The organism is Deltaproteobacteria bacterium (genome assembly GCA_013151235.1).
Lineage (GTDB): Bacteria > CG2-30-53-67 > CG2-30-53-67 > CG2-30-53-67 > CG2-30-53-67 > JAADIO01.
In genome coordinates this window covers 1-100,552 of the sequence record JAADIO010000016.1, presented here as the reverse complement: position 1 = coordinate 100,552, position 100,552 = coordinate 1, and the positions used below count along the sequence as shown (strand labels likewise).

The following is a 100,552-nucleotide window of genomic DNA, read 5'->3' as shown; positions in this document are numbered from 1 at the left end:
GCCGGGGTTAATAATTTCCAGCATAACCCACGTTGGCAAGGGGCAGGCACTTTTTTGCCAACTGTCAGCCATTATGTCTCAGGACAGGCCCTTCGATGCTTCGATAAACTCAGCACAGGCCCGCTCAGGGCGAACGGGTTTGAAAAGCTAACGTGCAGGGGAAACCTGCCGAATCACCCTAATGGAATAACAACCACTATGCAATCAACTTCGTTCATAGGCCATCAAGTCGATTTCTTTCACTGCCCGGAAATCCATGTCGGCGCTGAAAAGAGGTATGCCCAAATAGCATGCTGTTGCCGCGATAATGCTGTCCGGCAGTTTTAATCCATACTGCCGCCGAAGTTTTATTGTTTTGCTCTTAATTTGCCCATTCAGATCAATCACGACGCAATCATCCAGAAAATGGTGAATCAATTTTTCTTCCTCGATGGTAATGCCTGGATATCCAAGCAACTCAAGTTCCGTAACAAAGGATGCATGGACCACTTGGCCATCAAGCACTCCGGAAATTTGTTGATCTCCGCCAAATAAATAGAGTGCAATGTTGGTGTCAACGAGTATGTTCATCCCACTCTTTCCGAATACGCTTTTGATAGACTAACGGTTCTTCCTTTAACTTCAATCTTCCGCTGTATTTCTTCACGGAAAGCGCTTTTGCATTCCTGACACCATGCAGTATCCTGTTCCTTATTTCCTGGATATCTTCATTTTTCCGAATTGTAATCGTCCCCATCTTTCCACCTCGCAATCCAATTCATTCATAGAAATATTATAATTTCTCGCTTTATGACCATAACACACCATGTGCAGGATATCAATTCCACAAGAAACAACCGCCACAAATAGAAAGATCGAATCCCCCCTGGCCCCCCTTTGTCGAACGGGGGGGAACCCGGAGAGCGGATCTGGTCACAGCGCAGGGTCTCACAACGAAAGCCGACCCCCCCGGTAAAATCCAGATCCTCACTCAAACGATGGGAGCCGTAACAGGCCCGCAGACATGTGCCGCCGATAAAGGTCAAATCGTTGAGCATACCTGCAGCACTCATTTCACGGAGAATGTCATGGTGCAGCAGTTCTTTTTCCACCACACTGCGCAAGGAAGCCAGTTTGCCCCAGCGCTTCATGGCCTGGGTAACCAGAAGGTCAAACAAATTCACGGGCCGCCTCCCAATCTACCAGGTCGGTACTTCGCCTGGTCTGCGCCATGTCCCGCAGCGCCAAGGCAACGGATGCACGCCACAGTCTGCAGCGGGGATCATAGACAACCTGGTCGGCCACACGATCCGGAGATTTTTTTGTATGGACGAATTCAATATGGCCGAAAGATCCGCAGTCGATAATAGAGCTACGTCCGGAAGACATCAGCGTGATCCAGTTCATGGGGATTTGTGAAATCACGGCGGCATCACTCAAAGCGGATTCCAGGCTGATGTAATTAAATTCATCGGCTCTCAGGCGGGCGGCGGCATGATACAAGACAAGACCGGAAGGATAATCAACCTTCGGATAGAGAAACAGACTGCGGCAGACGCGCCTGAGCAGACCGTTCTTGACTGCCCGGCCGATCACTGCCTTCATTGCGACCGAATGATGGCCGGGAATAACGGCGCTCAGATCTCTCCGAGAAAAGAGGTAATGCTCTCTGTCCGCCAGGTTCTCCAAAATTTCCGTCAGTTGCTTGATAGGCTGCATGACATCTCGGTACACACTAAGCTACGATTAGCATATCTTAACGTAGACCAGATGCAAAAAAAAATCATTCTTCGACCGGCTCAGGGCGAACGGAGCAAGTAATTGATATTCCGTTCGTGTGGTTCAACCAGCTTCCGAGCATGCGGTTCGGCAAGCTCACCATGCTCGGAAGCCTGTCGAACCATGAACGGAATCCGGAAAACGACTTTTTACGACACCATCGACTCTCCGGGGGAAAGGCGCATCAATTTCCCATATGGGCAAGGTTCTCTCTCTCCTTTGCGCTCTTGAAATACTCCAGGAAAAAGGCGAGAAAGACAAAAAAGAACAAACCGGCTATCCCGGTCAGGAGGATGTTCAGCCTGATTTTCGGACTGACCGGATTCTCGGAAACCGTTACATCCTTAATGATCTTCGTCTTCCGGAAGGTTTTCAATTGCAATTCCAGTTCCGTTTTTTTCCGAACTAACGAATTCAGGGAATTGTTGTTGACGTTAAATCGTGTCATGAACTCCAGCAGGTCTTTCTCGATCCCTCTGTCAAGCCGATCATGCAACCGGTTGGAATAAAGACGATCATATTGCAGTTCGCTGTTCAATAACAAAAGGAGAAGAGTCTTGTCCTTGCCCGAGCTACGGCTGATCTTCCGTTCCTCCTTTTGGAGTCTCCGGATACGATCCCCGATCTCCTTCAGTTCCTTTTCGGACGCTACCCTGTCTCTTCTTGTGAGATCGATATCTTTCTGAATACGCGCCTTCTCTTTTTCCAGAGATACGATCTCTTCCTCCACGGCCCTGATCCTGCTTTTCACCACGGCCTCATCAACATCGATCATCCGCATATGATCGGCAAGGATCAGGTCATCCATTGCAGCGAGAACCTTGGCGGCCTCCACTTTATGGGCGGAGTCGATATAGATTCTGACAAGCGAGGTGTTTTTCAAATGTTCCGCTTTGATCTTTCGGTGGAACTCTCCAGGAATATCTATTCCGGTTTTATCCCGGACGGCCCCATCATAGAGACCGTTTTCGATCTTCGCCAGCAGATTCGCCGGTTTCTCGATAACACGGCTCGTCTTCCCGATATGAAGGACAGTGTCTACACGATAGACCGGGGGAAGCAGGAAGCTTACCGCCGCGGCAAGAACAACACACAGGATGGTCCCTCCGAGGACCAGCGTCTTCCTGCGGCAAAGGACGTTAATGTAGTCGATCAGCTCGATTTCGTCAGAATCTGCATTTGCCTGTATTTCCGTCGCCTGCCCAGACATTCACCCCCTCCTTGATCCGAAAGCACCCGGAAGAACAGGGCACCATTTTCATGTTTTTCACCAGACCACGGTCCGGTACCTGATGATGAAGGATCGCGTTAAACCTGCGCCTTGATCTCTCTCTTTTTTACGCTCGCAAGATACTCCAGAAAAAAAGCCAGGAAGATCAATGCCGTCATCCCTCCCACCGCTGCAAGAAGAATCCGGGAAGATCTTTCCGGCCCAACCGGTTTCATCGATACCACTGGCCCTTCGATCCGCAGCAAGGGGGAGATCAGTTTCATTTGCTCATGTAGATCCCCGGCGCTCAATGTCAAGGTCTGTTTCTGTTCGTCAAGTTTCGCCAGGTCCTTCTGCGTGCCGGAAAGCCATTTTTCAAAGTCGTTTTTGATCTTCTTTTCCTGCCTCCCGATTCCTTCGATCTGTGTCCTGATGTTGCTGATTTCGTTCCTGATATCGGCAATCCCGCCCTGGATATCCTCTATACTCCGTTTCAGGTTCTCTATCCCGGTCTTTATATTCGCGATCTGTACCCTTACATTTTCAATGCCGGCATTCTCGACCCGGACCTGCTGCTTGAGGTCCGTCCTCTGGATATCCAGGTTCAGTGCGCTGTTTCGCAGGTTATTGGCATACTCGATAGACTTCTGGGTAATGTCGGAAAACAACAGGAACGAAATACCGTCTTTTTTCGCCTTGCGACTCGCCGCCAGGGAATCCCTGCCCTGCAGAAGATCCTTGGAATTGTTCTCGATCTGAGGAAGCCGGGAAAGAAGAGATTTCTTCTTCGCATCAAGGATCTTTATTTTCTCCTGAATGGCCCGGATCGCCCCCTGTCGGGTTACAATATCACCTTCTTTGACCTTGATCTTCCCCTCTTCTGTCTTGATCTTCCCCTGTACCTGCTGAATTGCCCGTTTTTTCTCTTCAATTTGTCTTTCCCGAGCCGGGATGGATCTTTCTTTGAGTGTCCGCTCATCTTTCAAGTTGCTCAATTTCAATTTCAGCCCGAGTTTTTCCTGCCTGATTTTATCTTTCAAATAAGCCTTTTGCTGATCAAGCCCCTCAATCTTGATTCGCGTACGTTCGAGCCTGTTCTTCAGAAGTTCCTTGTAAACGCTGATTTTCGGTTCGTAGGCCTTCGCAATTTGTGAGAAGAGCGCCTCCAACTCCCTTGCAGCGAAACCACCGTCCGGATCTTCGAGGGAGACGATAATCTGGTGGTCGTTAATCTTGTGCCCAACCTTCCAGGCAATCTTCCCAATTTCCTTTTCTGGGTGGATTTTTTCAACCACGCCCCGGTCATAGACGCCGCTTCTGATCCTCCTTACGATCGCGTCCGCATCGTCCACGGTTTCTCTTTTCTGGTCGATAATCTGACCGGTCATGCCGGGCCTGAAAATCAGGGTCGCACGATAAAGATCCGGCGACCGATAACTCAGCACACCCGCAATCAGCATGCAAAGAATCGTCCCAAAAAGAATCAGCTTTTTCCGTTTGCAAAGAACATGGATGTAGTCGATCAACTCCACTTCATCCACCGGTTCGGAGTGCAAATCCGGTTTCTGATCAGGCATTCAGCTTCTCCTTAAATCCTGCACGCGAAAAAGAAGGGATTCTTCCATCTCCCCAAGCAGAATCCCCTTTGCATCCTTCTCCGAGATAACTGGGTCCTTCACCGGCCAGTCGATACCGATTGCGGGATCGTCCCAGCGGATCGTCACTTCGCTTTGCGGGGCATAATAGTCCGTGCATTTGTACGCGAAGAGTGCCGCCTCCCCGGTAACGCAGAAACCGTGTGCGAATCCTGCCGGGACCCATAGCTGCCGACGGTTTTCGGAGGAGAGGGTGACGCCGTACCATTGGCCGAAGGTGGGAGAACCGGCCCGGATATCGACGGCCACGTCAAAGACCTCGCCCCGCAGAACATAGACCAGCTTGCCCTGGCTGTTCGGTTTCTGATAGTGGAGTCCCCGGAGGACTCCATGCTGCGAAAAAGAGAGGTTGTCCTGGACAAATTCATCGGAGATACCGGCTTCGCCATAGCGTTTTTTTTCATAGGTTTCGAGAAAGAACCCCCGGTCATCACCGAAGACCTTCGGTTCGATCAGCAACAGACCGTCGAGGGGTGTCTTAATGGTCAGCATCGTTCCCTTTCCCGTCAATGATTATTCAGCCGGATCCCGATCCTTTCGCCGCTTTTCCAAATATTTCAGAACCGCTCCGGCATAAAGCGGGATATCCCTCACGGCCGCACGCATCCCTTCAATGGTGAGGCCGGGATCGATATCGTCATACTCGTGGACGATGCGATTACGAAGACCCGCGGCGTTTGCTATTTCTTCGGCAAATTGCTTGTCAAGGATGGCGGGTTTTATTGATAACTGGACAAATGAGAGATAATAGTCCTTCGGCGGCGGTTCCCCTTCCGAGGTAATCAGGTGATAGTTGATATCGATCATCCGGCCGATGACCCTTTCGAGATAACGTTCTGCAGCGGCCAGACCAATTTCGTCCGAAAGAAGCGCCTCCCGGGTTCTCGCGACCAGATCCTTTAATCTCTTCAGGTCCGTGGTAATCAGAGAAAGCTTCCGGTGCACCATTGCCGGATCAATCATGGCATTACTCCCGCGTTATATTCCTTCAAGAGAAATTGCCGTTCCAGTTCAAGAATGGGACGAAAATCCTGGTATTTTTTGAAGGCCTTCAAACGTAATGCGTCAAAGTCCTTCTCTTCTCCGCACAAAAGTCGCGCTCCTTCCACAACATTATAGAGGAAGAGCGGATCGGCATGATCCAGGACGGAAAGGTCCACATCCTTCTCAAAGAGTCCTGTAAGATCGGCCGTAAGATCGAGGAGATCGGCGAATTTGACCCCCTTGCCTGACCGGGTTCGAACGGCAATATCAATATCGCTCATCTCATGCACCCTGCCGGTAACCTGAGAACCGAACAGGAGAATCAGTTTGAGATCGTACTTCTCCCCGATTCGATGCAACACTGACTCAGGGGGTATCCGAATTCGTGATCTCTTCATTCCGGCCTGCCGGTTGATACAGCTCCGCCCTCTCGGTTACACACCGCAAAGGGGTCAAGTCTGCTCTTGGCTCTTCTCCCCCGGCCCCGCCGGGAGGATCTCTCTTCGCCGGGGATAAACCCCGGCGCTACAGCCCCTGCTGTACGTGGTTCGGCGGGGTCCGAATCCCCCCTAGCCCCCCTTTGGAAAAGGGGGGGAATATGTGCACTCCCTTTTGGAAAAGGGAGTAATATCCGTGCTCCCCTTTGCAAAGGGGAGAAGGTCGGAAGGGAAATAATCTTACCCCTTCGTCAGGGACGGCGCCCTCGATAAAATGAGGCGATCCGCTCGACAACGTATTCCTGCATCTCCCCCGTCAGTTCCGGGTAGACGGGAAGGGCCAGCGTCTCCCGCGCCGCCCGCTCCGCCTCGGGAAAGTCCCCCTCACGATAGCCGAGACCGGCGAAGCATTCCTGTAGGTGCAACGGGATCGGGTAGTAGACCTCCGTGCCGACCCCTCCTTGCAAGAGATACTCTCGGAGGGCATCCCGCTTCCGGGCTCGTATCACATACTGGTTATAGACATGACGGAAGGCGGGATCACCGCCGTGACGATCCTGCGGCGGCACGACATCGCCGCTTCGCACCAGTCCCGCACTCTTGAAGAGTTCCAAGTAATACCCGGCATGTCTCAGGCGCGCTTCATGGCAGGCATCCAGCCGCTTGAGCTTGACCGACAGCACCACCGCCTGGAGGGCATCGAGCCGGCTGTTAATCCCGACATATTTGTGTACATATTTCGGTTTCATACCATGGACGCGGAGGATACTTATCTTTTCGGCCAGTCCCGCATCGTCGGTCACGACCATCCCCCCGTCTCCGAAACCACCCAGGTTCTTTGAAGGGAAGAAGGACAGACACCCGGCATCCCCCAACGCTCCGGCACGTTTCCCTCCGTATTCCGCACCGATTGCTTGTGCGGCATCTTCAACGACGAAGAGATGATACTTCGACGCAATTGAACTGATTCGCTCCATCCCTGCCACCTGGCCGTAGAGGTGGACCGGCAGTATGCCCCGTGTCCTGGAAGTGACCTTATCCTCGATCGCAGCGGGGTCGATATTGTATGTAACGGGATCGATATCAACAAAGACAGGCCGCGCCCCGAGGCGCGTGATTGCACTTGCCGTGGAGAAGAAGGTATAGGGGGTGGTAATGACCTCATCCCCCGGACCGGCCTCCAGGGCCATGAGAGAGAGGAGCAGGGCATCGGAGCCGGAGGCGACACCAATCCCATGGGGCACATGACAATAGGAGGCAATCTCATCTTCAAACTCCCGGACAGATTGCCCCAGGATGAAGAGCTGAGAATCGAAGAGCCGCTCCAGTTCCGGCAGGAGTTCATCCCTGCAGGAACGATACTGCTCCTTCAGATCCAGAAGCGGAACTTTCATTACAGTCATAAGTATGATTTTCTATATAGAAAGAGAAATCTTTATATTTCGATTCGGCGATTAATATCCATTGTGAACAGGCATATTCCAAAACAGTTGTGGGATCGGCAATCCGACCGGAATATACCGAACCGTTTATCCCCCTGCAAGGCAATGGACTGGATGAAAGTGTTAATTAGCATATTGCCGGACAAAAATCAATGCAATTCAGGCGGAAGTCCTGCTTCTCCGGCGCAACAAAACCGAATCACCCCTTATAGAATTGAAAATCCGGAGGGTCTCCTCCGCACGATAGTCCGGGTAGGTATAGGGCAGCGGCCGGAATACGCCGCCTATGTTGGTCAGGGTCAGCTCGCCATAGATCCCGGATCCGAGATAGATCCTGTGTGAGAAATCCTTTGTGGAGACCAGGACAACCTTGGCGGGATCAAGGTAACCGGGATCGAGGTTGATCCGCCGGAGGGGTTCTCCCCCTTCGTCACGAAGATAACGCCCCTCTATTCTGTTGGTTTCGAGCTTGATCCCGACAATCTCGTCCGGGACGATCAGGTCACGGAAGAAGATGAAACGCCGCCGTATTCCTTCGCCCAGTTCCTTACGATAATAGGTCGTATAGTTCCATGGAAGATCCTCGCTCCGGTAATGGATCCCACCGTACTTCTCTGCCAAGTTCTTTTCCACGTCGTCCATGAGGCCGGGATCCCCGGAAAGCATACCGGCGAAGAGCATGACCGGACCCGGATCTTTCGGCACTCCCATGTTGATTCTCCTGATCGATCGTTCTACACTGTTTTGCACAGGCGGTCCCCGACCCTGCCGGGAATCACCTATGAAAGACAACGGCATCTTATCGGAAGGGCCGCAAGGAATCAAGATGAAGAAGATCCTCCTCATTCATCCATGGATCACGGACTTCGCCGCATACGATTTCTGGATCAAGCCGCTGGGACTCCTCATGATCGGGACGGCGCTGAAGCGGGCGGGGCATGAGGTCGGACTGATCGACTGCGTGGACCGGGCCGCCCTCGGGGCACAGGACAAACGGTTCGCCACCGGGAAGATCCCCGGCCGGGCGGTCGACTCCCCGCCGCCGCTGCACGGAATCCCCCGCTCCTTCAGGCGGTTCGGCATGGACGATGAAAGATTCCGGGCGGAGCTGACCGGCTTCGGCCGCCCCGACCTCGTTCTCGTCACCTGTCTCATGACCTACTGGTATCCCGGAGCGCACCGGGTGATTGAAATCGTCCGCGATACCCACCCCGGCGTCCCGATCGGGCTGGGAGGCAATTACGTCACCCTCTGCCCGGACCATGCCCGGCAATACTCGGGCGCCGATCTCTTCTTCCCCGAAAAAGATTCTGAACACATCCTGGCAAGGCTGCAGGGAATCCTCCGGAGCGGTCCACTGCCGGCTCTTCTCCCCTTTCCCGATTTCTCCTTCTACGAACAAGTGCGCAGCATCCCCCTGATTACCTCGCGGGGATGCCCTTTTGCCTGCAGTTACTGCGCTGTTTCCCGGCTCTACCCCCGGTTTGTACAGGAAGACCCCGACAAGGTCGTCGCGGCCATTACAGACTACGTGAAACAACACAAGGTGCGGGACTTCGCCTTCTTCGACGACGCCCTCCTGGTCCGGGTCGGGACCCATCTCCACCCGATCCTGGAGGGGATCATACGGACAGGGCTCAATCTGCGATTTCATCTTCCAAACGCAATCCACGCCGGGGCGGTCACGAAAAAGACAGCCGGTCTTCTCTTCCGCAGCGGATTCAAAACGATCCGTCTCGGTCTGGAGAGCAGCAGTCCCTCCTTCCAGAAAAAGCATTCATCGGCAAAGGTCTCAAACGACGCATTCCGGCGGGCCGTGCGCCTCCTCCATTCCGCCGGTTTCACCCAGGAGGAATTGGGCGCCTACGTCCTATACGGCGTGCCGAGTCAACCGGACGAGGCGGTAATCGAGACCCTGCACATGGTTCACGAGGCCGGGATACGTTCTTATCTCGCCACCTATTCCCCGGTTCCGGGGACCCCCGATTTCGAGACAACCGCCCGCAAATATCCGGCGATCCGGACCGAGCCGCTGCTTCACAACAAGCACCTCTGTTGCTGCCGGAACCCCGAAGGTTACCGGAAGGTCAAAGAGGCGGCAAATCGCCTGAACCAGGCCGTCATGAAAAGGGCTTTACAAAACCCGCGATGACGATTAAAATCCGGGTTCTTGAATCCCGAGACACAGGAAAATTAAGGAGGTGCGAAATGCCCAGAAATGTCGTCATAATAGGGTCCGGACCGGCCGGTCTCACCGCCGCCATCTATAACGCCCGGAGCGGCCTCTCCCCCCTCGTCATAGAGGGACATCAACCCGGGGGACAGTTGACCATCACCACCGAGGTGGAAAATTTCCCCGGTTTCCCGGACGGCGTCATGGGACCGGCCCTGATGGAGGAGATGAAGAAACAGGCTGTCCGTTTCGGGACGGAGATCCTCGGCGCACAGGTCGTATCCGTCGATTTCTCGAAGCATCCCTTTTCGATCCACCTCGACAACAGCGAAGTCATTACCGCAAGGACGGTCATCATCGCCGGCGGCGCCTCGGCCCGTTTCTTAGGGATCCCTTCGGAACAGAAAATGATGGGGCGGGGTGTCTCGGCCTGCGCGACCTGCGACGGGTTTTTCTTCCGGGACAAGGAGATCGCCGTCGTCGGAGGCGGTGACACCGCCATCGAGGAAGCCGACTTTCTCACCCGTTTCGCCACGAAAGTCACGATCATCCATCGGCGCGATGAACTGCGGGCGAGCAAGGCGATGCAGGACCGGGTCTTCAGAAACGACAAGATCGCCTTCGCCTGGGACTCCGTCGTAGAAGAGATCTTAGGCGAAGAGGAAGGACGGGTCACCGGCGTACGCCTGAAGAACGTCAAGACCGGCGAGGTCTCGGACCTTCCCTGCGAAGGGGTCTTCATCGCCATCGGGCATGTACCGAACACGAAGATCTTCGAGGGGCAGGTTGAGCTGGACAAACAGGGGTACATCGTCCTGCACGGAGGAAGCCGCACAAGCGTTCCCGGTGTCTTCGCCGCCGGCGACGTGGCGGACCCTGTCTACAAGCAGGCGGTCATTGCTGCCGGGATGGGATGCAAGGCCGCGATGGACGCGGAGAAATTCCTTTCAGAAGAACAATAGGCAGGGTCAGGTCTCAACATTTCACAAAACCGTTTCCTTCCGTTTACGTCTGCGTTAGACTTCCGGGTTGACATTTCGGTTCCATGATGTACTATATATACATCACCGGAGGGAATAATGAAAAGGACGCAGATCTATCTGGAAGAAGAGGATTTCGAGATCCTGCAAAAAATAGGGGAAAAACGCCGTCAATCCGTTTCGGCCCTGATTCGCTACGCCATCCGTACCACCTTTCGAACCCCGAAGGAAGGACTTCAAATACTGAAAGACGCAGCAGGCCTTTGGGAAGACCGGACCTTCGAGACCGATCAGTATGTCCGTTTACTCCGGGAGGATGACCGCGTTAGAGGATAAAGATGCTCTTGCTCGATACGGATGTAATCATAGATTACCTCAGGAACAGGAAAGAAATAGTCTCCAAGCTGCAAAAACTTTACCAAAAAGGAAAACTCATTCACTATTCCCCGCTCAGCAAGGCGGAAGTCTACGCCGGAATCCGGAAGGGTGAAGAAAAGAATACAGCGGCCTTTTTCAACCTCTTCACTTCCGTCCCGGTCACTGATGATATCGGCGAGCAGGCCGGTCATTATCTGATGAAATATTCAAAGTCCAACGGCATACACACTGTCGACGCCTTGATTGCCGCAACAGCGAAGCTTTACGGATTTGCCCTCTGGACCAAGAACCGGAAACACTATCCCATGAAAGAAATTCGTTTTGTCTGAAACCTTCGGGCCGCCGCCTTTTGAAATACCTCTCACCTGCGTGTGAAAGACCGTCACCCACGAGAAAGGAAGGGGGAAATCTTGCGAATCCTCGTTATGGGCGCCGGCGCCATCGGATCCGTTTTCGGCGGCTTCCTGGCCCGTGCCGGGCACCAAGTCACCCTCGTCGGGCGTCCCCCTCACATGAAAACCATCAACAAGGCAGGACTCGAGATCACCGGCATCTGGGGAGATCATACCGTCCGGAACCTGAAGGCCTTGACTACGTTTCCGAAGGAGAACTCCTTCGACATCATCCTCCTGACCGTAAAGTCCTACCAGACGGCAGCCGCCATGGAGGAGATCCGCGCCCTCGCCGGCAGAACGCCGGTCCTTTCCCTCCAGAACGGACTGGGGAACATCGAGACGATCGCCGAAACCGTCGGCGCCGACCGTACCCTGGGCGGACGGGTCATCTTCGGTGCGGAAACCCCCGCACCGGGGACGGTCAGGGTCACGGTCATTGCCGACGCCGTGGCCATAGGCCCGGTCCGGGAAAGCGCCTTTCCCTTTGACCGGGCGGAGGAGATCGCCCGGTCAATCGACCGTGCGGGAATCCCCTGCCGGGCCGTCCGCAAGATTGAACGCTTCATCTGGGGCAAGGTCCTCTATAACGCCGCATTGAACGCCCCGGCCGCCGTCCTCGGGGTCAACTACGGGAAGCTCCTCGAATCGGAAGCCGCGAGGGGACTGATGTACGACATAATACGGGAGGCCTTCGCCGTCGCCGATGCGGAGGGAATAGAGCTTGATTGGGAAACCCCGGAGGAATATCGTGAAATCCTCTTCTCCCGCCTCATCCCTCCCACGGCTTCCCACTTCCCCTCCATGCTGCGGGATATCCAACGCGGGAAGAGGACCGAAATCGATGCCTTGAACGGGGCGCTGGCCCATCGTGGTGAAACACGGGGGATCCCGACACCCGTCAATCGAACCCTGACCCGCCTCATTCTGTACAGGGAAGAAGCGGGAGCGTCTCCGAAACACCGTTTAGGCTGATCCTCCTTCGGCATGCCTTGAACGAAAAGCGATTAACTCTTGATCGTTTTTAATGTTCCAATCTCCCCCCGGCCCCTGATTTCCGAACGTCCGTCGCCCCTTGTAAATCGTAAGCCCCTCTGGTATGATGAAAGAAATTTCCAGAAGGGGCTTCCCCATGAAAGAGTTCAAGATCTTCTCCCTCATGTTGATTCCCATCCCGGCCCAGTATGTGATTTACCTGGAAGAGGTCGGAGGTACCCGGCTGATTCCGATCTGGATCGGCATCAATGAAGGAAATGCCATCGTCTACAAACTCCAGGACGAACCACCGCCCCGTCCCATGACCCACGACCTGCTGGCAAATATCATCCGGACCATTGACATGCATCTGGAAAAGATCACCGTATCCGACCTGAAGGATAACACCTATTATGCCGTCATTGACCTGTGGAACGGCACAAAGCATTATTCCATCGATTCGCGGCCGAGTGATGCCATCGCCCTGGCCGTCCGGACGGACGCTCCGATTTTCGTGAGCGATGCCGTCATGGACAAATGCCCCGTCATCCGGAAGCCGATTACCGACGATGAAGTGGAAAAATTTAAAAACGAACTTCAACAACTGCGGCCGGAAGATTTTTTCAGGGATCAAAACGATCCTCCACAAACGACCTGAAACGGAAAGATCCGACTCATGTATCTGGATGCATCGGAAAGAACAACCCTGCTGAGACTGGCACGGTTTTCCCTGGAACATTTTGTCCGAACAAGAGAAAAAAGTATCTCCGCTCCTTCGGAAATAGAACTGACGGAACGGCTCCGCGAACCGGCCGGAGTTTTCGTCACCCTCGAAGAAGAAGATCAGCTACGAGGATGCATCGGTTACATTGAACCGATTCGGCCGCTCTATCAGGCAGTCATGGAAAACAGTGTCTCCGCCTGCTCCAGGGATTACCGTTTTCTCCCCGTAACCCCGGAAGAACTGGACCGAATAAAAATCGAGATCTCCGTACTGACCCCGAAGGAGGAGATCGCCGAACCTTCCGGTTTTCATCCCGGCGAAGAGGGGATCATCCTCGAAAAAGAGGGGAAGCGGGCGGTCTTTCTGCCCCAGGTCGCTCCGGAACAGGGGTGGGACAGGGAAGAAACCCTCCGGCACCTCTGCATGAAGGCGGGGCTCCCCCCCGACGCCTGGCGGGAAGGAACACGCTTCTGGATCTTCCGGGCGGAGGTCTTCAGCGAAGAAGAGAGATGAATTTGCCTTGACAAAACCTCTATCATTTCAGTAAGATCTGTTGCACTGCAGAATGAAACTTACAATCATCCTCATCGTGCCGAAGTGGTGGAACTGGTAGACGCGCTGGTTTCAGGGACCAGTGGGAGCAATCCCGTGGGGGTTCGACTCCCCCCTTCGGCACCATATTGACTTGTGCTGTCGAGCATTGTATATTCCGCCTGCTTACGCGTTGAAATATCCGGAAGAGCAATCCCGTGGGGGTTGAAACTTCGTACGGCAAACGTACGAAGTTTCGAAATGACAGGAAGGGGTCATTGATCTCGGCTTACTGACCCGGGAACAATCCGCCGGGTCAGTGTCGCCGGCGCATTTTCGACTCCCCCCTTCGGCACCATTTAATCCTTACACAATCATCAATCAGCGGAGTCACACCATGCCCTACATCAATCTCAAGCTTCTCGGGAAACTGACGAAAGAGCAGAAATCGACGATCGTCAAGGAGTTCTCAGACACTTTAGAGCGGGTCGCCGGAAAGCCGAGCGAACACACCTATATCGTCATCGATGAGGTGGAACGGGAGAATTGGGGCAAAGGGGGAAAGCTCTTCTCCGATATGTAAATATGAGATCTATGTTTCTGCTTATTGCTGATAGCTGATCGCTGAGAGCTTTCTAATCACCTTCCGGTCGCTTGCGGAAAGGGGATAATCCCGAAGATCCCGAGGATAGACCCACTTGGTCGGGAAAGCCCTTTTCACGATCTTTTCTCCATCCCTGCAGGAACAATCAAAGAGATGAAAGGTCACGGTGAAGTGGGTGTAGCCGTGGGAGAGGCTCCCCACAGGTTTTCCCGATTCAATCCGGATCCCGTAATCTTTCCGCACGCCCTGACCCAGGGCCTCAGACAATCCTTTCTTCGTCCGGCTCCTGTAATTCGGGAATCCCCAGAGTCCCCCTAAGAGCCCCTCAACAGGCCGCCGGTAGATCAGGATTCGTCCCCGTTTGCGAATCACCCCCAGGGCTACGTGATGATGGGGCAGACTCCTTTTCTTCGATGGTGCCGGTATCTTTTCCTGCAACTGCAACCGGAAGGCCCGGCATTCATTTTGAAGGGGGCAATGGGGGCAGTTCGGTCTGCGGGGAGTACAAAGTATGGCACCCAGGTCCATGACGGCCTGGGTATAGTGATGGACTCTTCCCTTCGGCGTCAGTAACTCGGAATATCTCCACAGTTTTTTCTCCAGGGCGGGTCTTTTCAGGTCTCCCCGGAGGGCAAAAAGCCGGGCGACAACACGTTTTACATTCCCGTCCAAAACCGGAGTGGGAATTTCAAAGGCCAGGCTCAGGATCGCCCCGGCCGTGGAACGGCCGATCCCGGGGACGCGAAGGAGGTCCGGCAAATTGCGTGGTAGTTCCCCATCCCATTTCTCCACAACCGCCTGCGCCCCGCGATGGAGATTGCGGGCCCGGGCATAGTACCCCATCCCCTCCCAGATCTTCAGTACCGCTTCAAGGTCCGCAACCGCAAGGGCGGTCACGGCGGGGAAGGCCTCCAGGAAACAGTGGTAATAGTCGATCACCGTCTCAACGCGGGTCTGTTGCAGCATGACCTCTGAGACCCAGATCCGGTACGGATCCCGCGTCCTGCGCCAGGGAAGGTCCCGTCCGCATGTCTTGTACCATCGCAGAAGAGCGGACCGGATCTTTCCAATATCGGGCATCTGAATCAGGCTCCTTTGAATACGGTGCAGCATCGGTATACAATTTTTTTCTCTTTGAGGCAAGGAAAGAGCACCGGTTGCATTTTCCCCCGGATATGGTAGGTTTGAAGAAACCAATTTTGCAGAGGAGACATATCCATGGGCGAAAGAGAACAGGCAATGACCAAGGCTTTAAGTGTGGCCTTAAAGATGGAAAAGGACGGCATGGCATTCTATCGGGAGGCCAGCAAAAAAACGGAAAACGAACTGGGTAGAAAGATGTTTCTCTCTTTTGTAAAAGATGAAAAACGCCACTACGACATGATCGAGGCCTTATCCCATGGCTTGAAGATCGACACTCAGCTCAAAGAAACCGGCCCGGCGGAACGGATGAAAACCGTTTTTGAAGAAGCCGGACAGAATATGGCATCCCGCCTCGGTTCACAGTCGGGGGATGTGGAGGCGCTGAAATTCGCCCTTGAGATGGAGAACAAAGGGTACGAATTTTATAAAAGATCTGCCGGAACCTCCGGGGATGCCGACGAAAAACGACTCTTTGAGATGCTTGCGAAAGAGGAGAGCCGGCATCACGAGATTCTGCAGAATGCTCTGAACTATCTCGAAGAGACGGGCGACTGGTTTCTTTGGGAAGAGGGAGGACCGATCGAGGGAGGTTAGGGAGGGACGTTTGCTGTGCAATAATGAGACTCAGGGGCTTTACGCTCCTTCGGTCCTGTTCCTCCATCATGAAGTGTGGCGATCAGATGTGCGGAAATCCTGGGCGGATGGCACGCACGCCTACCGGAATTCTCACTTTTTCCGGGTGAGTATGTAGTTGACCAGACGGTCGACACGATCGGCAAGATTGGCCGGATCCGGGCTGTCTCCCTTATTGAAATAGACGGCCGGCGCACACCGGGCAAGCTGTTTTTTTAATGCCTCGTCACACTTCCGGGCCGAAAAAAAGATAATCGGTGTCTTTTTGTCCCGCTGTAGTTTGGTCTCAACGGCCCGCAAGGTCAGCGCCGTTTTAAGTCCGTCCATAACCGGCATCTGAAGATCAAGGATGACGAGGCTCACTCCGTCCGGACGGATGATCCGTTGGTTGAATTCCGCAAGAAAGGTCATCCCGTTTTCAAAGGATAAGACATCTTCGGCAAGCCTTTTGTTCGTCAGGATATCCGTTAAAAGATTACGTATGAGGTTTGAATCATCCGCCGTCAGGATACAGCTTGCGGACGCCCCTTTCTTCTCTTCCTGAAAACCGAGGACGAAACCGCAATACAGGCATGTAATCTCTTTCTTCCCGTCACGATAGACCGTATTGATCGGCACATCTTCGTCGCAGCAAAGGCAATATTGCGTTTCATCCATAAGGCATCCCCGCAGAAGAATTACCCGCCCTGCAGAAGCTCGTCCAGCACTCCCCGGTGCTCAAGCTCATGAAGCTCGTCACACCCCCCGATCGGATTACCATCGACCAGGATCTGGGGAACCGTCATCTTTTTCGTGAGACGGATCATTTCCGCCTCCAGATCCCGGTCACGGGAGATGTCAATCTCCCGGAAGGATACCCCTTTTCGGGTAAGCAAGGCCTTCGCCCGAACACAATAAGGGCAGACCGGAGTGGTATAGATTAAAACTTCGCGACTCATGTTCTTATTATAAGCGAAAGGTTTTGTGAAATCAAATCAAACCGTTAGGACCATCCCATCCCGGGCGACGATCACCTCACCCTTGTAATGGCTTCTGCATTGGACGGCCAGGTCAACTGCGTCACATTCCGGGTAGAGGTGGCTCAACACCACCCTTTTTGCTCCGCCTCCGGCGGCGATTTTCCCCACTTCCGAGGGGATGAGGTGTCCTTTTTTCTTCTGTTCATCGGGGAAGGAACACTCCATGACGGCAAGATCAACATTCCGCACGAGATCCATCAGGGCGGGACAGAAGGCGGAGTCCCCGGAGTAGGCCAGGGATTCACCGGTCGGAGCGGCAAGGCGGAAACCGATGCTTCCCTCCGTATGAACAACCGGCACCGTCCGAAGGGTAAGTTCCCCCAGGGAGATCTCCCCTTCCGGAACCTCCAGGACCTCAAGTTCAAACCGTTCCGGCCGGATCCACCGTCCATGAACCTCCTGAAGCCGACGGACAAGTTCCTTTAAACCGGGGCCGCCGATCAACCGGAGAGGAACCTTCCGGGAAATAACGATATTCTTCAGAGCAAAGAGGAGCGAAACCAGTTCGGCGATATGATCCGGATGAAGATGGCTGATCAGAATCGGACCGAGTCGGTCCAGAGGAATCTCCAGGCCATGGAGTTTGGACAGAGTCCCCATCCCGAGATCCATCAGGACCATCTCTTCATCCGATTGCACAAGATAACCGGGTCCTCCCCGGAGGGAGGAGGGAAAGCCTGTTCCGGAACCGAGGATGGTCAGTTTCAATGCTTCCGTTCCTTTCTGTCGGGAGACAGGCTCAAGGTCACGGCCACCAGGATGTCATCGACGACATCCCGCTGTTCCCGGGTGTAGTAAATTTCCATCGACTCCCTGCGGATATATTCTCTTGTTTCCGGATTCTCTCTCAGGGTTTCGACCAACATATCGACCAGCGGCTGAACATACCACCCGCCCCCCTTCAACCGGAGGCGGGCCACTTCAAAGGTAATTCCCCGGAAAGTGGCCTTGCGGATCTCCCGGTTTTTATGGAGGACAAACTCCCGAACCATGTTGATCGCCAGCTGGCGCATTTCCGGATTGCCCAGGGGATTGATCTGGGCCAGGACGAATTTTGTCAGAAGAATCAGGCGGTCCCGGTAATTCAGATCGGGAATGAGATAGAGAGCATGAAGGGCCGCAAGCATCTTTTTCCGCACAGACAGATCAACGGAGAGGAAATTAGTCAAAAAGACCGAATTGCCGCGAATGGTGTTGATCACCTCCCGATAGCAGTTCCATTTCCTCATGGATGCGGTCATCCGCCATTTGTACAACCGTTGCAGGGTCAGAAGAAGATCTTCTTCAGGAATACCGATATTAAAAATACGCCGACATTCCCCGCTTAACTGAAGCTTCCGGCTGAGTGTTTCGATCTGCTTTCCAAGATCCCCGGGCATGCCTACCTCCACCACATCCGCCCTTAAAATAGTTGAACGCCCCGGAACTGTCAATCCTTTATGCACAAACATGCACCATCATTATATTCTTGCAAAATATAATGATTTTTGATATCTATCGTCTCAGAATGGTACAAAAGAGGAAAAAAACCATTGTCTTTTTCAGACCAGACAAGTACGGTCAAAGTACCGCCTATTCCCCCCGGGAGTTCCCTGTCCGAGCTGGTTCATCGCCTTTCTTTGAAAACTTCCGTTGATTTTCATCATTACAAAGAAGGATACCTGCAAAGACAGATTCGGCGGCAATTGACGAAAAACCGGCTGAAAAACCACCGGGAATACTCGGATCTGATTGAACGGGACGACCGGACACCCCAAAACCTGATCAACAACTTAACGATTCATGTCACCCGGTTTTTTCGCGATCCCGAGGTCTTTGTCTTCCTCCAGGAACATGTCCTGCCGTTACTCTGGAAACAACACGGATCTTTCCGGAAACGTGAATTCCGTATCTGGATTACCGGATGTTCCACGGGAGAGGAGGCGTACTCCGTGGCCATCTCCCTTCTTGAAAGCGTCCGGCCGAACCTGTCGACTCATCCGGTCCGGATCTTCGCTACCGATGTGGACGAGATCGTCATTGCACAAGCCCGGAAAGGAGAATACCCTCCGGAGGCACTGGCAAACCTTTCTACGAAAATCCGAAAAAAATATTTTCTTCCCGGAAAGGTTGCCCGGATTGTTCCGGAAGTACGCAAACAAATTATCTTCGGTCGTCACGATCTGCTGCAGGGTGCCTCCATCAACCATCTTGACTTGATCTTCTGCCGAAATGTCCTTATTTTTCTGAATAGTGCCGCCCAGGAAGAGATCTACCGCAAATTTTACGAGAATCTGAATCCCGAAGGGATTCTGGTCCTGGGAAAAGCTGAATCTCCTCCCCCTCACTTCCGGCAGAAAAAATTGGTCACACTCTCCTCCAGAAACAGAATTTATCAGAAAGCAACTCAAGGGAAAAAACCATGAAGATCCGGACCAAAATTTATCTGGAACTGGCCGCGATGGGAATGATGTTGAGCGTTACGTTGCTCCTTGCGTTCTATTTCTTCCAGGAAGGCTCCCATGCAGAGCAAAAAACGCACCGGATGGAGGCATCTCTCTCGAAAATTGAAGAGATCAAAAACACCCTGCATCAAACAGATTTCGCCTGCCGGGATTTTCTCCTGTCGAGGAATCCGGACAACGGGAACGCATTACGACAAAACCTCGGAGCTCTTCACAAAGCCATCAGGCAATTAAAAACCGATTCATGGCCGGCTGAGAACCAGGCCCCGATCCAATCCCTGGTAGCCGTTCTCAACAAAATCATTCAAACGGGGGAGCAACTCCGCATGCACACTCCTCCGACCGGGAATCCCCGGGGGAATATCCTACTACATGACCTGAACCGATCCGTTGCGGAGGCATCACAACAACTACAGAGCATCACCTCCAACCTCCGGAAATCCCGGAATCTTGCCGGCAAGGCCGAAGCCGGAATGAATGCAAGGCTCCTGACCACATTAATCTTGACCGCTCTCTTTCTCGCGTTCCTCATTCCTTTCAGCTTCTTTTATTTCTCCAGGACGATCGCCTCCCCGCTTCGCAACCTGATGACAGCCGTTAAGAAGATCAGTGAGGGAGATTTTTCGTTTCATCTGAAGGAAGACCGGAAAGACGAGTTCGGCGGACTGCACAGGGCCTTCAACTACATGCTCAACACTCTCAAACGTTCGCAGGAGGACGTGGCGGAAAAAAATCTTTCTTTAATCCGGGCCAACCGGGAATTGGAGGAACTCAACGAAAAGTATCAGCTCAGCAATGAAGAATTGGAATCCGCCAATGAGGAGTTACAGATTTCCAATGAGGAACTTGAATCGACCAACGAAGAGATCAACCTCTCGAATCAGGAGCTGGAAACAAAGACACAGGAACTGGAGACCTCCAGAAAACTGCTGAAAAAGAACAACCAGGAACTGGCACAGGCCCACACCTACCTGGAAACCATCCTAAACAATGCCAGTATGGGGATCTGTGTGATCACCCCGGATCACAGGATCCGTTCCACCAATCATGCCCTGCAGAAGATGCTTCATCATTCCGAAGCGGAGCTAAATGGACAAACCTGCCACAAGATTTTCCGCGGGCAAGAGGAACCCTGTACACACTGCCCGACCGATGAGATCATCAGGAACGGACTCCCCTCCCGGTATCAGCATCGCTTGAGGAGCAACAACGGAAACCGGATCATCGCCGAAGTGAGCGCGATCCCGCTCTTCGGAGAAGACGGTAAGGTGGAACAGATCATTGAAACGATCAACGACGTCACGGAGGTCACCACTCTCACCGAGGCTCTCATGGACCAGAAGGAACGGATGGAGTCGATCCTCATGAATATGGGGGAAGGGGTCTGTGTCATCAACAAGGATTATGAGATCGAATTCGTAAACGACCCGATCCGGCGGCACTTCGGAGAGATTGTGGGACGAAAATGCTACAAGGTCTTTCGCGGCTTCGACGAATCCTGCAAAGATGAAGTCTGCTCTCTCACGGAGATCCTGGGGAAAAAGAAGACTCGCTTTGAGGTTACCAAAAGAAACGAAGACGGTCGATACTACCGGATGACCTCCGTCCCCTTGAAAAACCCCGACGGGTCCTGTTCCATGATCCAGATTCGCCAGGACGTCACGGACCGGCAAACCCTTGAGGAGGAACGAAAAAAATACCTGAAACAGTTGGAGGATGTAAACCGCAGAATGGAACAGGAAGTAGAACGACGGGTACAGGAATTGCGGGAAGCCAATGCGGAACTCCGGCTGACGAATGAACGGTTGAAAGAGTTGAACCTGGAGAAATCGGAATTCATTGATATTGCCGTCCATGACCTGCGCACACCACTGACCTCCATTGTCAGCTACGCCGATCTGCTTCAAAAGTATCCCGATGAACCTCCGGAGACGCGCCAAGAATTCCTCGGCATTATCACACAGGAAAGCTTTCGCATGACCCAGCTGATCAACGATTACCTGGATCTTTCGAAACTGGAATCAGGTTTTGTCGATTTCAAGAAAGACGAAATCGACTTACATACGCTGATTCTCGACATGCTTCAGACCTTCGATTCCCGGCTGCGCGAAAAGAAGATTCATCTCGAAACGGAAATAGCGGAGAACCTTCCCGGCTTTACGGCCGACACAGGACGCCTTAAACAGGTCATCTCAAACCTCATGGACAACGCTATCAAATTTACTCCCCGGGGAGGCAAAATTTCCGTCCGGGCTGAAACGATTCGGGAAGAACGCCTCTTCCGTTTTTCCGTCCGTGACTCCGGACCGGGGATCGAAAAAAAGTTCCAGGACATGCTCTTCAAAAAGTTCGGAAGGGTCATGGACAAGTCGATCCGGAAAAACCAGGGAAGCGGTCTTGGGCTCTCCGTCGTAAAGAACATCGTGGAACATTACGGCGGGAACATTTGGGTACAGAGCCGCAAGGGGAAAGGCGCCACCTTCTTCTTCACGCTGCCGCTGGATCGTCACGCCGTCTCCGTACAGCACGTCATTGAGGTCCATGAGGAGACCGATGTCCTGATCCGAAAATTCGTTCCCCTCTGGAAAAGCTACCTGGCCCGTGACTTTGCCTGCGCTTTCTTCGGGTCTCCGGAGGATATTGACCGGACCAAGGAAATTCTTTCCGGCGAGAACCTGCCGACCTATGAATTGATGGAAAAGGAACAGTTGATTTTCAGCTCGGCCAGGACCGCGCTTCTGCACCAGGGACAATGCGACGGGAAGCACCTTTTCAACTGTGTCAGGAACTTCTATGATCAGATCACACAATCCGCATGGAAGGGGCTAATTGTTGTCCGGGACATGTCAAGACTCCTCTCCGACGAAAACGGTAAGGAAGAGATCTTCTATTTTGAGAAAAAGATGGACCACTTTCTTCGACAATGCAAAAAACCGGTTATCCAGATCTGCTATTACCACCCCGGACATTTTACGCCGGCGGAGATTGCCGGTCTCTCCGGAAACCACGCCTACCGGCTGTCCAAGGATGGACTGATCGAGAAGATGGAATAGTGTCTCAGTTCAAATCCCCCCTACCCCCCTTTGCCTAAGAGGCCTTTCAGAACAGCGCCTGCAACTGCAACTCCCAGAAGTTGTTGCTCAGATCCTCCACGGCCTCGTCCTGCCAGGTGTAATCTCCCTGGAGCTTGAACCGGTTCTTGCGGATGTAATAGTTGAACCCCAGGGCATAACGGCTGTAATCATTTCGCGAGGTGACCGCACGGTTGGGGTCGTAGGTCTCGTAACGGGCGTTCAGAGAAAGTTTTCCGGGAATCACGTAATACCCCCCCTGCAGATACCACCCGTCGGCTGTGACCGACCGGGCCCGGTCACCGTCGGCAAAGGTAAGCAGATCGTCGGTCTTCAGCTTCCGACGGATATACTCGGCCTGGATGATGGCCGGCCCGATGATGACCTGGCCGTCCGCGCCCCAGGCCGCCTCGTAATCGGAGAACTTCCAGGGTTCGCCCGAGGAGACGTCGAAGGCCGCCTTTTTCGAATCGTCGAGAACGAACTTGTCCCCGTTCGTCGGGCTGCGCTGATATCCGGCGCTCAGGCCGAGGCTTACCCTTTTGAGCCCCCGATCCCCTTTCACGGGGGTCCAGGTGAGACGGCCCACGTATAGATACTGGTCGTTGTCATTCCCCTTACCGATCCGGGCGGAACTGTCGGAACCGGAGAGGAAACCGTTGCCGTTCGCCCTGTGGTTCCCGTTGAAGATCCCGACGGAATAATTCCAGACCGGCTCCTTCATGTTCTCCCGGGCGAAGGCACCCTGGTTGTAAGCGGAGTGACGCTCAAACATGATCCCGATATCCCGGCGGAAACCGAGGTTGTCACCGATATTGCTGCGGTTCATGAAAAGGAACTTCGTGGATGATGTCAGCCACTGGCGGCCGAAGGGGACCTTGAACTGGCCGATGCGGACATGACCGATTCCCGGACCGAAATCGTACTGAAGGTAGGTATCCCACACGTGGCCGTCCGTTCCCTGGTCGAAATTCAGATGAATAAAATAGCCGAGACGGGGCACGACATTCCCCCTGAAGATCAGCCGGACCCGCTGGAGCCGGAACCCGTTCGCATCCTGCGCAGTCGTCCCGGCATGATCCTCTATACTCGTGTACCGGGCCTGGATCCTTCCCTGAATCTTCAGGGAAGCGGCCTTCCGCCCATGCTCAATCCGTGTCCTGATCCGGGCGACCTCCTGATCCGTCAGAAGCCCCTTCTCCTTCAGCACCCGGATCAGTTCCTCCGTATCGGTATCGCCGCTGAAGAACCCGCGGGCAAAGACCGGCCGGGGGAAGAGAACCGCTCCCGCCATCAGGACCCCCGTCAAGAGGATCAATCCCTTCTTCCAAAACATCCTTTTCCCCATCTCCTCCTCCTTTTCGCCTGCAGAAAACCTGTTTTTACGAGTTCATCAAGTTTGATGAAGTCGTAAAAAGTCCGTTCGACCCTTCGACACGCTCAGGGCGAACGGTGTAAGTGATTGATATTCCGTTCGTGTGGTTCGACCGGCTTCCGAGCATGGTGAGCTTGCCGAACCACATGCTCGGAAGCCTGTCGAACCATGAACGGTATCCGGGAAATGACTTTTTACGAGTTCATCAAGTTTCGAGAATCTTGCCATCCTCCATAACGAAAACCCGGTCGGCCAGCCGTTTCACCTGGGAACGGTCATGGGTGGCCAGGACCACGATCGACTTCCCTTCCTCCTTCATGTCCATGATGGTCCGCTCGATCATCCCCTTGCTCTCCCGGTCTACGAAGGCCGTCGGTTCATCGAGAAACAGGACTTCCGGCATGAGCACCAGTGCCCTGGCGACCCCCACCCGCTGTGCCTCTCCGCTCGAAAGGGCGAAGACCGGGTCCTTCTCCTTGTGGGAGAGGCCAAGCTGCGCGAGAACCCTGTTTACCCGCTCCTTCCGCTCCCTCCACGGAACACCCCGGACCTTAAGCCCGTAGGCGACATTCCCGCCGACCGTGGCCCGGAACAAGCCTACCTTCGACAGGACCAGGGTAATACGCCGCATCAGGGATATGTCCGCAGGCAACAGATGCCCCGAATTAAGGTAGCGGACCCTGCCGCTGTCCGGCCTTTCGAGCAGGGCGCACAGGCGCAGAAGGGTCGACTTGCCGCTCCCGTTCGGCCCCGTCAGGCAGTAAACACCGGGCCGGTCGAAGCGTGCGGAACAGCCTGCCAGCACCGGCATTCCCCGGTACGATTTCGCAATATCCTCGATGCCGAAGGTGAGTTTCATCGGGGGGAATGCACCTTTCCGCGCTGCTGCACGTAATGCAGGAAGAGATTAATCACAAGGGAGATCGAAAGGAGGACCATACCCAGCGCCAGGGCCAGCTCAAATTCACCCTGGTCGGTCTCCAAAGCAATCGTCGTCGTCATCACCCGGGTATAACCTGCGATGTTCCCACCCACGATCAGGATCGCCCCCACCTCCGCCATCACCCGGCCGAAGGCGGCAATGATCGCGGAGAGGATCCCGTAGCGCGCCTCGCCCACAACGGTCAGCGTCTGCTGCAACGGGGTCGCCCCGAGGGTCGAAGCGGCCTGCCTGATCAGGGGATCTACGCCGACGATGGCCGAATGACAGAGAGAAGCCACGATCGGCAGGGCGAGAATAGTCTGGGCCAGGATCATGGCCGAAGGGGTATAGAGCAGGCCGAGAAAACCGAGGCAACCGCTCCGGGACAGGAGCAGATAGAGAACAAGCCCGACCACAACGGGAGGCAATCCCATAAAGGTGTTGGCCAGGGTGATCGCAAGGGACCGGCCTGGAAATACGGCAATCCCCATAACCGCACCGAGGGGCAGCCCGAGAAGCGTGGCCGCCAGGAGGGCAAGACCGGATACCCTGAGGGAAAGGAGTATGATATGCAACAGCTCCGGCTTGAGCTGGAGGATCATCGCAAAGGCCTGCAGGAAAACGTCCATCACACATCCTCTCCCTTCTCTTCCTCACCGCCCGGTCAGCGGGCATCGGGGAAGAAGAGCTGCTGCCCACCCGGCCCCTTGAAGGCGGCGATCGCCTTCTGTCCCGCCGGGGAGGTCAGCCAACGGATCAGCTTCATGGCCTCCGGATATTTCACATGGGGATGTTTTGCAGGGTTGACCGCCATGACGCCATACTGGTTGCGGAGAAGAGGGCTCCCTTCGTAAAGGATCGAAAGGGCAAGCCGGTCACGGTCGGACACGGCAAGCCATGTCCCCCGGTCACTCAATGTGTAAGCCTGCTTCTCCGAGGCGATCCGGAGCGTCTTCGCCATCCCCTGCCCCACCTCCATATACCAGGGCCTCCCCTTCGGGCTGATCCCGGCTTTCTTCCACAGGAAGAGTTCCCGGTGATGGGTCCCCGACCGGTCCCCCCTCGACACAAAGGGAGCCCCCTTCGCAGCGATCAGTCGAAAGGCCTTCGGAACCGTGGCCGCCCCACGGATACCGGCCGGGTCGGCAGGAGGTCCCAGGATCACGAAATCGTTGTACATAACGTCCCTGCGCTTGACGAAGAACCCCGCTTTCAGCGCCTTGAGTTCCAGGTCTTTCGCGTGGACGAGAACCACATCGGCATCCCCCCTTTTCCCGATCTCCAGGGCGGCCCCGGTTCCGACGGCCACGACATCGACATGGATACCGCTCTCCCTTTCGAAAAGCGGCAGCAGGTAATCAAGAAGCCCCGAGTTCTGTGTGCTTGTCGTCGAGGCACAACGGATCCGCACGGCCGCGGAAACGCCGGGCGGGAAGAGGAACGAAAGGACCAGGAACCACTGCAGAAGACGCATAAGAGACATGGGCGAACCTCCTTCACGAAAGGGGTGATTCCCGGAAAGGCGGCAGGGCGTCCATCCCTTCAGGTTCGAAGAGACGGGAGCCGTGCTTGACGTATGCTCCGATCAGATGTCGGCCTTCCGGCGAGGTACAGAATGCGATGAAGTCCATCGCCTCCCGGTAGCGGACGGCCGGGAAGCGGGCCGGGTTAACGACCACGAGACTGTACACGTTGACCAGGCAGGGATCTCCGCGATGCAGAATCTCCAGGTCCGATCCGCTGTTATGGTTGAGATAGGTTCCCTCGTCACAGAGGGTGTAGGCACGGGCCCGGCCGGCGGCCGCGAGGGTTTCCGCCATTCCCCCTCCCGTCTCCAGGTACCAGCCCTTGCCCCCGGGCTGAATGCCGCAGTCCTCCCAGAGGTCCATCTCCTTCATGTTCGTCCCCGAGTCGTCCCCGCGGGAGACGAAGGGAGAACGGCTCCGGGCGATCTTCTCGAAGGCCCCGCGGATGCTCTTCGCCTCCCGTACTCCGGCAGGGTCCCGCGCGGGTCCGAGAAGCACGAACCCGTTGTGCATGACCTCTCTCCGGTTTACCCCGTAACCCTCCCGGACAAACTTTTCTTCACGGAAGGGGTCATGGATCAGGAGAAGATCCGCCTTCCCCCGTTTCGCCAGGCGGATGGCCTTCCCCGTACCGACGGCCAGGACCTCGACGCGGACAGGATAGGGGGTGGCCTTCTCGTAGGCGGGGATCAGGCGGTCCAGCAGCCCCGAGTTCTGGACACTGCTCGTCGACGCCATCATGATCCGGACCGGTTTTGCCATCTCTCCCCCCTTTTTTCTTTTGTAAAACGAGATGGGGATATATATGATAGGAGAGACCGGGAAAGCAAATGAATTCATCTCACCTTCCGGATGAATTCCGTTCATCTTGTTCCCTTTTCCAGGACAGCGGCAAGAGGGACGTCAACGAAGGACCATGAAATCTTATGGATGATCACCGGCTACAGACCTTCTGCCTGGTCGTGGAACACGGAAGCTTCTCGAAGGCGGCGGAAGCCCAACTCCTCACGCAGTCCGCCGTAAGCCATCTTATCCGGAACCTGGAAGAGGAGATGGGGGTCCGGCTGCTGAACAGGAGGGGGAGGTCCGTCGTTCCTACATCGGCGGGAAGGGTTTTTTACGCACACGCCCGGAAGATCCTGGGCCAGTTCCGGAAGCTGGAAGAGGCCGTCGATCAGATAACAGAGAAGGTGCGGGGTGTCCTGCCGATCGGCGCCGACCAGACAATTGCAGGAAGTCTCCTCACACCCGTGCTCTACCGCTTCCTCCTAAGCTACCCGGAGGTCAGCCTTCACCTTCAAACGGGCGGGACGGAACGAATCATCGGGTACCTGCTGGACGGCAAGGTCGATATCGGCTTCGTGGATCGACAGGTCCCCCATCGCACCCTCCGCTATGACCTTCTGGCCCGGGATGAAATCGTCCTCATCGCATCCGATGAAAACCCGCTGGCCCGGGAAGAGCGGATCTCCTCCCGTGATTTGGTCACACAACCCTTCATCCTGCCCCCCGTGGGGACCGGTATGCGAAGCTGCGCGGACCGGTTCTTCCATCAACGCAGGATCGAACCGGGCGAGATAAGGATCCTGATGACTCTCGACCGCCCCGGCCTTATTGTCCGCATGGTCAGATCCGGAATCGGGATCGCCTTCGTCTCAAGATGGTCCGCCGCAGCGGGATTGCGGGAGGGAACCCTCCGGATCTTGAACCCTTCCGGGAAACAATTACATAGAGACTTCTTCCTGGTCCGTGGAGCGGAGGAAAATCTCTCCCTTGCAACAAGGACATTCTATGATTTTATCCGGGAGTACACATTTTTTGCCCCCTCTTGACAGGGCAACGGAGAACGCCGGCTCCGGTTCCTCCTTGAGAGCAGGAGGAACCGGTCCGTTCAACTGAAGAAAATCATCATGCAGGCAAAGAAGATATAGTGCTTGTTCTTCAGGATGTACCAGAGTTTTTCCCGAAGGTTTTTCTTGAACTGCGGCGAGGCCTTGATGGGGGCCTGGTCGGCAGTAATGAATTTTTCGAACTCGTCCAGATCTTCGCAACAGTCGGGCAATCTTTTTACTTTCGGATCGCACATCCAAGCATTCCGGTTCATCTTTTTTCCCATGGATCCTCAACCTCCCTTAATACTACCTTTGGGAAACACTCTGTAAAAGCATCTCTTCAAAACGGAAAAAGTCGGCGACCTCTTCACCGCCGATACGGATCCGGTCAACAGCATGAAAATCGTTTTTCGACCGGTATTCCGCAAGACGACGCCGCGTGACCTGAAAGAACCATTCGTTCAGGGTCAACCGACGGGGTCTCTCATCCAGGGACTGGAGTACTTCCGTCAGGACCGCCTCCGTTAATTTTTCGGCTTTCTTCCTTTTCCCCAAAGAATCATTCAGATAGTTAAAAACCCGAGGAAAAAAGGTTTCATAAAAAATCAAAAATGCTTTTTCATCTTTGGATCGTAACCCTTCAATCAATACCCTGTCTGAAAATTTCATGACGCCCCCTCAGAAACCATTGAGTTCCAACACATTGTTTACCTGTATAGTGAAATGAGGAAGGCAAAAGTCACACATTATTTTTGCAAATGATCTAAATTATACGGAAGAATGACAAACAGGCAGAAATACGTGCTTTTTAAATACCTGATTTTATGGATCAGGCAAGAATGACGGAGTGCATGCAGAAACAGGGGAACCGCTATGATTCCGACAGTTCCGGGTTGAAAGACTACTTTCCGCCGATTTTCAGGGACTCCAGGAGATTCCGGTAGGCTTCATTCTCCCCAACGATCTCAATCCCCATGCCGTTCTTGCGCAAACCGGCAAAATGGATGGGAACACGCGTGGCATGGACTACCTTCCCCGTAACGTTCACAATCTCCCCTGCAGGAGAGCGAAACTCGAAGCGGAGGGTCCTGCCGGGGGGATAGACCCGATTGGTCCGGAGGAAGAAACCCTCAGGGGTCAGATTACTTGTAAAGGCCGTTTTGTCGCAGACCTCTTCTCCGAATTTGATCGTACTTCGATTGATTCTTCGTTTATGTCTTCTCTTATTGGCCATCAACTCTCCCGGTCGTTCCTCCTAAAGGCATTCCAAACTAATTACAGGGAGGACGATCGCACTTTTCCTTCTCATCGGCCCGCTTCCGAACGAGGGCATGGAATTCACCGTCCTCCTCGGTAATGCCCAGGAATTCGTTGCCTGTTGTGTCGCACCAGCTGGGCATATCCTCCACGATCCCCTCATCATCGGCAATCACTTCCAGCACCTGTCCCACCTCCATGTTCTTGATCGCCTGACAGGTCTTGGCAATCGGCATCGGGCAGATCAGGCCGAAGGCGTCCAGCACGACATCGGCCTTGATTGCATTGGTCTTCATCGACATCTCCTCATTCACAGCATGAGATTAATCTTTGCATCCCCCGCATCGGCCAGAAAGGTCGCCACTCCGGCCACACGGTCGACCACGGGAAGGAGATCCTCCCGGGTGAGCCCCATGAACTCCATCGACTGGGAACAGGCAATAAATTTGACCCCCATTTCCTTGCACATGATGACCATCTGATCAATCGAGGGGAACTTGGGGTGGGCCATCATCTTTTCCAGGGATCGATCCGGTTTCTGATAGCTGTCGCCGGATTTGTCCTTTTTCAGAAGCTCCAGGCCGTGAAAGGAGAAGAAGAGAATCACCTCCATTCCCATGGAGGCCCCTCCCAAAGCCAGGTTGAATATGGTAATCAACTTGTCGATTTCGTTGGTCGACACCACCATCGCCATCTTTTCGGTCATATTCTTCCCATCCCCTCTCCCGGACGGCCTCATGAAAATCGATTATTACCCCTATCCCATTTTTTGCTGGTAGATGGGCGACATCATCCGGAGACGTTCGACAATGGGCGGCATCTCCGCCACGACATAGTCGATCTCCTCCTCCGCCGTCTCCCGGCCCAGGCTGAAGAGAATCGACCCCTGGGCCATGGCATGGTCCACCCCCATCGCCGTGAGTACATGGGAGGCCTTGAGCGCCTTGGAGGAACAGGCCGATCCGCTGGCCGCCATAATCCCCTTTGCAACCATCATCATGATCATCCCCTCTCCCTCTACGTAATTGATACAGATATTCAGCAGGTGGGGAAGCCGATATTCAGGATGGCCGTTCACCTTCACGGCATCAATCTTTGCGGTCAGACCCTGCTCCAGCCTGTCCCGAAGGGCCGCCAGCCTCGCCTGTTCCCCGGCAACCTTTTCCGAGGCGATCTCCGCCGCCTTGCCTAATCCAACGATGGCCGGAACGTTCTCCGTTCCCGCACGGCGCCCCTGTTCCTGGATCCCGCCGTGGATTAACGGTTGAATGCGAACCCCCTTCTTAATATAAAGGGCGGCCGATCCCTTGGGGCCGTAAAAGTGCTGCCCGGAGAGGGTCAAAAGATCCACCCCCAATGCTTCCACATCAACGGGAATGTGCCCAACGGCCATCCGGGCATCGGTATGGAGGGTCACCTTTCTCGCCCGGGTGATCTTGGCGATCTCCCGGATCGGCTGGAGCGTGCCGACCTCGTGGTTCCCCAGCATAATCGAGACCAGGATCGTATCCTCCCGGAGTGCCTTTGCGACCTCTTCCGGATCGACCCGACCGAATTCGTCGACCGGCAGATAGGTCGTCTCGAACCCCATCCGCTCCAGCATCTTGCAGGAATGATGAATTCCGTAATGTTCGATGGCCGAGGTAATTATATGCTTTCCCTTCTTCTGCAGGGCCAGGGCTACCCCTTTGACGGCAAAGTTATTTGACTCCGTCCCGGAGGCGGTGAAGAAGATCTCCTCGGATTTCGCATGGATCAGGCCGGCTACGGCGCTCCGGGCCTCCTCCAGTGCCGCCCGGGGAGCGCTGCCGTATTTATGGAAGCTCATGGGATTCCCGAAATGTTCCAGAAAGTAAGGCTGCATCGCTTCGATCACTTCGGGATAGGGACGGGTTGCCGCCGCATGATCGAGATAAACTGTTCTGCTGCTCATAACACCCTCCTTGATTCATCACAATATTCACTCGAAACTGCCGGCATCACTTCTCCATCGGAAAGGTTATGGGCCGGGACACTCCCTTCACGGCTGACCCGCCGCGGTCTCTTTCACCAAATCTGCAAGGGTCGTTCCGTCAAGGACCCCGATCATGGCATCCTGTGCATCTTTCCAGACATTCTGGATCTTGCATCGGTATCCCTCGGAACAGTTACTCACCTTCTGGAGACAATGATTCAGAACAATCGGCCCTTCTACCCCTTCAATGATATCCTTGACGGTAATCTCACCGGACGACCGCCCTAATGAATAGCCCCCCTTGAAACCACGGTGGGAACGGACCAGGCCGACCTTCGTCAGCGTTTGAAAAATCTTCGCCAAATAACTTTCGGGAATCTTTTCGACCGTAGAAATTTCACTTAAAAGGGTAACTGCGGACTCCGGCTGCATGGCCAGATAAAGCATTCCCCGAATTCCATATTCGCCGCCCCGCGTCAGTTTCACCAAACCCTCCAAAACAGGATAAAAAATGTCTTCTTCGTCTTGATTATAATAAGTCGACCGATTTTGTCAAGCGAAAAAAAAGGGGAATAGGTTATCTATATAAAATATTCAATTTCATTGCAGATGCACTCAACCTTTTGTCGGCTGTCCATAAAGGCAAATTTGTCAACAGTGCGGATGCCAATATATGAACGTCAATAAGGCCTATTCCGGCGCCCATTAGTTTCTTGTGCTCAATCAATGCAAGAATTTCATCATGCTCTGCAACAAGGGCCTGAGGAAGAGATTGGAGGAGGGAGATAACTTCTTTTCTGTTCTTCATGTTACCGCAGGCCAACTCACCAATGACAAAAGGATGGCATGCTACCGATTCATCTATCAAAAGCTTTTTGAGGCGCTGATTGTTATCCCTGAAATGAGATATCCAAATTGAAGTATCTACCAGAACCATACTTAATTCCTGGATATTCTTCTTCTTGGAACAGGCTTAAGGGATTTTTCCGAGCCGCCAAGTTCAGCAAGCCTCTTGGCGCTTTCACGAGCAATTAAAGCCTCAAGCCCCAACCTCACCAGAGATGTTTTTTCCTTCACACCCGTGAGCTTTGATGCTTTTTTAATGATGTCGTCATCAATGTTTAATGTTGTTCTCATATGCATCAATATGCATCATATATACATCCATGTCAAGAGGAAAGAAGCTCGGACTTCCCCCGGTTTTCCAGGCAGGTCCAAACACCTGTTCAGTCTATACCACACACAGGCAGGCTTGACACAGGAGAACATGGGGGAAAACCGAAAGACGAATGCAAAGATCATTCACCGCAAAGGAGGGTGACAGGCCGGCAGAATACTTCCTGCCGACCTGTCAGGAGGAGCTCGAGAATATAACGAAAATCGCCTATCCACCAGAGAAAGATGGATAGGCGATTGAAGTCTCACCTTATCCACTTCGGCAGCCATGAATGCTGATTTTTCAGCCCATGGCTTTGCTCCCCCGCAGGGTCGCCTTTATCGGTGGATTATCTCGTTATTTCTTACATTATAGAACCAATACTCCTGTTATGTCAACAAGAAAGAATAAAATTCTTTATTATAGCAAATTACAAAGATATTCAGCCTATTATAGCCCCACACATTCCGGATCAAACCCTATTCCTCCCCCGGTTTTACAAGCGCCACGGAATAGCGGGTCAGGTCAAGATATCTTTCCGCAACCTTCTGCACGTCTTTCGCCGTAACCTTTTCGATCTTCCGGGCAAATTCCTTGTAGGCATCGAAGCCGTTTCCATAGAGTTCATCAAAGACCATGGTGGAAGCTATCGACTCATTGGTCTGCAAACCAATTTCAAAACTTCCGATCAGGTTCTCCCGGGCCCGTTTCATCTCATTCTCCGGGATCCTTTGATCCCGAACCCGGGCCAGCTCCTTCAGGATTCCCGCACGGGCGGCATCCAGCTTCTCCGGACTGCATGCGATATAGGCGGCAAAGAAACCGGGGTCAACTCCTTCCTGAGAAAAGGCGGTGACCACATAGGCCAGGCTCTCTTTATCCCGAAGGTCCCGGAAGAGCCTCCCCCCCTGACCGGCCAGGACATTGCTCAAAATCATCAGGGGGTAACGATCCCCGGAAGTCACCGTGGTCCCTAAAAAACCGAGGATCATGTGTGCCTGCTGACGGTTGACCCTCTCCACGCTTTCCCGGATTTTTTCCTGGGGCACCTCCTGGAGGATGTGCGGCTGCACCGGGGCGATCTTCTTCATCGTCCCGAAAAGTTCCCGGACTTTCGCCTCGGCTTCCTCCCGGGAAACGTCCCCCACCACGGCGATCACCATCTGCGCCGGGTTCAGCACATGCCGGTAGGTCTCCCGCAACTCCGCCGGTGTAAAACGGCTCACCGTCGCCATCTTTCCGATCAGCCGCATCCGGTAGGGATGAGTTTTGTACAACGTCTTACGGAAGAGATTTCCCACCCGGCGGCTCAACTGGTCATCTTCATGGACAATGGCGGCAAGGATATCCTTTCGGGTCTTTTCCACCTCGTCGGGGGCAAAGGCCGGATGGCGTACAAGATCAGCCAATAGGTTCATACCCTGCCCGAAATGCCGGCTCAAGACCGACAGTTGCGCGCCAATACTGTTCCGGCCGGAAAAACCGCTCACGCTTCCGGCCATCTCTTCAATCTCGGTGGCGATCTCATCCGCGCTCCGTTTCTTCGTCCCGCGATCCAGCATGGCAGCCATAAAGTGATAGAGTCCGCTGGTCGGTTCCGTCTCGTACCGTTCACCTCCGGGGAAGGCAATTTTGACGGCAACCGTCGGCACGGCATGATTCTCCTTCACGATCAGTCGAATCCCGTTGGACAGGACGATCTTCTCCGGCTCCCCCCGTTTTGTCTCTTTATGCTTCGCATATTCTCTTGCTGCTTCCCGGTTCAACTTCTGTACTATTTTCCGGATCTTTCCGGCATCCAGACCGGGTTGCTCCTTCGGATCGATCAGAATGGAGACGGTCAGGTTCTCCGGCCGGAAGATTTTCCGGGCGATCGCCGTCAAATCGGCCGGTGTCACGGAGGCAAGCTCGCTTAGATATACTTTTTCGTGCAGAGGATCACCGAAATCGGATTCAAAGGCTCCGAATTTCCCCGCCTGCCCCTCCATCGTCTCCTTCTTATAGATAAAATCGCTTTCGATCCCGACCCGTGCCCGGTAGAGTTCTTCGGCACTGACCGGCTCATGCTTGATTCGTTCGATCTGGTCCAGGACCGCCCCGAGGGTCTTCTTCAGATATTTCCCATCCAGACGGGCTTCCACGACAAAGAGCCCCGGATCGTTCGGGGTATAGGCATAGGCGGAGACGGCATGGACCAGTTCCCGTTTCCGTTTGACTTCCTGATAGAGCCTTGAGGTCTTCCCCTGCCCGAGAATGGCCGCCAGCAGATCGTAGGCCGGATTCTTCGGATCATGAAGACCGGGAATATGATAACCGAAATTGAACAGGACCTGCTTCGATTCTTTCCGGATGACAACGGCCCGGGTCCGGCTCTGTGCAGGTTCCCGGGGAACGCTCAGGAAAAGATTCTTGCGGGGGACAAACCCCTGAAAGGACCGAACAATGGAAGGGAGAACCTTCGGCGTGGAAAAATCCCCGACCACCACGAGGGTCATGTTGTTGGGGACATACCACTCATGGAAATAGTCGAGAATATTCTTCCGGGTGAGCTTCTTGAAGGTCTTCACATAACCGATGACCGGACGCCGGTAGGGGTGGACCCGGTAAGCCGTTTCAAAGAGTTTTGTGGAAAGCACACGGCTCGGCATGTCTTCGGAACGTTTGAACTCCTCAAGGATGACTTCCTCCTCTTTGGCCAGTTCCTTCGGATCAAAAGCGGAGTGCTGGACGGCATCGGACAAGACATCAAGCCCCACATCAAAGTACCGGCTCGCCAGAGCCAGGTGGTAGACGGTATGGTCATTCGAGGTGTAGGCATTGATATTCCCGCCTGCCGCTTCGACTTCACGGGCAATCTCCCCCACTCCCCGCTTCGCCGTCCCCTTGAAGAGCATGTGCTCAAAGACATGGGAGATCCCTGCCTGGGCATCGCTCTCGTTCCGGCTTCCGACATTGACCCACATCTGGAAGGCAACGACGGGCGCCGCATGATTCTCGGAGAGGACCACGGTCAGGCCGTTTTTGAGAACGATTTTGGTAAGACTGTCCTGCTGCAGAACGGTCCGGTAGGAGGCCGCAAAAGCAAAAGAAGAGATCAGAAGAACGGGAATAACGAGCAATACAGGAAACAGACATCGGGAACTACCTCTGACAATAATCTTTCTCATTAGAAACCTCCGGGAATAAGGAAGCAAAACCGATTGAAAAAAAACTTGTAAAGTATCAGCCTCCGACCGGATATTGTCAAGACGGAATCACGGAGTGTACAAAACTTGCTAAAATTGATAGACAAAAGAGGTTTCCGTGAAGGTATCGGTTTTCAGAAACCCTTCGGCCGGGTCATGGTCATATTGCACGGTTAAGGAGACCTTAACGGCCCAGTGGTTGTTGAGCCTCACTTCCAGCGCCGAGAGGGAATTGATCCGGTATTTGGTGAGCATCGTCAAATCCTGCAGCCCCTCTACCTCCTGCGTAAAAATTACCCCTTCCCGGAAGGTATGGCCGTATTTTCCGAAGAGACGTCCCTCGGGGAAGGTGTTCGAGGCTTCATTTTTTTTGTTTTCATAAACGACGGCCAGTCCCGCCTCGGTAACCAGGGAATCAAGCTCCTTTTTGAAACATGTATGCCCAAGGCCGACTCGGCCCGTCAGCCGGGTATTCAGACCCGCCAGGGTGTCCTTTTGCCAACCGAGAAAATAGCTACTATAAGTCAGTTCACTGTGATGGTAGTTGTATTCGCCGTTGAGATAATAGTATTCCGCTGTTTTTGCTCCATCACTGTTCGAAAGTAGTCCGCCGGTTCGTGCGATCCATTTATCTTTTTTCGTTTCCCTGGCCGCTTTCGCCTTGAGGCTTCCTGTCTGGGTACTCGAATTCCCCTGGGCCGTGAGGAGACTGAACTCCATCTTGCCGCCCCAGGTCCCCTGCGGGGACTCTCCCGCCAGAAGGATCCTCGGCATCGACAGCAGAAGCAGTACCGCAAGACTCAGAGCGGCAAGGGACATAGGGGGATTGTTTTTGCCCACTTTTTTTCGTTTATTCATTCTTACGCTTCCCTGTCATGATACTCCGTAATCTGTTCCGTATAGGGACAGACCCGGCAAAAAACTTGCTTTCCACTCCGGAACGCGCTATTGATGGAAGAAATATCATGAATGATTCAGGAAGAAAAAATCAAGGAAAAAGAGATTGCCGGAAATGATTGCCGACAACATCAAAAAGACCCTGATCCTTTTCGGGCTTCTGTCCTTTCTCCTGGTTGCCTGTCCCAGGGAAGAAACGATGATCCCGGGGACGATCCGGTATATCTCTCTGGAGGGTGGATTCTACGGGATCGTGAGCAAGGATGGCCGGCGCTATGATCCGGTCAATCTCCCCGCTCCCTTCCGGAAAGACAATCTTCCTGTCCGGTTCCGGGGAAAGGTCTTGAAAGACCGGGTCGGTTTTCACATGTGGGGAGAAATCTTTGAGATCGAAGGAATCGTTCGGGACGAGGGTACTCAGAACAATACGCCGCGAGAGGGACCGGCCCGCCGATAGAGCCGTTCCGGCAGACTGCAAAAGGAGGGAACATGGCGTTGGAGCAAATTCTTGATCGGGAGGTGTTCGGGGTGGCGATACGAACAATTGCCCGGGTCGTCGTCTTGGGCGGGATCGTAATCATCCTGCTGCGGAAGGGACTCCGGAAGATCCGGAATTCCGGAAACCGATCCGGCCGCTAACCGAACTCCCGTCATCCGCCTTTCTGCTGCAATCTCCCATAGAACTGTTCCGAAGCCCGGACCGCCCGCTTTCTGACCGACTCTTCAAAATCGCCCAGGATCTGATGCAGATCAAATTCAGCATCGGGAACCTGCAGCCGCCCCAGGGCAATGGCCGCAGCCTCTCGTACCTCCGGTTCGAAATCCCAGTTCGATTGACGCACAACCTCATAACATCGTGCCGAACCGATGCGGGAAAGGACGAGCAGGGCCGCTCTGCGGACATGGGGAGAGGTTCCTCCGGCCATGTTGATCATCCGCTCCTCAACACCATCACTTTTCAAATGGACCAGCGCTGCGGCAGCCGCCCTGCGGACGCATGCATCGGGATGGGCCAGTTCCCCGAGAATCCGGGGCAGGGCCTCCTTCATTCCGAGCCTTCCCATCCGGTAGATCAACCGGGAATAATCGTAAGAATCACGAACCGATTCCAGAAGAACCATCAAGCGGTCCCGGTTAACCTTCCCTCTTTTCGCGCCATCACAGCGAATCATGGAAAGGGTTAAGTAATTCTCCGGTATGTCCGGACGTTCAGGGAAAGGATCTTTCGGGCACGCCGGCTCATGCATGGCGGATGACGTTTGAGTATAAGTTTTCTTTTCGGCACTCTTCCGGCGCAGGACAAAAACGGTCGTGAACAGTGTCATCCCGACCAGGACGAGAAGAGTCCTACCCGGATGAAATGGGACGGGCAATTCCGGGGAAAACCCATCCAGTTCTGAGCCTGTTCCCTGACGTTCGACAACCGGAACCGTTGAATGGAAGGACTTTACGGGAGGAGAAATCTCTCCGGTGTAGTGTTCATCAAGATGCAGTCTCACTCCTCCGGGCGGGACACAGTACCCCGCCGGAATCCCGGTAAGAAACCCCGCAAGGAAAACCAGGAATGATAATGCGATCGAAATCATGAAAAATCCGAAATAAATTTATTACTTTTTATTATTTTACAATGAGTTATAAATACCTGTCAATCAATCCATTTGCACAAACCTGAAAATGATTGACAGGCCCGAAAGAATCTTATAACTTATTTTACTTGTAACTCTCTGCAGGAGAATGAAAGCAATGATTCAGGAAGCATCAAAAATCTGGATGGACGGGAAATTCATCTCTTGGTCGGAGGCGAATGTCCATGTCCTGACCCACACCCTCCATTACGGCATGGGAGTTTTCGAAGGGATCCGCTGTTACGAAATCGACGGCGGCTCGGCCATTTTCCGCCTGCAGGAGCATGTGGATCGCCTTTTCGCCTCGGCTCACATCATGCAGATGGAGATCCCCTACACGAACCGCGAACTCTTCGAAGCAAACCTCGATACGGTCCGGGTCAACGGCCTCACCGAATGCTACATCCGTCCTCTCGTTTTCATCGGTTACGGGGACATGGGACTCTACGTCAAGGACAATCCCATTCAGGTTGCCGTCGCCGCCTGGCCCTGGGGGACCTACCTCGGGGAAGATGGGCTGAAAAACGGGATCCGCGTCATGGTCTCCTCCTACGCCCGAACCCATGTCAATACCGCCATGACCAAGGCCAAGGCCTGCGGTTCCTATATCAACTCCCAGCTCGCCAAGAGGGAGGCGATTGCTCACGGCTATCATGAGGCACTTCTGCTGGATACCGAGGGGTATGTCTCTGAAGGTCCGGGAGAGAACATCTTTATCGTCCGGAAAGGACGGATCAAGACCACTCCTCTGACCTCGATTCTTGAGGGGATCACCCGGGAATCGGTGATGACGCTCGCAAAGGAAGCGGGCCTTGAGGTTACGGAGGAACGGTTTACCCGGGATGAGCTTTACATCGCCGACGAGGCCTTCTTTGTCGGCACCGCCGCCGAGATCACCCCGATCCGGGAGATCGACGGGCGGACCATCGGGGAAGGCAAGCCGGGACCGGTGACACGGAAAATCCAGTCGAGCTACTTCGAGGCGGTCCACGGGAAAAACAGCAAGCACCCCGAGTGGCTCGCAAAGATCTGAGAACAACGGCAGTCGGGAACCATCTGTCGGAAAGGGCCTTCAGCACAAATAGCGGAAGGCCCTTTTGTCTGTCCACCGAAGGACTTTGTCGTAAATATCTTTCGGTTCCAGCTGGGCGCAGGTCATACAGTCTTTAACTCGATGGACTCTTTCCGAGGAGGTTGATCCGGTGTGCCATGGCCCCCGCACCGAAACCGTTGTCGATGTTAACGACGGCCACGCCTGCGGCACAGGAGTTGAGCATCCCCAACAGGGCGGCAATCCCGCCGAAACTCGCACCGTATCCGATACTGGTGGGAACGGCGATGATTGGTTTATCGACCAGCCCTCCGACAACGCTGGCCAGTGCCCCCTCCATTCCGGCAACAACAATGAGGACCCGGGCGGACATAATCTTTTCACGCTGGTCGAAGAGGCGGTGGATTCCCGAGACGCCGATGTCGTAGAGGGTCTCCACCCGGCTCCCCAGGGTCTCGGCCGTGACGGCCGCCTCCTCGGCGACGGAGATGTCCGAGGTCCCGGCGGAAAGGATCAGGATGCTTCCCACAAGGCGTTTCTTTTTCCGCCGGATCACGATGGTACGGGAGTCTGTGTAATACCGGGCCTTCCCGTCGAGTTTCCGGATCTCCCGGTAGATGGACGGAGAGGCCCGCGTCGCCAACACGTCATACCCTTGTGCCAGCATCCGCTCCACAATCTGCACAATCCGGCTCTCCGTTTTTCCTTCACAAAAGATCACTTCCGGACTCCCCTGGCGGAGTGCCCGATGATGATCGATGTGGGCAAAACCGAGATCCTCATAAGGGAGATCCCGCAGACGCTTCATCCCTTCGGTTACACTCATCTTTCCCTTTCGGATCTCCTGGAGCAATTTCTTCAACTCATCGGGGTCCATGCACTCTTCCTTTCCGGTTTTTTTCCTGCGGGTGAATTTTCATTTTTCAGACCTCTCCGGAGACAACCTGTGCAATATTGGCGGTGTGGGCACTGATCAGCTTGAAAGTGCTGATCACGTCGAGGTGGATTGAGCTGGTATCGATCGTCTCCTGAAGTCCTCCGTGGAGCCGCTTGACATGGGCCAGACGGAGATCGGCTTCCAGCTGTTCGATGCGGGACGAGGCATCAAGGAGCTGCCGGGCCAGGCCATCATCGTCTTCCATAAAGGACCGGATTGCCTGTTGCAGGTGCGTACATACCTGGTGGTGCATCCGGATGATGTCCTGTACGCCCGCCGGAGAAAAGCTCAGCCGGAGATCGATCTTCTTCCTCGCGAGTTCCATGAGACTCTTGTCGATCAGGTCCCCGATGTGCTCCAGATCATCCACAAAATAGAGGAGGGAGACCTCCCGCTGGGACTGCTCGACCGTCAGGTCACCCTGGGAAAGGGTGGTCAGATAGCGGGTAATTGCATCATCGAGGAAGTCGATCTCATTGTCCATCTTCTTGAGCTTCTGCCGGAGGTAATCATCATCCTCCTGGAAAACGATGATGGATGTCTTCAGCATCTCCAGGACCCGGTACCCCATCCGTTCCGCCTCCTTGTAGGCCTCGCCCAGGGCGATTTCCGGGGTGTCAAGGACCTGCTCATCGATGTAACGGACCCGGAAGGCCCGTTCAAGTTCCGGGACGATGGGGAGCATGAAGATAATCAGTTTTCGGAAGGGGACCGTCAGGGGCAGAAAGACCAGCGTATCGAGGAGCTTGAAGAGCATGTGCCCGTTGGCGATCTGCCGGGAGACGCTCGAGGTAAAGGGGTTGGAGACCCAGAGGATCAGATCATGGAACTGTCCCATGAAGGGATAAATGAGCATCGTCCCGATCAGGTTGAAAAGGAGATGGGCCACGGCGACCCGTTTGCCTTCCCGATTCGATCCGATGCTGGAGATCAGTGCCGTGCTGCAGGTCCCGATGTCGGCGCCGAGAAATATCGGAATCGCTGCACTGAGATCGAGGATCCCCTGGCTGGTGAGGACCATGGCAATGCCGATGGTGGCGGCGCTGCTCTGGATGATCCCGGTGAAAACAGCGGAGACGACGATCCCGAAGAGGGGGTAAGCTCCCATGGAGACCATGGCATCTACGAAGCCGGGATAGGAACGAAGGGGAAGTGTGGTCTCGGACAGGATCTTCAGCCCCAGAAAGATGAAACCGAAGCCCAGGATGGATTGCCCGAGATACTGAACAAGCCGGTTCCGCTTGGAGACATAGAGGAGGACCCCCGTCCCGATAAGGAGAAGGGAGTAGTCGGCCAGCCGGAAGGCGATCAACTGGACGGTGAAGGTGGTCCCGATGTTTGCGCCGTAGACCACGCCGATGGCCTGGGTCAGCGTCATGAGAGAGGCGTTCACAAAACCGACGAGCATGACCGTGGTGGCGCTGGAAGACTGAATCGTGGCCGCCATGAGGGCACCGATGACGGTCCCCTTGACGGGGGTGTCGGTCAGACTGCTCAGGATGTCACGCATCCGTTTTCCGGCGACCTTCTGGAGACCGCCGGCGGTCCGTTTCATTCCGTAGACAAAGAGCCCCACGCCGCCGAAAATCCCCATGAAAATCCGAAAGACCTCACCCGGTGTCATGAACTCCACCCCATCCGTTTTCGATCCTCCTCCTCTTCCAGTTCATCCTTCGGGTCCCGGCTCATTAATTCCCGTACGGCATCCTTCGGGTCGATCCCTTCGTAGAGGATCCGGTAGACCTGCCGGGTAATCGGCATCTCCACCCCCTCCCGTGCAGCCAGGTCATGAACCGACCGGGTAGTCCGGATCCCTTCGGCAACAGTCCGGGTCGTGCTGACGATCTCCTCCATCGTCTTGCCTTCGGCAAGTTTCAGCCCCACCGTCCGGTTCCGGCTCAAATCTCCCGTGCAGGTGAGGACGAGATCCCCCAGCCCGGCCAGCCCCATGAAGGTGCGCGGCAGCGCCCCAAGGGTTGTGCCGAGACGGGACATCTCATTTAATCCACGGGTGATGAGAGCGGCCCTCGTATCATAACCGAACCCAAGGCCGTCACTTAAGCCCGCGGCAATGGCCATGACGTTCTTCACGGCGCCACCCAGCTCCACGCCGACCACATCCGGTGTGGTATAAACCCGGAAGTAGGGGGTGGAGAAGAGCTGCTGTACCACCTCGGCCGTCCTGCGGTCCTTCGATGCCACGGAGACCGCCGTGGGAAGTTCGGCGGCAACCTCCCGGGCGAAGCTCGGTCCCGAAAGATAGGCGAAGTTCGACTTCGGGAGTTGCGGCAATTCCGCGGGCAGGACCTCCGACAGGGTCATGAGGGTCTCATTTTCTATCCCCTTGCCGGCGCTGATCACCAGGGCATCGTCGGGAAGAGAGGGCGCAAAGGCCCGGATCACCTTCCGCGTTACGTGGGAAGGAGTCACCAGCAAAAAAGTTCGGCATCCGTGCGCAACCGCTTCCACAGAGGAGGAGGGGACAAGCCGTTCCGACAGCAGGACGCCGGGAAGATAGAGCCGGTTTTCATGTTCTTCCCCCATCCTCTTCGCAAGGTCCTTTTCAAAGACCCACAGGGAAACGTTTATTCCCTTTTTAGCAAGGAGATTGGCCAGGGTGGTTCCCCAGGCTCCGGCGCCGATGACGGCGACCTTTTCGTTCATCTCTAAACTCCTTCACTTACCATACTGTTTTACGATTTCAGAAACGCCATCATCATCCTGTGAGTCTCCTCCGGCCGTTCCAACGTGGGACAATGGCCGGCCCCGTCGATCCAGACTGCTTCGGAGCCGGGAATTTTCCGGGCCGTTTTTTCAAATTCCGAAGGGCGGACGATTCCGTCTTTCCGGGTGCCGATCACCAGGGTCGGGACTTTGATTTCAGACAACCGGGGAGAAAGATCGAGTCTTTTCAATGCCCTGGCGTTTCCCCATAAACTGTAGAGGGGCGCCTTTCTTGCGTCTTTTGTGAAACGGGGATCGAGAACATAATAGTATCGCAGAAATTTGCGCAGCATCCACAAGACCGGGGGTAGATGGAGCCCGATCTGTACGGCAGCCAGACCCGGCAGGGCGGCACCGATTCTTCCCCGTCCATGGAGGGCGCGTCCTCCGGAGACCGGGACATTGACCAGGATCATCTTCCGGACGGTCTCCGGCATATTCAGTGTCCACAAGAGCGCCACCACCCCGCCCATGGAATGGCCCACAAGAAAAAGTGGTTTGTGCCCGAGGAAATTCGCCAATCCCTGCATCATCGCAAGATGATCGGAACAGCTGTATCTCCGTTTCGGCTTTTCCGAGTCTCCGAACCCGGGCAGGTCCGGCGCAATCCCCCGAAACCCCTCCGGAAGAACGTTCAGGGTATCCTCCCAGAAGCGGGAGGACCCGGCCAGCCCGTGGAGCATGAAGACGACCTCTCCCTTCCCCCGGTCCAGGTAGTGGATTCGTTGGCCCTGAATCTCGATGTCGGGCATCCGCCTTTTTTCTCCTGCGGGAAATACAGTGAACGCCATTGATTACGGGCGGGCGATGACAATCTCTTCCCGATCAGCCGCCGATGGCCGTCATGGTCCGGGCGAGGCCTGCGGAATCATCGGAACGAATCATATGACCGGCCGGCTTGGCGTGAAGGGCCTGCTGAAAAAGGATCTTGAGCTGTTTCTCGATCGCTGCGTTATCCCGGCCGTTTCGCAGGGCCGGCTTGAGATGGATCTCCCGATCCGAAAAGAGACAGCTCCGTAAATGTCCGTCGGCGGTCAACCGCAGACGGTTGCAGGAACCGCAGAAGTGGTTGCTCAAAGGACTGATGATCCCGATTTCTCCTTTGCCCCCTTGAATCCGGTAACGAACGGCGGGACCTTCATAGGGATGAGGGGGCACCGGCGAGATATCGGCATGAGATCGGACCGCGTCCAGGATCTCGGTGGCGGGAAGAAAGGAATGCCGGGGGACGGGGCAAAGCCCCATCGGCATCAATTCGACAAAACGTATGTGATAGGGGGACTCCCGGGCCAAGCGGACAAACTCGGGGATTTCATGGTCATTGACCCCCTTCATGACGACCATGTTCAACTTGATCGGAAAAAATCCTTCCGCCTCCGCAGCGGCGATTCCGGCGAAGACCTCATCAATTGCCCCCTGCCGGGTGATCCGGCGGAACCGCTTCGGGTTCAGGGTGTCAAGGCTGATATTGATCCTCCGCACACCTGCGAGATAAAGGGGACGGGCAAGGTCCTTGAGGCGGATGCCGTTGGTGGTCAGGCTGATCTCCACAAGGCCGGGGATGCGGTGAAGACGGGCGATCAGATCGACGACACCGCGACGAATCAGAGGTTCCCCGCCGGTAATACGGATCTTCGTAATTCCCTCCCGGACGGCAAAAGATGCCACCCGGAGGATCTCTTCATAACGGAGGATCTCCTCCCTGGAAAGAAAGGATCGTTCACGGTCGGGCACACAGTAGAGGCATCGAAGATTGCACCGGTCGGTCACGGAGATGCGAAGATAGTTGATGCGACGTTTGTGGAGGTCAAAAAGTGCCATACCCTATCGGTACTGCGGTTTCAATTCGTATTTATCGCTGACGTAACCGTAGACGGGGACCGTAACAATACGACGAAGGGAATTGTTTCGGATCTGCAAATAGCCCTGGTAGACGCCTTCTCTCTTCTTCGGTGTGACGATTACCCGGATTTTGACCGTCTTCTGCGGTTTCACCGTCCGTTCGATCTTTGCGCCACCCGTTGTTTCCACGGCGACGCTGTTTCGCCCGACGAAATTTTCCAGGACGAGTTCCGCCGTTCCCTTGTTACTGACCGAGAGTTCCCGTACCACCGACTCCCCGGGGGGGACGACCCCGATATCGAGACGCATGGGGTTCACAAAGATCTTCGGCTGATCTCCGGCATCCACCTCACCTTCCAGCCGGACCGCCGCCCGGGGTTGTCCGGGATCATTGGAATAAACGGTAATCGTCTTGGTCTGGTGTCCCCGGCGCCCCCGGGAGTTGAAGGTCACTTTCAGCGTCCCACTCTTTCCCGAGGCAATTGTTTTGGCGGAAGTCACCGCCGCCGTGCATCCGCAGGAGGTCTTGACATCGGTGATGACCAGATCGGCGTCTCCCCCGTTACGAAAACTGAATTCATGGGTCACCTCCGTTCCTTCTTTCACCGTTCCAAAATTGTAATCCTTCTCCTGAAAGGATATCCGCGGATTTGCCGCCTCGGCCTGGGACAGGCTGATGAGAAAGCACAGCCCCATGACTGCAAAGAGTACACGCATCTGCCTCATTTCCTTCTCCCTTCCCCCGCATCGTCCGGGATCAATTCCGTCCAACTACTGCGCAGAAAGTATAAAGTTTCCTTGATTTTCTGTCAACCTTATTGTCCGTCGGTCTTGCAGGCTTTCGGCAACAGAAAACCCGCAAAAATCGGAGAATGCTTGACAGGTCCGGGAATCTCTGTCATTACATAGGAACATCTTCGAAGCTCAATGCGGACTCATAAACGCAGCAGGCGGAGAGACTTTTGATGATGCCGGAAATCTTTCAAGGGAGGAACTCAAGATGGCCTATCGAATCAACGATGAATGCGTCGCCTGTGGGGAATGTGAAGCGGTCTGTCCCGTCAGCGCCATTGCCGAGGGGGACCCGACCTACGTGATCGATCCGGAAAAATGCGTCGAATGCAAGGGATTTCATGAAGCGTCCCAGTGTGCCGAGGTCTGCCCCGTTGAGGCCTGTGTGCCGGACCCTGATCACGAGGAAAACGAGGAAATTCTTCTGGCCAGAAAAGAACAAATGGGGTTCTAATCCTGAACGGCTTCTTTGCAAAACGGACGTCTTGTACAGCCGCTCCTTTACGATCGGGACTTGTCCGAACGATCGTAATCATAATCATAATAATAGTAATAGGTATCCTTGAGGGATTCCGGCGCGGAGAACTGATTCAGGATCAACCCGAGAAGATTCGTGCCCTCCAATTGCATAATCGCACGATGTACGTAATCGCGGGGGGTTTCGCCGTCCTTGATCACAAGGAGGACCCCCTCCACCTGGGGCGCCAGAATTGATGTGTCCGTAAAAACATTGATCGGAGAAGTGTCGAGGATGACAAACCGATTGTCATAACGTCCCTTGACCTCCCGCAGCAGTTGACTCATCCGGTTGGAGGCCAGCAGTTCGGAAGGGTTTTCAGGAGGTGTACCGGAGGGAAGGATCGTCAACTTGGGGACTTCCGTTTTGACCAAAAGTTCGGGCAGGTCGCACTCTTCCCGCAGGTAATCAACGAGTCCCCGCTCCGCCTCAATCCCCAGGTGGGTGTGGACCCCCGGTTTTCGCAGATCAGTATCGATCATGAGGACTGTTTCATTCATCCCCTGAGCGACGGAGATCGCCAGATTCAGGGCCGTCGTGGTCTTCCCTTCTCCCTGGACGGCACTTGTCACAAGAATCGTATTTTCCATCCGGCTTTTCATTTTCCGAAGGATTAAAGTACGAAGACGTTTGAACTGTTCCGCAGCCAGAGACTTCGGTTCCAGGAGGGAAACAAGATAGGCGCTCAACTTTGATCGATCGATCGACCGTCCCTGCCACTCCTGAAGGAAGGCATGATTCCCCTCGACCTGTGTCCCCTTCCGTTCCCGTCGAGCCTTTTCCAATCCTTCTTCAATACTCCGCATCTTTTCCCCTGTTCACTTTTTTCGTATTCCTTCAAGATCCGCTATATTGAGGATCTCTTCATAGGTGGTGAGCCCGCTCAGAACCTTCTGCAGAGCGTCCCGATAGAGCGTAACGGTCCCCGCCCGCCGAATGGCGGCAAGGAGTTCATCCCGCCCGGCCCGTTCCAGTACCATTCGACGCATCTCCTCATTCATGCGGACCAGTTCGAAAATGCCGACCGTTCCCAGATAGCCGGTCTCGCCACAATCCCGGCAACCGCTTCCACGGTAAAAGATGACCTCCTTGCTTCCCGCATGATCTTTGATCTCTTCAATAATTTTTCCCGGAGGGAGATAACTTTCCGAGCAGTGGGGGCAAATTCGCCGTACCATCCGTTGACTCAACACGGCGGTAACCGCCTGGGAAATCAGGAAGGGAGGGATTCCCATATCGAGAAGGTGTAGAACGGCACCGGCCGCATCGTTGTAGTTGAGCCGTCCCAGCACAAGGGTGCGGGAGAGGGAGGACTGAAGGGAGTGTCCAATCGCCTTGGCATGATTCATATCCCCCAACATCATGACGTCGGGATCCTGGGCCAGGATGGCACGAACTCCCTCGGCATAGGAAAACCCCGCTTTTTCATTCGGCTGTCCCTGGAAGATCCCTTCGATCAGGTTCTTGATCGGGTTCTCAAAGGTATAGAGGCTCTTTTCCGGCTGGTTTAAATAATTCAAGGTGGAATAAATCGTGGAGGTTTTCCCACTGTTGTTGGGGCCCACCACCAAGACAAAGCCCCGTTTGGCGCTCACCAGTTGTTTGTACGCCTGGAGAACATCCGGATGCATCCCCAGAGATTCCAGATCGAGAGTCTTCTGATACTGGGCATGGAGACTTAAGACCATGCTCTCCCCGTAACGGGTGGGAAAGGTCGACACCTTGACATCGACGAACCGTCCCCGGGACCGGATCTGAAAATAGTTTTCCTGGGGAAGATTGTGCTTCGTAATATCCAGGGTGCTTAAGATCTTCAAGCGGTTGATGATATTGATGTGGTGTTTTTTCGCCGGAGTGGTTAGTTCCGTCAGGACTCCGTCGATCCGAAGCCGGATCTGAAGCGTGTCCATAAGCGGTTCGATATGAACATGGGTCGCCTTTTTGTCGAGCGCCGCCAAAAGAACCAGGTTCACCAACCGGACAACGGGCGCCTCTTCTGAGGAGGAGATAATGTCTTCAATGTCGGCCGGTTCATCCTCGCTCCGGATGATTTCAATATCAACCTCTTCCTTCGCGGACAATTCCGTCTCCCAGTCCAGGGATGTCTCTTCCACGACCTTCTTTTTAAAGAGAGCATCAATCGTCCGGAGGATCGAGATTTCAGCACTAACCACGGGAGCGATTTTAAGACCGGTAATAAAAGAAAGCTCATTGATCACGACAATGTCTCGTGGGTTGGCCATGGCCACGCTGAGGAGGTTTTTGTTCCGCTGCACGGCGACCACGTTGTGTTCCCGACAGTATTTTTCGGGAATGAGGTGAGCCGCATGCGTGTCGATTCGGTATTGTTCCAGGCTGATGAAGGGAACGTTATACTGCCGGGCCAACAGATAGTCGAGATCTTCCGAGGTCAGAAACCCCATCTTGATCAAGACGGAACCGAGCCGTTCCCGGGTTCGTTTCTGCTCTTCCAGCGCACGGGAAAGCTGCTCTTCGTCGACAACTTTCAGCTCCCGCAGGAGTTGGCCGATCTTCTGTTTCTGATTTTTTTCCGTCACCCTTCACATCCTTCCATATGCAAGACGAGACATCCTTTACGCGACACCTTCAATATCCATTTTCAAGGAGAGGGCAATCAGATTCACCAGGGCGACCAGCACCCGGGTCTCCTGAAGAGATGCCTCTCCCTGCTCCCGGTCCGCATACCACAGGGCGACGACCTTTCCCAGAACTTCCAACGGATAGAGAAGCTGCCAGGAAGGGGGAGCCGGGAGAAAACGATCCAGAAACTCACGGTAGGAATCCTCTTCCGGCGGTGGGCCGGTAAAAACAGTTTTCTTGTTCAGGCCGACGAGAAAGGGGATCCGGCCGTGTTCCACGGAGACCTTGGCCACCGTCTCTCCGAAATCCGCCCGGAGGTTCGACCGGCCCAGATAACCATTCAGATACTTCTTGCCCCACAGAAAGAGGGCCACATGGTCGAACCGCTCCGCCAAAAATTTCAGGACCTCCTCAATGGCATGGTCCACATTCCCCTGCCGAACCAGTAGATCACTCACCCGGTAGTAGAGATCATGGATCTTTGTCTCTTCAATCGAGTGACTCCCGAGACGATTGATTTCCGCACGGGCATTCATCAGATTTTCCATCAGATCATCGCGGAGGATCTCCGCCCGCTCCCGATAATACTGCTGATAATATTGCTGGATACTGAGATCGAGGCAATATCCTAACTCCCGGATATAGGCTTGGAAGACCTGCTCAAAATTTCGAGAGGAAAGGACGTCCAGGTCCGGTTTCACCAGGCAGAAGATCCCGCCTGAAAAGAGGATTTTTCTACGCAGATTTGAAATTGGATACGAGGTGGAAACCAGAATGGGAATCTCCGGATGTTCCTGATGCAGGGTCTCCATGAAAGAGAGACCTTCTAATTGCATCTCTTTTTTCCGGTGCGGAAAATCAACATCGGTCACCACGATCGGGCTGTAGCCCTGTTCCAGCAGGTGGTCAATCTGTGCCCGGGCCTTCGTGACATTCCCGGCCCCCTTGATGCTGAAATTGTGTTTCACCAGTTCATCGTGGACCATCATCCGCATCCGCGAATCTCCTTCAACCAGCAGAATGATAATCCGGGGCTCAAACCGTTCCGCCCGCGAGAAGGTTCTTTCCATATCGGACTGGAATCGGTGGAAAAGGCATGAATCGGGAGACTTTTCCACCCACTCCATCACCCCGCGGGGGAGTTCTTCTTTCAGTTTCATCATACGTTCCTTCTGCTCCAGAATTTTACCCGGACAAAGTCCCACCGGATGCTTCTTTCGCCGGGAACGCCGTTCAAAAGTAAAACGCCCCTTTTGCCACATGGCGAGATGGAGGACGGCTTCTTCGATCTGGAAGGTCAGGAACTCCTGAAGACGTTCCGGAGGAAGGAGTCCCCGTTCCACCAGAAGTTCTCCCAAGGCATGTTTGGGGTGATTTTCCTGATCCTGCAGTGCCTGATAGAGATCGGCGGGACGGATGACCCCTTCGAGAATCAACCGCTGTCCGATCCGTTCCCGGACAAAAGGAGAAGCGGCCGCATAGATCCGTCCGTTTTCAAAAGCCACTTCACCGATCATCCCCTCTCCTTTCAGATAGAGGACACCCGTTTGTTCTTCCGATTCCGCCTGCAGGAGAAGTGCCGAAACCGACACATCCTGAAGCAATCCTTGAATTTCCATTACAACCTCTGTTCTCTCCACCCACCGGGGCATCCCCGGGGCAATTGCTTACGATCCTTTCAAAATTTCACGGATGAGCATATTGAACCGTCGGCCCGGCGCCGAAGCCTTTCCGGCGGGTTCGGCTCCGGACAGCCCAGCCGTCCTTTCAACCCCGTCCTCCCCCGCCAAAACGGGTAAGGCCGACCGGACCTCTTGGGCCGGAAAGAGCGGGTCCTTTCTCTCCATCGCCAAAATCAGGTTGTACAACTCACCGAGCTTCTTTTCCAGCAGTCTGTCCCGCCGGGTTACCTTTTCCGTCATCTCGTCGACGGCGAATGTCTTGTTCTCTAAAAGCCGTGAACTCTCCTGGATATTCTCAATCTTGCTCAGCAGGCGTTCCTCCTTTTTCTGAAGAGAAGAAAATTGCCGTTCGATTTTTTCCAGTCGGGACTGAATTTTGTCGTCTTTTTCCGTTGAAGCATGAAAAAGCTTTTTCTGAAAACCGAGAGTATCAATATCGGACTTCAACCGTTCCACACGATGAATCAGGTCTTTCCGAAACTCCTGATCCTGTATACCCTGCATGTTTGAGGAGGAACCCCCGGGGGGCGGCCCCTGTGCTTTTTCCTTTCGTTCCGTCCGGATCTCCTTTTCGAGAAATCCCAGCCGGCTCATTAGCTCCTCCGCCTTCCGGCGTACCAGGGCCTGCTGTTTCTCCAGGTCCTTCAAACGCTCCTCCATCGGCCTTTCGCTTCCCAGGTGGTCCAGAAGGACCTTTTTCTGCTCCAGCTCCTGGAGGATACTTCGCAGTTCTTCCATCTTATCGTTCAGGTCGGTTTCTCGTTCCTGCAGACGTTGCTGGATGCCTTCCAACGCTTCCATTTTCTGCTTCAGGAGCTGATCGGCCGACCCGGCCGCAGAGGAGGAAGACATTTCCGACTTCCATTCCCGCATCCTGCGAAGTTGCTGATCAACTTCCAGGACCTTGTTCTGAATCTCGATCTTTTTCTCTTCCAGACTTTCTTTGACGGCATTGACCTCGTTGAGGCGGGTGGAAACCTCAAGGAGTTTCCGGTGGATCTCCTGTTCCCGGGAAAAGAGCATCTCCTCCCGCGCCTTTAATGTGGCCTGCTTCTTCGGGTCCTGCTCCTTTTCAACATTCAACAACTGTTCATAAAGGAGCAGACTCTCCTCTCCCTTCCCGGCATAGACGGACTGCATCCGGTTGTAGAGGTCCTGAAACTTTCTGTTCAGTTCCACGGCATTCTGATCCAGTACCGTCGTCATCACCTGTCGAGGCTGCGTTGCTGCCCGCGGCGCTCCATCACCGATCTCCTGCAACTCTTCCATGACACTGTGGAGGAGCTTTTCATCCAGCCTCTTCGTTCCTTCCACATAGCCTAAGCGGAGTGCAGCATCCGAGATGACATTGATCAACCTCGGGATGCCTCCGGCATAGTCATAAATGAGCTTCAGTGCTTCCGGAGCAAAAAGATCCATCGGCGCCCCCCCGGCAACTTTGAGCCGATGGTTCACATAGCCTGCACACTCCTGTTCGTTTAGCGGACCGAGATGATACTGTACGGTGATCCGCTGTTTCAGCTGCTCTAATATGGGGAGATTCAGTTTGTGTCGAAGCTGCGGCTGTCCGACCATGACGATCTGCACCAGCTTTTCCGTGTTGGTCTCAAGATTCGAGATCATCCGCAACTCTTCCAGGGCATTGATACTGAGATTCTGAGCCTCATCAATCACCAGGATCGCTTCTTTTTTCTCAGCGAAGGCCGTCAGCAGAACACGCGTCAGCATGGAGAGTAGCTGGGGTTTTGTTTTCCGACTCTCCACCTCCACACCGAATTCATTGAGGACATGCTCAAGCAACTCCTGCGCATTGAAATTCGTGTTGATGACGCGGGCCACCTGAGTGCTCGCCGGCAGACTGTTCATCAGGACCCGGAGCAGGAGGGTCTTGCCGGACCCCACCTCCCCGGTAATGACAACGAAACCGTTCCGGTCCTCGATCCCGTATTGTAGATGACTCAGAGCCGTCTTATGTGCTTCGCTCATATAGAGAAAACGGGGATCCGGTACAAGTTTGAAGGGTTTTTCTTTGAATCCGTAAAATGCAGTATACATGAGCAGCGGTACTCACATGTTAAGTTTCAAAACATGAAATCATCGGATTGACACATGGAAAACGGCAAAGGCGATTGTCCCCGCAACACAGAGCAGGAACAAAAAAGAACCCAGGATCCACTGGATCCGCCGGTGTTTTTTCTTTCGCAGACTCTCCTCTGTTTCAATCACCGGGACGGCCGCCAGAACCGGCAGACCAAAAACCTCTTCGGCTTCACGGACCCCCCAGGTCGATGAATTGAAATAGTCCTTGAGAAAAATGGAGCCGGCGCCGGCGGCACATCCCAGCGCCAGGCCCGCGAGAAGAAAATGGAGCAGGTTCGGTTTTACCGGGAAAACGGGAAGATTCGGCGGATCGACAACCTCGAACCGGGTTCCTCCCTGATTCACTTCGAGCGCCTTTGAGATTCGAGCCTCCTGCAGTTTCATCAGGAGCATCTGGTAGATCTTTTCATTAACATTATAATCCCGCTGAAGTCCCACGAGTTCTTTTTCACGATTCGGAATGCTCCGCACCTTCTTTTCAAGTTCCCGGATCTCTCCCTTCAGGATTTGCTCCTTGTGTTTCAGCGTCCCGATACTGATCTCGATGTTATTCAGATTCTCCTTCAGTTTCTGGTGCAACGGATTCAGCGTCGTAAATTCGTCGGACCGAGGGAGACCCGGTCCACTCTTCGCCCCCGGGACACTTCCCTCCTTTTTTAGCTTTTCAATTTCCGAACGAATCCGGATCACATCAGGGTGTTTTTCCGTATAATTCGCCAGGAGCTGACTTAGCTGGAATTGCAGAACCTTGATCTTGTCTACCGTTGAAGTCGCCCCTCCGCTCATCATGGAGACCACCATCGGTTTTTCACCGGACAACTGTTTCGCAATCAGCTCTTTTTTTTGAATGTCCTCCTGCAACTCCAGCGAGGTCGAGGCCAGCGTATCGCGCAGACGCTGAAGCTGGACCAGGCTGGCATTCTCTTTTCCAGGCATTTCATCAATGTGGGCCAGTTTGAACTTCCTCAATGCTTCTTCGGACGCCTGAAGCTTTTTTTTGTATAAATCCTTCTGTTTCTTGATAAAGCCGACGGAAGAATATGCCTCATTTCGCTTGAGCGCAAGGCTTTCTTCAATAAAGATGGACGACAGGGTCTGCGTAAAACGCATCGCCCCTTCGGGATCATGATCCTGAAAGGCAATGGAAAAAAGACCCGCTCCGATACTGCGGATCTTGACCCGCTTCCGGACCGACATCAAGAGACGTTCTCTCTGCTCAACCGAGGCAATATCCCCGTCCAGTTTCATCTCCTTGATGGCACGATTCAGCGAAGTCCGGCTCAGTATCATCTCTTCCAGGGTTTTCAGGTTCGACCTCGGGTCTTCCCGGACCAGTTTCCCGGTTCCGATCGGATTGGGCTGTTCCTTCTGTGCTCGGATCACCGTAGTCGATTCATAGACCTTGGGGAAGAAAAGGCTGCTCAGGGAGACCGTTGTAAACACCGCCACAAAAAGGCTGAAAAAGAGTGTCCGGTTTCTCAGGAACAAATAATAGTATATCTTGATGTCTGTATTTGTCTGGTTTGTCATGGCTTCTCACTGAATTTGAAACGATGCAACTATATTATTATATTGGATTCAAGGCTACAACTCAATGAAAAATACCCGTGGATTAAAAATGATAAAGTCGTAAAAAGTCGTTTTCCGGATTCCGTTCATGGTTCGACAGTCTCACCACGAACGGTCCATTAAACTTTCCGAGCATGTGGTTCGGCAAGCTCACCATGCTCGGAAGCTTGCCGAACCACAAGAACGGAATATCAATAACTTACACCATTCGCCCTGAGCAAGGCTCTCCTGAGCCGGCCGAAGGGTCGAAGGGCTTCGTGACTTTTTACGACACCATCAAAAATTACAACGGGGTGGTTTTTCGCTCCCGGACATCGACCCTGCCGTAGCCCTGCGCCGTCAGAGGAAGATAGAGAATCACCCGGGTCCCTTTTTTCGGTGCACTTTGAATCTCGACTTCGCCGCCGTGCTCCTTGAGGACCTTGTCCACAAAGGAGAGTCCCAGCCCGGTTCCCCCTTTCCGGGTGGTGTAAAAGGGTTCAAAGATATGCTCCCGGACTTCCGGGGCAATCCCGTTCCCGTTATCGGCAAAGGTAATCTGCAAACAGCCGGGCTTTGGGACAGCCTTTTTCAGCGAGACGGTAAGTTCCCCCCGTTCCGGCATGGCCTGCAGGGCATTCAAAATAATATTGATGAAAACCTGTTTCATCTGTTTATGGTTGACGGAGATCTCCGGCAGGGAGCGGGCAAAAGACTTTTTGATGGTCACATTCTGTTCCTTCGCCTGATATCCGATAAAACGGAGGACCTGCTGCAGGAGGATCCTGATATCGATGGGGCTCATTTCCAACTGCTCCACGCTGCTGTAGGAGAGAAATTCCGTTGCCATATCGGAGAGGCGTTCGATCTCCTGTTCCACCACATTGAGCTTCTCGGAAATCCTGCTTTTTTCCGGCTTCTCCTTGGCAATCTCCTTTTTCAGCAATTCCAGATAGATCACAATGGCATTCAGGGGGTTTTTGATTTCATGGGCGACCCCGGCCGCCACGGACCCCATGATGGAAAATCGTTCCATCTGCATCATCCGGGAGTGCACCTTGTGCAACTGACGGTTCGATTCGGCTAACTGGAAGATCTTCTCCTGCAGGATTGAATAGAGTTTTGAATTGGAAATGGCCGTCGCCGCCTGGTTGGCGAATACACTGAGGATCTGGAGGGTGTCCTTTCCGACCGCCCGTCCGGAAAAACGGTTGTCGGTGAGGATCACGCCGATGGGGCTTTCATGTTCAATGAGGGGAATGGCCAGAAAACTGCGGGTCTTGCCCAGGACCTTTTTCAAGGCCGGATCTATGGGGACCTTCCGTTCCCCCCGGCTCTGTAAGATGACAGGGCCCTTTCCAAAAAGGGCGGCTACGGGGTAGACCGATTTGTCCCGGGTAGAGAAGGAAAGAGACCGGGCCAGATCATCAAAGGAGGCGTCCTCCTCTCCAACACGGATTTCCTGCCGGCGGATTTTCTCGTAAAAGGATCTTTCATCCATCCCGTAGGTCCGCCGCCTTTTGACGGAAAGAGCCTCCTTCCGGCTGGAGGGTCCGACCCCCATTTTCCCCTCGAGGCAGGTCATGTTTTCATTCAAGAGGAGCAGCATGGCCCGGTTGAACCCGAACCCTTCGTTGGCCGTCAGAGAGGTGAGGATCACGAGCAATTTTTCATCGAGCGACAACGGACTCTGAAGGATCTGGTTCAAATCATAGAGAGCGATCAATCGCTCATTCTGATGCTTGATATGTTTCGTCGCCTCTTCGACCTGATGGAGGGTCCGAAGATTTTCCGCCGACGTCTCGGCAATCAGGTTGGCAATCGCTACGAGAAGATCAAGGGTTGCCGTTACCTGTTCCTTGGAAACCGTCCGGATCTGCCCGAAGATTGTTCCCGGGATGTCCAGTTCCCGGATACTGCGTCGGAACTTGTTCTGTGGAAAAGGACTGCCATCATGAAGGAGAGTACTGGTACAGCCGTTCAGAACCGCCACAATCCGGTTGTCGACCCACACCGGCGCCGTGACCTTGACCATCCCCGCATGGCAGGAGAAGATGGAGGACTTTCCCTCCTCCATGACCCGTTTGTGCCCTTTGGCCATGCTCTCCCGGCAACGGAAGCTCCCTTCCTTGTGGTCCAGGACATACTTGCAAAAGGGCGGTCGTTCCGGGGGGGGGGCTGTCAGGAAGAACCCCTCCGTATCAAGCAGAAAAAGGGTCTGACCGAGGCCGATGGAGGCCTTTTTCAGGATCTTCTCGAAGGCGAAAAGATCGAGATCATAGATCGTCCACTGGTCGCCCGGCTTATTTTTTTTCTTCATCCGGAAGAATCGCTCCACCCGCCATGGGATTGCATCGGGAACTTACCCCTCTTCGTAACGGCTCAGGTTGCTTCTATTTTCCCGCAGGACAAGGCATGAGGAGCGCAAAACCGGAGGCGTATTTTTCATACGTTGAGGATTTGAGCACCGCAATACCTCAAGATTCCCTAATTGAATAGCCGCTGAAAGCGGCAACAATTATATAAAGCGAGACACGCGACGTTCTGCAACATGGTTGCAGAACGGCATGCGTAACGCAGTCATGCGGGAAAAGAGAGGTGACCTGAGTCGTTACCCCACTTCGTCATAATATCGCATCCGGAAACCGACTTGCAACTCCTCCGAAGCAATTTTCATACAGGCTTCCACATCGACATCGGGCAGATCGAGGACGGTGACACTCACCTCGGCAATCTCCCGGGCCTGCCGGATGAAATCGCGCACCGCCTCATAGGTCCCGGAACCGAAACGGGGCCGACAGATGGCCCGGTATTTCTCTTCATTTTCCGTGTTGAGACTCACCGAAAAGGCATCGACCAGACCGGACAGCTCGGGCACGATCTTCCGTCCGTGAATCAGGTCTCCCTGACCGTTGGTGTTGATGCGAACCCGGCCTCCTTGCTCGTGAATCCATGCCGCAACTTCCTTAACAAGTCCGATACGGATCAGCGGCTCCCCGTACCCGCAGAAAACGACTTCACGATACTCCTTCGGGTCCCCGATGGAGCGGATCACATCAGCGGCCCCGGGCTCACGATCCAGCCGGAGGTTATGCCCCTTCACGAAATCACTGTGGTTGCGGACGCAGAAACCGCACGCATTGGTGCAACGGTTGGTAATATTCAGATAGAGGGAATCCCGGATCCGGTAGGCGATCTTCCCTTCGGTGTCCGCCGAACCCATGGAGAAGAGTTCCCGCGCGTTGTGACGGGTGATTCGGGCCACATCCTCCACTGTCAGCCCCTTGAGATCGGCCAGGACCTCCGCGACATAACGAACATAGGCCGGTTCGTTCCGTTTGCCCCGTACCGGCTGCGGGGCAAGATAGGGACAGTCGGTCTCGATGAGCATTTTCTCGATCGGGATTTCCCGGGCGATCTCCCGAAGGTTCCCGGCATTCTTAAAGGTCAGAGTCCCGGAAAAGGAGATGAAGAGACCGAGTTCCAGCGCCTGCCGCGCCATCTCCCGGCTGCCGGAGAAACAGTGAATCACCCCCCCGGTTCCGGATACCCCCTCTTCCCGCAGGACCCGCATGGTCTCGGCCTCCGCCTCCCGGGAGTGAACCACAAGGGGGAGGGAGAGTTCTTTCGCCAGGCGGACCTGCGCCCGGAAGGCGGCCTCCTGCTCCGCCGCGGAAGAATGATCATAGTGAAAATCGAAACCGATCTCCCCCAGGGCCACCACCCTTTCACCGGCGCAACGGGTCCGCAGGGATTGCGCCAACGCCTCCGACCAGGAGGAAGCTTCATGAGGATGAAGACCCAGCGCGGCATAGATCTCCACCGCCCCCTCCATCCGGGCCAGAGCGCAGACTCCTTCCCACTCGGAAGGATCGGTTCCCACCGTGAGGATCGTATCAACCCCCGCCGCATGGGCCCGGGCCAGGACCTCGGACCGGTCTTCTTTAAATTTGTCCATCGTCAGGTGGGCGTGGGAATCGATCAACATGATACAACCTTGCCGCTTAAACGGTTGAAACTTTTTGAACGGTTTGAACAGCTTTTCATTACCGCACCTTCCTCCCCGGTCCGACATTCTCATCAAAACCGACCAGGACAAGTCCATCCTTGCCCTCCACGGCCAGGATCATTCCCCGGGACTCCACCCCCCGAATCTTCGCCGGCTTGAGATTGCAGACGACCACCACCTCCCGGCCGATCAGATCGGCGGGCCGGTATCTTTCCGCAATCCCGGCCACCACCTGGCGGGGATCGGTCTCCCCCGTATCGACCTTCAGCAGGAGGAGCCGGTCCGATTCCGGCACCGGCCCGGCCTCCCGGATCACCCCGGAACGAAGATCAAGGCAGGCAAACTCTTTGAGGGTAAGAAGCTCTTTTTTTCTCTCTTTCTCCGCTTTGACCTCCTTCTTCTTCGGCACGGCAACATCGGGTTTCCTCTCCCGCCGGGGAAAGAGCGGTTCCGCCCTGGAGACGGAAAGCCCATCGGAGGTCTTCCCCCAGACCAGGTTCTCCTTCCGGAAATCCTTCTCCGTCATCCCGAAGAGCAGGGCGCATTTCTTCGCCGTCGCCGGCATGAAGGGAGAGATCAGCAGGGTCACCAGCCGAAGCGTCTCGATGAGATGATACATGACGGCATTCAGCTCGTCATGACGGCCGGGATCCCCGGCGAGGGTCCAGGGCGCCTTCCGGTCGACATAGCGGTTGGCGGCATTGATCAGCCCCCAGATCTCCTGGAGCGCCAGGTGAAAGGCGAGTTTTTCCATGTGACCGTCCACCGCGGCCAGGACCGCTTCGGCCCTCTCCCGCAGTTCCCCGCCTCCGCCGGTCCGTACCGCCTTCCCGCCGCAGTACTTGCCGAGCATGGTCGTCACCCGGGAGAAAAGATTCCCCAGGTCGTTGGCCAGGTCGGAATTAAACCGTCCCACCAGGGCCTTCTCCGAAAAGTCACCGTCCAGACCGAAAGGGACCTCCCGGAGCAGAAAGTAGCGGAAGGGATCGGCGCCGTACCGCTCGACCATCTTCCCCGGATCGACGACGTTCCCCTTCGATTTCGACATCTTCTCCCCGTCCACCGTCCACCAGCCGTGACTGAAAACCTGCTCCGGCAGAGGCAGTCCCGCCGCCATGAGAAAGGTCGGCCAGTAGACGGCATGAAACCGCAGGATATCCTTGCCGATCACATGGACCTTCGCCGGCCAGTAGGTCTCGAAACGTTCCCGATCCGACGGGAACCCCAAGGCCGACAGGTAGTTTGTCAGGGCATCGAACCAGACGTAGATCACATGCCTCGGGTTGCCCGGCACGGGGATCCCCCAGGAGAAGGTGGTACGGCTGATGCTCAGGTCGCGAAGCCCTCCCCGGATGAACTGAACGATTTCATTCCGGCGGGATTCCGGCCGGACAAAGTCGGGATGTTTCTCATAAAAATCGAGGAGCCGGTCGCCGTAGCGGGACATCCGGAAGAAATAGCTCTCCTCGCGGAGCCGTTCGGGAACACGTCCGCAATCCGGGCAGGCCCCGTTCACTAATTGGTGGTCCGTCAGGAAGGTCTCGCAGGGGGTGCAGTACCAATCCTCGTATTCCCCGAGATAGATGTCCCCCTTTTCTTCGACGGTCTTCCAGAGGGACTGCACGGCCTCCCTGTGCCGGGCCTCGGTGGTCCGTATGAAATCATCGTTGGAAATGGTCATCTCCCGCCAGAGCGTCCGGTATCGTCCCACCACCCGGTCGGCCAACTCCTTCGGGGAGATCCCCTGGAGGGCGGCGCTCTTTTCCACTTTCTGCCCGTGTTCATCGGTGCCGGTCAGGAAGAAGACCGAATCCCCCATCATCCTCCGGTACCGGGCCAGGGCATCGGTCGCTGTCGTGGTATAGGCATGGCCGATATGGGGAACATCATTGACATAGTAGATCGGTGTCGTCAGGTAGAAAGGGTTTTTCATGAACTAAGAACTCCCTTTTGATTAATTTTTGCTCTCGCCCCCCGATGTGGAAGAGGCTTTCCCCCGGGGTCTGCGTCTTCGCCGCCGTCTCGGCCGACGTTTTTTGCGCCCCTCTTCCTCATCCTTCTGTATTCCCGTCATTTTCTTCAGCTTGTTTAAAAGGCCGTCCGACTCCCCTTCGGAAGGAGCCGCCTTCCGGGGTTTTGACTGTCCGGCCCTCGGTTTGAAACGAGATCTTGGTTTTGACTTTGCATTCGGTTTCGGTTTTGTCCCGTTATCGGCAACTTCTTTGGGGCCGGATTCGGCCGGTACAGGAGCAAAGGGCGCCGTCTTCTTCTCTTCCCCGGCAAAAAGGTCTCTTTCGAGGGGGAGCCCTTTCCGGAGGTGTGACAGGTCCGGTTCGACAAGATCGACCTTTTTCCCTTCCCTGCCCATGACGGTTATGCTCCCTTGCAGTACGTTATGCGTGCGGACCTTCACCGGCCCGCCGGCCGTCATGATCATTTTTCCCGGTTTGGGCAGGCCTTTCTTGAACCCGTGATAGAAACTGTTTTCGTAGCTAAGGCAGCAGAGCAGCCGGCCGCAGACCCCGGAGATTTTGGCCGGGTTGATGGAGAGGTTCTGATGCTTGGCCATTTTGATCGAGACCGGTTCGAACTCCTGCAGATAGGACCGGCAGCAGAACTCCTTCCCGCAGGGACCGACCCCGCCCAGCATCCTCGCCTCGTCCCGGACACCGATCTGGCGCATCTCAATCCGGACCCGAAGCTGAGAGGCAAGGTCCCGGACAAGTTCCCGGAAATCGATCCGTCCGTCGGCCGTAAAATAGAAGATCACCTTGGACCGGTCGAAAAGATACTCCACCTCGACCAGTTTCATCTGAAGTCGTCGGGCGGCAACCCGGTCGAGACAAATTTTTCGGGCTTTCTGTTCGAGTTGATGGTTCTCCTCCAGTCTTTCCAGGTCCTTCTCGCCAACCACGCGTATAACTTTTTTCAGCGGTTTTTTCAGGTAATCGCTGCTAACCTGCTGAATCCCGCCGGAAAGGGTCCCGCAGGTCAGGCCCTTGTCCGTTTCCACAATCACCCGGTCGCCGACTTTGAGATCAAGGTCTCCGGGATCGAAATTATATTTTTTATTGCTGTTCTTGAAACAGATCGTTACAATTTTTGCCATATTTTCTCCAGCCGTGCTGCCGTCCCGCTCCCTCGGTGGGTCCATCCCGGAAACGGGAGAGGGCTCCTTCATGCGACCAGGCGGCTCAAGGCGATCTCCAGCGCCAGCCTCGGATTTACATTTCGATCCAGTTTTTTCAAGGTCCCCTGCAGCCGGTCAAACTGCTCCAGCAGATCCTCTACTGTCGTCCCCCGGCAGCCCGCCTCAAGATCGGGGATTCGGTCCCGATAGATCAGAACCCCTTCCGGTCCCTGCAGTTTCAGGGCGATCAGATCCCTTGTCCATTCCAGGAGGTAGTGGATAAAATCTACGGCATCGCCGCTATTCTTGGCAAAGCGTGCGCAAAAATCAAAAACAGCGCCCAGGTCTCCTTCCTTCCACCGACCGCTTTCCTTCAGGAACTCTTCCCTGTGGGTGAGAAGATCCTCCGGTTCCACTTCCATAACCCGGGAAAGACTCCCCTGGGCAAAACGGGCCAGTGTCCGCGCTCCTTCTTCCGTCATTCCCCGTTCCCGCATCAGAACCCGCGTCACCAACTCGTCGGACAACGGCCGGAAGCGGACCTTCCGGCTCCGGGAGAGAATCGTTGACGGAAGGAGGTCCGGGAAGGTCGCAATCAGAATCAGGAGAGAATCTCCCGGCGGTTCCTCGAGGGTCTTGAGCAGGGCATTGGCGGCCTGATCGACCATCCGGTCCGCATCGTCGACAATCATGATCTTTTTCCGTCCCTCCATCGCCTTCAGGGAGATGGCTCCCTGGAGTTCCCGGATCTGATCGATATAAATCTTCGACATGGCCCCCTTGGTCCGGGCGACGGGCTGATAAAAATGGACATCGGGATGCCGGTCGTGTGCAACCTTGCGGCAGGCCGGACAATCACCGCAGCCATCAACCCCACCGGTCTCACATTGGAGGGACTGCGCCAGAGCGAAGGCGGTCCGTTTTTTCCCGACGCCGTCCGGGCCGCAGAAGAGATAGGCATGGGGGATCCGTTCATGGCTCCGTTCACGCTGCAAAACCTCTATCGCCTGCGCTTGGCCCAGCACTTCTGAAAAAGACACGGTCTGCAACCTCTCTTCAACGCCCCTACAGACAGGGGCTCAGAAACGATACGATCCCTCGGTGAATCTCGTCGGGGCTTTGGGTTCCGTCGAGGAGACGAAACCGGTCCGGTTCCGCTTCGGCCATCCGGAGATAACTCCCGCGTACCCGTTCATGAAAAGCAACCTCTTCCGCCTCGAAACGCCCTTCTTCCCTTGTCGCCCCTTCCTGATGATTCCGCCGAATCGCACGGGAGAGGCCGATCTCAACAGGAAGATCGATCAGCAGGGTCAGCGCCGGCTTCAACCCTCCCGTAGCCATCTCATTGAGGGTGGCGATGGTTTTTCGGTCCAGCCCCCGGCCATCCCCCTGATAAGCAAGGGTGGCATCGACAAACCGATCGCAGAGAACCCACTCACCCCGGTCAAGGGCCGGCCGGATCAGTTCCCGTATATGCTGGGCACGGTCGGCGGCATAGAGCATCAGCTCTGCCATGGCATCGAGGGTCCGGTTCCGCGTATCGAGGAGGATCTTCCGGATCTGTCGGCCGATTCCGGTCCCCCCCGGTTCCCGGGTTCGGAGAAAGGGGCGTCCCTGACTCTCCATCCAGCGGCAGGTCCGATCGACCTGGGTCGTCTTGCCGCACCCCTCAATTCCTTCGAAAGTGATCAGCTTTCCCTTCATAAGGAGGCAGTATAGGTAATACACCTCGGAAATTCAAGGGAAATGGCTTTCCAGGACTTCCCCCGATTTTTCATAGAGACAGGTGAATCGAAGATCATCGGGATTCGGCAAAGGCAAGATCTAAAGTCAAAAACATTTAACCACGGGGAACAGGAGAGTCACGGGGATAGACCAGGGGGCAAAGTGTCAAAGGCACACAGGCACAGAGTTTAAGATCAAAATCAACTGCAAAATCTGAATGCACCAGGGGTCGGAGCTACATGAAGATAGCTCTTCCGCCGAAGAGAGAGTCCACGCAAGAAAACCAGCCTGTTCCCCTATTCTTTTCTTAATAAAAACAAATGGTTACGGGGAAGAGCCCCTCCCTTGCTGTAAATTATGCTCAACAAAATTCATTTTCTCCGCGACTTTTACCTGTCAGAAGTTACTAATGTTTATATACGGATAACAGCGGTGCTGAGATCTGAATCTTTTTTTATCCATCGGTGAAAGAGGAGATCACTAATGAGAAAGTTTATGATGTTGTTATGGCTTATTTCCCTGTTCTTCGCGACGGGACTGTATGCAGGAGCCGTCGAAGCCTATACCGTCGACGGCACCATTTCCGAAACGGCCTACAACTGGCAGAGACCCGATCTGACATGGACCGATTCCGCGGATGACAATTCTTCCGGAAAGATTGCGCTTCCCTTTCCCGTAACCCTTGGAGGGAAAACATTCGACGCCTTCGACATGGACTCGAACGGTTACGTGGAGCTGCTCTCCTGGACGGAAACACCGACAGGCTATGGCTATGGCAATGTCGACGATCTGATTGCTGATAATTCTTCCGCGACCTACCTACTGGCGGCATATGATGATCTGTCGTCTTATGATTACGGGGCGTACGGATATGATGACTCGCTGTCCGACCGCGTGATCTTTGATTATCTGACGGAGACTTATGAAGATGAAGGTTGTTTTTATTTAAACAATTTTGAGATGATTCTTTACCAGAACGGAACGATCGACTGGAATTTCCGGTTTGCCGACTATGATTCTTATGATAACGATCTCTTCACGGGTCTTTATCTGGGGAATACGGGAACCCTCCTGGAGGGGACGGATAACGAGATCCCGGAATTGACATCTTATCGTTATTCCCCCGTTCCGGAACCATCCTCTCTCCTGCTCCTCTCAGGCGGACTGGCCGGATTGTTTGCCGTTGTGCGCAAGCGGGGCCGCTGAAAGGCCCGGTCGACCATCCGGTTTCCGTCGGGGGCGGTTTTTCTTCCCCCGCGGGGGGAAAGCACCCCCTCCACGTGACCCCTTTCTTGCCCCTTCCGCCTGAAAAAACTTGCAAAGTTACAAGGGGTCGGCCTATAATTCCGCATCCTGCGTCGGACCCGGAAGGAGCGGAATTCACAGATGACGAAAACGATCCGCAGATTGCTCAGGAAATACTTCATTACGGGGATCCTGGTCACCCTTCCCCTCGGCCTGACCTACTGGATCCTGAAGATCCTGCTCCCTCCGGTGGAGCAGCTCATCGGCTACCCGATCCGGCACTATCTGAAGATCTATTTCCCGGGGATGGGGATTCTTCTGCTTGCCTGCCTGATTCTCCTCATCGGGATCTTCGCCAGCAACTTCTTCGGCCGGAAATTAGGACAGATCGGCGAACGGATTCTCGATAAAATCCCGTTCGTCAGGATCATCTACAAGTTCGTCAAACAGCTCGTTGATACCCTCTTCACCCAGGGACAGGCACGATTCAAAGGAGTGGTCTTCGTGGAATATCCCCGGAAAGGGATCTATTCCATCGGTTTTCTCACCAGCGAATGCCGGGGCGAGATCCGGGAGATCACCGACGAGAAATTGGTCAATGTCTTCATCCCGACCACCCCGAACCCGACCTCCGGTTTTTTTCTTATCTTCCCGGAAAAGGATGTTAAAATATTGGATATGACCGTGGAAGAAGGGTTGAAGATGATCATTTCCGCCGGAATGATTACACCGGCCGAACGGTGCAGTCTGCCCGGCGCCCAAGGAAAAGAGCCCGCATGAACGAGCAGGGAAGAACCGTTACCGCAGTTATCCTCGCAGCGGGCCTCGGAACCCGGATGAAATCGGACCGCGTCAAGGTCCTCCATCCCCTCCTCGGCCGTCCCATGATTATCTTCCCCGTGGCGCTGGCGAAAAAGAGCGGAGCGGAAAAGATCGTTGTCGTCGTGGGACACCAGGCCGATGCCGTCCGGAAAAGCCTGGCCGGACTCGATCTGGACTATGCCCTCCAGACGGAACAGTTAGGCACCGGCCACGCCATTCAGCAGGCCGTTCCCCATCTGCAAGAAACGACCGGGCCGGTGCTGATCCTCTGCGGCGATGTTCCCCTCATAAAAGAAGAAACAATCAGAGAACTCCTCCTCCATCATGAAGAGAACGGCGCCGCCGTGACCCTGCTGACCACCCGTGTTGATCTCCCCGCCGGGTACGGCCGGATCGTCCGTTCTCCATCGGGGAACATCCTGAAGATCGTGGAGGAGAAAGACGCCTCGGATGCGGAACGGAAGATCGATGAGATCAATACCGGGATCTACTGTTTCGATGGTACATTTCTCCGTACTGCCGTGGACTCCCTGACCGACCGAAACGCTCAGCAGGAATACTACCTGACCGACCTGATCGAGATTGCACGGATGGAACAGAGAAGGGTCGGGGGGGTGGTCTGCGCCGATCCGCAAGAGGTCATGGGAATCAATTCGAGGGATCAGCTTGCCGTAGCCGGGGCGGTCCTGCGGGATCGGATCAATCTCCGCCACATGCGGGAGGGGGTCACCCTGATCGACCCGACTCGGACCTGGATCGGCCTTGATGTTACAATCGGAAGGGATACCGTTATCCATCCCGATTGCTATCTGGAAGGAAAGACCACCGTCGGGGAGGGGACGGTGATCGGTCCGAACACAAGGATCATCGACACGGCAATCGGACGGAACGTGGAGATCCGGGGGTTTTGTCACTTCATTGAAGCCCGGGTGGAAGAGGGGGCAATCCTCGGTCCCTTCGCCCATCTGCGGCCCGGGGCAAAGATCGGCCCTTCGGCCCACATCGGCAACTTCGTGGAGATCAAGAAATCGGTCATCGGGGAAGGCTCCAAGGTCAATCATCTCTCCTATATCGGCGATACAGGGATGGGGTCAGGGGTGAACATCGGCGCCGGGACCATCACCTGTAACTACGACGGCATCTTCAAGCACACAACCACGATCGGGGATCAGGTCTTTGTCGGGAGCGACACCCAGTTCATTGCCCCCGTCACCATCGGTGACCGCTCCCTCATCGGGGCCGGTTCCACCATCACCCGGGATGTGCCGGAAGACTCCCTCGCACTGAGCCGGGTGGAGCAGAAGATCATCAGGAACGGCGCGAAAAAGATCCGGGAGAGGCTGCGGAAAAAGAAGAAGGCGAAATGACCGGCCCGCTCTCTTCGGCAAGCTCAGCACAGGCTCTCCTGAGTGTGCCGAAGCCATCGAAGGGGCGAAGGGTGGTGCAAAATATTAACTTCAAGGGTAACTGAGAAGGAGTAACCCCATGTGCGGCATCGTCGGCTACATCGGCAGCCAGGACGTCCTACCCGTTGTAATCGACGGATTGAAACGGTTGGAGTACCGCGGCTACGACTCGGCGGGAATCGCCTATCTCAAGAACAACGAGATCAGGATTCACCGGTGTGAAGGCAAGATCCGGAATCTCGAAGCCTGTACCCGGGGGAACAGCACCGCAGACGGCATCGGCATCGGACACACCCGTTGGGCCACCCACGGAAAACCCTCCGAGGAGAACGCCCACCCCCACCGCTCGGGCGACACCGTCATTGTCCACAACGGCATCATCGAAAACTATCTGGAGCTGAAACGGGCGCTGACCAAAGAAGGATATGTATTTACCTCGGAGACCGACACGGAGGTCATCGCCCATCTCATCGAGAAATACCGAAAGGAGGGGACCGGCGACCTCGTGGAGGCCGTGAGGACAGCCCTGCAGCAGGTGGAAGGAGCCTTCGCCCTGGGGATTATGAACCGCAACGAACCGGACCGGATCATCGCCGCCAAGAAGGCAAGCCCCCTCGTCCTTGGGCTCGGTCAGGGAGAAAACTTCCTCGCCTCCGACATCCCGGCCATCCTGAACCATACCCGGAAGGTGATCTTCCTCGACGACGGGGAGATGGCCCTGCTCAGCCGTGAAGGGGTCACCGTCACAAAACTTGACGGCACCCCCGTCACCAAAGAGGTTCAGCAAATCCGCTGGAGCGCCGTCATGGCGGAAAAAGGGGGCTACAAACACTTCATGCAGAAAGAGATCTTCGAACAGCCCCGGGCGATTCTCGACACTTTCCGGGGACGGATCTCCCGGGAAACGGGGGAGGTCTTCTTCGAACAGTTCGAACTCACTCCGGCCGGGGCCAAAGACATCGACAAAATCATCATGATCGCCTGCGGCACCTCCTACCATGCCGCCCTCGTGGGGAAGTTCATGATCGAGGAGATGAGCCGGACCCCCGTGGAAGTTGACATCGCATCGGAATTCCGTTACCGGGATCCGATTGTGGATGAGAGAACCCTCCTGATCTGCATTTCCCAGTCGGGTGAGACCGCCGACACCCTGGCAGCGCTGCGTGAGGCGAAGGGGAAAGGGGCCAAAACCGTCGGAATCTGTAACGTCCTGGGAAGCTCCATCACCCGGGAGGCCGACGGCGTGATCTACACCCACGCCGGCCCGGAAATCGGTGTCGCATCAACCAAGGCCTTCACCACCCAGCTTGTTGCGCTCTATCTTTTTGCCCTCTATTTCGCCCGGGCACGGGGCGGGATGCCGGAAGAACAGGCCGTTCCCCTAATGGAAGACCTGGCCAGACTCCCCCAGCAGGTGGAAAAGATCCTCGAAGAGGAAGAGACGATCCGGAAGCTGGCGAAGCTCTATGCCGACCGGACCGACTTTCTCTACTTGGGGCGCGGTATTCACTATCCCATCGCCCTCGAAGGGGCGCTGAAGTTAAAAGAGATCTCCTACATCCATGCCGAGGGCTACCCCGCCGGCGAGATGAAACACGGCCCCATCGCTCTCATCGATGAAAAGATGCCCGTTGTTGCCCTTCTTCCCCATGACGGCGTCTTTGAAAAAGCCCGAGGCAACATCGAAGAGGTCAAGGCACGCTCCGGGATCGTCATCGCCCTTGTGAATCAGAAGGAACCGGAAGTGGAGGGGAAAGCCGACCATACCCTCCGGGTCCCTTCAACGAATAACTTCCTCTCTCCGATCCTGATGACCATCCCCCTCCAGCTCCTCGCCTACCACATCGCCGTACTGCGCGGGACCGACGTCGATCAGCCGAGGAATCTGGCCAAAAGCGTCACGGTGGAGTAGTGGCGCTTTTATGTTTTTCCTTTTGCTCATAAAAATGCAGTCTTGAACGCTTAAATCGCTTATTATTGGGGCATGAGCGGAAATTGTTTTTTATGTGATATGCGTCACAATAAAATATATTGAGATATAGTAATGTTTGAATGAATGCTGGTCTATTTCTATTGATTGAGAAACCATGATCCGCAGTTTTGTTTGCCGGCGATGCAAATCACATCCGTGAAGCGGTTCCGGAAAGAAGGAAGGGGTGAGTGATGTCTGACACAAAAGAGCCCGAAGAGATCCAAACGCCTTTGCTGGACGAATTGGAAAAAGGCCCGTGGCCGAGTTTCGTGACGGACCTGAAGGACTTGTCCGAAAAGAAGCCGGCCGTGAAACAGCTTCTGGGGCAACTGGAAGAGTCCTACGAGACGCGCACCGATCACTGGCTCGGGACGGTGATCAATCTCGACGGATACGGCGGCGGGGTGATCGGCCGATACTCGGACGTGGTGGACAAGTTCCCGGCCATGGCCCGGTTCAACACGATCCGGATTCTTGAACCTTCGGCCTGGGTCTATTCGACTGCGGCCCTTCGGGAACTCTGCGATATCAGCGAGAAACACAGCGCCGGGATCCTCCAGTTCCACGGCATGACCGGTGACATCCTGATGCTTGGTTCCGACAATGAGCAGACCTTTGAAGCAGGCGAGGAACTCATGGAGAAGGGCTGGGACCTCGGCGGTTCGGGCGCGGCCATGCGGACGCTCGCCTGCTGCGTCGGACCCGCCCGGTGCGAGATGTCCTGCTTTGATACCCTCGGTCTGACCAAGTACATTACCGATACCTTTATCAGCGAACTTCATCGTCCCGAATTCCCCTACAAGTACAAGTTCAAGCTCTCCGGCTGCGCCAACGACTGTGCCTGTTCCATGCAGCGCTCCGACATGCCGATCATCGGGACCTGGCGCGACGGCATCCAGGTGGACCAGGAAGAGGTCGCCAGGTTTATTGACGAGCGGGGAGAACGCTCGGTGATGAATACGGTGATTGCACGCTGTCCCACCCAATGTATGACCCTGAAGGACCGGAAAATCATAATCGACGACGACAACTGTGTCCATTGCATGCACTGTATCAACGTGATGCACAGGGCCCTGTCGATCGGACGTGACCGGGGGGTGACGATCCTGATCGGCGGCAAGCGCAGCCTGAAGATCGGGGATACCATGAGTTCGGTGCTGGTCCCCTTCATGAAGATGGAGAGCGAGGAGGATTGGGAAAGACTGACCGACCTCGTCCGGAGAATCTGGGACTTCTGGGGGGAGCATGGGATGGAACACGAACGGGTCGGCGAATTCATCGACCGGGTCGGACTGGGGACCTTCCTCGACGGCATCGGCCTGGAACCGGATCCGCAGATGGTCAATCAGCCGCGCAGCAACCCTTATATCAAATTCGAAGAGTACACGCGGCCGAGGATGGCGGGAGAGGAAAAAAAGGCCCCGTCTGTTTTGAACAAGGAGCCGGACGGCGAAGAGACCATCTCATAGCGCGGGAGGATCAACGATGACCACCACAAAAAAGACGGCACCCCGGGATAACGGGGCGCCCGAGTTCAAGAAGTTTCTCCATCCCCTCATGGCCAAAAACTACGGCAAGTGGAAGTATCATGAGCGTCTCCGCCCCGGTGTGCTGGTCCATGTGGCGGAAAGCGGGGATGCCCTCTACACGGTCCGGGCGGGATCCCCCCGAACCATGAGTGTGGATACGGTCCGGAAGATCTGTACGATTGCGGACAAATACTGCCAGGGGCATCTGCGCTTCACCAGCCGGTGCAACATCGAGTTTCTCCTGGCCCGCGAGGAGGATATCGATCCCCTGATCCGGGAGGTCCGCGACATTCTCGGTTTCCCCGTGGGGGGGACCGGACCGTCCATCTCCAATGTGATCCATACCCAGGGATGGCTGCACTGCAACCTCCCCGGAACCGATGCGGCCGGCGCCGTCAAGGCACTCATGGATACCCTCTATGAGGACTTCGTGAACGAGCGCCTGCCCCAACGCGTCAAGATCTCCACCTCCTGCTGCCAGATCAACTGCGGCGGGCAGTCGGATATCGCCATCAATCTGCAGCACCACAAACCGCCGAAGATCGATCACGGAAAGATGCAGATCTGTGAGCTTCCCAAGGTGGTGGCGATCTGCCCCGTTGCGGCGGTCCGGCCGCGCAGGGTGGAAGGCCGGGACTCCCTGGAGGTGATCGAAGAGAAGTGCATGTACTGCGGGGCCTGTCACGGACAGTGTCCGAGCATGGAGATCCGTGATGCCGAGGCCGATACGCTCTCGATCTGGGTCGGCGGCAAGTCGGCGAGTACCCGGAGCGGACCTTCCTTCATGAAACTCGCCACCTACGGGCTCCCCAACAATCCCCCCCGGTGGCCGGAGGTGAGCGAGGCGGTCTGCAGGATCCTCGATGCCTACAAGGCGGGTGCGAAGCCCTACGAGCGGGTCGGCGAGTGGATCGACCGGGTCGGCTGGAAGCGGTTCTTCGAGGTTACCGGTTTTCCCTTCACCAAGTACCATATCGATAATTACCGCTTTGCCCGGACGACCTTCAACACGTCCTCGCAGGTCCGCTTATAGGAGGGGAATGACCATGGGCGCAGAATCTGTTTTTTGCCGGGACCTTGAAATCATTCAAAACAAAAAGGCCTCCCCCTCGGAGATGGTGGTCACCAGCGGTGAAAGCTGGAAGTGCCCCGTCTATGTACGGAAACTGCCCCCCTGCCGGGCGGAATGCCCGAGCAGTGAAGATATCCGGGGGTATCTTACCGTGGTGGCACGTGCGGAATATCAAAAAAAACCCGTCGATGAGGCCCTGGATGAGGCCTGGTACATACTGACGGACAAGAATCCCCTGCCCGCCGTACATGGACGGATCTGCCCCCATCCCTGTGAAAAGGGGTGCAACCGGCAGCACAAGGCCGACGGCGCCGTGGCGATCAACGCCTTTGAACGTGCGGTCGGGGACCACGGCCTCGCACGGGGACTTCCGTTACGGAAACTGACGGAGGAAGTGAAACCGCAGAGCGTGGCCGTGATCGGCGCCGGGCCCTCGGGACTTTCCTGCGCCTACCAACTGGTCCGGCGCGGCTACCCCGTCACCCTCTTTGATGCCTATGAAAAACCGGGCGGAATGCTCCGTTACGGCGTCCCCTCCTACCGGCTCCCGGAGGAGGTCCTCGACGGCGAGATCCGGAAAATTCTCGACCTGGGGGTCAATCTCCGCTCCAACGTCAAGGTCGGCGTCGACCTCCCTTTCCGGGAGCTTCGCAGTGAATACGATGCCCTCTATGTGGCGATCGGCGCCCATCGGGGCGTGGCGCTCAATATCCCCGGCGAGGATGCCTCCCATGTCTTTGCCGCGGCCGACTACCTCAACCGGATCAATTCGGGAGTCGAGATCGACCTTGGAAACAAGGTGGTCGTCATCGGTGGCGGAAACAGCGCCATCGACGTCTCCCTCCGGATGGCGCACAAGGATTCCGGTGAGGAGGAACAGTTTGATACCGAATCGGCCCAGAGTGTGCTCGATTCGGCCCGCGTCTCGAGACGGCAAGGCGGCGCCGAGGTGACGATCCTCTACCGGCGTACCGGTGCCGAGATGCCGGCCATCGAAGAAGAGATCGTTGCGGCGGAAAAGGAAGGGGTGCGGATCGAATTTCTGGCCGCTCCCGTTGAAATTGAAGTGAAGAATCACCGTGTGGCCGGGGTCCGATGCATCCGTATGGAATTGGGCGAGCCCGATTCATCCGGCCGGCGGCGCCCCCTGCCCGTGGAAGGATCGGAGTTCTTTATCGAGGCCACGGCCGTGATCTCCGGGATCGGTCAACTTCCCGATTTTGCCGGGGACATGAAGGGACTGGCAAACGAATGGGGCTGGGGAGAGGTCCGGAAGAACGGAGAGACGAATGTCGAAGGGGTCTTTGCCGGCGGCGATGTCCTCGGTCTGGGGATCTCCACCCGTTCCGTGGGGGAAGGGCGGAAAGCGGCCCTGGCGATCGATGCCTATCTTCATGGCCGGGAGTACCGTCCCCTGCCGAAGGTGCGGCCCATCCGGGAAAGAGATCTTCGCCTCGATTACTATCCCGATGCCCCGCGTCACGAGCCGCCGGCACAAAACGTTTCCGACCGGGTCAACGGCTTCCAGGAGATCTTCGGGACATTGGCTCCGGAGGACGCCGTGGCCGAGGCCGGACGTTGCATGAGCTGCGGGCTCTGCATGAGCTGCGGTCAGTGCCGGATCTATTGCCCCCGCCATGCCATCCGTCACGATTTCTCCCGGCCCATGGGACAGGTGATGTTTACCGACTACACCCGTTGCAACGGCTGTCATATCTGTTCGTATACCTGCCCCTGCGGCTATATCGAGATGGGGATGGGGTTGTGAGGGTATGCTGACTGCGAGCCCGAGCGGTTTACCGAAGATTTGCTCCGTTCTCGCCAAGATCGCCAAGTTCACGAAGAAACATCAAAACATTACGATTTAGAATTCTAACCATACGGATAATTTGCATTTTGAACTGCGGAAGATGCGCTATCAGCCTTTCTTTCTGACAAACCTAAATAAAATAGAAATTCCAGAACCAAAAAGTAGAATGGAACATGGTTCCGGAGTGTGATACATTTTTACGACACTGAAAATTGATCCGTCCGGCCAAAGATAACTTGGGCTTTCATCGTCCATATCGTAAACAGTTAATTGCATTGAGTCGTTATGTGGAATGTGAGGGTGCAACACGCTATCTTTGTCTTTTTGTAATGAGGGACTGCTTGAAATTCCTCTTAAGTTTAGAAAATAGGTTGCTAATATATTCGTGTTCGGTGCAGTTTCATTGTTGTGAAGCGCAACCATATGCCTTCCATAGAGAAACAGATTATAAGTGAATTCAGGATAAGCATTACTATCCGACATATCCCGATATATAACTTTCTCCAACTGGCCCCAAGCATGCCACTTGACTCCCACCACAGGTATAAGATATTCCCAAACAGAAATGGTAATGTTGCCGTTTTGAGTTGATGGACCTTGCGAGGACCACGTAGCACCTGACATCATTCCGTCTATTTCTGCTTCAAAGAATCCTGGGCTGTCATTCATAATTTTCAAATGAGGAGGCGGATCGATGGGCGTTGCAAAAGAATTCGATGAATAAATGGTCAGCACAATAATCATCGGGATATAAAAAAGATGGAACCTGTTCTGTTGTTTTATGAATTCGATATCATTAAATTCCAACGGATGGATTCTCTTCATCATTTTTTTCTCTCCACCGATTTTCAAGTCAGGCTTGGGATTGGAATATGGTTATGGTTTGTGGTGTTTTGCTTTCCCTTTTGTCAAGACGAGTAATCCGGACAGTCCCGTTCCGATCAGGATGAATGATGAGGGTTCCGGAGTGATGGGACCATGAAAAGGCGGCTTACGAGGACGGTAAGGCATGATGGACGTTCTTTCGTCTATAGCGCTTACACAGGGCCCACCGACGACAAAATCGAATCCCCATGCCTTGTTCGGGTCTAGGGAATAGGGAGTGTCCGTCCAGTATTTGCCGGCCTGCAAGTTGACAAATGGTCCTGGTGTTGCAGGTGTGACTCCCTCCTCAAAGTAGAGATGGCCCAAATCACCTTCGTTCAGAGGTCCGTTAATTGTTCCCGGTGTAGTCGGAAGTATCCAGTCATCCAACACAACATCCCGGACCGAGTCATAATAAGACAACCCCCCGGCCCAGGCCTGGGCTTCCGACCAGGTCATCAGGCCGTCTGCGTTATACCCGGATGTTTTTGCATAGTTTGCGTCCTGAAGCCATGTGACGTCGAGGACGTCATCATAGATCAGGCCGCCTCCGATATCGATCAGTGTTGCATGAGCAGGCATAACGGAGATACAAAAAAAGACCAGAACATAAAAGAAGATGTTGTGTCGATCCATTGATTCACCCTCCCAAACAGCGAGTAGTTTTGTGGTGGGTCTTATTGAGCTTCCGGAAACAGTTGCGCCTGCAGGCGGACAGCCGGAAGAGGCCGGAGCCCAGCAGGAGAAAGCCGAATAGGCACAAAAGGTCGAGTTGCCTGCGTTATATGAAGAAACAGAGAGTTAACAGTGTATGATACATGGAGCAAAAATCCAGCTCAAAGTTAGCAAAAAAAGTAGATGCATCATTCGAAAGTAATGAGCGAATGGGAAAGTTTACAAGTTGACTATAATGCAATTTTTATACCATTATAGAGTCGATCTTGAATGATCGTCGCTTTAACCACATGAAAAGATGGGTGTTTTTTGTGAATCTTCTCTTTGTGTCCCAGGCTTGCGACAACGATGTGTTTTGAAAAGTGGAAAAAATTTACCATTATTGTGAAAACTATTTCCACTATTAGGCAAAAGTTTGCACAGATGGAGAAAAACTTTCTGACTTCCGGACCCTCTTCCGCGTTGCACGTCGATCTCCCGGTCAAATTATCCGCCACTCCAAAGAATTAGATTTACAATCCCCATCGCATTTGCAAAGCTTGGGTGTCACAAAGCTTGGGTGTCACAAAGCTTGGGTGTCAGGCCTTGACAAATGACATAATTTGCGGGTATATTAATTTCATGGGACGTCCACTCCGTATCGAATATCCAGGTGCCTTGTACCATGTGACCAGCCGTGGAAATGAGAAGAAAGAGATTTTCTTCAAGGATTCCGACCGGGAAATGTTCCTCTCTTTTCTGGAAGAGTATCATCACCGATACAGTATACTGATCCACAGCTATGTCCTGATGTCGAACCACTATCATCTGATCATAGAGACACCACAGGGAAATCTCCTCAAAGTGATGCACGGCCTGAACAGCCGGTATACCGGATACGTCAATCGAAAATATAATCGCAGCGGCCATCTGTTTCAGGGAAGATACAAAGCGATCCTTGTGGAGAAAGAAAGCTATCTCCTGGAACTGAGTCGATACGTCCACCTGAATCCTGTTCGTGCAGGGATCGTGAAGGAGGTATCGGAATATCAGTGGAGCAGTTATCCGGGATTTGTCAATAAGCAGAAAAGGTTTTTATGGGTGGAGTATAGCTGGATCCTGTCCCGCTTCAGTTCAAAAGAAAATGAGGCCGGAAGAGCGTATCGTTCCTTTGTGAAAACAGCACAGTGCACGATGGGGCAAGATCCTTTTGACGGTCTGTTTGGGCAAGTGATCCTGGGGGGTGAAGCGTTTGTCGAGAAGGCGAAGAAGACCCTTGCCGGCAAAGAATTTGACCACGATATTATCGAACGGAAACGGTTTCGAACCGCCCCGCAGGCTGATGAGATCTTGAAGCTTGTCTCATCTTTCTTTGGTATTTCCAGAAACTCACTGGAACAGAGAGGAGGGCGCAATAATCTTCCCCGTAAGGTTGCAATCTATCTGGTCAAAAAATATTGTGGTCTGCCCAATCAGGAGATTGCCGACCTTTTTGGGGGGATCCATCCTACAGCCGTCAGTCACAATGTGTCGAGGTTTGAAAAAGAAATGGAACGGAACCAGAAATTAGCCAAAAAGCTCGGGGAGCTTATATCATTTGTCAGGGCCTGACACCATTTGATGTGTGACACCATTTGATGTGATGGGTCACGATAAATTTGTTCTCCCTCTTTCCCGATCGTGGCACACGACCGGTGCCGAGCCGGACAGGACCTTGACAAATGACACTAATGATACGGCGGAGAGGTTGGAGGATTTGAGGGTCCCGCGGGGGAATCATTTGGAACGGCTATCGGGGGACAGAAAAGTGTGTTGCAGTATCCGGATCAATGTCCAGTGGAGAATATGCTTTCGATGGCATAATGGCGACGCCTACGATATGGAAATAACGGACTATCATTAGGAGAGAGTCATGAGCAGGAAAAAACTGGAACCGATCCATCCGGGAGAAATTTTACTTGAAGAATTCCTGAAACCGATGGGTATCAGCCAGTACCGTCTGGCGAAGGATATCAGTGTACCCCCGCGCAGAATCAATGAGATCGTTCACGGCAAGAGAGCCGTTTCCACAGATACAGATCTCCGGTTGTCCAGATATTTCGGCCTGTCCGAACGGTTCTGACTGAACCTCCAGACACAGTATGATATTGAAGTCGAGAAAGACAAGAGAGGTAAGAAGTTTGAGAAGGAGGTCAGAGTTCTGGAGAAGAGTGCCTGACAATGACACATAGCGAACCTTGATGAAGTCGCAAAAAGTCGTTTTCCGGATTCCGTTCCATCTCTTTTTCAAACAAATTATATCATTTGTCAAGGCCTGACACCTGATGCCCCTTCCTCAGCTTGAAATAGAAGGTCAGAGCGATCAAAAAGACGATGACGCTTATAAACTGCGAAGTAGAGAGCATTCCCCCGAAAAGGCTCCCCCGCGGGTCGCCCCGGAAGATCTCAATGAAGGAGCGGAGAAGGGGATAGCAGATCCCGTAGAGAAGAAGGATCTGGCCGGAAAATTTCTTCCTCCGGCTCATGAAAAGGAGGAAAAAGAAGAGGGTGAGGTTGCCGAGGGAGGAGTAGAGCTGCGTGGGGTGGAGCGGGATGCCGAGTTTGTCGGGAGAGACCAAAGAACGGGGATCGGTGAAGGTGATTCCCCAGGGAAGCAAGGTCGGCTTGCCGTAGCAGCAACCGGCGGAGAGGCACCCGATTCGTCCGACCGCCTGACCGAGGGCGAGGGCGGGCGCCACGATGTCTCCGACCGTGAGGATCGGCATGTCATGTCTTTTCATGTAGAGGATCGCAACAATCACCGCCCCGATGAAACCGCCGTAGAAAACGAGCCCGCCTTCCCAGATCTTGAAGATTCGGATCGGGTCCGCCAGGAAGTATGGATATTCAACGATGATGAAAAGGATCCTGGCGCCGAGGATCGCCGCGAGTGTCACGTAGAAGGCAAAATCGAGCATCCGGTCGGGGTCGATCCCCTCTTTCCGTGCTCCGTGAAGGCTGAGGAAAATGGCGGCGAAGAAGGCGGAGGCCACGAACAGTCCATAGGTATGGAGGGTGAAAGGACCGAAACTGACAAGGACAGGATGCATCAGGTACCCTCCGGGTTCTGTTTTTCCATCCGGCCGGTGAGGACTGCATCGATCAGGAGGATTGTCACCCCGACGCTGATGGCGGAGTCGGCCACGTTGAAGGCCGGCCAGTGGTATTGCCGAAAATAAAGATCAATGAAGTCGACGACCTCGTGAAAACGGAAGCGGTCGATCAGGTTTCCCACGGCCCCGCCCAGAACGAGGGAGAGTCCGACCTGGAGCAGCGTATTCCCCTGTGCGCTTCGCAGGTAGAAAATCAATACGACGGTGATGGCCAGAAAGGAGATGCCGAGGAAAAATGGAACCCGGAAGGCCTCCGACGAGGTGGAGAGAAATCCGAAGGCGGCGCCGGGATTGCGGATATAGGTCAACCTCAGATACCCCTTGAGGAGGGGAATCGACTGACCGAGGCGCATGCCCGTCATGACGAGATGTTTGCTTGTCTGATCGACAAGGACCGTCAGGGGGGCGATGAGGAGGAGTCGTCTAAGGGAGTCGGTCATAGAATGCGCTTTGCCTGAAATATTTGATGGATGATCTTACCCCCACTTGCAAGAGAGGAGCAAGGGGGGATACGTAAGTATGTAGAGTTTTTAACCCCCCAATTCCCGCAGAACTCCTGCACATCGACGGCAGACATCGGGATGACCGGGATCTTCCCCCACGGTGGAACTGAAGTTCCAGCATCGTCCGCACTTCTCACCTTCCGCAGGCCGTACCCGGACCCTCACTCCAGCGACTTCCCCTTCGGGCTGTGCCTCGGCGGCGGTCTCCGTCAGGGAATGGAGCGTAACGGCGGAGACAATCATAATCTCCGGGAGCTGTGCCTCATAAGGGGCGAGCCGATCCCTCCATTTTTCCGCAAGATAGAGATCGACAGCCGCTTCGAGGGAGAGTCCCACCACCTTGGCCCGCCTCGCCTCTTCGAGTGCCCGGGAAACCTCTCCCCGGACGGTGAAGATCTCCTCCCAGCGGGCGGCCAGTTCATCATCGCAGGCAGCGGGGTCGGCCGCGGGGAAATCACTCAAAAAGACGGATTCCTCCCCCGATCCTCCCGGAATCATTCCCCAGATCTCCTCGGCGGTAAAACTCAGGATCGGCGCCATCAGGCGGGTGAGGGTCGTGATGATCCGGCAGAGAACCGTCTGGGAGGCGCGACGCCCCGGGGCATCGGCCTTCAGAACATAGAGCCGATCCTTGAGGATATCCAGATACCGGGCGGAAAGCTCCACGGTACAGAAGTTGTACAGGGTATGGTAGATCGTGTGAAAGGCGTAGCGCCCGTAGGCGTTGTCCACCCGTTCGATCAGCCGGTTCAGTTGATGAAGGGCCCATCGGTCGAGTTCGGGCATATTTTCTATGGATACGGCATCGACTTCGGGATCAAAGTCGCTTAAGTTCCCCAGGATGAAGCGGGCCGTGTTCCGGATCTTCCGGTAGGCCTCGACCATTCTTTTTAAGATCTCCGAAGAGATCTTGATATCGTCCCGGTAGTCCTCGGCGGCAACCCAGAGCCGCAGGATCTCGGCACCATTCTGCTGAATCACGCTCTTCGGGGCGATCACGTTGCCGACCGACTTGGACATCTTCTTGCCGTTGCCGTCGACCACGAAGCCGTGGGTCAGAACGGCGCGGAACGGTTCTTCCTTCCCGGTGCCGAGAGCTGTCAGGAGGGCGCTGTGAAACCACCCCCGGTGCTGGTCGCTCCCCTCAAGGTAGAGATCTGCGGGATAGGAAAGCCCCTCCCGCGCGCCGATCACGGCGGTATGGCTGACGCCGGAGTCGAACCAGACGTCGAGAATATCCTGCTCCCTTTCAAAATCGTCCTCACCGCACTTGGGGCAGACCGTCCCGGCCGGCATGAGATCCTTCGCCTCCCGGTCGAACCAGATATCGGCCCCCTCCTTCTCAACGAGGCCCGCCACGTGGTATATCACGGAGGCATCGAGGAGATACTCCCCGCAGGCACTGCACTGGAAGACGGCAATGGGAACCCCCCAGCTCCGCTGCCGGGAGATACACCAGTCGGGCCGGTTCTCCACCATGGCATAGATCCGGTTTTCTCCCCAGGCCGGGATCCAGTCGACCTTATTGCGAATCGTATCGAGGGTCCGTTTTCGAAGATCGTTGGCCTCCATGGAGATGAACCATTGGGCCGTGGCCCGGAAAATGATCGGCTTTTTACACCTCCAGCAGTGAGGATAGGAGTGTTCCACCTTCTCCGAGGCCAGGAGATGACCTCTTTCGGCCAGAAGTTCCGTGATCGGGCCGTTCGCCTTAAAGACGAACTGCCCCGCAAAGGGGCCGGCCTCGTCGGTGAAACAGCCCCGGTCATCGACCGGGGTATAGACGTCAAGATCGTATCGCATCCCGATCTTGTAATCATCCTCGCCGTGGCCCGGTGCCGTGTGAACACAGCCGGTTCCCTGTTCCAGGGTCACGTGATCTCCGACGATGAGGAGGGAATCCCGCTCTTCAAAGGGGTGCCGGGCGAGCAAGCCTTCGAGATCACGCCCGGCAAAGGTTGCAAGGACCGGGCATTCTTCAATCCCGAAGCTTTCCATGCAGACCTTCAGGCGCTCTTTCGCAACGATCAGCACACCCTTCTCCGTCTCCACGGCAACATAGGTGAAATCGGGATGGAGGCAGACGGCCAGATTGGCCGGGAGGGTCCAGGGGGTGGTCGTCCAGATGACGACGAAGACCTTTTTCCCGCTCAAGGCCGGAATCCGCTCACCCACCGTCTCTTCCAGAGGAAACCGGACATAAACGGAGGGAGACTCCTCGTCGGCGTACTCCACCTCGGCCTCGGCCAGGGCCGTCCGGCAGGAGGCGCACCAGTGAATCGGTTTCTTCCCTTTGTAGACCCCTCCCTGTTCAACGAACCGGCCGAACTCCCGTATGATCGCCCCCTCGTAGCGGTAGTCCATGGTCAGATAGGGAGTATCCCACGCCCCGATGCCTCCCAACCGCCTGAACTCCTCCCGCTGGATTCCGACGAAACGGTCGGCATACTCCCGGCACTTGCGCCGGAACTCGACCTGGGTCATCGCCTTCTTTTTCGATCCGAGTTTCTTATCGACCTGCAGTTCGATCGGAAGACCATGGCAGTCCCAGCCGGGAACATATTCGGCATAGTACCCTTTCATGCTCTTGTACTTGATGATGATGTCCTTGAGAATCTTGTTCAGGGCATGGCCGATATGGATATTGCCGTTGGCGTAAGGGGGGCCGTCGTGAAGGGTGAAGACCGGTTTTCCGTTGTTTTTTTCCAGGATCTTTCCGTGGAGATCCATCTCCTCCCATCGGCGGAGAAGTTCCGGTTCGCGCCGGGTCAGGTTCGCCTTCATGGGAAAGGTTGTGGAGGGGAGGTTCAGAGTATCTTTGTAATCCATGGGAGCATCTACTGCCTTACATGAAGGGAGACTGTTCGTGAATCAGGAAAAAATCCGTCAACAATTTGTTTTTTAAACTGAATCGGAAAATATCAACCTTGCCGAATGATGTCAAGGGAAAAGCCCTCCCAGGACTTCCGTGAACCTCACAGAAAACACCCCGGACACCTTACAAAACGATCTTCCTCATTCTTTTCAAAAACTTGGACCTGCAAAGTGGCTGTTTTTGGGGAAACTTCTGATGATTTCCTCCTTGACGGAGGTGGGAAGCTGTGTTAATTTTCCTCGTCTCTTAGAAACATTTGAATATATGATGGTGGGTTTTGCGTGAACCCGTCCGGTTGCAAAAGGTATGATGATCATGACTTCTCCTGAAGAAATTCGTGTTGGACTTACCTATGATGATGTCCTGTTAATGCCGGCTCGGTCGAACGTGCTTCCCAAGGATACTGATGTTGCGACGCGTCTGACGGCAAAGATACGTCTGAACATCCCCCTGCTCAGTGCCGCCATGGATACCGTTTCCGAAGCCCGGATGGGGATTGCCTTGGCACAGGAGGGGGGAATCGCCGTGATTCATAAGGCCATGTCGGTAGAACGGCAGGCGATGGAGGTGGACAAGGTCAAAAAATCGGAAAGCGGCATGATCGTCGATCCGATTACCATCGAACCGGACCGGAAAATCCACGAAGCGCTGGCCCTGATGAAAAAGTACCGGATTTCCGGGATTCCCATTACCCGCGGTACCCATCTGGTCGGGATACTGACCAACCGGGATCTTCGTTTCGAAACTCGTCTCGATCTTCCTGTTGCCGATGTCATGACGAAGGAAAATCTCGTCACGACCTCCGAAGGGACGGATCTGGAGTCAGCGAAGAAGATCCTCCATCAGCATCGGATCGAAAAACTCCTTGTCGTAGATGATGATTTTAATCTCAAGGGTCTCATCACCATCAAGGATATAGAAAAGAAGATCAAGTATCCCCACGCCTGCAAGGATGAGTTCGGGCGCCTCCGGGTGGGAGCGGCGATCGGTGTCGGGGAGGAGGCCCTGGAACGGGCGGAGAGACTGACCGGTTCCGGTGTGGACATTCTGTGTGTCGATACGGCCCACGGCCACTCCGAGGGGGTGCTGCAAACCGTGAGAGCAGTCAAGGACGCCTATCCGGGGGTAGATCTGATGGCCGGGAATGTGGCCACGGCAAAAGGGGTGGAAGACCTAATCACCGCCGGTGCCGATACCGTTAAGGTGGGGATCGGACCGGGATCGATCTGCACAACCCGTGTGGTGGCGGGGACCGGTGTCCCCCAGATTACGGCCATCATGGACTGTGCCGCCGTGGGACGGAAACACGACGTCCCGGTCATTGCAGACGGGGGGATTAAGTATTCCGGTGATATCACCAAAGCGATCGTGGCCGGTGCGAATGCAGTCATGATGGGCGGCATCCTCGCCGGGGTGGAAGAGAGCCCGGGGGAGACAATTCTCTTCCAGGGGCGAAGTTACAAGGTCTATCGAGGAATGGGATCCCTGGGCGCCATGGAGGCCGGGAGCAAGGATCGTTATTTTCAGGAGCATCAATCCGAGGTGAAAAAGCTGGTCCCCGAGGGGATCGAGGGGCGCGTTCCCTACAAAGGACCTCTTTCGGAAAGTGTCTACCAACTTGTCGGCGGGCTTCGCTCCGGCATGGGTTATTCCGGTTGCCGGACGATCCCGGAACTGCAGGAGCGGGGGGAGTTCATCCGGATTACGAATGCCGGGCTCCGTGAGAGTCATGTCCATGATGTGATTATCACGAAAGAGGCGCCAAATTATCGAATGGAGTAAGTCTCACGGCTAAGCTTCCTTTCTTTTTTCCGCATGGCGGTACTTTTGCAGCGCTCGAATCCTCAGCGTATTACATATCTACGCTTCCGAGTCTGCGTTCCCCGCGTCTTGCCCTGCGAAAGAAGCTGGGCAACCTGAGCAGTGACGGGCTGAACTTCACCGCAGATCCCCGGTCTGCACATTTCTATGAGCGAGAATCTCAAGTCCTTATCTTAAGTTCACAAATGGGAGAAGAACCGGATAATAAATGACCACTCGCCAACAGGAAAAAATTCTGATCCTCGATTTCGGATCCCAGTATACTCAGCTTATCGCCCGGCGAATCCGGGAACTGCATGTTTACTCCGAGATCCGCCCCTGCAACGAATCCCTTAAAGAAATCAAGGCCTTTGCTCCTTCCGGCCTGATCCTCTCCGGCGGGCCTTCCAGTGTCCTGGAAGAGTCGGCTCCTCTCCCTGATAGGGGGATCTTCGAGATGGGGATCCCGGTCCTCGGGATCTGCTACGGCATGCAGCTCATGACGCATCAGCTCGGGGGAGAGGTTACGCCCTCCGCCCGCCGGGAATATGGCGCCGCAACGGTTCGGCAGGAAGGAGGAGGGGATCTCTTTGCAGGGTTGGAGGAAAGCCTTCGTGTCTGGATGAGTCACGGAGACCGGATTGATTCCCCCCCTGCCGGATTTGTAGCAATTGCCGAAAGCAATAATTCGCCTGTGGCGGCAATGGCCGATGACTCACGCAGATTCTATGCTCTTCAGTTCCACCCCGAGGTGGTCCATACTCCCGGCGGGGTAGAGATCCTGAAGAATTTCGTCTACCGAATTTGCGGTTGCAGACCAAGCTGGACGATGCATTCCTTCGTGGAACAGAGCATTGCCGAGATTCGGGAGCGGGTCGGAGGTGGCCGTGTTCTCTGCGCCCTTTCCGGCGGCGTCGACTCCTCCGTGGCGGCGGTACTGATCCACAAAGCGATCGGCGACCGGCTAACCTGCATCTATGTTGACAACGGCCTCATGCGTCTCGGCGAATCGGAAAAGGTGGTGAAGACCTTCCGGGACGAGTTTCACATCAACCTGCAGGCTGTTGATGCCTCGAAACGATTTCTCGAAAAACTCTCCGGTGTGACCGATCCGGAGAAGAAGCGGAAGATTATCGGCAACGAGTTTATTCAGATATTCGAGGAAGAGGCCGCCAAAATCGGGCAGGTTGATTTCCTGGCGCAGGGGACACTCTATCCTGATGTGATTGAGAGCATCTCCTTCAAGGGGCCGTCTGCAACGATAAAAAGCCACCACAATGTGGGCGGGCTTCCGGAACGGATGAAACTGAAACTTGTCGAACCCTTCCGGGAACTCTTCAAGGACGAGGTTCGTCTTGTCGGAGTGGAACTCTCCCTCCCGTCGGACATCATCTACCGCCAGCCATTCCCCGGTCCGGGGTTGGCAATCCGGATTTTGGGGGAGATCACAGCGGAACGTCTCTCCATCCTCCGCCGGGCGGATGCGATTGTGATCGAAGAGATCAAGGGGGCCGGTCTCTACCGGGAGATATGGCAGTCCTTTGCCGTTCTGCTCCCGATTAAGACGGTCGGTGTTATGGGTGACGAACGAACTTACGATCATGTCATCGCCATTCGTGCCGTGAATAGCAAGGACGGCATGACTGCTGACTGGGTCCAGCTCCCCTACGACCTGCTCTCCCGGATCTCCAACCGGATTATCAACGAGGTCCAGGGCGTCAACCGTGTTACCTACGACATCTCCTCCAAGCCCCCCGGCACCATTGAGTGGGAGTGATTCCGATCCTGGTAGCAGGGACTCTTTCAATTCGAACATCATTTTCTTCTTGATTTTTCCCTCTGAAAGCCTATAATGCAGATTTTAGATGTTCATGAAAGGGCTTGAAAATGAAAGACAAGATCCATCCGAAGTACGAAGAGACGACGATTACCTGTACCTGCGGGAACGTTATTGAAACACGATCCACCCAGAAAGACCTGAAGGTTGAGATCTGCTCCAACTGCCATCCTTTCTATACAGGACAGCAGAAAATCGTCGATACGGAAGGTCGCGTGGAAAAGTTCAAGAAGAAATACGGCTTGAAGTAATATTTTCCGCAACCTGAGGATATCTTTCGTTTCCGGTACCATCCATGATTCCACGGATCCTTCCCGGTCGTTAGCTGCTTTCCTTTTTGAAGATCCATCGTCGGACTCTTCTTTGCAAAGTGTCCGTCCTTCAAGTGCAGGCATAAGCCTTCTTCCTTGCTGCATACACGTTCCTTGTCGGGATTGACTTTTCTCGATAAAATCTCCGACCCGGAAAAGACAACGAATAAGAGTTACGCTATGTTGGAAAAACTCAAAGAAGTGGAAAGCAGATACGATGAGATCACACGAAAAATGAGTGACCCGGAGGTGATTTCCGATCAGAAACAGTTTCAGCCGCTGGCCAAAGAGCATTCAAGGCTTACGGGGATTGTCGAAAAATACCGGGCCTATCGGAAGGTCCTTGATGATCTTGCCGCAGCAAAAGAGGTTCTTGCGGAGTCCGGGGGCGATGCGGAAATGACGGAGATGGCGGAACTCGAGATCGGAGAACTTCAAGGTCGGCAGGAAACGCTGGAAAAAGAACTGAAACTGCTCCTTCTGCCTAAGGATCCGAATGATGACAAGAATATATTTCTGGAAATTCGCGCCGGAACCGGGGGTGAAGAGGCGGCCCTTTTTGCGGCGGATCTCTTCCGGATGTACAGTCGATATGCGGAAAATGCCGGCTGGCGTGTGGAGATCATGAACAGCAACCCAACGGGCGTCGGAGGTCTGAAAGAGATTATCGCCCTCATCGAGGGGCACGGAGCCTACAGCCGTCTGAAATATGAAAGCGGCGTCCACCGGGTACAGCGGATTCCCGTCACCGAGACGGGCGGCCGCATCCATACCTCGGCCGTCACCGTTGCGGTCCTGCCCGAAGCGGAAGAGGTAGAGGTGGAAATCAATTCCAGCGACTTGAAGATCGACGTCTTCCGCTCCTCCGGACCCGGGGGCCAGAGCGTAAATACAACCGATTCCGCCGTCCGGGTGACCCATCTCCCCTCGGGGTTAGTGGTGATCTGCCAGGACGAGAAATCCCAGTTGAAGAACAAGGCCAAGGCGCTGAAAGTCCTCCGGGCACGGCTCTTGGACCGGCTTCAGGCGGAGCAGGAGGATGAAATCGCCCGGAACCGTAAGTCTCAGGTGGGAAGCGGGGACAGGAGTGAACGGATCCGTACCTACAACTTTCCCCAGAACCGGGTGACCGATCATCGGATCGGGCTGACCCTGCACAAGCTGGAGGCGATCCTGGAAGGGGGGCTTGATGAAATGATCGATGTCTTGACGACAACCATGGAAGCGGAGGCTTTGAAAGAGGCCTGATCAGGGAAGGAATATATCGATGCCGGCCGCTGTGCGAAGTAGTCAGGTGCTGCTCTGTGATCTTCTCTCCCGGGGAGCATCCTATCTCCGCAATCTCGGGGTACCGAACCCGCATCATGATGCTGAAGAACTGCTTGCCTTTGTCCTTCGAAGACCCCGGCTCTCCCTCTATCTGGAGGGTCCATCCTTATCGGTTGAAGAAGAGGACCGTTACCGGTCTCTGCTGGAACGCCGCGGGAAACGGGAACCGCTGCAATATATTGAAGGGGAGGTCTCATTCTTCGGCCGATCCTTTACGGTCAATCCGGATGTGCTGATTCCCCGGCCGGAAACGGAGCTCTTCGTCGAAGAGATCTTAAAGCGCACCGATTGCCTTCGCCGGACTATCGATGTCGGCACCGGCAGCGGTTGTATCGCCGTGACCCTCCTCTGTGAAAGACCCGGAGCAACAGTCCTGGCCATCGACCTTGCCGGAGAAGCGCTCCGTGTGGCCTGCACAAATGCGGCACGCCATCGTGTGTCGGACCGGTTCCAGGCACTTCGGGGAAATCTGTTGTCGGCTTTAACGGTCGAATACCGGGCGGATTTGATCGTTGCAAATCTTCCTTATGTTCCCGAGACGACGCGGGAACAGCTTCAGCCGGAGGTCCGAGACTACGAACCTCATGCCGCCCTTTTTGCCGGACCGGACGGACTGTCTCTGATTGAAAGGATGATTCGGGAGGCCGGAACCCTTCTCCGGCCGGGGGGGCGATTGGCCCTGGAAATCGGTGAGGGGCAGGGGGCGAAGGTACGGGATCTGCTGAAAAATGCCGGCGGGTTCCATACGATTGAAGTCGTCCAAGATCTTGCCGGATGGGAACGGATGGCCTTTGCCGTCCGTGGAGGTTGAAAGCGGATGGGTCATCCCTATTTCCAGAAGATCTTTGCCTCTCCCCGCACCTGGCTGCCTCAGGCCGTTCTGGGAACCACGTTCTTTTTCTCCGCCTTCCTGGTGGTGGAGATCTCGCCGGCCTTCTTTTTCCTGGCCATCCTTCCGATGATCCTCTCCCCTATTTTTCTCGTTCTCACCACCTGGCGCTACGGCAATCCCCTGGGGGTGGCTGTTGCGGCCCTGAGTGCCGGCTTCATTCTTCTTCTCTTTAATCTTCCGGTCCTGCTGATCTTCGTGACGCAGTTTGCCGTGGTCGGTATTCTGCTGGGCGACGGACTACGGAAAAAAATCCCTGCCATGGGACTGCTCTACTCAACCTCCCTGGTCTCTACCCTTCTGATCATTGCCGCCGGGGCCGTTTACCTCTCCTATTCCGGGATGGATTTTTCCGCCCTTCTCGCCAAAGGGAGCGAATCCCTGCGGCTGGCCGCGCAGGAGAATGCCCGTCGGTTTCAACTCACACCGGAGCAGAAGATGCAGTATGAACAGGGGCTGAAGGGGATGATCGCCTTCGTGAAGGTCGCCTATCCGGCCCTGATCTTCATGAATGCTTTCTCCATCGTCTGCCTGAACCTGCTGGTCCCCCTGCACCTGGCGGGGTACCTCGGACTCGATCGCTCCCATGTCCCCCCCCTGGAGGAACTGACGATTCCCTTCGGCTGGGTCTGGGGACTTATCCTCTCGGGGATGCTCTATCTTCTGAAGATCCCGTACCTGAAATGGGTGGGGCTCAACATCGCCCTTATCTTCCTGCTGGCCTACCTGATCCAGGGATACGGGATCCTCACCTTCTTTCTCCAGCGGACCCGCCTGCCGAGAATCGTCAAGGGTGTAATCTATATCATTTTTCTTCTGCAGCCAACCCTGATCCTTCTTCTCTGTGGTGCCGGACTCTTCGAAACCTGGTTCCATTTCCGGCAGCGGGCGGCGGCAAAAGAGAAATGATGTACACCTATCGGAAAACTCACCGCTACTTCGCTCAGATCGCCGATGGTCTGGAAGACGCGGGAAGCCGGGAGATTGCGGCGCTGGGCGCCCGGGAAATCCAACCGGCCTACCGGGGGATCTATTTCAAGGCGGATACAGCCGATCTTTTCCGGATCAACTACGGCGCACGCATAATCACCCGGATCCTGGCGCCCCTTCTCACCTTCGACTGTCACAGCCCGAAGTATCTTCGCAAGACGGCCGGGTCGATCCGATGGTCCGATTTCCTCTCCCCCGATGAGACCTTTGCCGTCTTTGCAAATGTCTCGGACAGCCGTATCCGTCACTCCCGGTATGCAGCCCTCTGTTTGAAGGACGCAATTGCCGATTTTTTCCGGGAGACCTGCGGCAGACGGCCCGATGTCGAGACCAAAACTCCGGACGTCTGGTTCAGCCTGCACATCCACCGGAACCGGGCGACGATCAGCCTCGACACCTCCGGCGGATCTCTTCACCGTCGGGGTTACCGGAAGGCCTCGGTGGAGGCGCCCATGCAGGAGACGGTGGCGGCGGCGATCATCCGGATGTCGGGCTGGGAGGGAGAGCGGGCGCTTTACGATCCCATGTGCGGTTCCGGGACCCTGATCACCGAGGCCTTGATGGCCTACTGCCGGATTCCGGCCGGTTTTCTGCGAAAGCACTTCGGTTTTGCGTCCCTCCCCGAGTTCGAGACGGCCGCATGGGGAAAAATAAAGGCGGAGATGGACAGGAAAATTCGGCCCTTGCCGCCGGGGTTGATCTTTGCCGGGGACCGTTCAAAACAGGCCGTTGCGGCGACACGAAAGAACCTGGTGACGCTCCCCGGCCATGAAGGGGTCGATCTTCGCTGTCGTGATTTTCGCAAGATCGAAGAGATCCGGAACGCTGTCCTCGTCTGCAATCCTCCTTACGGCATCCGCCTCGGGAAGGAATCAGACCTGGGAAATTTTTACAAAGAGTTCGGGGATTTTCTGAAGCAGCGCTGCCGGGGCACCAGCGCCTATCTCTACTTCGGCAACCGGGAAATGATCAAGAAAATCGGGCTCAAGCCTTCCTGGAAGAAACCGCTGAAGAACGGCGGACTGGAAGGGCGACTGGTCAAATATGAGATGTATTGAGAGATGTTGTTCCCCATCTGGAAAATCGGGGGAAGTCCGGTCGTTTTTCCTCTTGACCATGATACCGATTCAATGCATATTTATGCATTATGAAAACAACCTTGTTCCGTGATCTATTGATTGCTCTTCTCTTCATGATCGCTGCAACCGGCTGCAAAACCGATGCACGCCTCTACCGGATGTCGGTCACTCCCGCTCCGGAGCCGGCCTCACATCTTGATCCCTCCGGGAAGGCCGTCACCTTCGAAGGCCACGGAATATGGGGAGCGTTGATGCCTCTTCCCTTTGCGACTCTTGATGTTCCTTCGGACATTGACCGCCGGTGGAATTTCGACAACCCCTTTGCCGGGCTCTACCCGAAACACAAGGAACCGATTGCCTTCTACCTCATCATGGAAAATCGCTCAAACGGTGCAATCAGTTTCAACCCCTCGGCCGCATTTTCCCTCATGCTTGAGGGGTGGCCTCTCTTTCAGCTTGAATATGATGATTTCTATCAAGCCCTTTACGGCACTCCGGGAAGCGAACATCGGCTGGATGGAATGGAAAAGATGCTGTTACGAAGCTATATCACCCTGCAGCCGGGAGAACATATTCGAGGGCTCCTTCTCTTCAAACGACCTGAACCGGGTGCACGGCAGGCCAAGGAACTGACCTTCCGGATCCGACGGATCTTCGCCGGGAAGGAAGATGTGGATTTTCTCCTCCCCTTTTGCATCACCATGGAAAAGATCCCCCACTCCACCCCCTGAGAACCCCCTGCGGTTCATAAAACCCGGTCGGCTCTGCACAGGGCCTCCACGGTTGTCGGCCTTCCCCCTTTTTTACTCAGAGATCTCTTGATTTTTCGGGTGGGATTATTGTAGTCTCAACAAAGCTTCCTTAACAACCCTGAATTCTGCAAGGAGAACGATTCATGAAAAATCGTATGATTGCACTTTTCGTCGCGCTGATGCTTGTTGTCACCCTTCTCCCCCTGCGCCCGGCCGCCGCCGAGGAAGATACCATGCCGATTGTTTTAAGGGACACCGTATACGGTTCGCTGACGGGCGCCTTCCTCGGGGGGCTTCTCCTGCTGACAACCAACAACAAGAGTGGTCACTGGGAGAATGTGGCCTATGGGGGGTTTGTCGGGGCGCTGGCGGGAATTGCCTATGGCGTCTATGATACCTCGCGGTCCCTGGTGGAGATCGACAAAGACCGGATTACCGTAGGGCTTCCCACATTACAGACGGACGCCGGAAGGTCCGGAAAAGCGGAGAGACCGACGAACCTGCATGCCGACCTGGTCCGCTGGCGTTTTTAGCTTCTTGCTTTCGACTCGGGACGGCACAGTCAAAAGGCCCGGATGCAAGGCGCGAAGATTTTGAGAAGTGAAACGTACTTTGTTGTACGCCGCAGCGAACTCAAAACCTGATAACCTCAAGAGACCTTAATGTGTGGGCCGCCAACGGCGGCAAAAATTAATCTGAAACGGGGCACACCGAAGGCGTAACAAGCAAACGGACCTTTTGACGAAACCGTCAGTCTTCGATGGCAAACCGTGCCAGCTTTCGCTTCGCCGGCACATACTCTCCGACGGGCACAAGTTTCTTGTTGGCCTTTACACAGTCGACGATCAGATTCCAGACCTTCTCGAGAGATGCCGTTTCCTCATCGGTCTCCGGGGTAAATTCCACAAGTGCTTTTTCCACGTTGATCTTCATGGTCTCTCCCTTTCTTCCAACATTTTACGGATTCGGAGCCGGAGGGCGTTGAGCCGGATAAACCCTTCGGCATCCTTCTGGTTGTAAACCTCGTCGGCCTCAAAGGTCGCGAACTCCGGATTGTAGAGGGAGTTCGGCGACTTTCTTCCCTCGACGATGCAGTTTCCTTTGTACAATTTCAGGCGGACCGTGCCGGTCACACCCCGCTGGGATTGTTCGATGGTCTTCAAGAGCATCTCCATTTCCGGTGAAAACCAGAAACCGTTATAGACCAGTTCGGCAAATTTCGGGATCAGGCTGTCCCGCAGGTGCATGACCTCCCGGTCCATGGCAATCGACTCCATGGCGCGGTGGGCGACATGAAGGAGGGTCCCGCCCGGTGTCTCATACACTCCCCGGGCCTTCATCCCGACGAAACGGTTTTCCACCATGTCAAGGCGACCGATGCCGTGCTTTCCCCCCAGACGGTTCGCTTCAGTCAGCAGTTCCGCCGGCGACAGGTTCCGGCCATTGAGCGCCGTCGGAATCCCGTTTTCAAAATCGATGATAATCTTTTCCGCCTCGTCGGGGGCGGTTTCCGGGGCAACGGTCAGGACGAACATCTCCTCGGGCGGCGGTTCCCAGGGATCCTCTAATACTCCCCCTTCGAAACTGATGTGAAAAAGGTTCCGGTCGGTACTGTAGGGGCGGGCCTTGGTCACCGGCACGGGGATCCCGTGCTTTTCGGCATAGGCGATCAGAGCCTCACGGGAATTGAGGTCCCATTCCCGCCAAGGGGCCACGATCTTGATCTCCGGATTCAAGGCATAGGCGGAGAGCTCAAATCGCACCTGGTCGTTTCCTTTCCCCGTCGCTCCGTGAGCAATGGCGTCCGCCCCTTCGGCCCGGGCGATCTCCACAAGATATTTTGAGATCAACGGCCGGGCCAGGGAGGTCCCCATGAGATAGAGCCCTTCATAGACGGCATCGGCCTGCAGGGCCGGAAAGACATAATCCCGGACGAACTCCTCCCGAAGATCGGAGATCACGGCTTTGACGGCCCCCGTCTTTTTCGCCTTCTCCTCGATCCCGTCTAATTCCTCCTCCTGACCGAGGTCGGCCGTGAAGGTTACCACGTCACACCGGTAGGTCTCCCGGATCCACCGGACGATCACGGAGGTATCCAATCCTCCGGAATAGGCGACGACCACCTTTCGGATCTTTTCACTCATCCTGATTGTTCTCCCATCAAAAGTTCCATGACCGCCTTCTGGGTATGTAACCGGTTTTCCGCCTCATCCACGACAATGGAGTGGGACCCGTCGATTACATCCGCGGCCACCTCTTCACCGCGATGGGCGGGCAGACAGTGCATGAAAAGATAGGTCGGATCGGCATGTTCCGCAAGTTTCCGATTCACCTGATAGCCGGCAAAATCCCGTAACCGCTTTTCGTACTCCTCTTCCTGTCCCATGCTGGCCCAGACATCGGTAATAATTACCTGTGCATCGGTGACGGCCTCCACCGGGTCGTGGGTGACAACAATGCGGGAACCCGAGGCGCGGGCGTCCTCCCGTGCTTCCGACAGAACGCCGTCATCCGGTGCGTATCCCTCAGGACAGCCGATGGAGATCGCGAGGCCCAGTTTCGCCGCGGCATAAAGCCAGGAATTCGCCATGTTGTTCCCATCCCCCACATAGGCCACTTTCAAGCCCTCAAAAGATCCGAACCGTTCCTGGACGGTGAAGAGGTCGGCCAGGACCTGGCACGGGTGAAGCAGATCGGTCAGCCCGTTGATCACCGGGATGTCCGCCACGGCCGCAAGTTCCTCCACATCGGACTGCCGGTAGGTCCGGATCATGATCCCGTCGATGTAGCGGGAGAGGACCTGGGCCGTATCGGCGATGGTCTCCCCCCGCCCGAGCTGGATATCGCGATTGCTCAGGAAAAGGGCATAACCGCCCAACTGGTAGATTCCCACCTCAAAGGAGACCCGGGTTCGGGTGGAGGACTTATCGAAGATCATCCCCAGACATTTCCCCTGAAGGGGCTGATAGGAGACTCCTTCATTCCGCTTCCGTTTCAGGTCGGAGGAACGCTCCAGGATAAGTTCGATTTCCTCACGGCTCAAATCATGAATGGAAAGTAGATCTTTTTTCATTCGATACCCCCTGTCTTTCCGCAATCGGCATACCCATCACACAGTTGGAATTCTCACGGCAGGACCTGATCCAATAGCGCAATCAAGGCGTCGATTTCTTCATGAGAAACGATGAGAGGCGGCAAAAAACGGAGGACATTTCCCATTGTACAATTAATCAGGAATCCCCGTTCCAGACACTCCCGGGCGATCGCCACCCCATCGAGTTCCAGCTCCACCCCGATCATGAGGCCCAGAGCCCGAATCTCCCGGATCACGGTGTGGCGACGCTTCAGATCCTCCAGACAGGCTACAAAGTAACCGGACCGGGCGTTGACGGTATCGAGAAACCCGGGAGAGAGCAGCGTCTTCATCACGGCTGCACCGGCCGCACAGGACAAGGGATTCCCGCCGAAGGTCGAGGCGTGGGTTCCGGGGACGAAACTCCCGGCAACTTCGTCCGTTGCCAGCATCGCTCCGATGGGGACGCCGCCGCCCAGGGCCTTGGCCAGGGTCATGATGTCGGGGGCGGAATCGAAATGTTCGTATGCGAACAACTTGCCCGTCCGTCCCATGCCGCACTGTACCTCATCGAAGATGAGCAGCGCTCCCCGGTCGCGGCAGAGCTTTTTCAGGGCCGGCAGATATCCTTCCGCCGCAATATGGATTCCCCCCTCTCCCTGGACCGGCTCCACCAGGACGGCACAGGTTTTCTCCGTTACAACCGCTTCGACAGCGGAAATATCATTAAAGGAAACATAGTGAAAACCCGGCACCAGCGGTTCAAATCCTTGATGAAACTTCTTCTGCCCGGTCGCCGTCACCGTCGCCAGGGTTCGTCCGTGGAAGGACTGGATCATGGAGACAATCTCACACCGGTCGGGCTCCCCCCGGTCTTTGGCATGTTTTCGGGCCAGCTTGATCGCCGCTTCATTCGCTTCAGCGCCACTATTGGCGAAAAAAGCCTTGCCCGCGAAGGAGTGATCCACAAGCAGCTTCGCCAGCTCCGCCTGGGGCGCAATGTGGTAGAGATTGGAGACATGGATCAACTGTCCCGCCTGTTCCCGGATCGCCGACACAACGGCCGGGTGGCAATGGCCGAGGCTGTTGACGGCCAGACCGGAGAGAAAATCGATGTATTCCCGGTCATTACTGTCCCAGACGCGGCACCCCTCTCCCCGGACCAGCGTCACCGGGTAACGGCCGTAGGTCTCCATAATATATTTTTCCGTGATTTTCATGACATCATCCCGGACTGAGGCCATCCCGCCTCCTCCTTCATTCGGCAACAATCTCCGTCCCCACACCGCCTTTGGTAAAGACCTCTAAAAGCACGGCGTGCCGGATCCGGCCATCAATAATATGGGTCTTCTTCACGCCTCCGGCAAGGGCCTCAAAACAGGCCTCCACCTTGGGCAGCATCCCCGAGGTAATCACCTTCTCCTGCTTCATCTGCTCCACATTCTTTTTCGTCGCCGTCGGCACCAGCATACCCGAGGCGTCCCGAATCCCTTCCACATCGGTCAGGAGAATCAGTTTTTCCGCGGCCAGGGCGGCGGCCAGGCTCCCGGTAACAAGATCGGCATTGATGTTGTAGGAGTCGCCACCTTCTCCTTCGCCCACCGGGGCAATGACGGGGATGCTGCCCGACGCGGTGATGACATGGAGAATCGACGGATCAATCGATTCTACCTCGCCGACCTTGCCGAGATCGATGATTTCGGGCGCTCCCGTTTCCGGCGAGGGTGTGGTGACCACAAGCTTCTTCGCCCGGATCATCTTCCCGTCTTTCCCGGTGAGGCCCACAGCCGTGCCGCCGTTGTTGTTGATCAGGGAGACAATCTCCTTGTTGACCTTGCCGCCGAGGACCATCTGAACGATATCCATGGTCTCTTCATCGGTCACCCGTTGGCCGTTGACGAAGCGGGGGATCTTTCCCATCCGTTCCATGGTCCGCCCGATCTGGGGGCCGCCTCCATGAACGATCACCGGGTTGATCCCCACCGATTTCATGAGGATGACATCAAGGGCGAAGTTCCGTTTCAGCTCCTCGTCGACCATGGCGTTACCGCCGTATTTGATAACGATGGTCTTCCCTTGAAAATTCCGGATATAGGGAAGCGCCTCAATGAGGACTTCCGCCGTCCGAAGGAGTTTTTCCATTGCCTTTACTCTCTGATGAATAGTCTGTGAGGTTCCACCTGACCCCTTGGATCCTACAGGATGTACTTTGAAAGATCCTCGTCCCCAACGATTTCCTTGAGCCCCTGCTGCACATAGGCTCGGTCGATGACCGCCTCCTTCGGGTCGGTATCGGGGGCGTCAAAAGAGATGTCCGAAAGGAGCCGTTCGATAATGGTATAGAGTCTGCGTGCACCGATATTTTCGGAGCGCTCATTGACCTCCGTCGCCACCTTTGCAATCTCCTCAATGGCATCGTCGGAAAAGGTCAGATCAAACCCTTCCGTTTTGAGCATTGCCCGGTACTGTTTGATGAGTGCGTTTTTCGGCTCCGTCAGGATCCGGATAAATTCCTCTTTGCCGAGGGACTTCAGTTCCACCCGGATCGGAAAGCGCCCCTGCAACTCCGGGATCAGGTCCGACGGTTTTGCCACATGGAAGGCCCCGGCGGAGATAAAGAGAATATGATCGGTTCGGACCATCCCGTACTTGGTCGTTACCGTGGAACCTTCCACGATGGGGAGAATATCCCGCTGTACCCCTTCCCGTGAAACCGAAGGACCGGCGGCACCGCTCCCCTCGCGGCCGGCCACCTTGTCGATCTCGTCGATGAAAACCATCCCCGAATTCTCAACCCGCCGGAGGGCCTCCTCTTTCACCTTTTCCATATCCACGAGACGCTGGGCCTCTTCCTCTTCGAGAATCCGGCGGGCCTCGGCAATGGTGGTCCGGCGCTGCTTCTTCCGCTTAGGGAAAAAATTGCCGAGCATATCCTTGATGTTGAACTCTTCCATTCCGGAACCGGTAAAAATCTCCACCATCGGGGATCCGGCGGACTCGCTCTGCTCGATATCGACCATCCGGCTGTCGAGCTTGCCTGCCCGCAATTTCTCCCGCAGTTTCTCCCGGGTCTTTCCCTGCTGCTCCTCTTCGTTCATATCCCCCGTCACCTCGATCCGGCCGTCCGAAGTGGCGCCGGAGCGCTGCAGGGGGGGAAGCAGGAGATCGAGGATTTTTTCCTCCGTGTTCCGGACGGCCTGCTCCCGTACCGTCTCGGCCATCTCCGAGCGGACCATGTTGACGGCGATCTCCGTCAGGTCCCGGATCATCGATTCGACGTCACGTCCCACATAGCCGACCTCGGTATATTTCGAGGCCTCCACCTTGATGAAGGGCGCCTTCGTGAGTGTCGCGAGGCGGCGGGAGATCTCCGTCTTTCCGACACCGGTGGGACCGATCATGATAATGTTCTTGGGGAGGACCTCCTCCCGCAGCTCTTCGGGAAGCTGGAGCCTTCGCCACCGGTCCCGGATGGCGATCGCCACGGCCCGCTTCGCATCCGCCTGCCCGATAATATATTTATCCAACTCGGCAACAATCTGCCTGGGGGTCAATTCCGACATATTTTCTTCACCTTCCTCTGTTTCCTGTCCCCAAGGTTAATGGTGTCACAAGAAGTCTACATATGAGACGGCAAAGTAAAAAGTTGCGGATGCAAGGCGCGAAGGTTTTGATGAGTGAGACGTACTTTTTTGTACGTCGCAATGAAAGCAAAACCTGATAAACGCAGCAGACGAACTTTTTACGAAGCCATCAGAGTTCCTCTACGGTAATCTCTTCATTGGTATAAATACAGATGCCCGCGGCGATGGTCATCCCCTCCTTCACGATCTCCGACACCGTGAGTTCGGTGTGCCGCACCAGGGCCCTCGCCGCCGCCTGGGCGTAAGCACCGCCGGAACCGATGGCCACGATCCCGTCATCGGGCTCCACCACGTCACCGTTGCCGGAGAGGATAAAGGAATGATCCCGGTCGACGGCAATCATCATCGCCTCCAACTTTCGCAGGATACGGTCCGTTCGCCAGTCCTTGGCCAGCTCCACGGCGGAGCGGGTCAGGTTCCCGCTATACTGATCGAGCTTGGCCTCAAACTTTTCAAAAAGGGTAAAGGCATCGGCCGTGGCCCCGGCAAAGCCGACGAGAACCCGGTCCTTGTAGAGCCGCCGGATCTTTTTCGCCCTCTGTTTAAGGATGGTGTTTCCCACGGTCACCTGTCCGTCTCCGGCCAGCGCCACCCGACCGTCCTTTCGGACCGACAAAATCGTTGTTCCTCTCACCTATCCCTCCTGTAACAGAAAATCCCGGCTCCAGATTGTGGGCCGGGGAAATCTTTCCGGAAATAAATATTCTTTCAGATTTTCCGGCAAATGTCAATGTGCGTCGCGCCAGTTTTTCCCCACCCCCAGATCGACCCGCAGCGGCACCTTCAGGTTAACCACCCCCTCCATCCCCTCCCGTAGCATGGTTCCGGCCCGATCCAGTTCGTTTTCGGGAACCTCGAGAATCAGTTCATCATGGATCTGGAGGATCATTCTTGCCTGCATCTTCTCCCGCCGGAGGGTTTCATCGATCCGGATCATGGCCACCTTGATGATGTCGGCGGCACTCCCCTGGATCGGCGTATTGATCGCCGTCCGTTCTCCCATGGCGATACGGTTTTTGTTCGATCCGGCCAGTTCCGGAATGGGCCGGCGGCGGTTCATGAGAGTGGTCACGTAACCGGTCTTCCGGGCCTCTTCCAGTAATCGGTCCTGGTAGGCCTTGACACCGGGATAACGGGCAAAATAACTTTCAATATATCGCTCCGCCTCGTAGACAGGGATCTCCAACTGCCGGGAAAGTCCGTACCGCCCCATACCGTAGATGATCCCGAAGTTGACCGTCTTGGCATCCCGGCGCATCTCTTCCGTTACGCGTTCCGGCGGAAGGTCAAAGATCTCCGCCGCCGTCCTTGTATGGATATCCTCGTTCTTTTGAAAGGCGTCGATCAGGGTCGGATCTCCCGAGAGATGGGCCAGGATCCGAAGCTCCACCTGCGAGTAGTCGGCGGAGACGAGCATATGCCCCGGCTCTGCGACAAAGGCCTCCCGGATCTTTTTCCCGAGCGGGGTCCGGATCGGGATGTTCTGAAGATTCGGATCTGAGCTGGAAAGCCGCCCGGTAGCCGTCACCGTCTGGTTGAAGGAGGTATGGACCCGGCCCGTTTCGGGATGAATCAGCCTGGGCAGTGCATCGATATAGGTCGATTTCAACTTGGCCAGGGATCGGTACTCCAGGATCTCTCGGGGCAGTTCATGTTCCCCGGCAAGCTGTTGCAGGACCTCCATGTTGGTCGAATACCCGGTCTTGGTTTTCTTGATCGGTTTGATCCCTTGTTTTTCGAAGAGAATCCGGGCAAGCTGCTGTGTGGAGTTGATGTTGAACTCCTCACCGGCCAAATCATAGATCTTCGTAATCAGGCGGTCGAGATCCGTTCGGATCTCACCGGACATGGAGGCCAAAAAATCGGCGTCCACCTTCACCCCGGCCCGCTCCATCCTTGCCAGGACGGGAATCAGCGGCATTTCGATCTCGTGAAAGAGGGTTTCAAGATTGTTCTCGGAAAGCATCGGCTCCAGCCGCTGATAAAGGGTGTAGGTGATCTCGGCGTCCTCCGCGGCATAGTCCGTCGCCTGCTCGACCGGGACCTCGGCAAAACCGATCGCCTTCTTTCCCGTACCGGTCACTTCTTTATAGGTAATCATCTTGTGATTAAGATAGGTCAGGGCGAGATCGTTCAGATTGTGCGTCGTCCGGGAGGGGTTGATCAGGTAGGAGGCAACCATGGTGTCGAAATAGATCCCGGAAAGCTCCACCCCGGCATTTGCCAGGACCAGCAGGTCATACTTGATGTTCTGCCCGATCTTCCGGATGGAAGGATCGGTCAGGAGAGGAGCCAGCGTCTCCAGAACCTCCTGCAGGGAAAGTTGTTGTGGTGCGTCAACGGTATGGGCCACCGGAACATAGACCCCCTCATCCTCCTGTACGGAGAATGAGACCCCGACGATCTTCGCCCGCATCGGATCAAGCGCCGTCGTTTCCAGATCAAAGGAGACCTCCTTCTCCTTTCGGATGCGGGCCAGGAAGGTGTCGAGGTCCTTCCGGTCGAGGATCGTCCGGTACTCCTTCTGCTTCCTCTTGCCCCCTCCGGAAAATTCCTGCAGGAGCGTTGTAAATTCCAGCTCGCGAAGGAGGTCCATGAGATCTTCTAATTTCGGTTCGGTATAACGGAAGGCATTGAGGTCAAGATCGACGGGCAGAGCGGTGTCGATGGTGACCAGTTTCCGGCTGATCCGGGCCAATTCCGCATTCTCCCGGATCTTCTCCCCCATCTTCCCCCGGATCGATCCGGCCTCCGCCAGGACTCCCTCCACGTCGTGATATTGTTGAATCAACTTGACCGCCGTTTTCGGCCCGACCCCCGGGATTCCCGGCACATTGTCCGAGGAATCCCCCATGAGGGCCATCACCTCGATCACCCGGGCAGGCTCCACACCGAACTTTTCCTTTACTTCCTCCTCACGGAAGACCTTTTCCTTCATCGTATCGTAGACACGGACCTTCGGGGTGACCAGCTGGAGGAGGTCTTTGTCCCCGGAGACGAGAACCACCTCCAGTCCCTTTTCCTCTCCGATCCGGGCCAGGGTTCCCAGGAGATCATCGGCCTCGACCCCCTCCCGCTCGATGGAAGGGATGGCAAACCCTTCCACCATCCTTTTGATATAAGGGATCTGGGGTTGCAGCTCTTCGGGCATGGTCGGGCGGTTCGCCTTGTACTCGGGATAGAACTCGTGTCGAAAGGTGGGGCCCTTCGCATCAAAGGCAACGGCTACATAGTCGGGCTTCTTCTCGGCAATCACCTTCATCAGCATCCGGGTAAAGCCGTAGACGGCGTTCGTCGGCATTCCCTGCGAATTGGAGAGATTCCGGATGGCGTAGAAAGCGCGGTAGATGTAGGAACTCCCGTCGATCAGGTAGAGGGTTTCAGACTTCGGCATGAACCGGTCTCCGACGTACGGATTATTCACGGGATTGACGGATGATATTGCAGAACATATCGGAACCCTTCCCGATTTTCAAGGAGAAGATTGGAATCTTGAAAAGAGGTAACTGCTCAGGTTGCTTCTATTTCTCCGCAGGACAAGGCGTAAGGAGCGCAAAACCGGAGGCGTATTTTTCATACGTCGAGGATTTGAGCACCGCAATAACGCAGTCATGCGGAAAAAGAGAGGTGACCTGTGTAGTTACGAAAAGAGAAGTATTATTCAAGGGTTCCCGGAGAGATAGGGGAGCTCCGCTTCCGCTGTGTCGGGGCACCAAATAAATGGTTGCAAATTAGAAATTTCAATTCTATAATGCATATATGATTGAGCGGCACTTCACAGGACGTCTGCGTCGGTTGTTGAAAACCTTTCCCATCGTCTGTGTCCTCGGACCGCGGCAATGCGGCAAGACCACCTTCATCAGGTCCGCCCTGACCGGCTGGGAATACCTGGATCTGGAAAAGCCGTCCGATCTGGCGCGGGTTTCCCAGGATCCTCAGGATGCCCTCAACAGATTGCAAAGGCATTTCATCCTCGATGAGGCACAACAATGCCCCGAACTCTT

The 100,552-nt window shown here is 55.1% G+C and carries 97 protein-coding genes, 1 tRNA gene and 1 pseudogene; 37 read left to right on the top strand and 62 right to left on the bottom strand.

The window, feature by feature from the left end:
- Positions 1-204 precede the first annotated feature (204 nt).
- The 10 genes from GXP58_03280 to GXP58_03235 all read right to left on the bottom strand — a co-directional run bounded on the left by GXP58_03280 (position 205) and on the right by GXP58_03235 (position 8,197).
- Complete coding sequence (locus GXP58_03280; GenBank protein NOY52625.1) at positions 205-570, bottom strand: type II toxin-antitoxin system VapC family toxin; 366 nt, start codon at positions 568-570, stop codon at positions 205-207.
- A gap of 191 nt (positions 571-761) precedes the next feature.
- Positions 762-1,163, bottom strand: coding sequence for a nucleotidyl transferase AbiEii/AbiGii toxin family protein (locus tag GXP58_03275; GenBank protein NOY52624.1), 402 nt, complete (start codon positions 1,161-1,163; stop codon positions 762-764).
- Positions 1,150-1,698 (bottom strand): hypothetical protein, encoded by a 549-nt coding sequence (locus GXP58_03270; protein NOY52623.1) that lies wholly within the window; start codon positions 1,696-1,698, stop codon positions 1,150-1,152. Before GXP58_03270 ends, GXP58_03275 begins: the two co-directional genes overlap by 14 nt.
- Positions 1,699-1,942: 244 nt before the next feature.
- Positions 1,943-2,968, bottom strand: a complete 1,026-nt coding sequence (locus GXP58_03265) for a hypothetical protein (GenBank protein ID NOY52622.1) — start codon at positions 2,966-2,968, stop codon at positions 1,943-1,945.
- 98 nt (positions 2,969-3,066) lie between these two features.
- Positions 3,067-4,545 (bottom strand): hypothetical protein, encoded by a 1,479-nt coding sequence (locus GXP58_03260; GenBank protein ID NOY52621.1) that lies wholly within the window; start codon positions 4,543-4,545, stop codon positions 3,067-3,069.
- Positions 4,546-5,115 carry a dTDP-4-dehydrorhamnose 3,5-epimerase gene (gene rfbC / locus GXP58_03255; protein ID NOY52620.1) on the bottom strand — a complete coding sequence of 190 codons (570 nt, stop codon included), beginning with the start codon at positions 5,113-5,115 and terminating at the stop codon, positions 4,546-4,548.
- A 21-nt stretch (positions 5,116-5,136) separates the two neighbouring features.
- Positions 5,137-5,586 carry a DUF86 domain-containing protein gene (locus GXP58_03250; GenBank protein ID NOY52619.1) on the bottom strand — a complete coding sequence of 150 codons (450 nt, stop codon included), beginning with the start codon at positions 5,584-5,586 and terminating at the stop codon, positions 5,137-5,139.
- Positions 5,583-5,966 carry a nucleotidyltransferase domain-containing protein gene (locus GXP58_03245; protein NOY52618.1) on the bottom strand — a complete coding sequence of 128 codons (384 nt, stop codon included), beginning with the start codon at positions 5,964-5,966 and terminating at the stop codon, positions 5,583-5,585. Before GXP58_03245 ends, GXP58_03250 begins: the two co-directional genes overlap by 4 nt.
- Before the next feature lie 329 nt (positions 5,967-6,295).
- Positions 6,296-7,438, bottom strand: coding sequence for a DegT/DnrJ/EryC1/StrS family aminotransferase (locus GXP58_03240; GenBank protein NOY52617.1), 1,143 nt, complete (start codon positions 7,436-7,438; stop codon positions 6,296-6,298).
- Positions 7,439-7,645: 207 nt separating this feature from the next.
- Positions 7,646-8,197 (bottom strand): DUF4416 family protein, encoded by a 552-nt coding sequence (locus GXP58_03235; GenBank protein ID NOY52616.1) that lies wholly within the window; start codon positions 8,195-8,197, stop codon positions 7,646-7,648.
- A 115-nt stretch (positions 8,198-8,312) separates the two neighbouring features.
- Between GXP58_03235 and GXP58_03230 the strand changes: the two genes are divergently transcribed.
- The 9 genes from GXP58_03230 (at position 8,313) to GXP58_03190 (ending at position 14,222) form a co-directional block, all read left to right on the top strand.
- The gene (locus tag GXP58_03230) at positions 8,313-9,638 is read left to right on the top strand and encodes a radical SAM protein (protein ID NOY52615.1); all 1,326 of its coding nucleotides are present in this window, start codon (positions 8,313-8,315) and stop codon (positions 9,636-9,638) included.
- Between the two features lie 56 nt (positions 9,639-9,694).
- Positions 9,695-10,621, top strand: a complete 927-nt coding sequence (gene trxB / locus GXP58_03225) for a thioredoxin-disulfide reductase (protein NOY52614.1) — start codon at positions 9,695-9,697, stop codon at positions 10,619-10,621.
- 117 nt (positions 10,622-10,738) lie between these two features.
- Positions 10,739-10,975 carry a ribbon-helix-helix protein, CopG family gene (locus GXP58_03220; protein NOY52613.1) on the top strand — a complete coding sequence of 79 codons (237 nt, stop codon included), beginning with the start codon at positions 10,739-10,741 and terminating at the stop codon, positions 10,973-10,975.
- A gap of 2 nt (positions 10,976-10,977) precedes the next feature.
- Positions 10,978-11,346 (top strand): type II toxin-antitoxin system VapC family toxin, encoded by a 369-nt coding sequence (locus tag GXP58_03215; protein ID NOY52612.1) that lies wholly within the window; start codon positions 10,978-10,980, stop codon positions 11,344-11,346.
- Positions 11,347-11,427: 81 nt separating this feature from the next.
- Positions 11,428-12,384 carry a 2-dehydropantoate 2-reductase gene (locus GXP58_03210; protein ID NOY52611.1) on the top strand — a complete coding sequence of 319 codons (957 nt, stop codon included), beginning with the start codon at positions 11,428-11,430 and terminating at the stop codon, positions 12,382-12,384.
- A gap of 157 nt (positions 12,385-12,541) precedes the next feature.
- On the top strand, positions 12,542-13,042 hold the full coding sequence (locus GXP58_03205) for a bifunctional nuclease family protein (GenBank protein NOY52610.1): 501 nt from the start codon (positions 12,542-12,544) through the stop codon (positions 13,040-13,042).
- Between the two features lie 18 nt (positions 13,043-13,060).
- The gene (gene amrA, locus GXP58_03200; protein NOY52609.1) at positions 13,061-13,621 is read left to right on the top strand and encodes an AmmeMemoRadiSam system protein A; all 561 of its coding nucleotides are present in this window, start codon (positions 13,061-13,063) and stop codon (positions 13,619-13,621) included.
- A 78-nt stretch (positions 13,622-13,699) separates the two neighbouring features.
- A tRNA-Leu gene (locus GXP58_03195) sits at positions 13,700-13,786 on the top strand.
- 250 nt (positions 13,787-14,036) lie between these two features.
- Positions 14,037-14,222 carry a 4-oxalocrotonate tautomerase family protein gene (locus tag GXP58_03190; protein ID NOY52608.1) on the top strand — a complete coding sequence of 62 codons (186 nt, stop codon included), beginning with the start codon at positions 14,037-14,039 and terminating at the stop codon, positions 14,220-14,222.
- A gap of 21 nt (positions 14,223-14,243) precedes the next feature.
- On the opposite strand, the gene mutY is transcribed toward GXP58_03190, so the two are convergent.
- Positions 14,244-15,323 carry an A/G-specific adenine glycosylase gene (gene mutY / locus GXP58_03185; protein ID NOY52607.1) on the bottom strand — a complete coding sequence of 360 codons (1,080 nt, stop codon included), beginning with the start codon at positions 15,321-15,323 and terminating at the stop codon, positions 14,244-14,246.
- Between the two features lie 138 nt (positions 15,324-15,461).
- On the opposite strand from mutY, the gene GXP58_03180 reads away from it, so the two are divergent.
- Positions 15,462-15,980 carry a ferritin family protein gene (locus tag GXP58_03180; GenBank protein ID NOY52606.1) on the top strand — a complete coding sequence of 173 codons (519 nt, stop codon included), beginning with the start codon at positions 15,462-15,464 and terminating at the stop codon, positions 15,978-15,980.
- A gap of 132 nt (positions 15,981-16,112) precedes the next feature.
- On the opposite strand, the gene GXP58_03175 is transcribed toward GXP58_03180, so the two are convergent.
- The 4 genes from GXP58_03175 to GXP58_03160 are packed head-to-tail and all read right to left on the bottom strand — an operon-like array spanning position 16,113 to position 18,417.
- Positions 16,113-16,676 (bottom strand): response regulator, encoded by a 564-nt coding sequence (locus GXP58_03175; GenBank protein NOY52605.1) that lies wholly within the window; start codon positions 16,674-16,676, stop codon positions 16,113-16,115.
- A 20-nt stretch (positions 16,677-16,696) separates the two neighbouring features.
- Positions 16,697-16,957, bottom strand: coding sequence for a glutaredoxin 3 (gene grxC, locus GXP58_03170; protein NOY52604.1), 261 nt, complete (start codon positions 16,955-16,957; stop codon positions 16,697-16,699).
- A 36-nt stretch (positions 16,958-16,993) separates the two neighbouring features.
- Positions 16,994-17,746 carry an MBL fold metallo-hydrolase gene (locus GXP58_03165; GenBank protein ID NOY52603.1) on the bottom strand — a complete coding sequence of 251 codons (753 nt, stop codon included), beginning with the start codon at positions 17,744-17,746 and terminating at the stop codon, positions 16,994-16,996.
- Positions 17,743-18,417 carry a hypothetical protein gene (locus tag GXP58_03160; protein ID NOY52602.1) on the bottom strand — a complete coding sequence of 225 codons (675 nt, stop codon included), beginning with the start codon at positions 18,415-18,417 and terminating at the stop codon, positions 17,743-17,745. Before GXP58_03160 ends, GXP58_03165 begins: the two co-directional genes overlap by 4 nt.
- 240 nt (positions 18,418-18,657) lie before the next feature.
- On the opposite strand from GXP58_03160, the gene GXP58_03155 reads away from it, so the two are divergent.
- Positions 18,658-19,443 carry a protein-glutamate O-methyltransferase CheR gene (locus GXP58_03155; GenBank protein ID NOY52601.1) on the top strand — a complete coding sequence of 262 codons (786 nt, stop codon included), beginning with the start codon at positions 18,658-18,660 and terminating at the stop codon, positions 19,441-19,443.
- Positions 19,440-22,535, top strand: coding sequence for a PAS domain-containing protein (locus tag GXP58_03150; protein NOY52600.1), 3,096 nt, complete (start codon positions 19,440-19,442; stop codon positions 22,533-22,535). Before GXP58_03155 ends, GXP58_03150 begins: the two co-directional genes overlap by 4 nt.
- A gap of 46 nt (positions 22,536-22,581) precedes the next feature.
- On the opposite strand, the gene GXP58_03145 is transcribed toward GXP58_03150, so the two are convergent.
- From GXP58_03145 to GXP58_03125, 5 genes are all read right to left on the bottom strand, one after another.
- Positions 22,582-23,901, bottom strand: a complete 1,320-nt coding sequence (locus tag GXP58_03145) for a hypothetical protein (protein ID NOY52599.1) — start codon at positions 23,899-23,901, stop codon at positions 22,582-22,584.
- A gap of 232 nt (positions 23,902-24,133) precedes the next feature.
- Complete coding sequence (locus GXP58_03140; GenBank protein ID NOY52598.1) at positions 24,134-24,787, bottom strand: ABC transporter ATP-binding protein; 654 nt, start codon at positions 24,785-24,787, stop codon at positions 24,134-24,136.
- Positions 24,784-25,479, bottom strand: a complete 696-nt coding sequence (locus GXP58_03135) for an ABC transporter permease subunit (protein ID NOY52597.1) — start codon at positions 25,477-25,479, stop codon at positions 24,784-24,786. The genes GXP58_03140 and GXP58_03135 overlap by 4 nt, the downstream gene beginning before the upstream one ends.
- 35 nt (positions 25,480-25,514) lie before the next feature.
- Entirely contained in the window at positions 25,515-26,324 is an 810-nt protein-coding gene (locus tag GXP58_03130) for a solute-binding protein (protein ID NOY52596.1), read from the bottom strand.
- 22 nt (positions 26,325-26,346) lie between these two features.
- On the bottom strand, positions 26,347-27,138 hold the full coding sequence (locus GXP58_03125; protein ID NOY52595.1) for a solute-binding protein: 792 nt from the start codon (positions 27,136-27,138) through the stop codon (positions 26,347-26,349).
- Between the two features lie 164 nt (positions 27,139-27,302).
- Between GXP58_03125 and GXP58_03120 the strand changes: the two genes are divergently transcribed.
- Complete coding sequence (locus GXP58_03120) at positions 27,303-28,208, top strand: LysR family transcriptional regulator (protein ID NOY52594.1); 906 nt, start codon at positions 27,303-27,305, stop codon at positions 28,206-28,208.
- Positions 28,209-28,267: 59 nt separating this feature from the next.
- Here GXP58_03120 and GXP58_03115 read toward each other — a convergent pair whose 3' ends face one another.
- The 11 genes from GXP58_03115 to GXP58_03065 all read right to left on the bottom strand — a co-directional run bounded on the left by GXP58_03115 (position 28,268) and on the right by GXP58_03065 (position 36,618).
- Positions 28,268-28,492 carry a hypothetical protein gene (locus tag GXP58_03115; protein ID NOY52593.1) on the bottom strand — a complete coding sequence of 75 codons (225 nt, stop codon included), beginning with the start codon at positions 28,490-28,492 and terminating at the stop codon, positions 28,268-28,270.
- A gap of 22 nt (positions 28,493-28,514) precedes the next feature.
- On the bottom strand, positions 28,515-28,877 hold the full coding sequence (locus GXP58_03110) for a hypothetical protein (GenBank protein NOY52592.1): 363 nt from the start codon (positions 28,875-28,877) through the stop codon (positions 28,515-28,517).
- Positions 28,878-29,109: 232 nt separating this feature from the next.
- The gene (locus tag GXP58_03105) at positions 29,110-29,442 is read right to left on the bottom strand and encodes a hypothetical protein (protein ID NOY52591.1); all 333 of its coding nucleotides are present in this window, start codon (positions 29,440-29,442) and stop codon (positions 29,110-29,112) included.
- A 37-nt stretch (positions 29,443-29,479) separates the two neighbouring features.
- On the bottom strand, positions 29,480-29,761 hold the full coding sequence (locus GXP58_03100) for a sulfurtransferase TusA family protein (GenBank protein NOY52590.1): 282 nt from the start codon (positions 29,759-29,761) through the stop codon (positions 29,480-29,482).
- Between the two features lie 14 nt (positions 29,762-29,775).
- Positions 29,776-30,171 carry a hypothetical protein gene (locus GXP58_03095; GenBank protein ID NOY52589.1) on the bottom strand — a complete coding sequence of 132 codons (396 nt, stop codon included), beginning with the start codon at positions 30,169-30,171 and terminating at the stop codon, positions 29,776-29,778.
- Between the two features lie 51 nt (positions 30,172-30,222).
- Positions 30,223-31,398 (bottom strand): aminotransferase class V-fold PLP-dependent enzyme, encoded by a 1,176-nt coding sequence (locus GXP58_03090; GenBank protein ID NOY52588.1) that lies wholly within the window; start codon positions 31,396-31,398, stop codon positions 30,223-30,225.
- An 87-nt stretch (positions 31,399-31,485) separates the two neighbouring features.
- The gene (locus GXP58_03085) at positions 31,486-31,905 is read right to left on the bottom strand and encodes an Rrf2 family transcriptional regulator (GenBank protein NOY52587.1); all 420 of its coding nucleotides are present in this window, start codon (positions 31,903-31,905) and stop codon (positions 31,486-31,488) included.
- 91 nt (positions 31,906-31,996) lie between these two features.
- Positions 31,997-32,356 (bottom strand): PIN domain-containing protein, encoded by a 360-nt coding sequence (locus tag GXP58_03080; protein NOY52586.1) that lies wholly within the window; start codon positions 32,354-32,356, stop codon positions 31,997-31,999.
- 2 nt (positions 32,357-32,358) lie between these two features.
- Positions 32,359-32,556, bottom strand: coding sequence for a type II toxin-antitoxin system VapB family antitoxin (locus tag GXP58_03075; protein ID NOY52585.1), 198 nt, complete (start codon positions 32,554-32,556; stop codon positions 32,359-32,361).
- A gap of 498 nt (positions 32,557-33,054) precedes the next feature.
- Positions 33,055-35,742, bottom strand: a complete 2,688-nt coding sequence (locus tag GXP58_03070; protein NOY52584.1) for an insulinase family protein — start codon at positions 35,740-35,742, stop codon at positions 33,055-33,057.
- A 108-nt stretch (positions 35,743-35,850) separates the two neighbouring features.
- Entirely contained in the window at positions 35,851-36,618 is a 768-nt protein-coding gene (locus GXP58_03065) for a DUF481 domain-containing protein (protein ID NOY52583.1), read from the bottom strand.
- A gap of 145 nt (positions 36,619-36,763) precedes the next feature.
- Here GXP58_03065 and GXP58_03060 point away from each other — a divergent pair, with 145 nt between their 5' ends.
- Both GXP58_03060 and GXP58_03055 read left to right on the top strand, forming a co-directional pair.
- Positions 36,764-37,114: a hypothetical protein gene (locus GXP58_03060; GenBank protein NOY52582.1), complete on the top strand. Its 351-nt coding sequence runs from the start codon at positions 36,764-36,766 to the stop codon at positions 37,112-37,114.
- A gap of 32 nt (positions 37,115-37,146) precedes the next feature.
- Complete coding sequence (locus tag GXP58_03055; GenBank protein ID NOY52581.1) at positions 37,147-37,296, top strand: hypothetical protein; 150 nt, start codon at positions 37,147-37,149, stop codon at positions 37,294-37,296.
- Between the two features lie 11 nt (positions 37,297-37,307).
- Here the strand turns inward: GXP58_03055 and GXP58_03050 are convergent, their stop codons facing one another.
- On the bottom strand, positions 37,308-38,243 hold the full coding sequence (locus GXP58_03050; GenBank protein ID NOY52580.1) for a HEAT repeat domain-containing protein: 936 nt from the start codon (positions 38,241-38,243) through the stop codon (positions 37,308-37,310).
- Positions 38,244-38,400: 157 nt separating this feature from the next.
- Between GXP58_03050 and GXP58_03045 the strand changes: the two genes are divergently transcribed.
- Positions 38,401-39,315, top strand: coding sequence for a branched-chain amino acid transaminase (locus GXP58_03045; GenBank protein ID NOY52579.1), 915 nt, complete (start codon positions 38,401-38,403; stop codon positions 39,313-39,315).
- Between the two features lie 133 nt (positions 39,316-39,448).
- Here GXP58_03045 and larB read toward each other — a convergent pair whose 3' ends face one another.
- The 6 genes from larB to GXP58_03015 all read right to left on the bottom strand — a co-directional run bounded on the left by larB (position 39,449) and on the right by GXP58_03015 (position 45,562).
- Positions 39,449-40,210 carry a nickel pincer cofactor biosynthesis protein LarB gene (gene larB / locus GXP58_03040; GenBank protein ID NOY52578.1) on the bottom strand — a complete coding sequence of 254 codons (762 nt, stop codon included), beginning with the start codon at positions 40,208-40,210 and terminating at the stop codon, positions 39,449-39,451.
- Between the two features lie 46 nt (positions 40,211-40,256).
- A complete protein-coding gene (locus GXP58_03035; GenBank protein ID NOY52577.1) occupies positions 40,257-41,894 on the bottom strand; it encodes a Na/Pi cotransporter family protein in 1,638 nt (545 codons plus the stop codon).
- A complete protein-coding gene (locus GXP58_03030) occupies positions 41,891-42,934 on the bottom strand; it encodes an NAD(P)-dependent glycerol-3-phosphate dehydrogenase (protein NOY52576.1) in 1,044 nt (347 codons plus the stop codon). Before GXP58_03030 ends, GXP58_03035 begins: the two co-directional genes overlap by 4 nt.
- Positions 42,935-42,963: 29 nt before the next feature.
- Positions 42,964-43,746 (bottom strand): alpha/beta hydrolase, encoded by a 783-nt coding sequence (locus GXP58_03025; GenBank protein NOY52575.1) that lies wholly within the window; start codon positions 43,744-43,746, stop codon positions 42,964-42,966.
- Between the two features lie 73 nt (positions 43,747-43,819).
- Positions 43,820-44,815 (bottom strand): GTP 3',8-cyclase MoaA, encoded by a 996-nt coding sequence (gene moaA / locus GXP58_03020; protein NOY52574.1) that lies wholly within the window; start codon positions 44,813-44,815, stop codon positions 43,820-43,822.
- Positions 44,816-44,818: 3 nt separating this feature from the next.
- On the bottom strand, positions 44,819-45,562 hold the full coding sequence (locus GXP58_03015) for a DUF1573 domain-containing protein (GenBank protein ID NOY52573.1): 744 nt from the start codon (positions 45,560-45,562) through the stop codon (positions 44,819-44,821).
- A 274-nt stretch (positions 45,563-45,836) separates the two neighbouring features.
- On the opposite strand from GXP58_03015, the gene GXP58_03010 reads away from it, so the two are divergent.
- Positions 45,837-46,082 (top strand): YfhL family 4Fe-4S dicluster ferredoxin, encoded by a 246-nt coding sequence (locus GXP58_03010; protein NOY52572.1) that lies wholly within the window; start codon positions 45,837-45,839, stop codon positions 46,080-46,082.
- Between the two features lie 47 nt (positions 46,083-46,129).
- Here the strand turns inward: GXP58_03010 and GXP58_03005 are convergent, their stop codons facing one another.
- The 11 genes from GXP58_03005 to GXP58_02955 all read right to left on the bottom strand — a co-directional run bounded on the left by GXP58_03005 (position 46,130) and on the right by GXP58_02955 (position 62,919).
- Positions 46,130-46,951: a polysaccharide biosynthesis tyrosine autokinase gene (locus GXP58_03005; protein ID NOY52571.1), complete on the bottom strand. Its 822-nt coding sequence runs from the start codon at positions 46,949-46,951 to the stop codon at positions 46,130-46,132.
- 12 nt (positions 46,952-46,963) lie between these two features.
- Complete coding sequence (gene cpaF, locus GXP58_03000; GenBank protein NOY52570.1) at positions 46,964-48,703, bottom strand: Flp pilus assembly complex ATPase component; 1,740 nt, start codon at positions 48,701-48,703, stop codon at positions 46,964-46,966.
- A gap of 36 nt (positions 48,704-48,739) precedes the next feature.
- Positions 48,740-50,365, bottom strand: a complete 1,626-nt coding sequence (locus GXP58_02995; GenBank protein ID NOY52569.1) for a DUF4388 domain-containing protein — start codon at positions 50,363-50,365, stop codon at positions 48,740-48,742.
- Between the two features lie 48 nt (positions 50,366-50,413).
- Positions 50,414-52,483: an AAA family ATPase gene (locus tag GXP58_02990; protein ID NOY52568.1), complete on the bottom strand. Its 2,070-nt coding sequence runs from the start codon at positions 52,481-52,483 to the stop codon at positions 50,414-50,416.
- A gap of 39 nt (positions 52,484-52,522) precedes the next feature.
- Positions 52,523-54,058 (bottom strand): hypothetical protein, encoded by a 1,536-nt coding sequence (locus tag GXP58_02985; GenBank protein NOY52567.1) that lies wholly within the window; start codon positions 54,056-54,058, stop codon positions 52,523-52,525.
- Between the two features lie 322 nt (positions 54,059-54,380).
- Positions 54,381-56,396: a hypothetical protein gene (locus tag GXP58_02980; GenBank protein ID NOY52566.1), complete on the bottom strand. Its 2,016-nt coding sequence runs from the start codon at positions 56,394-56,396 to the stop codon at positions 54,381-54,383.
- Positions 56,397-56,687: 291 nt separating this feature from the next.
- Positions 56,688-58,064 carry a YchF/TatD family DNA exonuclease gene (locus tag GXP58_02975; protein ID NOY52565.1) on the bottom strand — a complete coding sequence of 459 codons (1,377 nt, stop codon included), beginning with the start codon at positions 58,062-58,064 and terminating at the stop codon, positions 56,688-56,690.
- Between the two features lie 58 nt (positions 58,065-58,122).
- Entirely contained in the window at positions 58,123-60,018 is a 1,896-nt protein-coding gene (gene metG / locus GXP58_02970; GenBank protein NOY52564.1) for a methionine--tRNA ligase, read from the bottom strand.
- A gap of 21 nt (positions 60,019-60,039) precedes the next feature.
- On the bottom strand, positions 60,040-61,194 hold the full coding sequence (locus tag GXP58_02965; protein ID NOY52563.1) for a stage 0 sporulation family protein: 1,155 nt from the start codon (positions 61,192-61,194) through the stop codon (positions 60,040-60,042).
- A gap of 68 nt (positions 61,195-61,262) precedes the next feature.
- On the bottom strand, positions 61,263-62,255 hold the full coding sequence (gene holB / locus GXP58_02960) for a DNA polymerase III subunit delta' (GenBank protein ID NOY52562.1): 993 nt from the start codon (positions 62,253-62,255) through the stop codon (positions 61,263-61,265).
- A 25-nt stretch (positions 62,256-62,280) separates the two neighbouring features.
- Positions 62,281-62,919, bottom strand: coding sequence for a dTMP kinase (locus tag GXP58_02955; protein NOY52561.1), 639 nt, complete (start codon positions 62,917-62,919; stop codon positions 62,281-62,283).
- A 504-nt stretch (positions 62,920-63,423) separates the two neighbouring features.
- On the opposite strand from GXP58_02955, the gene GXP58_02950 reads away from it, so the two are divergent.
- The 7 genes from GXP58_02950 to GXP58_02920 all read left to right on the top strand — a co-directional run bounded on the left by GXP58_02950 (position 63,424) and on the right by GXP58_02920 (position 72,754).
- Positions 63,424-64,146: a PEP-CTERM sorting domain-containing protein gene (locus GXP58_02950; protein ID NOY52560.1), complete on the top strand. Its 723-nt coding sequence runs from the start codon at positions 63,424-63,426 to the stop codon at positions 64,144-64,146.
- 180 nt (positions 64,147-64,326) lie between these two features.
- On the top strand, positions 64,327-64,965 hold the full coding sequence (locus GXP58_02945; GenBank protein ID NOY52559.1) for a DUF502 domain-containing protein: 639 nt from the start codon (positions 64,327-64,329) through the stop codon (positions 64,963-64,965).
- Entirely contained in the window at positions 64,962-66,374 is a 1,413-nt protein-coding gene (gene glmU, locus GXP58_02940; GenBank protein NOY52558.1) for a UDP-N-acetylglucosamine diphosphorylase/glucosamine-1-phosphate N-acetyltransferase, read from the top strand. The genes GXP58_02945 and glmU overlap by 4 nt, the downstream gene beginning before the upstream one ends.
- A 118-nt stretch (positions 66,375-66,492) precedes the next feature.
- A complete protein-coding gene (gene glmS / locus GXP58_02935) occupies positions 66,493-68,325 on the top strand; it encodes a glutamine--fructose-6-phosphate transaminase (isomerizing) (protein ID NOY52557.1) in 1,833 nt (610 codons plus the stop codon).
- A 251-nt stretch (positions 68,326-68,576) separates the two neighbouring features.
- Positions 68,577-69,854, top strand: coding sequence for a dissimilatory-type sulfite reductase subunit alpha (gene dsrA, locus GXP58_02930; GenBank protein ID NOY52556.1), 1,278 nt, complete (start codon positions 68,577-68,579; stop codon positions 69,852-69,854).
- Positions 69,855-69,870: 16 nt separating this feature from the next.
- Positions 69,871-70,947, top strand: coding sequence for a dissimilatory-type sulfite reductase subunit beta (gene dsrB / locus GXP58_02925; protein ID NOY52555.1), 1,077 nt, complete (start codon positions 69,871-69,873; stop codon positions 70,945-70,947).
- Between the two features lie 13 nt (positions 70,948-70,960).
- Positions 70,961-72,754, top strand: coding sequence for an FAD-dependent oxidoreductase (locus GXP58_02920; GenBank protein NOY52554.1), 1,794 nt, complete (start codon positions 70,961-70,963; stop codon positions 72,752-72,754).
- Between the two features lie 150 nt (positions 72,755-72,904).
- Here the strand turns inward: GXP58_02920 and GXP58_02915 are convergent, their stop codons facing one another.
- Positions 72,905-73,624: a hypothetical protein gene (locus GXP58_02915; GenBank protein ID NOY52553.1), complete on the bottom strand. Its 720-nt coding sequence runs from the start codon at positions 73,622-73,624 to the stop codon at positions 72,905-72,907.
- Between the two features lie 477 nt (positions 73,625-74,101).
- Positions 74,102-74,242, bottom strand: a pseudogene (locus GXP58_02910) (DUF1566 domain-containing protein).
- A 714-nt stretch (positions 74,243-74,956) separates the two neighbouring features.
- Between GXP58_02910 and GXP58_02905 the strand changes: the two are divergent.
- The 3 genes from GXP58_02905 to GXP58_02895 are packed head-to-tail and all read left to right on the top strand — an operon-like array spanning position 74,957 to position 76,436.
- Positions 74,957-75,925, top strand: a complete 969-nt coding sequence (locus GXP58_02905) for a hypothetical protein (protein ID NOY52552.1) — start codon at positions 74,957-74,959, stop codon at positions 75,923-75,925.
- 31 nt (positions 75,926-75,956) lie between these two features.
- Positions 75,957-76,217, top strand: coding sequence for a hypothetical protein (locus GXP58_02900; protein ID NOY52551.1), 261 nt, complete (start codon positions 75,957-75,959; stop codon positions 76,215-76,217).
- Positions 76,218-76,226: 9 nt separating this feature from the next.
- Positions 76,227-76,436, top strand: a complete 210-nt coding sequence (locus tag GXP58_02895; protein NOY52550.1) for a HigA family addiction module antidote protein — start codon at positions 76,227-76,229, stop codon at positions 76,434-76,436.
- Positions 76,437-76,614: 178 nt separating this feature from the next.
- On the opposite strand, the gene lgt is transcribed toward GXP58_02895, so the two are convergent.
- The 3 genes from lgt to ileS all read right to left on the bottom strand — a co-directional run bounded on the left by lgt (position 76,615) and on the right by ileS (position 80,798).
- A complete protein-coding gene (lgt, locus tag GXP58_02890; protein ID NOY52549.1) occupies positions 76,615-77,403 on the bottom strand; it encodes a prolipoprotein diacylglyceryl transferase in 789 nt (262 codons plus the stop codon).
- A complete protein-coding gene (gene lspA / locus GXP58_02885; GenBank protein ID NOY52548.1) occupies positions 77,403-77,906 on the bottom strand; it encodes a signal peptidase II in 504 nt (167 codons plus the stop codon). The genes lgt and lspA overlap by 1 nt, the downstream gene beginning before the upstream one ends.
- A 90-nt stretch (positions 77,907-77,996) precedes the next feature.
- Entirely contained in the window at positions 77,997-80,798 is a 2,802-nt protein-coding gene (gene ileS / locus GXP58_02880; GenBank protein ID NOY52547.1) for an isoleucine--tRNA ligase, read from the bottom strand.
- Positions 80,799-81,159: 361 nt separating this feature from the next.
- Here ileS and guaB point away from each other — a divergent pair, with 361 nt between their 5' ends.
- From guaB to GXP58_02835, 9 genes are all read left to right on the top strand, one after another.
- Positions 81,160-82,626, top strand: coding sequence for an IMP dehydrogenase (gene guaB / locus GXP58_02875; protein NOY52546.1), 1,467 nt, complete (start codon positions 81,160-81,162; stop codon positions 82,624-82,626).
- Positions 82,627-82,873: 247 nt separating this feature from the next.
- Entirely contained in the window at positions 82,874-84,421 is a 1,548-nt protein-coding gene (gene guaA, locus GXP58_02870; protein NOY52545.1) for a glutamine-hydrolyzing GMP synthase, read from the top strand.
- 110 nt (positions 84,422-84,531) lie between these two features.
- On the top strand, positions 84,532-84,732 hold the full coding sequence (gene rpmE, locus GXP58_02865; protein ID NOY52544.1) for a 50S ribosomal protein L31: 201 nt from the start codon (positions 84,532-84,534) through the stop codon (positions 84,730-84,732).
- Positions 84,733-84,972: 240 nt separating this feature from the next.
- A complete protein-coding gene (gene prfA / locus GXP58_02860) occupies positions 84,973-86,040 on the top strand; it encodes a peptide chain release factor 1 (protein NOY52543.1) in 1,068 nt (355 codons plus the stop codon).
- 19 nt (positions 86,041-86,059) lie between these two features.
- Entirely contained in the window at positions 86,060-86,932 is an 873-nt protein-coding gene (gene prmC / locus GXP58_02855; protein ID NOY52542.1) for a peptide chain release factor N(5)-glutamine methyltransferase, read from the top strand.
- Positions 86,933-86,938: 6 nt separating this feature from the next.
- Positions 86,939-87,919, top strand: coding sequence for a DUF2232 domain-containing protein (locus GXP58_02850; protein NOY52541.1), 981 nt, complete (start codon positions 86,939-86,941; stop codon positions 87,917-87,919).
- A complete protein-coding gene (locus GXP58_02845) occupies positions 87,919-89,058 on the top strand; it encodes a class I SAM-dependent RNA methyltransferase (protein ID NOY52540.1) in 1,140 nt (379 codons plus the stop codon). Before GXP58_02850 ends, GXP58_02845 begins: the two co-directional genes overlap by 1 nt.
- 89 nt (positions 89,059-89,147) lie before the next feature.
- On the top strand, positions 89,148-89,810 hold the full coding sequence (locus GXP58_02840; GenBank protein NOY52539.1) for a hypothetical protein: 663 nt from the start codon (positions 89,148-89,150) through the stop codon (positions 89,808-89,810).
- A gap of 164 nt (positions 89,811-89,974) precedes the next feature.
- Positions 89,975-90,364: a hypothetical protein gene (locus tag GXP58_02835; GenBank protein ID NOY52538.1), complete on the top strand. Its 390-nt coding sequence runs from the start codon at positions 89,975-89,977 to the stop codon at positions 90,362-90,364.
- A 217-nt stretch (positions 90,365-90,581) separates the two neighbouring features.
- On the opposite strand, the gene GXP58_02830 is transcribed toward GXP58_02835, so the two are convergent.
- The 8 genes from GXP58_02830 to polA form a co-directional block, all read right to left on the bottom strand.
- Positions 90,582-90,764, bottom strand: coding sequence for a hypothetical protein (locus GXP58_02830; GenBank protein ID NOY52537.1), 183 nt, complete (start codon positions 90,762-90,764; stop codon positions 90,582-90,584).
- Positions 90,761-91,975, bottom strand: a complete 1,215-nt coding sequence (locus tag GXP58_02825; GenBank protein NOY52536.1) for an argininosuccinate synthase — start codon at positions 91,973-91,975, stop codon at positions 90,761-90,763. Before GXP58_02825 ends, GXP58_02830 begins: the two co-directional genes overlap by 4 nt.
- Positions 91,972-92,904 (bottom strand): ornithine carbamoyltransferase, encoded by a 933-nt coding sequence (argF, locus tag GXP58_02820; GenBank protein NOY52535.1) that lies wholly within the window; start codon positions 92,902-92,904, stop codon positions 91,972-91,974. Before argF ends, GXP58_02825 begins: the two co-directional genes overlap by 4 nt.
- 53 nt (positions 92,905-92,957) lie before the next feature.
- Positions 92,958-94,148, bottom strand: coding sequence for an aspartate aminotransferase family protein (locus tag GXP58_02815; protein NOY52534.1), 1,191 nt, complete (start codon positions 94,146-94,148; stop codon positions 92,958-92,960).
- A 13-nt stretch (positions 94,149-94,161) separates the two neighbouring features.
- On the bottom strand, positions 94,162-95,046 hold the full coding sequence (gene argB / locus GXP58_02810; protein ID NOY52533.1) for an acetylglutamate kinase: 885 nt from the start codon (positions 95,044-95,046) through the stop codon (positions 94,162-94,164).
- A 53-nt stretch (positions 95,047-95,099) separates the two neighbouring features.
- Complete coding sequence (hslU, locus tag GXP58_02805) at positions 95,100-96,467, bottom strand: ATP-dependent protease ATPase subunit HslU (GenBank protein ID NOY52532.1); 1,368 nt, start codon at positions 96,465-96,467, stop codon at positions 95,100-95,102.
- A 190-nt stretch (positions 96,468-96,657) separates the two neighbouring features.
- Positions 96,658-97,182, bottom strand: coding sequence for an ATP-dependent protease subunit HslV (gene hslV / locus GXP58_02800; protein NOY52531.1), 525 nt, complete (start codon positions 97,180-97,182; stop codon positions 96,658-96,660).
- A 93-nt stretch (positions 97,183-97,275) separates the two neighbouring features.
- Positions 97,276-99,942 (bottom strand): DNA polymerase I, encoded by a 2,667-nt coding sequence (gene polA, locus GXP58_02795; protein ID NOY52530.1) that lies wholly within the window; start codon positions 99,940-99,942, stop codon positions 97,276-97,278.
- 401 nt (positions 99,943-100,343) lie between these two features.
- Between polA and GXP58_02790 the strand changes: the two genes are divergently transcribed.
- Positions 100,344-100,552 (top strand): AAA family ATPase (locus GXP58_02790; protein ID NOY52529.1); only part of this gene is annotated, 209 nt, incomplete at its 3' end.

Bases quoted from the DNA above. Each gene is read 5' to 3' on its own strand.
- metG (NOY52564.1), bottom strand. From the start codon at position 60,018: ATGAAAAACCCTTTCTACCTGACGACACCGATCTACTATGTCAATGAT.
- dsrA (NOY52556.1), top strand. From the start codon at position 68,577: ATGTCTGACACAAAAGAGCCCGAAGAGATCCAAACGCCTTTGCTGGAC.
- GXP58_03120 (NOY52594.1), top strand. From the start codon at position 27,303: ATGGATGATCACCGGCTACAGACCTTCTGCCTGGTCGTGGAACACGGA.
- GXP58_03215 (NOY52612.1), top strand. From the start codon at position 10,978: ATGCTCTTGCTCGATACGGATGTAATCATAGATTACCTCAGGAACAGG.
- GXP58_03130 (NOY52596.1), bottom strand. From the start codon at position 26,324: ATGCGTCTTCTGCAGTGGTTCCTGGTCCTTTCGTTCCTCTTCCCGCCC.
- GXP58_03190 (NOY52608.1), top strand. From the start codon at position 14,037: ATGCCCTACATCAATCTCAAGCTTCTCGGGAAACTGACGAAAGAGCAG.
- GXP58_03175 (NOY52605.1), bottom strand. From the start codon at position 16,676: ATGGATGAAACGCAATATTGCCTTTGCTGCGACGAAGATGTGCCGATC.
- GXP58_03220 (NOY52613.1), top strand. From the start codon at position 10,739: ATGAAAAGGACGCAGATCTATCTGGAAGAAGAGGATTTCGAGATCCTG.
- GXP58_02955 (NOY52561.1), bottom strand. From the start codon at position 62,919: ATGAAGGGAAAGCTGATCACTTTCGAAGGAATTGAGGGGTGCGGCAAG.
- prfA (NOY52543.1), top strand. From the start codon at position 84,973: ATGTTGGAAAAACTCAAAGAAGTGGAAAGCAGATACGATGAGATCACA.
- GXP58_03105 (NOY52591.1), bottom strand. From the start codon at position 29,442: ATGGCCAATAAGAGAAGACATAAACGAAGAATCAATCGAAGTACGATC.
- GXP58_03075 (NOY52585.1), bottom strand. From the start codon at position 32,556: ATGAGAACAACATTAAACATTGATGACGACATCATTAAAAAAGCATCA.
- GXP58_03250 (NOY52619.1), bottom strand. From the start codon at position 5,586: ATGATTGATCCGGCAATGGTGCACCGGAAGCTTTCTCTGATTACCACG.
- GXP58_03160 (NOY52602.1), bottom strand. From the start codon at position 18,417: ATGCCCGGGGATCTTGGAAAGCAGATCGAAACACTCAGCCGGAAGCTT.
- GXP58_03205 (NOY52610.1), top strand. From the start codon at position 12,542: ATGAAAGAGTTCAAGATCTTCTCCCTCATGTTGATTCCCATCCCGGCC.
- dsrB (NOY52555.1), top strand. From the start codon at position 69,871: ATGACCACCACAAAAAAGACGGCACCCCGGGATAACGGGGCGCCCGAG.
- guaB (NOY52546.1), top strand. From the start codon at position 81,160: ATGACTTCTCCTGAAGAAATTCGTGTTGGACTTACCTATGATGATGTC.
- GXP58_03270 (NOY52623.1), bottom strand. From the start codon at position 1,698: ATGCAGCCTATCAAGCAACTGACGGAAATTTTGGAGAACCTGGCGGAC.
- GXP58_03260 (NOY52621.1), bottom strand. From the start codon at position 4,545: ATGCCTGATCAGAAACCGGATTTGCACTCCGAACCGGTGGATGAAGTG.
- GXP58_02830 (NOY52537.1), bottom strand. From the start codon at position 90,764: ATGAAGATCAACGTGGAAAAAGCACTTGTGGAATTTACCCCGGAGACC.
- GXP58_02815 (NOY52534.1), bottom strand. From the start codon at position 94,148: ATGGCCTCAGTCCGGGATGATGTCATGAAAATCACGGAAAAATATATT.
- moaA (NOY52574.1), bottom strand. From the start codon at position 44,815: ATGGCACTTTTTGACCTCCACAAACGTCGCATCAACTATCTTCGCATC.
- GXP58_03065 (NOY52583.1), bottom strand. From the start codon at position 36,618: ATGAATAAACGAAAAAAAGTGGGCAAAAACAATCCCCCTATGTCCCTT.
- GXP58_03025 (NOY52575.1), bottom strand. From the start codon at position 43,746: ATGCCCGACATCGAGATTCAGGGCCAACGAATCCACTACCTGGACCGG.
- GXP58_03150 (NOY52600.1), top strand. From the start codon at position 19,440: ATGAAGATCCGGACCAAAATTTATCTGGAACTGGCCGCGATGGGAATG.
- GXP58_02945 (NOY52559.1), top strand. From the start codon at position 64,327: ATGACGAAAACGATCCGCAGATTGCTCAGGAAATACTTCATTACGGGG.
- GXP58_02995 (NOY52569.1), bottom strand. From the start codon at position 50,365: ATGGAAATTCAAGGATTGCTTCAGGATGTGTCGGTTTCGGCACTTCTC.
- GXP58_03010 (NOY52572.1), top strand. From the start codon at position 45,837: ATGGCCTATCGAATCAACGATGAATGCGTCGCCTGTGGGGAATGTGAA.
- GXP58_03005 (NOY52571.1), bottom strand. From the start codon at position 46,951: ATGCGGAGTATTGAAGAAGGATTGGAAAAGGCTCGACGGGAACGGAAG.
- GXP58_03055 (NOY52581.1), top strand. From the start codon at position 37,147: ATGGCGTTGGAGCAAATTCTTGATCGGGAGGTGTTCGGGGTGGCGATA.
- mutY (NOY52607.1), bottom strand. From the start codon at position 15,323: ATGCCCGATATTGGAAAGATCCGGTCCGCTCTTCTGCGATGGTACAAG.
- lspA (NOY52548.1), bottom strand. From the start codon at position 77,906: ATGACCGACTCCCTTAGACGACTCCTCCTCATCGCCCCCCTGACGGTC.
- GXP58_03095 (NOY52589.1), bottom strand. From the start codon at position 30,171: ATGACCGAAAAGATGGCGATGGTGGTGTCGACCAACGAAATCGACAAG.
- GXP58_03230 (NOY52615.1), top strand. From the start codon at position 8,313: ATGAAGAAGATCCTCCTCATTCATCCATGGATCACGGACTTCGCCGCA.
- prmC (NOY52542.1), top strand. From the start codon at position 86,060: ATGCCGGCCGCTGTGCGAAGTAGTCAGGTGCTGCTCTGTGATCTTCTC.
- GXP58_02990 (NOY52568.1), bottom strand. From the start codon at position 52,483: ATGTATACTGCATTTTACGGATTCAAAGAAAAACCCTTCAAACTTGTA.
- GXP58_03235 (NOY52616.1), bottom strand. From the start codon at position 8,197: ATGGGAGTGCCGAAAGATCCGGGTCCGGTCATGCTCTTCGCCGGTATG.
- GXP58_03035 (NOY52577.1), bottom strand. From the start codon at position 41,894: ATGACACCGGGTGAGGTCTTTCGGATTTTCATGGGGATTTTCGGCGGC.
- GXP58_03080 (NOY52586.1), bottom strand. From the start codon at position 32,356: ATGGTTCTGGTAGATACTTCAATTTGGATATCTCATTTCAGGGATAAC.
- GXP58_03240 (NOY52617.1), bottom strand. From the start codon at position 7,438: ATGAAAGTTCCGCTTCTGGATCTGAAGGAGCAGTATCGTTCCTGCAGG.
- polA (NOY52530.1), bottom strand. From the start codon at position 99,942: ATGCCGAAGTCTGAAACCCTCTACCTGATCGACGGGAGTTCCTACATC.
- ileS (NOY52547.1), bottom strand. From the start codon at position 80,798: ATGGATTACAAAGATACTCTGAACCTCCCCTCCACAACCTTTCCCATG.
- argF (NOY52535.1), bottom strand. From the start codon at position 92,904: ATGAAAAAAGATCTACTTTCCATTCATGATTTGAGCCGTGAGGAAATC.
- rfbC (NOY52620.1), bottom strand. From the start codon at position 5,115: ATGCTGACCATTAAGACACCCCTCGACGGTCTGTTGCTGATCGAACCG.
- GXP58_02850 (NOY52541.1), top strand. From the start codon at position 86,939: ATGGGTCATCCCTATTTCCAGAAGATCTTTGCCTCTCCCCGCACCTGG.
- lgt (NOY52549.1), bottom strand. From the start codon at position 77,403: ATGCATCCTGTCCTTGTCAGTTTCGGTCCTTTCACCCTCCATACCTAT.
- GXP58_03100 (NOY52590.1), bottom strand. From the start codon at position 29,761: ATGAAGACCAATGCAATCAAGGCCGATGTCGTGCTGGACGCCTTCGGC.
- amrA (NOY52609.1), top strand. From the start codon at position 13,061: ATGTATCTGGATGCATCGGAAAGAACAACCCTGCTGAGACTGGCACGG.
- GXP58_02975 (NOY52565.1), bottom strand. From the start codon at position 58,064: ATGTTGATCGATTCCCACGCCCACCTGACGATGGACAAATTTAAAGAA.
- GXP58_02905 (NOY52552.1), top strand. From the start codon at position 74,957: ATGGGACGTCCACTCCGTATCGAATATCCAGGTGCCTTGTACCATGTG.
- GXP58_02840 (NOY52539.1), top strand. From the start codon at position 89,148: ATGAAAACAACCTTGTTCCGTGATCTATTGATTGCTCTTCTCTTCATG.
- GXP58_03110 (NOY52592.1), bottom strand. From the start codon at position 28,877: ATGAAATTTTCAGACAGGGTATTGATTGAAGGGTTACGATCCAAAGAT.
- hslU (NOY52532.1), bottom strand. From the start codon at position 96,467: ATGTCGGAATTGACCCCCAGGCAGATTGTTGCCGAGTTGGATAAATAT.
- GXP58_03030 (NOY52576.1), bottom strand. From the start codon at position 42,934: ATGAACGAAAAGGTCGCCGTCATCGGCGCCGGAGCCTGGGGAACCACC.
- trxB (NOY52614.1), top strand. From the start codon at position 9,695: ATGCCCAGAAATGTCGTCATAATAGGGTCCGGACCGGCCGGTCTCACC.
- GXP58_03265 (NOY52622.1), bottom strand. From the start codon at position 2,968: ATGTCTGGGCAGGCGACGGAAATACAGGCAAATGCAGATTCTGACGAA.
- GXP58_03180 (NOY52606.1), top strand. From the start codon at position 15,462: ATGGGCGAAAGAGAACAGGCAATGACCAAGGCTTTAAGTGTGGCCTTA.
- GXP58_02825 (NOY52536.1), bottom strand. From the start codon at position 91,975: ATGAGTGAAAAGATCCGAAAGGTGGTCGTCGCCTATTCCGGAGGATTG.
- GXP58_03140 (NOY52598.1), bottom strand. From the start codon at position 24,787: ATGAAACTCACCTTCGGCATCGAGGATATTGCGAAATCGTACCGGGGA.
- GXP58_02950 (NOY52560.1), top strand. From the start codon at position 63,424: ATGAGAAAGTTTATGATGTTGTTATGGCTTATTTCCCTGTTCTTCGCG.
- GXP58_03125 (NOY52595.1), bottom strand. From the start codon at position 27,138: ATGGCAAAACCGGTCCGGATCATGATGGCGTCGACGAGCAGTGTCCAG.
- guaA (NOY52545.1), top strand. From the start codon at position 82,874: ATGACCACTCGCCAACAGGAAAAAATTCTGATCCTCGATTTCGGATCC.
- GXP58_03280 (NOY52625.1), bottom strand. From the start codon at position 570: ATGAACATACTCGTTGACACCAACATTGCACTCTATTTATTTGGCGGA.
- GXP58_03145 (NOY52599.1), bottom strand. From the start codon at position 23,901: ATGGGGAAAAGGATGTTTTGGAAGAAGGGATTGATCCTCTTGACGGGG.
- GXP58_02985 (NOY52567.1), bottom strand. From the start codon at position 54,058: ATGACAAACCAGACAAATACAGACATCAAGATATACTATTATTTGTTC.
- rpmE (NOY52544.1), top strand. From the start codon at position 84,532: ATGAAAGACAAGATCCATCCGAAGTACGAAGAGACGACGATTACCTGT.
- GXP58_03045 (NOY52579.1), top strand. From the start codon at position 38,401: ATGATTCAGGAAGCATCAAAAATCTGGATGGACGGGAAATTCATCTCT.
- GXP58_02965 (NOY52563.1), bottom strand. From the start codon at position 61,194: ATGGCAAAAATTGTAACGATCTGTTTCAAGAACAGCAATAAAAAATAT.
- larB (NOY52578.1), bottom strand. From the start codon at position 40,210: ATGGACCCCGATGAGTTGAAGAAATTGCTCCAGGAGATCCGAAAGGGA.
- argB (NOY52533.1), bottom strand. From the start codon at position 95,046: ATGGAAAAACTCCTTCGGACGGCGGAAGTCCTCATTGAGGCGCTTCCC.
- glmS (NOY52557.1), top strand. From the start codon at position 66,493: ATGTGCGGCATCGTCGGCTACATCGGCAGCCAGGACGTCCTACCCGTT.
- GXP58_03050 (NOY52580.1), bottom strand. From the start codon at position 38,243: ATGATTTCGATCGCATTATCATTCCTGGTTTTCCTTGCGGGGTTTCTT.
- grxC (NOY52604.1), bottom strand. From the start codon at position 16,957: ATGAGTCGCGAAGTTTTAATCTATACCACTCCGGTCTGCCCTTATTGT.
- GXP58_03015 (NOY52573.1), bottom strand. From the start codon at position 45,562: ATGAGGCAGATGCGTGTACTCTTTGCAGTCATGGGGCTGTGCTTTCTC.
- GXP58_02895 (NOY52550.1), top strand. From the start codon at position 76,227: ATGAGCAGGAAAAAACTGGAACCGATCCATCCGGGAGAAATTTTACTT.
- GXP58_03135 (NOY52597.1), bottom strand. From the start codon at position 25,479: ATGGACGTTTTCCTGCAGGCCTTTGCGATGATCCTCCAGCTCAAGCCG.
- glmU (NOY52558.1), top strand. From the start codon at position 64,962: ATGAACGAGCAGGGAAGAACCGTTACCGCAGTTATCCTCGCAGCGGGC.
- GXP58_03070 (NOY52584.1), bottom strand. From the start codon at position 35,742: ATGAGAAAGATTATTGTCAGAGGTAGTTCCCGATGTCTGTTTCCTGTA.
- GXP58_02920 (NOY52554.1), top strand. From the start codon at position 70,961: ATGGGCGCAGAATCTGTTTTTTGCCGGGACCTTGAAATCATTCAAAAC.
- GXP58_02915 (NOY52553.1), bottom strand. From the start codon at position 73,624: ATGATGAAGAGAATCCATCCGTTGGAATTTAATGATATCGAATTCATA.
- GXP58_02900 (NOY52551.1), top strand. From the start codon at position 75,957: ATGGGTCACGATAAATTTGTTCTCCCTCTTTCCCGATCGTGGCACACG.
- GXP58_02835 (NOY52538.1), top strand. From the start codon at position 89,975: ATGAAAAATCGTATGATTGCACTTTTCGTCGCGCTGATGCTTGTTGTC.
- GXP58_02845 (NOY52540.1), top strand. From the start codon at position 87,919: ATGTACACCTATCGGAAAACTCACCGCTACTTCGCTCAGATCGCCGAT.
- GXP58_03115 (NOY52593.1), bottom strand. From the start codon at position 28,492: ATGGGAAAAAAGATGAACCGGAATGCTTGGATGTGCGATCCGAAAGTA.
- GXP58_02980 (NOY52566.1), bottom strand. From the start codon at position 56,396: ATGAAGAAAAAAAATAAGCCGGGCGACCAGTGGACGATCTATGATCTC.
- GXP58_03090 (NOY52588.1), bottom strand. From the start codon at position 31,398: ATGAGCAGCAGAACAGTTTATCTCGATCATGCGGCGGCAACCCGTCCC.